The sequence below is a fragment of the Hymenobacter rigui genome (genome assembly GCF_003944715.1).
In the GTDB taxonomy this organism is placed as follows: domain Bacteria; phylum Bacteroidota; class Bacteroidia; order Cytophagales; family Hymenobacteraceae; genus Hymenobacter; species Hymenobacter rigui.
In genome coordinates this window covers 113,839-229,181 of the sequence record NZ_RWIT01000003.1, presented here as the reverse complement: position 1 = coordinate 229,181, position 115,343 = coordinate 113,839, and the positions used below count along the sequence as shown (strand labels likewise).

Annotated in this window: 99 protein-coding genes, 1 tRNA gene and 2 pseudogenes (1 of these 102 running past the window's edge); 61 read left to right on the top strand and 41 right to left on the bottom strand. The window is 60.1% G+C overall.

All coding sequences use genetic code 11. The features are described 5' to 3' along the window. Window positions 1–41: 41 nt before the first annotated feature. The 5 genes from atpE to atpG all read left to right on the top strand — a co-directional run bounded on the left by atpE (window position 42) and on the right by atpG (window position 4,199). Window positions 42–299: an ATP synthase F0 subunit C gene (gene atpE / locus EI291_RS08030; protein WP_044000749.1), complete on the top strand. Its 258-nt coding sequence runs from the start codon at window positions 42–44 to the stop codon at window positions 297–299. A gap of 167 nt (window positions 300–466) precedes the next feature. Next, on the top strand, window positions 467–961 hold the full coding sequence (locus tag EI291_RS08025) for a F0F1 ATP synthase subunit B (protein WP_125419286.1): 495 nt from the start codon (window positions 467–469) through the stop codon (window positions 959–961). 91 nt (window positions 962–1,052) lie between these two features. Continuing rightward, complete coding sequence (gene atpH, locus EI291_RS08020; protein WP_125419285.1) at window positions 1,053–1,613, top strand: ATP synthase F1 subunit delta; 561 nt, start codon at window positions 1,053–1,055, stop codon at window positions 1,611–1,613. Window positions 1,614–1,619: 6 nt separating this feature from the next. Next, on the top strand, window positions 1,620–3,203 hold the full coding sequence (gene atpA, locus EI291_RS08015) for a F0F1 ATP synthase subunit alpha (protein ID WP_125419284.1): 1,584 nt from the start codon (window positions 1,620–1,622) through the stop codon (window positions 3,201–3,203). A 105-nt stretch (window positions 3,204–3,308) separates the two neighbouring features. Continuing rightward, window positions 3,309–4,199, top strand: coding sequence for an ATP synthase F1 subunit gamma (gene atpG / locus EI291_RS08010; RefSeq protein ID WP_125419283.1), 891 nt, complete (start codon window positions 3,309–3,311; stop codon window positions 4,197–4,199). 84 nt (window positions 4,200–4,283) lie between these two features. On the opposite strand, the gene EI291_RS08005 is transcribed toward atpG, so the two are convergent. After that, a complete protein-coding gene (locus tag EI291_RS08005; protein WP_125419282.1) occupies window positions 4,284–5,009 on the bottom strand; it encodes an HAD family hydrolase in 726 nt (241 codons plus the stop codon). Window positions 5,010–5,136: 127 nt separating this feature from the next. Here EI291_RS08005 and pafA point away from each other — a divergent pair, with 127 nt between their 5' ends. The 4 genes from pafA to EI291_RS07985 all read left to right on the top strand — a co-directional run bounded on the left by pafA (window position 5,137) and on the right by EI291_RS07985 (window position 11,068). Next, a complete protein-coding gene (pafA, locus tag EI291_RS08000) occupies window positions 5,137–6,849 on the top strand; it encodes an alkaline phosphatase PafA (RefSeq protein ID WP_125419281.1) in 1,713 nt (570 codons plus the stop codon). A gap of 145 nt (window positions 6,850–6,994) precedes the next feature. Beyond that, window positions 6,995–7,576, top strand: a complete 582-nt coding sequence (locus EI291_RS07995; protein ID WP_125419280.1) for an inorganic diphosphatase — start codon at window positions 6,995–6,997, stop codon at window positions 7,574–7,576. Window positions 7,577–7,722: 146 nt separating this feature from the next. Continuing rightward, window positions 7,723–8,610, top strand: a complete 888-nt coding sequence (locus EI291_RS07990) for a UbiA family prenyltransferase (RefSeq protein WP_170172562.1) — start codon at window positions 7,723–7,725, stop codon at window positions 8,608–8,610. 172 nt (window positions 8,611–8,782) lie between these two features. After that, window positions 8,783–11,068 (top strand): GH92 family glycosyl hydrolase, encoded by a 2,286-nt coding sequence (locus EI291_RS07985; RefSeq protein ID WP_125419278.1) that lies wholly within the window; start codon window positions 8,783–8,785, stop codon window positions 11,066–11,068. Between the two features lie 13 nt (window positions 11,069–11,081). Here EI291_RS07985 and EI291_RS07980 read toward each other — a convergent pair whose 3' ends face one another. Further along, window positions 11,082–12,635 (bottom strand): NAD(P)H-hydrate dehydratase, encoded by a 1,554-nt coding sequence (locus EI291_RS07980; RefSeq protein WP_125419277.1) that lies wholly within the window; start codon window positions 12,633–12,635, stop codon window positions 11,082–11,084. Window positions 12,636–12,674: 39 nt separating this feature from the next. Between EI291_RS07980 and EI291_RS07975 the strand changes: the two genes are divergently transcribed. The 3 genes from EI291_RS07975 (at window position 12,675) to sdaAA (ending at window position 15,082) form a co-directional block, all read left to right on the top strand. Then, window positions 12,675–13,463: a M949_RS01915 family surface polysaccharide biosynthesis protein gene (locus EI291_RS07975; protein WP_125419276.1), complete on the top strand. Its 789-nt coding sequence runs from the start codon at window positions 12,675–12,677 to the stop codon at window positions 13,461–13,463. Window positions 13,464–13,538: 75 nt separating this feature from the next. After that, on the top strand, window positions 13,539–13,997 hold the full coding sequence (gene msrB, locus EI291_RS07970; RefSeq protein ID WP_125419275.1) for a peptide-methionine (R)-S-oxide reductase MsrB: 459 nt from the start codon (window positions 13,539–13,541) through the stop codon (window positions 13,995–13,997). Window positions 13,998–14,173: 176 nt separating this feature from the next. Further along, entirely contained in the window at window positions 14,174–15,082 is a 909-nt protein-coding gene (sdaAA, locus tag EI291_RS07965) for an L-serine ammonia-lyase, iron-sulfur-dependent, subunit alpha (RefSeq protein WP_125419274.1), read from the top strand. A 100-nt stretch (window positions 15,083–15,182) separates the two neighbouring features. Here the strand turns inward: sdaAA and EI291_RS23500 are convergent, their stop codons facing one another. From EI291_RS23500 to ispF, 6 genes and pseudogenes are all read right to left on the bottom strand, one after another. Then, the gene (locus EI291_RS23500) at window positions 15,183–16,817 is read right to left on the bottom strand and encodes a T9SS type A sorting domain-containing protein (protein WP_394343377.1); all 1,635 of its coding nucleotides are present in this window, start codon (window positions 16,815–16,817) and stop codon (window positions 15,183–15,185) included. A gap of 399 nt (window positions 16,818–17,216) precedes the next feature. Continuing rightward, window positions 17,217–17,759: pseudogene (locus EI291_RS23495) on the bottom strand (Ig-like domain-containing protein); the annotation flags it as partial. A gap of 4,059 nt (window positions 17,760–21,818) precedes the next feature. Then, entirely contained in the window at window positions 21,819–22,856 is a 1,038-nt protein-coding gene (locus EI291_RS07955; protein WP_125419272.1) for a hypothetical protein, read from the bottom strand. A gap of 73 nt (window positions 22,857–22,929) precedes the next feature. Beyond that, window positions 22,930–24,330 carry a LutB/LldF family L-lactate oxidation iron-sulfur protein gene (locus tag EI291_RS07950; protein WP_125419271.1) on the bottom strand — a complete coding sequence of 467 codons (1,401 nt, stop codon included), beginning with the start codon at window positions 24,328–24,330 and terminating at the stop codon, window positions 22,930–22,932. 278 nt (window positions 24,331–24,608) lie between these two features. After that, window positions 24,609–26,294 (bottom strand): M28 family peptidase, encoded by a 1,686-nt coding sequence (locus EI291_RS07945; RefSeq protein WP_125419270.1) that lies wholly within the window; start codon window positions 26,292–26,294, stop codon window positions 24,609–24,611. A gap of 91 nt (window positions 26,295–26,385) precedes the next feature. Then, window positions 26,386–26,862 (bottom strand): 2-C-methyl-D-erythritol 2,4-cyclodiphosphate synthase, encoded by a 477-nt coding sequence (gene ispF, locus EI291_RS07940; RefSeq protein WP_125419269.1) that lies wholly within the window; start codon window positions 26,860–26,862, stop codon window positions 26,386–26,388. Window positions 26,863–27,079: 217 nt separating this feature from the next. On the opposite strand from ispF, the gene EI291_RS07935 reads away from it, so the two are divergent. The 5 genes from EI291_RS07935 (at window position 27,080) to EI291_RS07915 (ending at window position 34,591) form a co-directional block, all read left to right on the top strand. Further along, on the top strand, window positions 27,080–27,694 hold the full coding sequence (locus EI291_RS07935; RefSeq protein ID WP_125419268.1) for a TetR/AcrR family transcriptional regulator: 615 nt from the start codon (window positions 27,080–27,082) through the stop codon (window positions 27,692–27,694). Window positions 27,695–27,718: 24 nt separating this feature from the next. Then, entirely contained in the window at window positions 27,719–29,410 is a 1,692-nt protein-coding gene (locus EI291_RS07930) for a TolC family protein (protein WP_125419267.1), read from the top strand. A 105-nt stretch (window positions 29,411–29,515) separates the two neighbouring features. Beyond that, entirely contained in the window at window positions 29,516–30,637 is a 1,122-nt protein-coding gene (locus tag EI291_RS07925) for an efflux RND transporter periplasmic adaptor subunit (RefSeq protein WP_125419266.1), read from the top strand. Between the two features lie 31 nt (window positions 30,638–30,668). After that, window positions 30,669–34,142, top strand: a complete 3,474-nt coding sequence (locus tag EI291_RS07920) for an efflux RND transporter permease subunit (protein WP_125419265.1) — start codon at window positions 30,669–30,671, stop codon at window positions 34,140–34,142. A 176-nt stretch (window positions 34,143–34,318) separates the two neighbouring features. Beyond that, complete coding sequence (locus EI291_RS07915) at window positions 34,319–34,591, top strand: acyl carrier protein (RefSeq protein ID WP_125419264.1); 273 nt, start codon at window positions 34,319–34,321, stop codon at window positions 34,589–34,591. Window positions 34,592–35,006: 415 nt separating this feature from the next. Here EI291_RS07915 and EI291_RS23335 read toward each other — a convergent pair. Together EI291_RS23335 and EI291_RS07905 are read right to left on the bottom strand one after the other, a co-directional pair. Then, window positions 35,007–35,168: pseudogene (locus EI291_RS23335) on the bottom strand (YkvA family protein); the annotation flags it as partial. Window positions 35,169–35,524: 356 nt separating this feature from the next. Beyond that, complete coding sequence (locus EI291_RS07905; RefSeq protein WP_125419263.1) at window positions 35,525–36,124, bottom strand: C40 family peptidase; 600 nt, start codon at window positions 36,122–36,124, stop codon at window positions 35,525–35,527. Between the two features lie 313 nt (window positions 36,125–36,437). Here EI291_RS07905 and EI291_RS07900 point away from each other — a divergent pair, with 313 nt between their 5' ends. Next, window positions 36,438–36,803: a hypothetical protein gene (locus EI291_RS07900; RefSeq protein WP_125419262.1), complete on the top strand. Its 366-nt coding sequence runs from the start codon at window positions 36,438–36,440 to the stop codon at window positions 36,801–36,803. Between the two features lie 139 nt (window positions 36,804–36,942). Here the strand turns inward: EI291_RS07900 and EI291_RS07895 are convergent, their stop codons facing one another. Further along, entirely contained in the window at window positions 36,943–37,701 is a 759-nt protein-coding gene (locus EI291_RS07895; protein WP_125419261.1) for an SDR family NAD(P)-dependent oxidoreductase, read from the bottom strand. Between the two features lie 234 nt (window positions 37,702–37,935). On the opposite strand from EI291_RS07895, the gene EI291_RS07890 reads away from it, so the two are divergent. Further along, complete coding sequence (locus tag EI291_RS07890) at window positions 37,936–38,403, top strand: hypothetical protein (RefSeq protein WP_125419260.1); 468 nt, start codon at window positions 37,936–37,938, stop codon at window positions 38,401–38,403. A 208-nt stretch (window positions 38,404–38,611) separates the two neighbouring features. Here EI291_RS07890 and EI291_RS07885 read toward each other — a convergent pair whose 3' ends face one another. Next, on the bottom strand, window positions 38,612–39,400 hold the full coding sequence (locus EI291_RS07885) for a S24 family peptidase (protein WP_240635432.1): 789 nt from the start codon (window positions 39,398–39,400) through the stop codon (window positions 38,612–38,614). 196 nt (window positions 39,401–39,596) lie between these two features. Between EI291_RS07885 and EI291_RS07880 the strand changes: the two genes are divergently transcribed. The 6 genes from EI291_RS07880 to EI291_RS07855 are packed head-to-tail and all read left to right on the top strand — an operon-like array spanning window position 39,597 to window position 43,034. After that, on the top strand, window positions 39,597–39,824 hold the full coding sequence (locus EI291_RS07880; protein ID WP_125419258.1) for a hypothetical protein: 228 nt from the start codon (window positions 39,597–39,599) through the stop codon (window positions 39,822–39,824). Next, window positions 39,824–40,126, top strand: coding sequence for a MerR family transcriptional regulator (locus EI291_RS07875; RefSeq protein WP_125419500.1), 303 nt, complete (start codon window positions 39,824–39,826; stop codon window positions 40,124–40,126). The genes EI291_RS07880 and EI291_RS07875 overlap by 1 nt, the downstream gene beginning before the upstream one ends. Continuing rightward, window positions 40,123–40,752: a hypothetical protein gene (locus EI291_RS07870; RefSeq protein WP_125419257.1), complete on the top strand. Its 630-nt coding sequence runs from the start codon at window positions 40,123–40,125 to the stop codon at window positions 40,750–40,752. Before EI291_RS07875 ends, EI291_RS07870 begins: the two co-directional genes overlap by 4 nt. Further along, entirely contained in the window at window positions 40,749–41,351 is a 603-nt protein-coding gene (locus EI291_RS07865; protein ID WP_125419256.1) for a hypothetical protein, read from the top strand. The genes EI291_RS07870 and EI291_RS07865 overlap by 4 nt, the downstream gene beginning before the upstream one ends. Continuing rightward, window positions 41,348–42,298 (top strand): hypothetical protein, encoded by a 951-nt coding sequence (locus EI291_RS07860; RefSeq protein WP_125419255.1) that lies wholly within the window; start codon window positions 41,348–41,350, stop codon window positions 42,296–42,298. The genes EI291_RS07865 and EI291_RS07860 overlap by 4 nt, the downstream gene beginning before the upstream one ends. Further along, entirely contained in the window at window positions 42,222–43,034 is an 813-nt protein-coding gene (locus EI291_RS07855; protein ID WP_240635430.1) for a hypothetical protein, read from the top strand. The genes EI291_RS07860 and EI291_RS07855 overlap by 77 nt, the downstream gene beginning before the upstream one ends. Before the next feature lie 712 nt (window positions 43,035–43,746). Here the strand turns inward: EI291_RS07855 and EI291_RS07850 are convergent. Beyond that, on the bottom strand, window positions 43,747–45,114 hold the full coding sequence (locus EI291_RS07850; protein ID WP_125419254.1) for an McrC family protein: 1,368 nt from the start codon (window positions 45,112–45,114) through the stop codon (window positions 43,747–43,749). Further along, window positions 45,111–47,192 (bottom strand): McrB family protein, encoded by a 2,082-nt coding sequence (locus EI291_RS07845; protein WP_125419253.1) that lies wholly within the window; start codon window positions 47,190–47,192, stop codon window positions 45,111–45,113. Before EI291_RS07845 ends, EI291_RS07850 begins: the two co-directional genes overlap by 4 nt. 118 nt (window positions 47,193–47,310) lie before the next feature. Between EI291_RS07845 and EI291_RS07840 the strand changes: the two genes are divergently transcribed. Genes EI291_RS07840 through EI291_RS07830 form a run of 3 tightly spaced genes read left to right on the top strand, consistent with a single transcriptional unit; the run spans window position 47,311 to window position 51,441 of the window. Further along, on the top strand, window positions 47,311–49,485 hold the full coding sequence (locus EI291_RS07840) for an N-6 DNA methylase (RefSeq protein WP_125419252.1): 2,175 nt from the start codon (window positions 47,311–47,313) through the stop codon (window positions 49,483–49,485). A 3-nt stretch (window positions 49,486–49,488) separates the two neighbouring features. After that, window positions 49,489–50,817 carry a restriction endonuclease subunit S domain-containing protein gene (locus tag EI291_RS07835; protein WP_125419251.1) on the top strand — a complete coding sequence of 443 codons (1,329 nt, stop codon included), beginning with the start codon at window positions 49,489–49,491 and terminating at the stop codon, window positions 50,815–50,817. 12 nt (window positions 50,818–50,829) lie between these two features. Continuing rightward, window positions 50,830–51,441, top strand: coding sequence for a hypothetical protein (locus EI291_RS07830; protein ID WP_125419250.1), 612 nt, complete (start codon window positions 50,830–50,832; stop codon window positions 51,439–51,441). 375 nt (window positions 51,442–51,816) lie between these two features. Here EI291_RS07830 and EI291_RS07825 read toward each other — a convergent pair whose 3' ends face one another. After that, window positions 51,817–52,077, bottom strand: coding sequence for a hypothetical protein (locus tag EI291_RS07825; protein ID WP_125419249.1), 261 nt, complete (start codon window positions 52,075–52,077; stop codon window positions 51,817–51,819). A gap of 217 nt (window positions 52,078–52,294) precedes the next feature. Here EI291_RS07825 and EI291_RS07820 point away from each other — a divergent pair, with 217 nt between their 5' ends. The 4 genes from EI291_RS07820 (at window position 52,295) to EI291_RS07805 (ending at window position 57,251) form a co-directional block, all read left to right on the top strand. Then, the gene (locus tag EI291_RS07820) at window positions 52,295–52,762 is read left to right on the top strand and encodes a LexA family protein (protein WP_125419248.1); all 468 of its coding nucleotides are present in this window, start codon (window positions 52,295–52,297) and stop codon (window positions 52,760–52,762) included. A gap of 98 nt (window positions 52,763–52,860) precedes the next feature. After that, window positions 52,861–54,183, top strand: coding sequence for a Y-family DNA polymerase (locus EI291_RS07815; protein ID WP_125419247.1), 1,323 nt, complete (start codon window positions 52,861–52,863; stop codon window positions 54,181–54,183). A gap of 17 nt (window positions 54,184–54,200) precedes the next feature. Then, window positions 54,201–54,620 carry a hypothetical protein gene (locus EI291_RS07810; RefSeq protein WP_125419246.1) on the top strand — a complete coding sequence of 140 codons (420 nt, stop codon included), beginning with the start codon at window positions 54,201–54,203 and terminating at the stop codon, window positions 54,618–54,620. A 363-nt stretch (window positions 54,621–54,983) separates the two neighbouring features. Further along, a complete protein-coding gene (locus EI291_RS07805; RefSeq protein ID WP_170172559.1) occupies window positions 54,984–57,251 on the top strand; it encodes a T9SS type B sorting domain-containing protein in 2,268 nt (755 codons plus the stop codon). Between the two features lie 20 nt (window positions 57,252–57,271). On the opposite strand, the gene EI291_RS07800 is transcribed toward EI291_RS07805, so the two are convergent. From EI291_RS07800 to EI291_RS07785, 5 genes are all read right to left on the bottom strand, one after another. Next, entirely contained in the window at window positions 57,272–57,802 is a 531-nt protein-coding gene (locus tag EI291_RS07800) for a hypothetical protein (protein ID WP_125419244.1), read from the bottom strand. Window positions 57,803–57,950: 148 nt separating this feature from the next. Next, entirely contained in the window at window positions 57,951–58,232 is a 282-nt protein-coding gene (locus tag EI291_RS22815) for a hypothetical protein (RefSeq protein ID WP_170172558.1), read from the bottom strand. A 27-nt stretch (window positions 58,233–58,259) separates the two neighbouring features. Next, window positions 58,260–58,727 carry a hypothetical protein gene (locus tag EI291_RS07795; protein ID WP_125419243.1) on the bottom strand — a complete coding sequence of 156 codons (468 nt, stop codon included), beginning with the start codon at window positions 58,725–58,727 and terminating at the stop codon, window positions 58,260–58,262. Then, window positions 58,714–59,217, bottom strand: coding sequence for a M15 family metallopeptidase (locus tag EI291_RS07790; protein WP_125419242.1), 504 nt, complete (start codon window positions 59,215–59,217; stop codon window positions 58,714–58,716). Before EI291_RS07790 ends, EI291_RS07795 begins: the two co-directional genes overlap by 14 nt. Window positions 59,218–60,265: 1,048 nt before the next feature. Continuing rightward, a complete protein-coding gene (locus EI291_RS07785; protein ID WP_170172557.1) occupies window positions 60,266–60,670 on the bottom strand; it encodes an SLOG family protein in 405 nt (134 codons plus the stop codon). Window positions 60,671–60,847: 177 nt separating this feature from the next. On the opposite strand from EI291_RS07785, the gene EI291_RS07780 reads away from it, so the two are divergent. The 6 genes from EI291_RS07780 to EI291_RS07755 all read left to right on the top strand — a co-directional run bounded on the left by EI291_RS07780 (window position 60,848) and on the right by EI291_RS07755 (window position 63,730). Beyond that, window positions 60,848–61,207, top strand: a complete 360-nt coding sequence (locus tag EI291_RS07780) for a hypothetical protein (RefSeq protein ID WP_125419241.1) — start codon at window positions 60,848–60,850, stop codon at window positions 61,205–61,207. Continuing rightward, the gene (locus EI291_RS07775; RefSeq protein ID WP_125419240.1) at window positions 61,200–61,511 is read left to right on the top strand and encodes a hypothetical protein; all 312 of its coding nucleotides are present in this window, start codon (window positions 61,200–61,202) and stop codon (window positions 61,509–61,511) included. The genes EI291_RS07780 and EI291_RS07775 overlap by 8 nt, the downstream gene beginning before the upstream one ends. Further along, window positions 61,508–61,792 carry a hypothetical protein gene (locus tag EI291_RS07770; RefSeq protein ID WP_125419239.1) on the top strand — a complete coding sequence of 95 codons (285 nt, stop codon included), beginning with the start codon at window positions 61,508–61,510 and terminating at the stop codon, window positions 61,790–61,792. The genes EI291_RS07775 and EI291_RS07770 overlap by 4 nt, the downstream gene beginning before the upstream one ends. A gap of 55 nt (window positions 61,793–61,847) precedes the next feature. Further along, window positions 61,848–62,162 (top strand): DUF3846 domain-containing protein, encoded by a 315-nt coding sequence (locus tag EI291_RS07765; RefSeq protein WP_125419238.1) that lies wholly within the window; start codon window positions 61,848–61,850, stop codon window positions 62,160–62,162. Between the two features lie 74 nt (window positions 62,163–62,236). Beyond that, a complete protein-coding gene (locus tag EI291_RS07760) occupies window positions 62,237–62,950 on the top strand; it encodes a hypothetical protein (RefSeq protein ID WP_205701579.1) in 714 nt (237 codons plus the stop codon). 87 nt (window positions 62,951–63,037) lie between these two features. Next, window positions 63,038–63,730, top strand: coding sequence for a PD-(D/E)XK nuclease-like domain-containing protein (locus EI291_RS07755; protein WP_125419237.1), 693 nt, complete (start codon window positions 63,038–63,040; stop codon window positions 63,728–63,730). A gap of 110 nt (window positions 63,731–63,840) precedes the next feature. Here the strand turns inward: EI291_RS07755 and EI291_RS07750 are convergent, their stop codons facing one another. Further along, window positions 63,841–65,286 (bottom strand): hypothetical protein, encoded by a 1,446-nt coding sequence (locus EI291_RS07750; RefSeq protein ID WP_125419236.1) that lies wholly within the window; start codon window positions 65,284–65,286, stop codon window positions 63,841–63,843. Between the two features lie 337 nt (window positions 65,287–65,623). On the opposite strand from EI291_RS07750, the gene EI291_RS23150 reads away from it, so the two are divergent. Beyond that, window positions 65,624–66,964, top strand: coding sequence for a DNA/RNA non-specific endonuclease (locus tag EI291_RS23150; RefSeq protein ID WP_240635428.1), 1,341 nt, complete (start codon window positions 65,624–65,626; stop codon window positions 66,962–66,964). A gap of 69 nt (window positions 66,965–67,033) precedes the next feature. Continuing rightward, a complete protein-coding gene (locus EI291_RS07740) occupies window positions 67,034–70,543 on the top strand; it encodes a hypothetical protein (RefSeq protein ID WP_148103394.1) in 3,510 nt (1,169 codons plus the stop codon). Window positions 70,544–70,690: 147 nt separating this feature from the next. On the opposite strand, the gene EI291_RS07735 is transcribed toward EI291_RS07740, so the two are convergent. From EI291_RS07735 to EI291_RS07710, 6 genes are all read right to left on the bottom strand, one after another. After that, window positions 70,691–71,365 carry an SOS response-associated peptidase gene (locus EI291_RS07735; protein ID WP_125419234.1) on the bottom strand — a complete coding sequence of 225 codons (675 nt, stop codon included), beginning with the start codon at window positions 71,363–71,365 and terminating at the stop codon, window positions 70,691–70,693. A gap of 144 nt (window positions 71,366–71,509) precedes the next feature. Next, on the bottom strand, window positions 71,510–71,920 hold the full coding sequence (locus tag EI291_RS07730) for a hypothetical protein (RefSeq protein WP_205701578.1): 411 nt from the start codon (window positions 71,918–71,920) through the stop codon (window positions 71,510–71,512). Between the two features lie 163 nt (window positions 71,921–72,083). After that, complete coding sequence (locus EI291_RS07725) at window positions 72,084–72,719, bottom strand: DUF6266 family protein (protein ID WP_170172556.1); 636 nt, start codon at window positions 72,717–72,719, stop codon at window positions 72,084–72,086. Window positions 72,720–72,759: 40 nt separating this feature from the next. Then, complete coding sequence (locus EI291_RS07720; protein ID WP_125419233.1) at window positions 72,760–73,278, bottom strand: thermonuclease family protein; 519 nt, start codon at window positions 73,276–73,278, stop codon at window positions 72,760–72,762. A gap of 315 nt (window positions 73,279–73,593) precedes the next feature. Continuing rightward, on the bottom strand, window positions 73,594–74,898 hold the full coding sequence (locus tag EI291_RS07715; RefSeq protein ID WP_125419232.1) for a tyrosine-type recombinase/integrase: 1,305 nt from the start codon (window positions 74,896–74,898) through the stop codon (window positions 73,594–73,596). Between the two features lie 149 nt (window positions 74,899–75,047). Further along, window positions 75,048–75,120, bottom strand: a tRNA-Thr gene (locus tag EI291_RS07710). Between the two features lie 135 nt (window positions 75,121–75,255). On the opposite strand from EI291_RS07710, the gene EI291_RS07705 reads away from it, so the two are divergent. Next, window positions 75,256–76,008, top strand: a complete 753-nt coding sequence (locus tag EI291_RS07705; protein WP_125419231.1) for an FkbM family methyltransferase — start codon at window positions 75,256–75,258, stop codon at window positions 76,006–76,008. Window positions 76,009–76,026: 18 nt separating this feature from the next. Further along, on the top strand, window positions 76,027–76,308 hold the full coding sequence (locus tag EI291_RS07700; protein WP_125419230.1) for a DUF4834 family protein: 282 nt from the start codon (window positions 76,027–76,029) through the stop codon (window positions 76,306–76,308). Window positions 76,309–76,412: 104 nt separating this feature from the next. On the opposite strand, the gene EI291_RS07695 is transcribed toward EI291_RS07700, so the two are convergent. Next, complete coding sequence (locus tag EI291_RS07695) at window positions 76,413–79,040, bottom strand: DUF5686 and carboxypeptidase regulatory-like domain-containing protein (RefSeq protein WP_125419229.1); 2,628 nt, start codon at window positions 79,038–79,040, stop codon at window positions 76,413–76,415. 157 nt (window positions 79,041–79,197) lie between these two features. On the opposite strand from EI291_RS07695, the gene EI291_RS07690 reads away from it, so the two are divergent. Both EI291_RS07690 and EI291_RS07685 read left to right on the top strand, forming a co-directional pair. Then, on the top strand, window positions 79,198–80,802 hold the full coding sequence (locus EI291_RS07690; RefSeq protein WP_125419228.1) for an ArnT family glycosyltransferase: 1,605 nt from the start codon (window positions 79,198–79,200) through the stop codon (window positions 80,800–80,802). A gap of 59 nt (window positions 80,803–80,861) precedes the next feature. Then, a complete protein-coding gene (locus EI291_RS07685; RefSeq protein ID WP_125419227.1) occupies window positions 80,862–81,359 on the top strand; it encodes a regulatory protein RecX in 498 nt (165 codons plus the stop codon). Window positions 81,360–81,431: 72 nt separating this feature from the next. Here the strand turns inward: EI291_RS07685 and EI291_RS07680 are convergent, their stop codons facing one another. Next, entirely contained in the window at window positions 81,432–82,061 is a 630-nt protein-coding gene (locus EI291_RS07680; protein ID WP_125419226.1) for a DUF4230 domain-containing protein, read from the bottom strand. 101 nt (window positions 82,062–82,162) lie between these two features. On the opposite strand from EI291_RS07680, the gene EI291_RS07675 reads away from it, so the two are divergent. Continuing rightward, window positions 82,163–83,371 carry a hypothetical protein gene (locus EI291_RS07675; protein ID WP_125419225.1) on the top strand — a complete coding sequence of 403 codons (1,209 nt, stop codon included), beginning with the start codon at window positions 82,163–82,165 and terminating at the stop codon, window positions 83,369–83,371. On the opposite strand, the gene EI291_RS07670 is transcribed toward EI291_RS07675, so the two are convergent. From EI291_RS07670 to EI291_RS07660, 3 genes are all read right to left on the bottom strand, one after another. Beyond that, window positions 83,333–84,229: a 1-aminocyclopropane-1-carboxylate deaminase/D-cysteine desulfhydrase gene (locus tag EI291_RS07670; protein ID WP_125419224.1), complete on the bottom strand. Its 897-nt coding sequence runs from the start codon at window positions 84,227–84,229 to the stop codon at window positions 83,333–83,335. The genes EI291_RS07675 and EI291_RS07670 overlap by 39 nt on opposite strands. A 155-nt stretch (window positions 84,230–84,384) precedes the next feature. Further along, window positions 84,385–86,958, bottom strand: coding sequence for a YfhO family protein (locus tag EI291_RS07665; RefSeq protein WP_125419223.1), 2,574 nt, complete (start codon window positions 86,956–86,958; stop codon window positions 84,385–84,387). Between the two features lie 268 nt (window positions 86,959–87,226). Next, a complete protein-coding gene (locus tag EI291_RS07660; protein ID WP_125419222.1) occupies window positions 87,227–88,177 on the bottom strand; it encodes an EamA family transporter in 951 nt (316 codons plus the stop codon). 161 nt (window positions 88,178–88,338) lie between these two features. On the opposite strand from EI291_RS07660, the gene EI291_RS07655 reads away from it, so the two are divergent. Next, window positions 88,339–90,840 (top strand): bifunctional UDP-N-acetylmuramoyl-tripeptide:D-alanyl-D-alanine ligase/alanine racemase, encoded by a 2,502-nt coding sequence (locus EI291_RS07655; RefSeq protein ID WP_125419221.1) that lies wholly within the window; start codon window positions 88,339–88,341, stop codon window positions 90,838–90,840. A 77-nt stretch (window positions 90,841–90,917) separates the two neighbouring features. Continuing rightward, the gene (locus EI291_RS07650; protein ID WP_125419220.1) at window positions 90,918–91,568 is read left to right on the top strand and encodes an OmpA family protein; all 651 of its coding nucleotides are present in this window, start codon (window positions 90,918–90,920) and stop codon (window positions 91,566–91,568) included. A 169-nt stretch (window positions 91,569–91,737) separates the two neighbouring features. Here EI291_RS07650 and EI291_RS07645 read toward each other — a convergent pair whose 3' ends face one another. Beyond that, window positions 91,738–92,637 carry a carboxypeptidase-like regulatory domain-containing protein gene (locus EI291_RS07645; protein ID WP_170172555.1) on the bottom strand — a complete coding sequence of 300 codons (900 nt, stop codon included), beginning with the start codon at window positions 92,635–92,637 and terminating at the stop codon, window positions 91,738–91,740. A 264-nt stretch (window positions 92,638–92,901) separates the two neighbouring features. Here EI291_RS07645 and EI291_RS07640 point away from each other — a divergent pair, with 264 nt between their 5' ends. Together EI291_RS07640 and feoB are read left to right on the top strand one after the other, a co-directional pair. Further along, window positions 92,902–93,120 (top strand): FeoA family protein, encoded by a 219-nt coding sequence (locus EI291_RS07640; RefSeq protein WP_240635426.1) that lies wholly within the window; start codon window positions 92,902–92,904, stop codon window positions 93,118–93,120. An 11-nt stretch (window positions 93,121–93,131) separates the two neighbouring features. Next, on the top strand, window positions 93,132–95,315 hold the full coding sequence (gene feoB / locus EI291_RS07635) for a ferrous iron transport protein B (protein WP_125419217.1): 2,184 nt from the start codon (window positions 93,132–93,134) through the stop codon (window positions 95,313–95,315). 62 nt (window positions 95,316–95,377) lie between these two features. Here feoB and EI291_RS07630 read toward each other — a convergent pair whose 3' ends face one another. From EI291_RS07630 to EI291_RS07595, 8 genes are all read right to left on the bottom strand, one after another. Then, on the bottom strand, window positions 95,378–96,085 hold the full coding sequence (locus EI291_RS07630) for an SAM-dependent methyltransferase (protein WP_125419216.1): 708 nt from the start codon (window positions 96,083–96,085) through the stop codon (window positions 95,378–95,380). A 61-nt stretch (window positions 96,086–96,146) separates the two neighbouring features. Next, a complete protein-coding gene (locus EI291_RS07625) occupies window positions 96,147–96,926 on the bottom strand; it encodes an alpha/beta fold hydrolase (RefSeq protein ID WP_125419215.1) in 780 nt (259 codons plus the stop codon). A gap of 98 nt (window positions 96,927–97,024) precedes the next feature. Next, entirely contained in the window at window positions 97,025–98,929 is a 1,905-nt protein-coding gene (locus tag EI291_RS07620) for a sensor histidine kinase (protein WP_125419214.1), read from the bottom strand. 170 nt (window positions 98,930–99,099) lie between these two features. Then, the gene (locus EI291_RS07615) at window positions 99,100–99,693 is read right to left on the bottom strand and encodes a hypothetical protein (RefSeq protein ID WP_125419213.1); all 594 of its coding nucleotides are present in this window, start codon (window positions 99,691–99,693) and stop codon (window positions 99,100–99,102) included. Window positions 99,694–99,773: 80 nt separating this feature from the next. Beyond that, window positions 99,774–100,835 carry a selenide, water dikinase SelD gene (selD, locus tag EI291_RS07610; RefSeq protein WP_125419212.1) on the bottom strand — a complete coding sequence of 354 codons (1,062 nt, stop codon included), beginning with the start codon at window positions 100,833–100,835 and terminating at the stop codon, window positions 99,774–99,776. Window positions 100,836–100,865: 30 nt separating this feature from the next. Then, window positions 100,866–101,255: a VOC family protein gene (locus tag EI291_RS07605; RefSeq protein WP_125419211.1), complete on the bottom strand. Its 390-nt coding sequence runs from the start codon at window positions 101,253–101,255 to the stop codon at window positions 100,866–100,868. A gap of 11 nt (window positions 101,256–101,266) precedes the next feature. Then, window positions 101,267–102,283 (bottom strand): tRNA 2-selenouridine(34) synthase MnmH, encoded by a 1,017-nt coding sequence (gene mnmH / locus EI291_RS07600; RefSeq protein ID WP_125419210.1) that lies wholly within the window; start codon window positions 102,281–102,283, stop codon window positions 101,267–101,269. 128 nt (window positions 102,284–102,411) lie between these two features. Then, entirely contained in the window at window positions 102,412–103,125 is a 714-nt protein-coding gene (locus EI291_RS07595) for a pyridoxine 5'-phosphate synthase (RefSeq protein WP_125419209.1), read from the bottom strand. 82 nt (window positions 103,126–103,207) lie between these two features. Here EI291_RS07595 and EI291_RS07590 point away from each other — a divergent pair, with 82 nt between their 5' ends. From EI291_RS07590 to bamA, 12 genes are all read left to right on the top strand, one after another. Beyond that, window positions 103,208–104,263, top strand: a complete 1,056-nt coding sequence (locus EI291_RS07590; protein WP_125419208.1) for a hypothetical protein — start codon at window positions 103,208–103,210, stop codon at window positions 104,261–104,263. A 29-nt stretch (window positions 104,264–104,292) separates the two neighbouring features. Beyond that, window positions 104,293–104,757, top strand: coding sequence for a GatB/YqeY domain-containing protein (locus EI291_RS07585; RefSeq protein ID WP_125419207.1), 465 nt, complete (start codon window positions 104,293–104,295; stop codon window positions 104,755–104,757). 123 nt (window positions 104,758–104,880) lie between these two features. Then, on the top strand, window positions 104,881–105,402 hold the full coding sequence (locus EI291_RS07580; RefSeq protein WP_125419206.1) for a CvpA family protein: 522 nt from the start codon (window positions 104,881–104,883) through the stop codon (window positions 105,400–105,402). 78 nt (window positions 105,403–105,480) lie between these two features. Further along, a complete protein-coding gene (locus EI291_RS07575; RefSeq protein ID WP_125419205.1) occupies window positions 105,481–106,098 on the top strand; it encodes an anthranilate synthase component II in 618 nt (205 codons plus the stop codon). A gap of 5 nt (window positions 106,099–106,103) precedes the next feature. Next, window positions 106,104–106,880 (top strand): alpha/beta fold hydrolase, encoded by a 777-nt coding sequence (locus tag EI291_RS07570; RefSeq protein WP_125419204.1) that lies wholly within the window; start codon window positions 106,104–106,106, stop codon window positions 106,878–106,880. A gap of 158 nt (window positions 106,881–107,038) precedes the next feature. After that, window positions 107,039–107,716: a CBS domain-containing protein gene (locus EI291_RS07565; RefSeq protein ID WP_125419203.1), complete on the top strand. Its 678-nt coding sequence runs from the start codon at window positions 107,039–107,041 to the stop codon at window positions 107,714–107,716. A gap of 61 nt (window positions 107,717–107,777) precedes the next feature. Further along, window positions 107,778–109,199: a POTRA domain-containing protein gene (locus tag EI291_RS07560; RefSeq protein ID WP_170172554.1), complete on the top strand. Its 1,422-nt coding sequence runs from the start codon at window positions 107,778–107,780 to the stop codon at window positions 109,197–109,199. A 36-nt stretch (window positions 109,200–109,235) separates the two neighbouring features. Then, entirely contained in the window at window positions 109,236–110,129 is an 894-nt protein-coding gene (locus tag EI291_RS07555; RefSeq protein ID WP_125419201.1) for an NAD kinase, read from the top strand. A gap of 125 nt (window positions 110,130–110,254) precedes the next feature. Beyond that, window positions 110,255–111,145, top strand: a complete 891-nt coding sequence (locus EI291_RS07550; RefSeq protein WP_125419200.1) for a DUF6089 family protein — start codon at window positions 110,255–110,257, stop codon at window positions 111,143–111,145. A gap of 42 nt (window positions 111,146–111,187) precedes the next feature. Beyond that, complete coding sequence (gene porG, locus EI291_RS07545; protein ID WP_125419199.1) at window positions 111,188–111,949, top strand: type IX secretion system protein PorG; 762 nt, start codon at window positions 111,188–111,190, stop codon at window positions 111,947–111,949. 143 nt (window positions 111,950–112,092) lie between these two features. Next, complete coding sequence (locus EI291_RS07540; RefSeq protein WP_125419198.1) at window positions 112,093–112,839, top strand: isoprenyl transferase; 747 nt, start codon at window positions 112,093–112,095, stop codon at window positions 112,837–112,839. Window positions 112,840–112,848: 9 nt separating this feature from the next. After that, a protein-coding gene (gene bamA, locus EI291_RS07535) for an outer membrane protein assembly factor BamA (RefSeq protein ID WP_125419197.1) crosses the window boundary here: on the top strand, window positions 112,849–115,343 show its 5' portion. Its footprint extends 34 nt past the window's final position; 2,495 of the gene's 2,529 nt are visible here — the first part of the coding sequence; its start codon is at window positions 112,849–112,851; its stop codon lies off the right edge, out of view.

Genomic DNA, 115,343 nt, shown 5'->3' with positions numbered 1-115,343 from the left:
CCTGATTTTTTTGTTTTTCACTCCCCACAAACCATTTTTTTATGCTTCTTTCTCTGTTGTTGCAGATTGCTAACGCCGCTGGTCTGGCTGTATTTGGTGCCGCTATCGGTGCCGGTCTGGTTGCTCTGGGCGCTGGCCTGGGTATCGGCCGCATTGGTGGTCAAGCTATGGAAGCCATCGGTCGTCAGCCGGAAGCTTCGGGCAAAATCCAAACTGCCATGCTGATCGTAGCCGCCCTGATCGAAGGTCTGGCGCTGTTCGCAGTAGTAGTCTGCCTGCTGATTTCGTTCAAACTCTAGGGATAGAGGTAGTACAAGAGCAGCCCGCTGCGCGCGTCGCTTCAGCGCACGGCGTAGCGGGCTGTCTTGGCTTTTCTGGTACTGCTGGAGCCACCCAAACACGACGGAACTTCCGTCCGGCTTTCCTCGGTTCAGAGCATCTATCATCCACTACCTAAGTTTCTACGATGCAAATTGTAACGCCCGAATTAGGCCTGATTTTCTGGCAACTGGTGATTTTCGGCATCGTGCTGATTCTTCTCCGTGCATTTGCCTGGAAGCCCATCTTGGCCTCGCTGAAAGAGCGGGAAAGCTCCATCGAAGGCGCTCTGCGCATGGCCGACCAGGCCAAGCTGGAGATGCAGGAGCTGAAAGCCGGGAACGAAAAACTGCTGGCTGAAGCCCGCATGGAGCGTGACCGTATTCTGAAGGAAGCCACCGACGTTTCGAACCAGCTCATCGAGCAGGCTAAAAACAAGGCTACGGAAGAAGGCAGCCGCATGATCATGCAGGCCCGCGAAGCCATCCAGAACGAGAAAAACTCGGCACTGGCTGAGGTGAAGAACACCGCCGCCAAGCTCTCCATCGATATTGCTGAGCGCATCCTGCGCCGCGAGCTGGCCGACCAGCCCGCTCAGCAGCAACTCGTGGACTCGTATCTGCAAGAAGTGAAATTGAATTAAGGAGCGAAGGAGTTAGGAGCTAGAAGTCAGGAGTTGTTCAACATCTCCCAGCTTCTATCTCCTAGCTTCTAACTCCTAACTCCTACTCAATATGTCTGAACTACGAGTTGCCTCCCGTTACGCGAAGTCGTTGCTGGATTTGGCAGAGGAGCGCGGGACGCTGGAGCAGGTAAAGCAGGACATGGACTTGTTCACGAAAGTGCTGGACGAGAACCGTGAGCTGCGCCTGTTGCTGCGCAACCCTATTGTGAAGCACGATAAAAAACTGGCCATTCTGAACGCAGTGTTCACCGGCAAGGTATCGGACATCACGAGCAAGTTCTTCACCATTATCACGCAGAAGAACCGTGAAAGCGCACTGGAGTTTATTGGCACCGAGTTTCAGCGCCAGTATAACCAACTGCGCGGCATGCAGCTAGCCGAGGTAACTACGGCTGCTCCGCTGGATGCGCCTACCCGCCTGCAGGTGGTTCAGCTGGTGCGCCAGCAAACCGGCCAGCAGGATGTTACCCTCACCGAGAAGGTAGATCCTTCGCTGATTGGCGGCTTCGTGCTGCGCATCGGCGACAAGCTGATCGACGACTCGGTAAGCTACCGGCTGCGCAAGCTGCGCACCGAATTCTCAAAGAACCCCTACCACTCTTTAGTATAACCCACCATGGCAGAAGTACGTCCGGATGAAGTATCCGCCATTCTGCGGGAACAACTCTCCAACTTCAAAACCGAAGCCGAACTCGAAGAGGTAGGTACGGTTCTGCAGGTTGGTGACGGTGTAGCCCGTATCTACGGTCTGGGCAAAGCCCAGTCGGGGGAGTTGCTCGAATTTGAAAACGGCCTGCAGGCCCTGGTACTGAACCTGGAAGAGGACAACGTAGGTGCCGTAATGCTCGGCGACTACTCCGAAATCCGGGAAGGTGCCACCGTGCGCCGCACCAATAAAATTGCATCGGTAAAAGTAGGTGAAGGCATCATTGGCCGCGTGGTAAACACGCTGGGCCAGCCCATCGACGGCCGTGGCCCCATCCAGGGCGACACCTACGATATGCCCCTGGAGCGTAAAGCTCCCGGCGTAATCTACCGTCAGCCGGTAAACGAGCCTATGCAGACGGGTATCAAGGCTATCGACGCCATGATTCCAATCGGCCGGGGCCAGCGTGAGCTGATCATCGGTGACCGTCAGACGGGTAAGTCGACGGTAGCCCTTGACGCTATCCTGAACCAGCGCGAGTTCTTCGAGCGGGGCGAGCCGGTTTTCTGCATCTACGTAGCCGTAGGCCAGAAAGCCTCGACCGTTGCCCAGGTAGTAAACGCCCTGACCAAGGGTGGTGCCATGGACTACACCGTGGTAGTATCGGCTTCGGCTTCCGATCCGGCTCCCATGCAGTTCTTTGCTCCCTTCACCGGTGCTGCCATCGGCGAGTTCTTCCGCGACACCGGCCGTCCGGCCCTGGTCGTGTACGATGACCTCTCCAAGCAGGCCGTAGCCTACCGCGAAGTGTCGCTGCTGCTGCGTCGTCCTCCCGGACGTGAGGCGTACCCCGGTGACGTATTCTACCTGCACAGCCGCCTGCTGGAGCGCGCCGCGAAGATCAACGCTTCGGACGCCATTGCCCAGGACATGAACGACCTGCCCGAGAGCATCAAGCCCCTCGTAAAAGGTGGTGGTTCGCTGACGGCTCTGCCCATCATCGAAACCCAGGCTGGTGACGTTTCGGCCTACATCCCGACCAACGTAATTTCGATTACCGACGGCCAGATCTTCCTCGAAACCAACCTCTTCAACTCGGGTGTGCGTCCCGCCATCAACGTAGGTATCTCGGTATCGCGCGTAGGTGGTAACGCCCAGATCAAGTCGATGAAGAAGGTAGCCGGTACGCTGAAACTCGACCAGGCCCAGTTCCGTGAGCTGGAGGCCTTCGCCAAGTTCGGCTCCGACCTGGATGCCTCGACCAAGCTCACCATCGAGCGGGGCCGTCGTAACCTGGAAATTCTGAAGCAGCCCCAGTTCTCGCCCCAGAAGGTAGAGGATCAGGTAGCCATCATCTACGCCGCTACCAACGGCCTGCTCGACCAGGTTCCGGTGAACAAGGTGCGTGAGTTCGAGCGTGAATTCACGCAGGTAATGAACTCCCGCCACCCCGAGGTGCTGAAAGGCCTGAAGGCTGGTAAACTGGACGACACCACTACCGGCGCAATCCGTCAGGTAGCCAAGGATCTGTCGTCGGTGTACGCTTCTAAGTAATTCATTGGTTGTCAGTTGTTGGTTGTCAGTTGTCAGGAAAGAGCTTTAAGGCTTCATCCAAACTGACAACCGACAACTAGCAACTGACAACTTATTTTCACAAGAATGGCTAGCTTAAAAGAAGTTCGGAGCCGCATTACGTCGGTGCAGAGCACGCAGCAGATCACCAAAGCCATGAAAATGGTGGCGGCTGCCAAGTTGCGTCGGGCCCAGGATAATATCCTGCGCATGCGTCCGTATGCGCAGCGGCTCAACAGCATTCTGGGCAACCTGACGGCTCTGGCCGGTGAGGATATGGTAAGCGAGTACGCGGAGCAGCGCGAGGTGCGCCGGGTATTGGTTATTGCCATTACTTCGGACCGTGGTTTGGCTGGTGCTTTCAATAGCAACGTATTCAAGGGCGTAAATGCGCTGCTGCAGGACCGTTACGCGGCGCAGGCTGCGGCCGGGGCGGTAACGGTGCTGGCCATTGGCCGCAAAGCCCACGAGTATTTTGGCAAGCGGGTGCCGCTGCTGGGTAACTACCAGCACGTGTTCGGCAAGCTGTCGTTTGATACCGTGCGCGAAGCGGCGGAAGAGGCGATGGAAGGTTTCCGGGCTGGTCAGTACGACGAGGTAGTGATGGTGTACAACGAGTTCAAAAACGTGGCTACCCAGATCATCCGGACCGAGCAACTGCTGCCGCTGGTGCCCGCCGAGTTGCCCGCTGGTGCTCAGGCTACGTCGAATGTGGACTACATCTTCGAGCCTTCCAAGGAGGAAATCGTGCGCACCCTGATTCCACAGTCGTTGAAGGTGCAGCTGTATAAGGCCGTGCTGGAAAGCAACGCTTCGGAGCACGGTGCCCGCATGACGGCCATGGACAAAGCCACGGAAAACGCCGGCGAGCTGCTGAAGCAGCTCAAGCTGACCTACAACCGCACCCGTCAGGCCGCCATTACCACCGAGATTCTCGAAATCGTGGGTGGTGCTGAGGCTCTGGCCGCCGGCCGGTAAGGTTTCGCTTACACCCCGCCTACACAACGGCCCGCTTCCGGAAGGAGGCGGGCCGTTGTGCTTGTTGGCAGCTTGGCGCTTTGCTTACAGTTGCGCATACTGCCGCGTGGCCAGTTGCGGGCTAGGCTTGGGAATGGGCGGTGCCTGCGCCAGCAGGTCCAGTAGCTGCTGGGGCGTCACGTGCGTAAAATCCGGGCAGGTGAGCAGGGGGGCCTGAAAGTCGGTGGGCCGTAGCGTGGTGGTAACGCCCACGCACCGCATGCCGGCCTGATAGGCTGCCTGTTCGCCCAAAATGGCATCCTCAAACACCACGCACCGCTCGGGCGAAACCCCCAACCGGCGGGCCGTGACTGTGTACGTATCGGCGTGGGGTTTACCCCTATGCACATCGTCCTTGCCTACCACCACATCAAAATACTGGCGCAGCTTCAGGTGGTCGAGGATGTACTGGATGGTGTCTTCGCCGGAGCCCGTTCCCAGCCCGATTTTGAAACCGGCCGCGCGGGCAGCCTGCAGAAATGCCGTGAGGCCCGCTACTTCGCAGCGCTTATTCCAGTACAGCACCCGGTACAGCAGCTCGCGTTGGGCGGCGTATTCTTCCAGCTGCTTTTTCGGGACGGGTTTGGAAAAAACGGTTTTGAGGATGTTAGTGGCCGGCATACCGTTGAGGCGGCGCAGCAGGCGGCGGGCATTGGTGGTCAGGCCCAAGTCGCGGAACAGGAGCTGGAAGGCTTTGGCCTGCTCGGGCGTATTGTCGATGAGGACGCCATCCATATCGAAAATGAGGGCGTAAGGCTGAGCAGTAGGCATATAATGAAGGGGGGAACATGGCAGAAGCTACCCGCGTAGTACGCAACTCCGGCGGGGCAGGACTATCTTTGCCGCTCCGAACCGTATAGCAGCTCCCGCGGGGGCTGCTTCTTAATTTCCTTCCGCTTTGAAAACACCTTTGAGCCTCTTGCTGGCCGCTACCCTGGCGGTTCCGGCCTTCGCGCAGAAAGCCGGCAAGCCGCTGGAACGCCCCAACCTGGTAGTGGGGATTGTAGTGGACCAGATGCGCTACGACTACCTGTACCGCTACTGGAATAAATACGGCAACGGTGGTTTCCGGCGGCTGCTGGGGGAGGGGTTCAGTTACGAAAATGCCCACTATAACTACGTGCCCACCTACACCGGGCCGGGCCACGCCAGCATTTACACCGGCACCACGCCGGCGGTGCACGGCATTGTGGGCAACAACTGGCTGGTGCGCGAAGAGGGCAAGGGCACCTATGTGACGGAAGATAAAACGGTGCAGCCGGTGGGCGGCTCGGTGGCGGCCGGGCAAATGTCGCCGCGGCACATGCTCACCACCACCATTACCGATGAGCTGCGGCTGGCCACCAACTTCCAGAGCAAGGTAATTGGGGTGTGCATCAAGGACCGGGGTTCCATTCTGCCGGCCGGGCACGCAGCCAACGCGGCCTACTGGTACGACGGTGGTAACGGCGCCTTCATCACCAGCACTTTTTACACGCAGCAGCTGCCGGAGTGGGTAACGAAGTTCAACGCGGAAGGCCGGGCCGCTAGGTACCTCGATCAGGCCTGGAACACGCTGCTGCCCATTGCCCAGTACACCGAAAGCTCCCCGGACGATGTAGCCTGGGAAGGTGCGTTCAAAGGAGAAACCAAGCCCGTATTTCCGCACGATTTGCCAGCCCTGAGCGCTGCCCCCAGCACGGCCGTGAAGGGTAACATGGAAGCGGCCGGCGAAAAAGCCCCGGTAGCCACGCCCCGCAACCTCGATCTGATTCGCTCTACGCCTTTCGGTAACTCACTCACCCTGGATTTTGCCCTGGAAGCCATGCGGGCCGAACAGCTGGGCCAGCGTGGCCAAACGGATTTTCTGGCCCTGAGCTTCAGCAGCACCGACTACGTGGGCCATCAGTTCGGGCCCAACTCTATTGAGGCCGAGGATACCTACCTGCGCCTGGATAAAGAGCTGGAGCGGCTGTTTGCGTACCTGGATAAAGCCGTGGGCAAAAAGCAGGCGCTGGTGTTCCTGAGCGCCGACCACGGCGCGGCGCACTCGCCTAACTTCCTCATCGACAAGAAAATTCCGGCTGGCTCAGTGGGCCCCGGCCTCATGCGCGACTCGTTGCAGCGGAAACTGGTGAGTCTGCACGGCCCTGGTAACTGGGTGCTGAGCTACGAAAACCAGCAGGTGTACCTGAACCGCCCCCTCGTTGAGCAGAAAAAGCTGGACCTGTACCAGCTGCAGCGCGAGGTGGCCGGCATTATGGTGCAGTTTGCCGGCGTAACCCGGGCCCTGGCGGCCGAGGATGTGCAGAAGTCGCACTGGGAAAGCGGGATGCTGATGTATCTGGAAAACGGCTATTTCCCCAAACGCTCGGGCGACGTGCTGGTGGTGCTGGAGCCGGGCTGGCTGGAGTCGTACCAGTTTCCGGTAAACAAGGGCACCACCCACGGCTCCTCGGGCAACTACGATACGCACGTGCCGGTGGTGTTCTGGGGCTGGCACGTAAAGCACGGACAGTCATCAGCTCCGGCAAAGATTACCGATATTGCACCCACATTGGCCCGCTGGCTCCATATTCAGGAGCCCGATGGCTGCACCGGCCAACCTTTGCCGGAAGTGCTGGGCTGGTAAAAAAGGGTTGTTTGTTGCTGGTTGTCAGTTGTCAGTGGAAAACTGCCTGCCGCTTCCGTATGGTATTCAGTGATTTACAACCTGATAACGAGCCACGAACAACGAGTAACTGATAACGAACAACTAACAACTGACAACCAGTAGAATGGCTCATTTTAACCCCTGGCACGACGTAGAGCGCGGCGAAGACGCTCCCAAAGTTGTGAATGGCATCATTGAAATTCCCAAAGGCTCGAAGGGCAAGTACGAGCTGGACAAAGACAGCGGCCTGCTGAAACTGGACCGCGTGCTGTTCTCGGCCGTGCATTATCCGGCTGCCTACGGCTTCATCCCGAAAACTTACTGCGACGACAAGGACCCGCTGGATATTCTGGTGCTGTGCTCCGTGGACATCGTGCCCATGTGCTTGGTGGATGCCAAGGTGATTGGCGTGATGCAGATGATTGATCAGGACGAGGAAGACGACAAAATCATTGCCGTGGCCGCCAACGACGTATCGGTGAACCACTACAACGATATTGCCGACCTGCCCCCGCACACCCTGCTGGAAATGCAGCGTTTCTTCGAGGACTACAAGGCCCTGGAGCACAAGCAGGTAACGGTAGAGCGTTTTATGGGCCGCGAAGATGCTTACCGCATCATCGAGGACAGCATTAAACTCTACGAGGAAACCTTCCCGAAAGGCAACCCCAAGGATGTAGAGGACGTACAAGAGGCCCTGAGCTAATCTACCCTACTTCCTTCTACACACCGTGCAGCCCCCGGTCGTCAGAAATGATGCCGGGGGCTGCTGCGTGTAGCGGCCCCTGGGTCCGGCGGGCCATTGGTGCGGCGGTTTCGGTGGTATCTTGCCCTGCTCATTCCGCTTTGCCCGTGCCTGCTTTTCTGTCCGTGCTCCGTCGCCCACTCGATGCCGTGCTGTATAGCAGCACTTGGCTGTCGTTGGCGGCCCTGGGGTTGATGTGGGCCACGTTTCTGTTCTGGCAGGTGCACATTCCGGCGCGGCTGGGCGGGCTGATTTTCTCGGCCACGCTGTTTCTGTATAACCTCGACAGCGTACTGCCCTACAAGCAGGGCCAGCACCCGGGCCTGTCTAAGCGCAAACAGTGGATGCAGCGGCACCGGCGGGCGTTGCTGGTAGTGGCGTTGGTAGCCGGGCTGGTGGCCGGGGCACTGTTCCTGCTGGATGCGCGGCTGCTGCGTCTTACCCCGTTTCTGCTGCACCTGGGGCTTATTTCGGTGTTGTATTCGATGCCCTTGCTGAAGCGGCAGGGGCGCTGGTGGGCCCTGCGTGATTTACCGCTGCTGAAGGTGTTTCTGATTGCCTACGTCTGGGCTGGCGTAACGGTGTGGATACCGGCCCTGTACCTGGGTCGGGGGTTGATGGAACCGGTGGTGTGGCTGCTGTTTCTGCGGCGCTTCCTGTTTATTCTCGCGCTGGCGTTTGTATTCGATATCCGGGACTATACCAAGGACCGGGCTACCGGTACCCGCACGTTTCCGGGGCTGTTCGGCATCAGAGCCACCAAATATATTGCTCTACTGGCTTTGCTGCTGGCAGCCGTGCTGGTGCCGCCCGGTACGCCGGCCGGCCAGCAGGCACCGCTGCTACTGCCGTTGCTGGCAGCGGCGGCCGTTATCTGGTATGCCGAAGAAACGCGGCCCGACTACTACTTTGCCCTCCTCACCGATGGGGTGATGGTGTTCCAGTTTGTGGTAGTGTGGTGGATAACGCGGGGGCAGGCCGTGAGTTTCTCCTGAGGCGGGTGCTATAAGCTAATAGCACGTCATGCAGAGCGCAGCGAAGCATGACGGTTTATACAGCCGTAGTCTTTCTATGCACGGAATTTAACGAACAACCCGGCCCCAAACTGCAGAAAATCGGCTATTCTTGTTTCGCCTGCGCAGTGCAGGTGCTTGATACTATGGTGCTATGCTGAAACGAGTACGGGCCGTTCTGGCTTTAATAGGGTGTTTGCTGGCGGGAATGGCCCAGGGCCAGACGTCCGCCCCGGTGGACTTGGTGAACCCCCTGATGGGCACCGACTCCAAGCCCAGCCTTTCCAACGGCAACACCTATCCGGCCATTGCCCTGCCCTGGGGCATGAACTTCTGGCTGCCCCAGACCGGCAAAATGGGAAGCGGCTGGGCCCACCAGTACTCCGCCGACAAGCTCAAAGGCTTCAAGCAGACGCACCAACCCTCCCCGTGGATGAACGACTACGGGCAGTTTGCCCTGATGCCCATCACCGGCAAGCTGTGCTTCGAGGAAGAGGAGCGGGCCAGCTGGTTTTCGCACAAAGCCGAGGTGGCCCAGCCCCACTACTACAAAGTGTACCTGGCCGACCACGACGTAACCGCCGAGCTGGCCCCCACGGAGCGGGCCGCCCGTTTCCGCTTCACCTTTCCGCGCACCGATAGCGCCTACGTGGTGCTGGATGCTCTGGATAAAGGCTCCCATGTGCAGATTCTGCCCGCGCAGCGCCGCATCATTGGCTATACCACCCGCAACAGCGGCGGCGTGCCGGCTAATTTCAAGAACTACTTCGTGCTGGAGTTTGACCATGCGTTCAGCAGCACCACCATCTACCAGGACAAGGTGCTGGATGGCAAGCTGCTGGAAGCCAACGCCAACCATACCGGCGCGGTGGTGGGCTTCAAAACCCGCAAGGGCGAGCAGGTGCAGGTGCGGGTGGCCTCGTCGTTTATTAGTCCGGAGCAGGCCCTGCGCAACCTGGAGCAGGAAATCGGGGCCGCTGACTTTGAGGCTGTGAAAGCCAAGGGCCGGGCGGCCTGGCAGGAGCAGCTGGGCCGCATCAAAGTAGAAGGCGGTTCGGAGGCGCAGCAGCGTACGTTCTATTCCTGTCTGTACCGCAGCCTGCTGTTTCCGCGCAAGTTTCACGAGCTGGACGCCGCCGGCCAGCCGGTGCACTACTCGCCCTACAACGGGCAGGTGCTGCCCGGCTACCTGTACACTGATACCGGCTTCTGGGACACGTTCCGGGCTCTGTTTCCGTTCCTGAACCTGCTATACCCCAGCGTAAACAGCCAGATTCAGCAGGGACTGGTGAATACCTACAAGGAAGGCGGCTGGTTGCCGGAGTGGGCCAGCCCCGGCTACCGCAACATCATGGTCGGCAACAACTCCGCCTCCATTGTGGCCGATGCCTACCTGAAAGGCGTGCGGGGCTACGACATCAATACGCTGTACGAAGCGGCGTTGAAGGGGGCCAACAACCCGGGGCCGATGGAGGCCGTGGGCCGGGCCGGCGCGGGCTATTACACCAAGCTCGGTTACGTGCCCTACGACGTCAAAATCAACGAAAGTGCGGCCCGCACCCTGGAATACGCCTACGACGACTTTGCCATTGCCCAGCTGGGCAAGGCCCTGGGCCGACCCAAAAAGGAAGTGCAGCTCTACGAAAAGCGCAGCCAGAACTACCGCAACCTCTTCGACAAGCAAACCGGGCTGATGCGGGGCAAAAACCAGAACGGCACCTTCCAGTCGCCCTTCAACCCCTTCAAGTGGGGTGATGCTTTTACGGAGGGTAACAGCTGGCACTACACCTGGTCGGTGTTTCATGATGTGCAGGGGCTGATGAATCTGATGGGCGGCGCCAAGCCCTTTGTGGCCACCCTGGATACCGTATTTACCCTCGCCCCGGTGTTCGATGCCTCGTACTACGGCTCGGTAATTCACGAAATCCGGGAAATGCAGATTGCGGGCATGGGCAACTACGCCCACGGCAACCAGCCCATCCAGCACATGACCTATTTGTACAATTACGCCGGTCAGCCCTGGAAAACGCAGTACTGGGTGCGCGAAACCCTCAACCGCCTCTACCAGCCCACCCCCGACGGCTACTGCGGCGACGAAGACAACGGTCAGACTTCGGCCTGGTACGTGTTTTCGGCGCTGGGTTTCTACCCGGTGTGCCCCGCTACCAACCAGTACGTGCTGGGTGCGCCGCTCTTCCCCAAAGTGACGCTGCAGCTGGAAAACGGCAAACAGGTGGTGCTGAACGCGCCAAACAACAGCGCCGCCAACCGCTACATCAACGCCCTGACGGTGAATGGCCAGCCCTACAGCCAGAACTGGCTCAGCCACGAGGCATTGCAGCAAGGAGCCACGCTCAACTTCGACATGACGGCCGAGCCCAACCGCAGCCGGGGCAATACCCTGCAGGCCGCGCCATTCTCGGTGTCGAAAGCAAAGTAGCCGACCTTACTACCTAGCCCCCTCTCCTCGGGGAGAGAGGGGGTTCGGTAATAAGGTCGGCATCCGTCAGCTCCTGCAGGGCGGGGCCGATGAAGCGCACAATATCACCGGCTACGAGGCCCGCTTCACCGGTTTGCTGCACTGCCAGGTCGCCGGCGCGGCCATGGGCATATAGGCCGATGAGAGCCGCGTTACAGGCAGACAGGCGCTTATCGGCACGCAGGGCCAGCAACAGGCCCGTTAGCACGTCGCCGCTGCCGCCGGTAGCCATACCGGGGTTGCCGGTGCTGTTGAAGTACACCTGGCCCTCGGGCGTGGCCAGGGCCGAGTACGCCCCTTTCAGCACGCAGAAGCACTTGTGATGCCGCGCAAACTGCCGGAGCTGCTCCAGGCGGTGATAATCGTCACGGGCGGGCTCACCGGTCAGGCGCTCAAACTCTTTGGGGTGGGGGGTAAGCAGCGTATCGGGCGGCAGCAGCTTCAGCAGCTCCCGGTTGGCCCCCAGCAGATTCAGTGCGTCGGCGTCAATAATGAGCGGCACTTTGGCGGTTTCAAGCAGCCGGCGCAGCACCTCCCGGCTGGCATCCTCCTGGCCCAGCCCCGGACCAATGCCTATGGCGGCGTACGGCTGCAGGTCGGGCAGTTCGGAGATATAATCAGTAGCCGGGTCGAGCAGGCACATGGCCTCGGGTGTGGTAGTTTGCAGGATGTCATAGCCTACCTGCGGGATGCGCGTGGTAAGCAAACCCACACCTCCGCGCAGGCAAGCCCGAGAGGCCAGTACCGCCGCCCCAATCTTACCCTGGCTGCCCGCCAGCAGCAACGCATGGCCAAAGGTGCCTTTGTGGCTGAACTTAGGGCGCCTGGGATATCGGCCTGCCAGAAAGTTTTCCTCAATAAAGCAGTTATCCACAGCTAATTTGTGGATAACTGTGGATTCTAAGCCAATCGGCAGCAACTCCCACTCACCCACGAAATCAGCATTTTGCGGGAGTAGGAAGGCCATTTTAGGCAATTCGAAGCTGAGCGTGTAGTGCGCCTGTACGATGGCACTGCCGGCGGGTTGTGGGGCGTCGGCCAGTAGGCCCGAGGGCATATCCACCGCAATGCACAGGGCCTGCGAATCATTCAGGTGTGCGACTACCTGCGCCGCTAGCCCTGCCAGCGGCCGACTCAGTCCGGTACCAAACAGAGCATCCAGCACCACTGCCCCGGCCGGGAAGGTGGGTAGGTGCCGGGCATGCAACTCATGCCGGGGTACGGCTGCGGGCAGGCGCTGTAGGTTGGAAGTGTAGTCGGCGGAGGTTTTTTCGGCGGGCAGCAGCCACACCTCGGGCTGGTAGCCAGCCTGGTGCAGCCGCCGGGCCAGGGCCAGCCCGTCGCCGCCGTTGTTGCCGGGGCCGCAGAGAATGTGGAAAGGGGTATCGGCCGCGGGGTGCAGCGTATCGAGCAGCCAGTTGAGCAGGGCCGTGGCCGCGCGCTCCATTAGCTCCAGCGAGGTAATACCCTGGGCTTTCATGGTGCCTTCGTCGAGGGCGCGGGTTTGGGCGGCGGAAAGGATTTTCATACAATGCCTATACTTGAAACCGGATTTATCGGATACACAATGCGCTATTCTCTTTCTGTGCTGGCCTTGGTGGTACTGGGCTGCTCTGAGCCGAAGCCTGACAAAGCCGCTGGCTCCGCTACGCCTGGTACTGAAAAGGCAACGGCTGCTTCAGAAACTACGGACACTGTCTCGGTGCAGTCATTGCCCGCCGACCAGCTGCCGGCTGGAGTGCCCAGTCAACCCGGCAAAGTGCTGGAAATGAAGCAGTGGACCGATACCAACGGCCTGAACCTTTTGGTGATAACCCGCACCCCGGAGCAGGACGAGCCCGCCAACCCCGATGAGCCAGATGGAGCCAGTCACGCAGAAATGTACGCCCGCCAATACGTGCAGCGGGCCGGTACATGGCAGGAGTTGTGGCACCTGCAGGACGGCGTACAACACTGCCCGTTCGATTTATGGATTGGTCCTGTCCCCGGGGCCACAACGGTGACCGACCTGGACCACGATGGGCAGACGGAAACTACCTTGCTCTACTCCCTCACCTGTACCAGTGATGTGAGCCCGGCCAACCTGAAGCTGATTATGCGCGAGGGGCCGGCCAAGTATGCCCTGCGCGGGTACACCGTGGTGCAATATGATTCGGTGCCCCTGATTCAGCGCATACCAGCCAGCCCGTGCTGCCTCGATACCATCAGCGCGGCCCGGCTGGAGGAGCATTACGAGCTATTGGCAGGCCGTTATGAAACCGAAAAGGAGTTTCGAAACGCCCCGCCCGCCTTTCTGCAGTTTGCCCGGCGGCAGTGGCAGCGTTTTTCCTCCAAGGCTACCATGGAGGATCTTTAGCCGGGGTCTGAAAACTTCCGGCCCGGCCCCCGCGTTTGCACAGTAGTTGACTTTCTGATCTTAGCCTCCGCAACCATGCAAACCTGGAATGATGTCATCCGGCTGGCCAACCACGGCAGCCCGGCCCCCGATAAACGCGTAGAAAAAACCGACGCCGAGTGGCGCGCCCAGCTCACCCCCGAGCAGTACCACGTAACCCGCCAGCACGGCACCGAGCGGGCCTTCACCGGTGAGTACTGCGAGGCCCACGAGGCTGGCCTGTATGCCTGCGTGTGCTGCGGGACCCCGCTCTACGATTCCCGCACCAAGTTTGAAAGCGGTACCGGCTGGCCCAGCTTCACGCAGCCGGTGCAGGAAAACGCCATCCGTTACAAGAAGGACACCAGCTACGGCATGACCCGCGTGGAAGTGCTCTGCAACGTCTGCGACGCTCACCAGGGCCATGTATTCCCCGATGGCCCCCCGCCCTCCGGTCTGCGTCTGTGCATCAACTCGGCCGCCATTAAGCTGGTAAGCGAAAAGCAGGAAGCGTAGCAGCAACCAGCTATTTGCCCTGATGAAAGAACCCCGGTGCACCGCGCCGGGGTTCTTGTTTTTGTTGGCACTAGCGGAACTGCCAAATTTCTCCCGACTTTCGTAGTCCGCTTCCGCAACTTGCTGGAAACGGACCGTGTTATAGAGGCTTTCCCACCCCAACTTCCACCCCACCCATGTCGTTGCTTTTCACTGATTTTGCCAGTTGGCAGGCCCATTGTGCCTCCACTGGCGAGCCGCTCTACCAGCCCGTTCTCGCCTACGAAATCGAGCAGAAAGGCCGCACCGAGGAGCAAATCTGGACGGGTTTGCAGCGGGCGTATGATGTGATGCGCGACGCAGTGCATACCGGCCTGACGCAGAACATGACGTCCCGCTCGGGTATGGTAAACAACGGGGCCAAGAAAATTGCCGCTTCGCCGGTTACGGTGCTTTCGCCGGAATTCAAGCAGCTGGTTACCCGGGCGCTGGGGGCCAAGGAAGTGAATTCCTGCATGGGCCGGGTGGTAGCCGCACCCACAGCCGGGGCGTCGGGCATTCTGCCGGGCGTGTTGGTTACGCTCCAGGATATTCACAAGCTGGAGGACCGCCAGATTCTGGAAGGCCTGCTGGTGGCGGCCGGCGTGGCCCTTATCATTGAGCAGAATGCCTCGCTGGCCGGGGCCGTGGGCGGCTGCCAGGCCGAAACCGGCTCGGCGGCGGCCATGGGCGCGGGGGCAATTGTGTACTGTCTGGGCGGCTCGGTAGAGGAAACCTTTGCGGCCGTGGCCATTACCATTCAGTGCATGCTGGGCCTGGTGTGCGACCCGGTGGCTGGCCTCGTGGAGGTGCCCTGCGTGGTGCGTAACGCTTCCGCTTCGGCCATTGCCTTCAGCTCCGCCCAGATTGCCATTGCCGGCGTCGACCCGGTGATTCCCGTGGACCAATGCGTGGCGGCGCTGGGCGAGGTGGGCCAGAGCATGGAAACCCGCTACAAGGAAACTGCCCTCGGTGGCCTGGCTAACACCACCCGGGGCCGTGAAATTGAGAAGATGGTGCTGGTGCAGGACGTTCAGATCCTGCCTGACGAAGACACCGCTGAATAATTCCGGCATCAGGTCAGGTAAAAACGCTGCCCCCAGTGGCAATAAAAAAGGTCCTTCCCAATCGGGAAGGACCTTTTTTGCGGAGCCGTAAGGTGCCGGATTATTCTCGCACAATGCGGCGAATATCCGTGCCGCCTTCTGTGCGGGCGCGCAGCATGTACACACCCGTTGGCAGATGGCTGAGGTTCAGCTGTACCTCGCGCGGCGTGGTGCTGCCGCTCACGGTCAGGGTCTGAACCAGTTTGCCCACGGCGTCATACACTGTCAGCTCCGTGGCTTTGGCATAGCCGGCCAGCTTCACCGTCAGCAGCCCGTTGGTAGTGGGGTTGGGGTAGATGTCGAGCACTGAACCGGCCAGCGGCTTCACTGCCGACGTAACCACCTGTACCGTTGAGGGCAGGGAGGCGCAACCGGCGGCGCTGGTTACCACCACCGTGTAGTTCCCGTACTGAGCGGCCGAGTTCACCACGTAATCCTGACCGGTAGCACCCGGAATCAGGATGTTGTTGAGGTACCACTGGTTGCCGGTAGCCGCGCTGCTGGTGAGCGTGGTTACGGCACCGTTGTAGCGGATGGTGATGGTAGGCTGAGCCGGCCGGGCATTAATGGTTACGCTGAACGTAGCCGAAGTGGCCGCGCAGCCACCCGCAGCCGCCACGGTATTGGTTACCGTGTAGGTGCCGGGCGTACTGGTAGCCAGGTTGATGGCACCTGTCGAAGCGTTAATCACCAGGCCCGTCGTGCTGCTGAACGTGCCGGCCGTGGCACCGGTGGCCAGAACAGGAGCTGCTGAGCCGGAAGCCGAGGCACAGTACGAGGCGTTGGCGTAGCTGAAGCCGGCCGTGGCCGGAGCCGTAATGGTTACCGTGGTAGTTGCCGTTACCGCTGCGCAGCCGCCCGAAGCCGCTACCGTATTCGTTACGGTGTAGGTGCCGGGCGTAGAGGTGCCGGGCGTAATGGCACCGGTAGTAGCGTTAATGGTCAGGCCCGAGGTGGAGCTGAACGTGCCGCTGGCTGCCCCGGTCGTCAGCGTCGGCGTTACCGAGCCGGTAGCACTAGTGCAGTACGAGGCAGCCGCGTAGCTGAAGTCGGCCGTGGCGGGTGCGGTTATCGCCACCTGGAAGGTGGCCGTTACGGCGGCACAGCCACCGGAGGCCGCCACCGTATTGGTCACAGTGTAGGTGCCCGGGGTAGAAGTGGCAGGCGTAATGGTACCGGTAGTGGGCTCAATGGTCAGGCCCGTTGTGCTGCTGAACGTACCAGCCGTAGCGCCCGTGTTCAACGCAGCTGCTATCGAACCGGCAGCACTGGTGCAGTAGCTGGTAGCCGCGTAGCTGAAGCCCGCCGTAGCAGGAGCCGTAATGGTAACGGTTGTCGTGCTGCTTACCGGTCCGCACCCACCCGCAGCGGCTACTGTGTTGGTTACGGTGTAGGTGCCGGGCGTAGAGGTAGCGGGTGTAATAGCACCTGTAGCCGCATCAATGGTCAGGCCCGAGGTGGAGCTGAACGTGCCGGCCGTAGCACCGGCAGCCAGCGTAGCCGTAACCGGACCGGTGGCCGAGGTGCAGTACGAAGCATCGGCGTAGCTGAAACCGGCCGTGGCCGGCGTCGTGACGTTTACCTGAATGGCCGTGCGGTTGCTCAGGCACTCCGAGGTAAAGGTGAGGTTAAAGAAGCTGTTGTACGTCGTGTTCGAATACGAAGTGGACGTGTAGGCGGTGTAGGAGCCCTTCACCGTCAATGCCCCATCCGTGAGAGGATAGGTGCCGGTGTACGTGCTGTAGCGGCCCAAAGCACCCGCCAGGTTCGACAGCTTGTAGTCGCCGGGAGCCAGGGTGTAGTTGAGCGGCACCGTTACCCGGGTGCCTACCTGAGCAGCCGTAATGGTCACGGTTACGTCGCTGCCGGCTACGGCCGTGGGCGTACCGCTGGGCTGCGTACCGGCAATGCTGTACAAACGGATAGTCAGCGGGCCAGCCGCCGTCGGGTACACATCCACCGAGGCCAGCGTACCGGCCTGAGATACGGCAAAGCCCAACGGATAATCCAGGAGCGAAGACTGGGCGAAAGTGCCGTAGGCGGAAGAGTTGCTGGGCAGACCGGCTACGTAGGTAATCGGGGTGGCCGCTTCCACAAAGTACTGGCGCGAGGCCGTCAGGGCCGGGGTGGTGAAAGTGCCGCCGGTAGCCAGCGGTGCGCCACCCGTGGCCGCGTCGTAGAACCGGATGGTATTGCCGGTGGCAGCCGTAGCCGTCAGGGTAGCCGTGGTGCCTTCGCAGATGGTCACCGGCGTGTTGGTGGTCAGCACCTGCGCGTTGTTAACCGTAATGGTTGCCACGTTGCTGGTGGCCGCAGTAACGCACCGAACCTGGGCCCGGAAGTACGTGGTCTGAGTCAGGATCGGCGTGGTAAAGGTGGCGGCAGTAGCGCCGGCAACATCCGTGAAGGTGGTGTTGTCGGTGGATTGCTGCCACTGAATGCTGCCGTTGGCGGCACCCGTCAGCGTGAGGGTGCTGGTGCCGCTCTGGCACAGTTGCGAGGAACTGGCCGTAACAGTGCCGGCCACCGGAGCCGTAACCGTGCGCGTCACGGCCGATGCCAGCGCATCGTTGCTCGTGTCCTGGTCGCCCTGTACAGTGGCAGTAAGGGCAAACGAATACGTGCCCGCAGCACTCATGTTCAGCACAGGTGCGAGGGCCACGGCCTGCGTGGCCCCGGCCGCCAGCGTACCCGTGCTGACAGTAGCAGTCAGCGTCTGCGGACCGCCGGGCGTGGTTACCACAGCTGTAACGGTGGCAGGAGTAGCAGCAAAGTCAATTGTCTGAGTGCCCACGTTGCTCACGGTTACCGAAACGGTTTCGGTAGCCGAGTAGCAGGTCTGCGTGGCCGGAGTTGCCAGGCCAGTGGCCGCCAGGTCAAGCGCCTGCGGGCTGTTTACCCGCACGTTGTCGATGTGGAAATCGTAATCGGGGTTGTCATCAACTGTTCCTTCGGAGGCAAAAAATCCCAGAATGACGGGCTGCCCGGCATAGCTGCCCAGGTTGATGCTATAATTGGCGAGGCTGCCGTTGGGCGGCTGGTTACCGGCATTGAACTGCGCAAACGCCGGAATCCGGGTAAACGTAACGCCGCAGTCCGTGGAAATCCGCACTTCCACGAAGTCGTCGGTGCCCGTCATGCCGGCCGCATCGGCGCTGGTGCTGTTGTAGTCCGACAGGCCGGCGCTGAACGTCAGTACAGTGGAGGCAGTAGGCAGGAACTTCGGCGACACTACCCACTCGCTCTTGCCGGTGCTGAACAGGTTCACCTTAATCGTGGTGTTGCCGGCCGGGAAGGTGGCATTGGTCCAGGCGGAGGTGGTGCCGGCCGGAACCGTTGCACCGGTGGCCTCAAACCAGCCGGGGTACAGAGTGCTCAGGTTGGCACCGGTGTAGCCGGTGAACGTGAGCGTCTGGCCCTGGGCGGCGGGGGCCACTACTGTGCGGGTAATCGTAGTATTGTTGTTGCTGGCATCAGCGTCGCCGGGCACGGTGGCCGTAATGGCAAACGAATACGTGCCCACCGCCAGCATGTTCAGCGTACCCACCGTAACGGTTTGGGCCGTACCGGAAGCCAGCGTGCCGGTATTCACGGTAGCGGTAAACGTCTGGGTGGCGGCGCCGCTGACGGTTACTGTCACGGTGGCCGGCGTAGCAGTAAAGTCCAGAGGCTGCGTGCCGCTGTTGCGGATGCTTACGGCTACGGTTTCCGTAGCGCCGTAGCAGCCCGTCGCTAGTGGCGACGAAAGACCGGCCGCCGATACATCGGTAGCCACGCCACCCACCACGAAGGTCCCTTCATCGGCCCCGATGTCGGGGGTGGTCGTGTCACGGGTTTCCCCATCGAAGTCGGTGGTGATGCTGCTGATGGGCTGAGCCTTGCTTTCCGCCAGGTTCGGCACGGCGGGGTTGAGGTGCAGGAAGCCGGCGTTGGTACCGGTAGTGCTCAGAAACGTGGGGTTCTCTGTTACCGAAGCCGTTTCGCGGCCACCACCCGCATATGCTGCATACGCCGTTACCGAGGTCTGAGCGTTGGCCAGCGTAGCGCCACCTTCCACGTAAATCACCCGGTTGGCTGCGGGAGCCCCGGCGTAATACAGGTTGTTGTTGGAAGTGGTAGCCAGCTTGGCACCCGGAGCCGCGCTGAAACGCAGCGCCGCCGTAGCGCCGCCCGTTGTGCCCGGCACCGAGAGGTTGGCTACCAGGTTATTGCGGATATCAACGGTAGGTGCGGCCGAAGCCACATAAATGCCCGACGTGCCAAACGTGGTGGTTGACGACGACGAGGCATTCAGGTACACCGTATTGAAGTACAGATTCATGGTGGTGCCGCCGGCCACGTACAGGCCGGAAACCGCCGTAGCACCCGTGGCCGCCGGAGCCGACAGGTCGCCGATGAGGTTGTTGCTGGCCGTCACGGTAGTACCCGAGCCCAGGTACAGCCCGTACACCATGCCATCGGCATTAGCCGCCGACAGCCCGTAGATTTTGTTGCGCGAAACCGTTACCGTAGAGCCGGTAGAGGTACTAATGCCGAACACTGCACCCGTTACGCCCAGCGTGAAACCACCCACCGTGTTCTGGCTGATGGTTTTGGTGGTAGTAGAAGTCGGGAAAGTCTGAATGCCGTAAATCGACGAGGCTGTACCCGTGGTAGTTCCCGAAATGCTCAGGTTAGTAAACGTATTGCCGCTAATGATTTCCGAAGTGGGCGAGCTGAAGTCGTAGTACCCGTTGATGACCGCGCTGTTAGTGCCGGACGTTATAATGCTGTTGCTGCTCACGGTGTTACCCATTACCGTAACGGCCGCTGTGGTAGCCTGAATGCAGTGCATGGTACCACTGGTGGCCGTTCCGCCGGTTTTGGTGTTGCCGGTCAGCTGGTTGTCGGTAATGTTCAGCGTAGTGGGGCCCCCGCCGTACAGCAGATTCAGGGTGCTGGTACCCGCCTGGCTATTGCCGGTTACGCGGTTGTTGCTGAGCGTTACCGTTGTGCCCGCGCCGGAGTTGTACAACAGATTGCAGGGAGCCGCCGCACTGGCGCTGCCGCCGTGCGCGTTGTTGCTGACGGTATTCCCCGAAATGTTTATCGTAGCGGCCGAGGCCGAGTTGTACACCCCGTAAAACGTAGCAGTAGTAGCCGTGGCGTAGGTACAGCCCGTTACGGTGTTGCCCGTGATGGTTACCGTGTTGGAGGCCGCCGTGGAGCCAATACCATTTTCAATACCCGACATCTGCGAGGTAGTAGCCCCCGACGCCAGTGTAATGGTATTGTTCACAATGTCAATATTCGACGAGGTACCCGTGTTGCCATAAATGCCCCGGATGGTGCTGGTAACCGTGGAAGCCGCTACCGGCGTGGAGGCCGTGGCGGAGGTGTAGTTCAGGGTGCTGTTGATGATGTTCCCCGAAATCTTCAGCCCGTTCTGATAGTTGCCACCCGCGCCCCAGCCGGAGGCCGTACCCCCGAAGTTGCCAATGGTATTTGGAGCCGTTACCCCAATTTCATTGTTCAGATCGTAGTTGGCCAGTGTGGTAGTGGAGGCTGCCGCGAAGTTAATGCCGACCAGAGAGTTGGTAACCACGTTGCCGTACACCTTATTGCCGGAGTTGGCTCCCGCTGTGCTGGTAGCGGCTACAGCTGTGGTATTGGCTGTGGTGTACGACAAGCCCGCAATGCCAATGGTGGCTGTGTTAGTCTTGTTTAGCGTCACCACGCAGTTACGAATGGTATTGTTCTGGCAGCCATCCGTGGCCGAAGCCCGGTAGAAGGCGTACCCGAATTCCATCTGGGTGGCAGCGGTGGTATTGGTGCTGCTTTCCGCAATGTCAATACCATTAAACGTCACGTAATCGGAACCACTCAGGCGGATAACCGCATCCGTAGTAGCCGGCGAAACCGTGGTGCTGGTGCCCACACCAGCCGTTAGCAGCGGGTTGGCCCCGGAGCCGCTTTTCTGGAACACAATGGGGTTGGCACTGGTGCCAGTGGCCGTGAGGGTCAGGTTTACGGCCGTTTCCGTGTAGCCCGCCGCAATGTTCAGCGTAAAGCCGCCGGCCGGTACACCGTTGGTATTCAGGTCCGTGATGGCTGCCGCGAGAGTAGGATAGTCGCCGGGCAGCGTTTTCACGGTCTGGGCCCAGGCGCCGGAGGTACCCAGGAGCAGAACCAGAGCAGCTGGTATGCGGCGGTGCCAGGCGCGGTTTCGCGCCCTGGCCCTGTGTCCGAAAGAAAAAAGTAGAGGTGTTGGCATGTACTGGCAATAACAGTGAAGGTGAAAAAGGCAAGGAGAAACGTAACCAATGGCCAGCAGCTGCCGGAAAAATGCTATTCCTGTCCCCGGAGTCCACTGGGGTGACAGAGTCGGGATACATCGAAAAAAAGGGCTGCTTTCACTAATGAAATCAGCCTCAGTCTGCCTGATGCAGTGCTGAGTGTAAATAGATATCCTGGCCTTGGATGTGTAAGCACACGCTAAAAATGCACTGCTGAGACATAGAGTCGAATGAAATAGAAACCAGTGAATAACAGCTCGGTACGCTCCGGGCGCAAAAACTCAACTAGGAAATGGAAATATACTGATGTGACAGAGTGATGCCAAAAAAATCCAAAGAAATCAAAAAAAGGCCCTGCCAGTCAAAGCAGGGCCTTATGGAGGTAATGTACTTGTATGGCCGGTCGCTGGGCCCCGTTTCGCCTAAATAGGCTTAATCTCCGGTGCCATGATGAGTTTCGCCAGGTAGGCAATGGCACCAGCGTAGCGGCTGCGTAGTTCCATGTATTGCTCCCAGGCCGCCTGCTCCTCCTGAAGTCGGACACCTGCGGCGCGCAGCTGCTGACAGGCCAAGTCAAAATCGTGGCGCTGGGGCTCAACAGGCGCTATACCGGAAGTTTCAGTTACGTCGGCCTCATAGCGGAAATACCGTGCTACCCGGTTGATGGCCACACAGCCCGCTTTAAAGCACAACACCAGGTGCGGGTCGCGGGGCTGGGCCACGGTGCTGCTGATGAGGGCGGCCGCGTCCAGAATTACGTCGGCGGCAGTAACCCAGGAGCGGCCCGGCTGTGGGGACCGGAAAAACGCCAGAATAGCCAGGGACGTGTGGGTTTCCTCAATTTCCACAAACCATTCTTCCCAATCCTTCCACTGCTCACTATCGTCGTGAAAGGAGCCGGTGCGGTTCAGCCACAGTAGCAGCTCCACTGCCGAGGCTTTGGCTCCGGCCCGCAGTTCCAGTCGGGCCACCGTCAGCTCCCGCCGCGAAAAGGCCTGGTACATGGTAGGCAGATAGGATATCAGCAGCGTGAGCAGCAGCAGCCCCAGCGTGGCCTCGGAGTACGACATAATACTGGCAACCAGGCCGTGCGTTGGCTCATCGGCCCCGATTGTGAGCAGGGAACTCGCACTGATGCGGTAGCACCGCGTAAGGTCACCTTCATCCAGCGCCCAGAAAATGGCCGTGTATCCCACGCTGACTACCGTGAGCCATATAATGGGCAGGGTTACCAGCCCCACCGGGGCATATAAGGCCATTACCTTGTCGCGCTGACTGTAGGTGCGGCCCAGGGCGGCCATGGCTTCGAAGGCGCGCCGCACCGCCCGAAACACCCAGGTATTGAGCAGGGCCGACTCGTTGCGCGGCAGCACAAACGACTGAATGGCGGCCAATACGGTGGACGCAACCAGAAAAGCGCCAGCCGCAAAAGCCAGCACCCGAAACACTAGTTCAGGCATACACAAAAACACGGGCGGCAGTGGTGCCGCCTGCTTTGTACTGCCGTGGTTGCTACAGGGTTGGCAGGTGGGCCTACTTCCGCTCTTTCCAGAGCTGGCGGAAGGTTTTGGGGGCTACCTGAACGGCGTCGCGGCGCTTGCTCCAGCCTGTTTCGCCCAGCAGGCGGCTGAGTACCCAGTTTTTGCCGGCGGCCGGGGCCAGGTCCCACATCCAGCGGTGCTTCATGCCATACAGCCACAGCGTAACGGCCCGGCGCTCCTCCTTCTCAGTGAGGCCTTCCGCCACGCTTTGCTGGCGGTTTTTGAGCAGAATGTTGTGAATAGGAATGCGCACCGGGCACACCGAAGTGCAGGCCCCGCACAGGCTGCTGGCGTAGCTCAGGTGCTTATTCTCGGCCATGCCCGAAAGGTGGGGCGTAATCACCGAGCCGATGGGGCCGGAATACGTGGCCTCGTAGGTGTGCCCACCAATGTTCTTGTACACCGGGCACACGTTCAGGCAGGCCCCACACCGGATGCAGTTCAGCGCCTCGCGCTTATCAGGCTGGGCCAGCAGGTTGGTGCGGCCGTTGTCCAGCAGAATCACCACCATTTCCTCGGGGCCGTCCTTTTCCAGCGGCTGGCGGGGGCCGGTGTAGATGGTGTTGTACACCGTTACCTGCTGGCCGGTGCCGCTGGTGCTGAGCAGGGGCCAGAACAAATCCAGGTCCTGCAGCCGCGGAATCACCTTCTCAATGCCCACAATGGCAATGTGGGTTTTGGGGAAGGTGGCCGAGAGGCGGGCGTTGCCCTCGTTTTCGGTCACGCACACGGCCCCGGTATCGGCAATAAGGAAGTTGCCACCCGTAATGCCCACCTCGGCCGAGGTGTACTTATTGCGCAGCAGGTGGCGGGCCGTGAGCACCAGCTTCTGGGCGTCGTCGGTGTACTCAATGCCGAGGTGCTTCACGAAGATGTCGGCAATATCCAGCTTGCTCAGGTGCATGGCCGGCGTCACGATGTGGTAGGGTCGCTCCCCGTTCAGCTGCACAATGAACTCGCCCAGATCCGTCTCCACCGACTCGATACCCCGCTTTTCCAGGTACTTGTTGAGGTGAATTTCCTCGGTGGTCATGCTCTTGGCCTTCACCACGGTGCGGGCCTGGCGGCGCTCCATAATCTTGCCCACCTCAAACAGGGCTTCCTCCGCGTTCTGGGCCCAGATAACCTTACCGCCCCGGGCCGTGAAGTTCTGCTCAAACTGCAGCAGGTACTCATCCAGCCGGTTTATCACCTGGGTTTTTAGGTACGACGCCCGGTCGCGGGCCAGCTCGTGGTTCTGGTAGAAACCCATGCCCGTTTGCACCGCCGCGTTGTATTTGCCAATATTGAACCGGATTTTGCGCCGGTGCTCCAGGTCGAAGGCTTTGCGGTCGGCATCCACCAGAAACTGAGCCGATTTTTTGGGAGCGGGCGTGAGGGTCGTCGGGTTCATGGCAGCACGGGTTACAACGGGTTCTTAACAAAGATAAAAACCCGCCGGACCTTAAGAGGTTCGGCGGGTTTTTTAAGTGATAAGAGCCGATGTCATTGCGAGGCGCAGCCGAAGCAATCCGTCCTTTCCAATGGCAGAAACCCCGAAATATAAAAAGCCCCTGACACCAGCGTGGACGTCAGGGGCCTTAGAATAGGTCAGAGCTGGGTGCTTGGAAAAGGACAGATTGCTTCGGCTGCGCCTCGCAATGACACGTCTTTCATCAGTTCATTCCTGCGTTATTTCTTGTTCGAATCCACTACAATGCGCTTGTCGCGGTTGGCCAGGTCCCAGGCGGTGTAGAACACCAGGCGGGCGCGCTTCTCCATTTTGGGGAATTCGATTTTCTCGATTTCGTCTCCCGGGCCGTGGTAGTCATCGTGCACGCCGTTGAAGAAGAAGGCCACCGGAATGCCGTGCTTGGCAAAGTTGTAGTGGTCGGAGCGGTAGTAGAAGCGGTTGGGGTCTTCCGGGTCGTTGAAGCGGAAGTCCAGGTCCATCTTGGTGTACTTCTGGTTCTGGGCCTGCAGAATGGTGTGCAACTCCGAACTGAGCTTGTCGGAACCGATGACGTACACGTAATCGTCCTTGCCCTCGTGGTCCTTGTCGGTGCGGCCCACCATGTCGGTGTTCAGGTCCACCACGGTGCTTTGCAGCGGGAAGATGGGGTGGTCGGTGTAGTACTCGGAGCCCAGCAGGCCCTTTTCCTCACCGGTTACCGTCAGGAACAGGATGCTGCGACGGGGGCCGTGACCTTCGGCTTTGGCTTTGGTGAAGGCCTGCGCCATTTCCAGTACCGATACCGTGCCCGAGCCATCGTCGTCGGCGCCGTTATGCACCTCGCCGTTGATGATACCGATGTGGTCGTAGTGGGCCGACAGGACCATTACCTCATCTTTCAGGTCGGTGCCTTCCAGGTAGCCCAGCACGTTTTCGGTAGTGAAGTCCTCCATTTTCTTGGGGGCTTTCACCATGATTTTAGCAGGCTTGAAGGGGCTGGCCGTGGGCTTGGCGGCCTTGCTTACGGCGGCTGTGTACTTGGTTACGGCCGGGGCGGTGGTGCCCATCAACTTGTAGCCAACGGCCGGGCTCACGAAGTAGGCCGTGGGGCGCGTGGTCTGGGAAGCTTCCTTGAACGCAATGCTGGGCCGGCTGATGTATGGCGTCATGCGGGCGGCCAGCTTCTCGAAGTTGCTGTTGGGGTTGAAATCCACGAAGAACACCGAGCGGGCACCTTTCTGGGCGGCCAGCGTGAGCTTGGCCCGGAAATCCTGGCCCCACTTGCTGTTCTGACCATCTTTGCCCAGCAAAGCAGCCCCTTTATCGTTCTGAGGCTCGCCCAGCAGAATCAGCAGGTCCTTGCCCTTCACGTCGCCCAGGGCGGCGTAGTCGGAGTAGCCGTCCTGCTCAATGCCGTAGCCGGCAAACACGGGCTGCACGGCGGTTTCCTGCGCGAAGCCGTTGCCGCCGAGGGCGTAGAAATCCGTCAGCCACTTGTAGGTGTCTTTGCCCACTTTAAGCGTAGCGCCATCAGCCCAGGAGCTGCGCACCATGGTAAAGTGCTGCAGGTAGGGGTTGTCGGAACCCTGCACCGGGCCCTTCAGGCCCAGCTCGGCGAACTGCTTGGCAATGTATTCGGCGGCCATTTTCTGGCCCTTCTCGCCGGTTTCGCGGCCTTCGTAGGCATCCGAAGCCAGCACGGAAAGGTGCTGCCGCAAATCGGCCTGAGTAATGGTTTCGGCGTAGGTCTGAGCCAGGTCAGCGGCCGTTGCTGCCGGGGCGGCGGTTTCCAGCACCGGCGCGGCCGTTACTTCGGTTTTGGCTTTGCGCTTGGTTTTCACCTTGACTTTCTCGGGGGCCTGGGCTACCGCCGAGGTAGCCACGCCCGCCGCCAGCAGCCAAGTGAGCAGGGAAGTTTTTTTCATACAGAGTAGGAAGGTTGGTAGGAGAGAGGTGGGCTAAAGACAACAAGCCGGCAAAAGGCTGCACGTATGGCCGCTTGCAGCCGCGTTTTGGCTACTTGGTGATGAGTACCGAGGCGTAAGCGGCCACGCCTTCGCGGCGGCCCACGAAGCCCAGCTTCTCAGTGGTGGTGGCTTTGATGCTGATATCCTCGGCGTCGATGCCCATTACCTCGGCCAGCACGCGCTGCATCTCGGCAATGTGGGGGTTGACTTTGGGGGCTTCGAGGCAGATGGTGGAGTCGATGTTGCTGATGGTGTAGCCGCGCTCCGTGAGCAGGCGCACCACTTCCTTCAGTAGCCGCTTGCTGTCGATGCCCTTGTACTGCGGATCGGTGTCGGGGAAGTGAAAGCCAATATCGCGCAGGTTGGCCGCGCCCAGCAGCGCGTCGCAGATAACGTGGATGAGCACGTCGGCGTCGGAGTGGCCGAGGGCCCCGTGGGTGTGCGGCACCTGAATACCGCCGAGCCAGAAGGGCAGGCCCTCCTGCAGCTGGTGAACGTCGTAGCCGAAGCCGGTCCGGATTTTCATAGGGGTCGGAAGGGGAAAAGAAAACGGGAATTGGCTGGCAAGGTACGGCAACCGCGCCGTTGGGGACGGGGAAAAATGTTGGCTCCCGGTAAAGTAAAACCGGCCGTTACGCGTCGGTACCAGCGGCACGACTTGCCCGGATGAAAAAGGATAGCAAAAAATTAATGGAAACTATGGAATCAGTAAAAGTTTCCGCAGTACCTTTGCTGTCGTAATCATGGAAATAAAAGACCGAATCCTGCACGCCGCCATCGGCCTCTTCACCCGCAACGGGATTAAGAGCGTGTCGATGGACGACATTGCTACCCACTTGGGTATCTCGAAGAAGACGCTCTACAAATGGTTCGAAAACAAGGACCAGATTGTATCGGCCGTCATTCATAATCACCTGACCGGAGTACAGGGCGAGTGCGAAGGCATCATCGGCCACGCCCGCAACGCCGTGGACGAGATGGTGCAGATGATGGACTGGGCCAAACGGCAGTTTGCCAATGTGAACCCCAACGCCATCCACGACTTGCGCAAGTACTACCCCGCCGCCTGGGGCCTGTTCCACGAGCACAAGAGCAGCTTCATTCTGCAGCAGATTCAGGCCAACCTGCGCCGGGGCGTGCAGGAAGGCCTCTACCGCGCCGACCTCGACATTGAGGTGCTCTCACGTCTGCGCCTGGCCCAGATTGACGTGCTCTTCGACCCAGAAGTATTCCCGCACGCGCAGTTCGACCAGATGCGGGTGCAGATGGCATGCAATGAGCATTTCCTGCTGGGCGTGGTGTCTCTGAAAGGCCACAAACTACTGAATGAGTACCGTCACGTGACGGAAGAAGAATAAGCTTCATCACCTGCTTTCCCTGTTATGAAAAACAACCTCCGCGTTATGCTGCTGGCCGCCGGGCCGGGCCTGCTGGCCCCCGCCGGGGCCGCCCTGGCGCAGACGGCCCCGGCTCCGCAGCCGGCGCTGGCCACCTCCGCAGCCGTGGGCCTGATGCCCCTGAGCCTGCAGCAAGCCATCGATTTCGCCGTGAAGAACAAGTCGTCGTTGCTTTCGACGCGCCTGAACGAGCAGACGGCCCGAGCCAAAGTGGGCGAAATCAAGGCCGCCGGCCTGCCCCAGGTGAACGTGGCCGCCAACGTGGCCGACAACTTCAAGCTGCAGAAAAGCTTGGTTGATTTCGGGGCGTTGGGCGGTGGCAGCTCGGCTACCACCCTTACCCAGGCTGATATTGCCGCCGCTCAGGGCGGGCAGACGGTGAATCTGGGAACGGTAACCCTGCCCCGGGAACCGGTGCCACCGCAGGCGTTTGCCTTTGGTTTGCAGTGGGCCGGCAACACCAGCGCCTCCGTGTCGCAGCTGCTGTTCGATGGATCCTACCTCATCGGCCTGAAAGCCGCCAAGGTATATGAGGATCTGGCTAAGAAGCAGACGCAGCAAGCCGAAATTGACGTGGTGGAGCAAGTGAGCAAAGCGTACTACAGTACGCTGGTCGCCCGTGCCCGCCTCGCCCTGCTGGCCCGTAACGTACAGCGCCTCGATACGGTACTGTATCAAACCAACGAAACTTTTAAGGCTGGTTTTGCCGAGAAGCTGGACGTGCAGCGCCTGCAGGTGCAGCGCAACAACCTGCTGGTGGAGCAGCAGAAAGCCCAGCGCCTCACCGAGTTGAGCGTGGCCCTGCTGAAATTCCAGATGGGCCTGCCCCAAAGCCAGACCGTGCAGCTGACTGACTCGCTGGGGGCCGCCGTGGTGGATGCCGGTGCCCTGCGCCAGCGCTTGGGCGTAGTCAGTGCCACGAATGGTGGCGGTGTTACCGGCCTGGGCAATGTGCCTACTGGTACAGCTCCGACCTCCGGCAACACCGACGCCCAGCGTCAGCAGGATCAGCAGACGGCTCTCAGCGGAGCACGTACCGGTCAGTTGGCGGCCGCCTTCAACTACAACAACCGCATTGAGTTCAGCACGCTGGAAACCCAGCAGGCCCTGGCTGGCCTTGACTTGGCCAACCGTCGGGCCGGTGCCTATCCGCGCCTGCTGGCTACGGCGGCGTACGGCTTCTCGGGCTCGGCCAAGCAGCCCGGCGACCTGTTTGCCTTCCGGGGCCCCGACTCGCGGGCGGCCAACGGTTTCCCTAACCAGAACTGGTTTGGGTTCGGCAATGTGGGCCTGAGTCTGCAGATTCCGGTATTCGATGGTTTCCGCCGCAAGTACCAGGTACAGCAGGCGCGCATTGCCCAACAAACCATCGAGAAAGGCTTTGAAACGTTGCGCCAGAGCATCGATTTGCAGGATGCCCAGAGCCGCACCACGCTCATCAACGCCCTGGATGTGCTGGACAATCAGAAAGCCAACCTTGATCTGGCTGCCGATGTGGCCCGCGTGTCGCGTATCAAGTTTCAGGAGGGGGTAGGGTCCAACCTGGAAGTGGTAACGGCCGAAACCAGCCTCCGCGAAGCCCAGACCAACTACTACGCGGCCATTTACGACGTGCTGGTAGCCAAAGTAGACCGGGACAAAGCCACCGGCGAGCTGTACAACCAGGCCAAGAAATAAAGGAGCTGGGAGTCAGAAGCTAGGAGCTGGAAGCTGCTGACCCCACTACGCTGTTTTCTTTTTCTCATTCCGGCTCCTCTCTCCTAGCTACTAGCTCCTTACTCCATGAAATTCATTACTCCTGCCTTTCTCCTGACTCTGGGCTTACTGACCGCCTGCGGCGACAAAGACCCTAAAGCGGAGCTGGCCAAGCTGAAAAAAGAACAGGCTGCCAACCAGGCCAAAATTGCCGAACTGGAAGCTAAAACCGGTGCCAAGGCCGAAGGTGCCGCCGCCCAGGCCACGCCGGTTTCCGTGATTAAAGTAGCCCCCGAAAGCTTCAAGAGCTACCTGGAGCTGCAGGGCCGCGTAGACTTCGACCAGAATGCCAACGTGGCCGCCCGCGCCGCCGGTACCCTTACCAGTCTGCGCGTGCAACGCGGCGACCGGGTGAGCAAGGGCCAGACCCTGGCTACCGTAGACGCCAGCATCCTCGACGCCAGCATTGCCGAGCTGCGCACCCGCATGGACCTAGCCCGCGTGGTATATGAGAAGCAGGACCGCCTCTGGAAACAGCAGATTGGCACCGAAATTCAATACCTGCAGGCCAAAAACAACTACCAGGCCCTGCAGCGCAACCTGGCTACCCTCAACCAGCAGCGCGCCCTCTACACCGTGGTGGCCCCGTTCTCGGGTACCGTGGATGATGTAGTGCCGAAGCTGGGCGAAACCGTAGCGCCCGGCGCGCCCGTGGTAAAGCTCATCAGCAGCAGCGGCACCGGCAAGATTCTGGCCGATGTATCGGAAGCCTACGCCTCCCGCATCAAGGCCGGCGACCAGGCCCTGGTAACCATTCCGGACCTGGGTAATGAGGAGCTGCCCGCTACCGTACGGGTAGTATCCAGCACCATCAACCCCACCAGCCGCACGTTCACTACCGAGCTGCGCCTGAGCGGCAGCAAGGCCGGCCAGCTGCGCCCCAACATGGTAGCCAACGTGCGCATCCAGAACTACGCCCGCCAGAGCGCCACCGTGCTGCCCGTGGACTTGGTGCAGAAAGACGAGCAGAACAACTACGTGCTGGTAGTAGGCGAGAAAGGCGGCAAGAAAGTAGCCGCCAAGCGCATCATCCAGACCGGCCAGACCTACAACGGCAAAGTGGAAGTAACCGGTGGCCTGCAGGCCGGCGACCAGGTGATTTCGGCCGGCTACCAGACCCTGAACGAAGGTCAGCTGGTGACGCTGTAGGCGTTGCACAAACCGCCAAAACCCCAACAATATGCAGGATCTAGAGAAAGAGTTTGGGCCGACCAGTTGGTCGATTAATAATAAAACCAGCATCTACATTATCACGGTGCTGCTGTGCGTGGCGGGGATTTTTGCCTACATCAAGCTGGGCAAGGAGAAGTTTCCCGACATCGTGATTCCGCGGATTATCGTGGCCACTATTTACCCCGGTACCTCGCCGGCGGATATCGAAAACCTGGTGACGCGCCAGCTCGAAAAGGAGCTGAAGGGCATCAACGGGGTGAAGAAAATCAACTCCACCTCCAACCAGGACTACTGTATTGTCGACATCGAGTTCAACTCGGGCGTGGACGTGCAGTACGCCAAGCAGCTGGTGAAGGACGCCGTGGATAAAGCCGCGCCCGAGCTGCCCAACGATTTGCCCTCGCCGCCCACGGTGAAGGAAATCAACATTTCGGAGCAGCCCATCATGTTCGTGAACCTGAGCGGCAACCTGCCCGCCGCCCAGCTCAAAAAGTACGCCGACGACTTCCAGGATAAGATTGAGGCCCTGCCCGAAATTACCCGCGTGGACATCGTAGGGGCCCTCGACCAGCAGGTAAACGTGGACGTGGACCTGAACAAGCTGCGGGCCTCGCGCCTGGGCTTCTCCGACATCAGCAACGCTATTGCCCGCGAAAACGTGACCATCTCGGGCGGCTCCGTGGACGTAGGCTCCCAGAAGCGGGCCGTGCGTGTGGCCGGCCAGTACGTGCGCGCCGAGGACATTGCCGACATTCAGGTGAAAAACCTGAACGGGGCCGCCGTACGCCTCGGCGACATTGCCACCGTGACGGACGGCTTCAAGGACCGGGAGTCCTACGCCCGCCTCGACGGCAAGCCCGCCATTACCCTGAACGTGGTGAAGCGCCAGGGCGAAAACCTCATCGATGCCTCCGATAAAATCAAGGCGCTGGTGAAGGACGCCGAGAAGACGCTGCCCACCGAGCTGAAGGTGACCATCACCGGTGACACCTCCAACGACACCCGCGTTACGCTGCACGACCTGATCAACACCATCGTTATCGGCTTCCTGCTGGTAACGGCCATTCTGCTGTTCTTCATGGGCACCACCAACGCCATGTTCGTGGGCCTGTCCGTGCCGATTTCGATGTTCCTGGCCTTCCTGATTATCCCGGGCTTCGATTTCTCGCTGAATATGATTGTGCTCTTCGCCTTCCTGCTGGCGCTGGGCATTGTGGTGGACGATGCCATTGTGGTAATCGAAAACACCCACCGCCTGTTGCACGAGCACCCCGAGCTGAGCACCGAAAAGGCCGCCAAATTCGCCGCCGGCGAGGTATTCGTGCCGGTACTGGCCGGTACGCTCACCACGGTGGCCCCCTTCGTGCCGCTGATGTTCTGGCCCGGCATTGTGGGCTCGTTCATGTACTACCTGCCCGTTACGCTCATCATCACCCTGATGTCGTCGCTGGTGGTGGCCTTCATCATGAACCCGGTGTTTGCCGTGAGCTTCATGGAGCGCGAGGAGCACTTCGAGGAAGACCTGCACAGCAAGCCCAAACTGAGCAAAGGCCTCAAAATTGCCGTGGGCGTACTGGTGGCTTTGGGTATCCTGTTCAACGTGCTGGCTTTGGGCGCTACGCCCGAAGTTGGCCCCGATGGCGAAACCAGCGGCCTGATAGGTCACTTTATCGGCAATATCTGCCTGGCCCTGGCCGGCTTCATCCTGCTCGACAAGTTTGTGCTGGTGAAGATGATTGCCTGGTTCCAGACCCGCGCCTTGCCCAAGTTCCAGAACGGCTACGCCAACCTGGTGCGCTGGGCCATCAGCCACCCCGCACTAGTGATGGTGGGCGTGATTGTGCTGTTCGTGGGTTCGTTTGTGGCCATCGGTATTCGTGGGCCCAAGGTGGACTTCTTCCCCAAAGGTGACCCGAAATTCATCTACACCTACCTGAAAATGCCGGTAGGCACCCGCGTAGAAATTACGGACTCCATTACCAAAGTACTGGAAAACCGCATCTACGGCGTGATTGGCCGCAACAACCCCGACGTGGAATCGGTGATTACCAACGTGGCCATCGGGGCCGGCGACCCGAGCGACGCTTCGTCGTCGAGCGGTACGGCTATGTCGAACATGGGCAAGGTAGCCGTGGCCTTCAAGGAGCTCAGCGACCGGACCGGCCCAGCCACCGGCACCTACATGGATAAAATCCGGGAGGTAGTGAAAGGTATTCCCGGCGCCGAAATTTCGGTGGACCAGGAAGCCAGCGGTCCGCCCCAGCAGAAACCCATTGCCATTGAGGTGATTGGCGACGACTACCCCACGTTGGCCAAGCTCAGCAAAAAGGTGACCCGCTACGTCGATTCGCTCAACATCGGCGGCGTGGAAGCCCTGCGCTCCAACCTGGAGGACCGCAACCCCGAAATTGCCGTGAACATCGACCGGACCCGCGCCAACCGGGAAGGCATCAGCACCGGCCAGATTGGTCTGGAAGTGCGCACGGCCATCTACGGCTCGGAAGCCAGCAAATTCAAAACCTCCGACGATGAGTACCCCGTGCAGGTGCGCTACGCTAAGCCCTACCGCAACGACGTGGACGCCATCATCAACGCCCCACTCACGTTCCGCGACGCCACTGGTGCGGTGCGGCAGGTGCCCATTTCGTCCATTGCCCAGGTAACCTACGGCAGCACCTACGGCGGCATCCGGCGCAAGGACACCAAGCGCGTCATCACCATCAGCTCCAACGTGCTCAACGGCTACACCGGTCCTGATGTAGTGGCTAATATCCGCACCGCGCTCCAGTCGTTCCCCACGCCGGCCGGCTACACCATCAAGATGGGCGGTGCCGAGGAAGACCAGAAGGAAACCACCGACTTCCTGCCCCTGGCTGGTTTAGGTGCTCTGGCACTCATCTTCCTGATTCTCGTGACGCAGTTCAACTCGTTCAGCAAGCCGGTTATCATCCTCTCGGAAGTGCTGTTTTCCATTGCCGGCGTGTTCTGGGGCCTAGCTATTACGGGCCAGAACATCTCCATCGTAATGACCGGGGTAGGTATTATTGCTTTGGCCGGTATTGTGGTGAAGAACGGGATTCTGCTGGTGGAATTCACCGATATCCTGCGGGCCCAGGGTATGCCGCTACGCGAAGCCATTGTACTGGCCGGTCGTACCCGCCTCAACCCGGTAATCCTGACGGCCACGGCCGCCACGCTGGGCCTGATTCCGCTGGCCATTGGTCTGAACATCGACTTCTACGAGCTGTTCGCATCCGGCCACGCCCACTTCTTCATCGGCGGCGAGTCGGTGGTGTTCTGGGGCCCGCTGGCCTGGACCATCATCTTCGGGCTGGTATTTGCCACGGCCATTACCCTGCTGGTAGTGCCGGTGATGTACCTGCTGAGCGAAAGCCTGAAGCTGCGCCTGAAAGGTACTCGTGAACCCGTAGCCGATGCCGAAGAGGTAGAGGCTGCCCGTCCGCCGGTGCTTTCGCACTAAGCGGTTTCTGCAATGACCGGGCCACTACCCGGTGGTCCGGTCGTTGCTTTTTTTCTCTCGTGACTTGCAACCATTGCAGGCCCCTGAATACTCATCCGCCCGAACGGGCGGGCCAGTGCTGGAGCCAGCCATGTTTGCTCGCTTTTTTTCTCCCCTGTACCCCTGTCGTTCCTCTTATGGTCATCTCAACGACTACCGCCCCCAAAACCATTCAGCAGCAAGTGCTGCGCATTATCAGCAAGCGCAAGGCCATCAAGGCCCGCCGCCTGCGTATCGGTACCGATCTGAGCCGGGAGTTCGGCTTCGACACGGTGGATGTCGTGGACATCATTCTGGAATTGGAGCGTAACTTTCACATCACCATCCCGGATGAAGTGCCGTTGGCTACCGTGGGTGATTTTGTGAAGTACGTAGTAACGCACACGCCTGCTCAACAGCAGGCTGCGTAAGTATCCACTGGCGGGTATTAGCCGCCAAGCAGTACCCATTACCAAACGTATGAAGCCCCGTGGGGGCGGCGCACTGCTCGTGCGGCCGCTCCCACGGGGCTTCCTCGTGTATGCAGAATGCGGGTTAGCGCACGTTGCCGCCGGTATCACCGCCGTTGGGGCGGCTTTCGGCGGTAGCGCTGGGCTCCCGGCTGCTGTCGGTGGTCGTGGAGGCCACGTCGTGGTGCAGCGTAGCCGAGGTTTGATCGGAACTGGAGGCGTTGGCGCTGGAAGCGGCATGGCCCGAAGCCGAGCGGGGCTGCGAAGCTTTGGGCTCATCCTCTACCACCGTGGCATCTTCCACCACGCTGGGGCGGGTTTTCTCCCACTCCAGAAACTTGTCCATTTCTTCCTTAATAGTCGTGCTGAACCACGCTACCAGCGCCACGTCATCCAGCAAACCCAGTACCGGAATGAAGTCCGGAATCAGGTCGATGGGGCTCAGGAAGTAGATGGTTACGGCTACGGCCGCCACAACCGTGGAAGTGGGCAGACCCGTGTACTCCCCCGATATCGACGTGCGAATCAGGCGCAGCATGGTTTGCAGGGTTTCCCAGGCTTCGTGGGCAATAGAGCCCACATCCTTTTTGTCGCTGGCTTTGGTGTACGCGTCATTCAGCAGCTGCTTCATGCGCGTGGGCTTCTTTATGTATTCCTCGGCTTTCCCGACGAATTTCTTGAAAATAGGGGAGGAGGCTATGTCCTGGCCTTTGGGAGTCTGTTTGTCCATGGCTGCGGAGGGAGAGAAAGGAGTGGAGACAGAAATACCGATTTCCGGCCGTGTGCTATACCGCACTTTGGCTCAAATGGTTTTCCGGCCCGAAGGTCGCAGAAAAAACAAAAACGCTCCGTTCGGCAGGAACGAAGCGTTGGAAAAAGCTGGCGGCTGGGAGCTTAGCGCTCTACGCGGCCGGCGGCGTAGAAATTGCGGCTGTAGTAAGCTTGGTTCAGGGAGCTTACCATAACGCCGCCTCCGCAGGCCGAATGAGCAAACTTGCCATCTTTCAGGTAGATGCCCACATGGTAGATGGGCTGGCCCGGACCCCGGCGGAAGAATACTAGGTCGCCGGTCTGCATTTCGTCTTTCTGCACGTGCTTCACGCTGGTGAACATGGAGCGGGAGCTACGCTGCAGGGTAATTCCGTAGGCTTCTTTGAAAACGCGGGTAACAAACCCGGAGCAGTCGGTGCCGCTTTTGCTGTTGCTGCCGTAGCGGTAAGGAGTGCCCAACCACGATACCACGGTTTCAAGCAGGTTTTTATCGGCGTCGTAGCTGGCCTCAATGCCCAAGCGGTGCGCCACTTTATCGTAGGCTACGGAGTCGGAAGCGGTGAGTACGCGGGCTTCTTCATCACCCGAGAACAGGCTGCCGAGCAGGGAGGCTTCTTGCGTAATAGCCAGCGGCGAAGCGGCCGTGGCAGTAGGATTTTGTTCGAAGAAAAAAGACAGGACCATCGAGGCCGCGGCGAGGCAATACAGAATGCTGTTTTTCATTGTCCGTCGTGGGAGAAAGAAGGCCCGCTGGGGTCAGCCGAACGGGATATGCGTGCTGTGTGCTAATCGATAGGCAACCGGAAAACCCGGATGACAAAAGAGAGAAAATAAGACCTTTCTGGCCGACGAAACCGGTAGATTTGACGACGGCCATTGGTTAAAGCTAAGTCCAAAATTTTAGACTGAACCGATTTTGCCCCGATTTTCTACAGATTTCTTCTAAAGACACAACTAAACGATAGAAAATTAATAACCGATTTAGCAACCTCCCGTTGTGGCCTTCCGTACATTTCGCCCACTTTTATTTTGCTTTATGCAACTCCCCCGTATCGTCGAAAACTCTCCGTTTGCCCGGGTGGCCCGCGCCAAGCTGGGAGCCACTAATGTGGCTATGGTGCTGGGTAACAGCATTCATCTGAGTGGGGTGAGCCGGGCGCAGTTCCTGCAGGACCCTTTTTGGGTGGCGCACGAAATGGAGCACATCCGGCAGTTTCAGCAGTATGGGCGGCTGGGTTTCCTGATCCGCTACCTGCGCGACTGGATGCGGCACGGCTATTATAATATCCCCTTCGAGGTAGAGGCGCGCAATGCTGCCGAACTGAACGCCCACCTCTACGCCCAGGGCAAGCCGCTACCTGGCCCCGCCGAGCGGCACCCTACGCCGAAGGTGAAATCGTGAGGTGGTGAAGTAGTGGGTTTGACGTTCTGATTAAACAGGAGCCGCCCCATCATCCCTGGCATAACCAGAGGATAATGGGGCGGCTGCATGCTATTGGTGCCGTCCGAACGTCAGACTCACCATTTTACCTTTTTACTGCTTATAAGGCCGCCAGACGGCCACCATCCACTACCAGGGTAGTGCCGTTCATGAAGTTGGCTTCGGCGGAAGCTACGAAGCAGATGGCGGCGGCCAGTTCCTCGGGCGTGCCTACCTGGCCGGTAATCTTCTCCTTGCCGCTTTTTACGTTGGGGTTGCTCCAGAGCATGGGCGTATCCACGGCACCGGGTGCCACGGCGTTGATGCGGGCATGATTGTGCGGAATTTCCTGGCTAAGGCCCCGTACAAAAGCCTCAATGGCTCCTTTGCTGGTAGCGTAAGGCACCACGTTGGCAGTGGTCTGCTGGGCGTGCACGGAGCTGACGGCTACAATGCTGCCTTTCTTCATGTGAGGCAGGCAGAGCTGGCAGAGCCGGAACAGTGGCCGCAGATTCACCTGCATCAGGTGGTCCCAGTCTTTGGGGTCGAGCTTGAGAATGGGCTCAAACGTCATCATACCGGCGTTATCCACCAACACGTCTACGCGGCCCCATTCTTTGAGCGTGCGCTCCACGGCGTGCACCAATTGGCTGTCCTTGCTGACGTCCGTGCGGATAAACAGGGCTTCGCCGCCGGCTTGTTTAATGAGCTGCACCGTGGTTTTGCCATCCTCGGCGTCGCGGCCCAGAACAGCCACGCGCCCGCCTTCCCGACCCATGCGCACCGCCACGGCCTGCCCGATACCCGAGGTGGCACCGGTAACTAGACATACTTTATCCTGAAAGCGTTTATTGGCGTCGGAGAGGGGAGTGAAGGGCATATTCGGTAGAAAAGGCAATGACAGATGCTTTTCCTAACGGGAAGCCGGGCCGGATGTTTGCCGGTACGGTAGAGTTTATACCCATTACTGCCTGACCCAGGCCTAACGCCAGCGGGCAAGGCCGCATGCGGCCGGGCAAATCTTCTGGCAACCTTCTGTCGGCTTTTCACGAATAGGGATGCAAATGGCCTGATGGTCAGACTATCTTCCTTCCTATCACGAACCCTCCTCTCCATGAGCACGCAAAAATCAAATCAGCCCGGCGCTCCTGCCCATAAGCACATCACCTTTACGCCCGCCAGCGAAGTAAATGGCTCGTCCTTGGAAGCAGTAGCTCCCTCGCAGGAGTCGTCCCGCTCGGAAGGCCAGCAGAAATCCTGGCTGGATCAGCAGCAGTGGCTGAAGAACATTGATGTAAACCAGCTTTCCCAGCAGGTAAAGGACCTAAGCGCGAAAGCCAAGGATTTCAGCACGAAAGCCGTTGACCAGGTAAACAGCCTCTCGCCGACGCAGAAAGTAATTGGTGGCGCTCTGCTGGTAGGCGGTCTGAGCTGGTTGGCCCTGCGCTCCAAAAACAGCCCCAAAGGCGAAACTTATCGCGGCAGCCGCGACGAAGACACCACTTGGAACAAATCCAGCGACTCGGTGTACCGTGGTGCCACCCGCAGCTACGGTGAGGACGACTACGCCGCTGACCTGTAAGCCAGCAAACCCACGCATAGCTTAAAAAGAGGCGGCCCCGATTCAATCGGGGCCGCCTCTTTTTTGTGGCATTAAAGCAAAAAAGCGCCGCTTCCATTGCTGAAAGCGGCGCTTGAGAGCCCCTTATTGGACTCAATCCATTACCACGAAACGCTCGGTAAAATACTGTATATCAAGCCGCTGTCAGAGAGTCAGTGACTTCTTGTTTTTATAGGGTAGCGTCAGAGGTAGCACCTTCGTCCAAGTGACGACGTACCGTACTCCGGTCAAAGCCCAGTTGCTCGATGACTTCCCACAGCCGCTCCACCGTTACATCCGGGGCGCTGGGGATGTAGCTCGACACGTAGCCCCGTACCCTCCACAACTCCCCAATGTCCCGGGTTTCCATCGTGTAGGGGTAGCGGTGCGGATTGTCAGAGTGTAGTGTCACCTCTGTATCGGAAGAACGCACCGGCTTCTTAATGCGCTTCAGCATCACCGATTCCGACGTAACCACTACGTAAATCTCTCCCGGCTCCAGCAGCCGCAGCTCCTCCACCCGGCTGCATACCACCACGTCCCGGTGGTGAATGGTGGGCTCCATACTGTCGCCTGATACCTCAAACGCCCGGTACTCGCCCTTCTCAAAGCCTGGCAGACGGTACTGGTCCAGCTGCTGATAGTACACGGCCTCATTGTGCTGAACGCTGTACCCCGCCTGCGCCGGGATTGGCACGAACACCGTGTTTTCGTTGCCCGCTCCATCTACCGTTACCACCACCACATTTTCCCCCCGCACCTGCTGCAGCAGCTGGGGGGGCTTCTCGTCCGTACCCCGCAGCATCGGCCCCCGACCTAATACCAGCCAGTCGGTTGAAACCTCGGGAAACTCTTCCAGAATATCGGTCAGCGTCCCAAACGATGGAGCCGAACCATTCAGGATACCATACAGCTTACTGGTCGCCACATAGCCCAGCCGCTTGGCCAGACTGTTAGCGTTGAGGGCATACTGTTCCATTATTTCCTGAATTCTGGAAACTACGGCCGGTAATTTTTCTGTCTGGTTATCAGGTTGTTTCATCTATTTAAGGTCATTACTGCTCAGATTTCAGTAATGAATTTGTAAGTTAACTGTAAGTAAAAGTGCTTTCACTTCTACAATATACATAAATCTTGCAAATAACATGAAAGAAATCGGTAAAGAGTCTACTCCTATGCGTAAAGTATTGGAGCGACTAGGACAGAAATCATCCGTTGTGCAGGCTACGGTGGCCCGCCTGCAGCAGCGAAGTGTAAAGGTCAGCGTGTCGCTGGTGTATAAGGTGATTAATGGAGAGGTGCAGCGCCACGACGTAGCCGAAGCCTTTCTGGAGGTGGCTGAGGAAGAATTCACCCGCCGCCGCCAACTCGAAGAACGGGCCCGCCAACTTGCCGATGCGTGATGCAGGCCGTTATCATTATCCCTGAAACCGAGTGGCGCGCCCATCTGGCCCGCCTCGATAAGCTGGAGCAGGCCGAAGCTGCCCGCGCCTCGGCCGTCGCCGCGAAGCCCGATCAGGTGCTGACCACCGCCCAGGCGGCCGCTTACATCGGCCTGTCCGTGTGCGCCCTGCTGCGTGCCCGCCGGGCCGGCCGTATCCAGGGCGTGCGTCTCAACGACAAGGATTGGGGTTTCCGCCAATCTGCCCTCGATTCCTACCCGCGCCGCTACCATCGTCCCACTATGCTGGTGGCTACGGCATGAGTCCCCTGGTTATTTCCCTGTTCGACCACTCCGGCCGCTTTGTCGCGCCCTGGGCTGCCGCCGGCTACGTCTGCTACTGCGTCGACGTGCAGCACCCGCCCGGTGAAACCTGGCAGGGCAACGTGTGCCTGGTCGGTGGCGACATGCGCCGCTTCGTGCCCCCGCCCGGCCCGGTGGCCTTCGTGGCGGCCTTTCCACCCTGTACCGACTTGAGCAACGCCGGGGCTCACCTGTTCCGGGTAAAAGGCCTGCGGGCCCTGGCTGCTGCCCTCGACCTGGTAGGGGCCGCCGCCGACCTCTGCCAGCGGCTGGGCGCGCCCTACTTCCTGGAAAACCCCCGGGGGCAGCTGCGGCACTACTGGCGCGAGCCGGACTACCAGTTCGACCCCTGCGAGTATGCCGGCTGGCTTCCCGACCCCGAAACTGAGGCCTACACCAAACGCACCTGCCTCTGGACCGGCCACGGCTTCCGAATGCCCGAGAAGCGGCCCGTCTTTCCGGTGCAGGGCTCCATGGTCGACAAGGTGCCCGGCTCGAAAAACCGCGCCAACCTGCGCAGCCTTACGCCCCGTGGCTTCTCAGCCGCCGTCTTTCACGCCCACCACTCCGCTTTCCAACCGGTATGAACCAGCAGCTCGCCCCCATCGTCGGCCCCGAGGCCGCCTCATCCCTCATCCGCATCCAGAAGGCCAAAATCAGGGAATGCCAGCTGCAGGCCGAATTTACCGAGCAGCGCGACCCGGAAGCCCCGACCCGCGTCTTTACGCTCACCAGCCCGGAGCCCGTCCATCCCGACCTGCAGCACCGCTTCGCCCGCCTCATCCCGCACCTGTGCCTGCTCTGCGAGCAGCTGCGCGAAACCCCCGACTTCTGGCCCGACGATGACGCCCCGGAGCTACCCGCGCATTTCGACAGCTTCAGCGTCACGGGCCTGAGCATCGGCCGCGGCGGGGGAGGGGTTACGCTCATCGGCCAGCGCCGGCTGTCCGGTAACCGGGTACTCAACCTCACCAGCCCCTACGTGGCCTACGACGACGAGACCGGCTCCGAATACGCCTATGCCGGCCTGCTGGAAGCCGCCGTGCAGGAGGCGCTGGCGGAAGTGGAAGCGGCCCTGCGCGGCAAGCACCGTGCCGCCGCCCGACAGCTCAACCTGTTCGCCCCGGTTGCCGGCTTCACCGCCCTTGATGAGCCGTTCATTCCCCTCAGCACGACCCATGCATGAACTTCATCCGCCACGCCATGGCCGCCCACCAGCAGCTCAGCACCTGTCCCGGGGCCCGGCCCCACCACGTCAGCCTGTATTGGGCCCTGTTCTATCAATGGAACGCTGCCCGCTTCCCCGTAGCCCTAACCATTGACCGTGCCGCCATCATGCAGGCCGCCCGGATCGGCAATGAGCGTACCTACCGGGCCACCCTCTACGACCTCGCTGCCTGGGGCCTGCTGACCTACCATCCCAGCCAGTCCCGGCACGAGAAAAGCCGCTGCTACCTCACCGATTTATCGGGGGCATTTCTGCCCCCTGTAAACCCGGTTACTATGGGCAGAGGTGCCCCCGATAAAACCGCGTTACCGGCGGCAGAACTGCCCGAAGCACTTGAGGCAGAACTGCTCCCGGTGAGCAGGGTATCAGGGGCAGAAGTGCCCGAACATACCTTATATGGTAAAACAGATAGTGTAAACAGGGGAGTAGTAAACGAGGGCGACGCCGCACTGCACCAAAAAAAAATAACGGTGCAGGAAGGAGAGGAGCTTTCAGGGGCGGAACTGCTCGACTACACCGCCCCGCCCAATAGCGCAGACCAGGCCCCCGGGACGCCGCGCATAAAACGGGGCCGCACTGCCTTACCCGAGCTGCCCTTCAGTCAGAGCCCCCTTGCGGAGGTGTCGGCCTTCATCCAGGCCTTCCAGGGCACCGACTACGAGCTGGCCGACCTGCGCCACTACCACCAGCTGGTCGCGACGTGGCGCGACAAAAAAACCGGATTAGAGCCCACCCGCAAGGATTGGGTTGCCACCGCCAAACGATTCATGCTCAATGACGCCGCCGATAACCGCCTCAAACTCGCTCCACACGTCCAGCGCCGCCCCGATGGCACCCTCCATCGGCAGCCCCCGGCCGGAAACTTCTTTGCTGCAACTGGCTTCCGCTCCAAGTACGACCAGTAGCTACTTGGCCAGCACCCCCAACCCCCACGCCCGCCTGGCCCTGGCCGAGCTGTCGGTGGGGCTCACCGTAGCCCAGGCCGCCGCCGCTCCCAAGCTCTTCCAGTTGAAAAAGCAGGTAGGGGAGGACGTGGTAGTAAAGCTGCTGGTCATCATCCTGCGGGCCTTCGTCGACAGCGTCCGCGTAGCCGAGAAGCCCGATGCCGCCGACATTCTGGAACTGGCCGATACGCTGGCCCAGACCTACACCCACGACAGCGTCAAGGATATCATTCTGGCCCTCAAAGAAGCCCGCACCAACGGCACCCGGTTTTTCAACGCCCTCGACCCCGCCAGGGTATATGAAATCATCCGGGACTACTTCACCCGCAAAGCCCAGTCCCTCGAAAATCAGCACCTCGACCGCAAAGCCCAGGCCATCAGCCAGGAGTCCGTAGCCCTTCACCAGCTCCAACAGGCCGCCCCCAGGCTGGTGCAGTCGGTGGCCCTGATGATTCCCGACAGCCACCCCAACGCTCAACACCTGCGCGACAAGCTCACCCTCATCAAGCAGAAATACCGTCGCGGCCTGGTGAGCATGGCGCAGGCCGAGCAGCAGCGCTACGAGGTGCAGCAGGCCATTCAACGCCACCCCAGGCCCGACTGGCAGCCCTCCGAAGCCGCCCAGCAGCAGATAACCCGCCGCCACCAGCAGGCCACCCGCCGCTTCGCTGAGAAGTGGGGGATTGTGAACACATAGCATTTGGGCGTATGAACCCTATGCTCTACTACCACGCCCGCTGTGGCAGCCTCTACCGCGTCACTACCATCGCGACTAACGAGAAACCCCCGGTCAGAAGCATGCAGGCCTGTAAAGCACCCAAGCGCCGAACATTCAGCCCCGAGTGCCCCACTATCGCCGAGGAAGTAGCTAAGCAGATAGCGTTCCGAACTTTCATAGAAATTCCGGCCTCATGAAGCCCACGCCCTAATTTCCCTTGACTATGACAACGGCAGCCATGGCAGCCAGTAGTTCACCAGTTCACCGCCACTATCCTGGCCTACTTAGACGCCCACGGCTTTAAGGGTCTGGAGCCAGCTCAACCGTGTTGAGTATGATCCAAACACCGGCCGCTGGCGCCCTCATCCCAATTCCTGCCGGAGCGTGTAAGATATTCTGGGTTACCGCCGCTCCGACGGCAAGTTTCTTGCCTGCGAAGTCAAGTTCGATAAGGAACGGCTACGCCCGGAGCAAATTGTCTTTCTCAACCAGATAAAGGCTGCCGGTGTGCTGAATTGCGTGGCCCGCACTTGGTAGGGTTTATTGCCTTATTTAAGCACCGCGGTCTGCACTTGTTAATGACAAATACTGCCGCTACTATTTCGCTGCCCTAGCCGACGTGATTTACAGGTACAACCATTACCTAGTGAAGAGCTCGCACCTTATCCTGGGCAAACTACTAAGCTCGTTATCAACCACTGAATACCAGCCCCAAGCCCTCGTGCAAGCTTTGAGCGAGGGCCTCTATCCACTCATTTTCCTCCCCAACTCCCCCCGATATAGGCACGCTGGCCGCCCACAACGCAATACAGCTAACTTCCGGCCGGAGCAGTCCCGAACTTACGCTAAACCGCCGTGCGGCGGTGGGCTGCTTTCCATCAGCCGCTGGGTAGAGCAGCAGCGCCCGCGGGCACTCCCGTTTCAGGGCGTAGCTAAGCATCTGGTACAAGTCGGCCTGCCCAATACCGGCCTTACGGGTTTGTTCCTGGCCGAAGCGCTTCTTGTATTTAGCATCCACTATCAGCTGCGCCTGCGTCGTGCGGCAGGTTAATATTAAATCTGGCCGCAACTGAAACACTCCCTCGTCCGTCAGCCACCCCGTCGACTGATACGCCACCGCGTACTGCTGCCCAAAATGGACTTCTAGAAAGCCACGTAGAAAGTCCTCAAATACGTACTCCATTGGCACCAGCAAACAGCTGGAAGCCGAGGCCGCCCACACATCTAGGTCTAGGTAGCTATGCGCCAGAAAGAACCGGCACATGGCCACGCACGGCCCGTAATCGGCGAAGTGAGGAGTGAGCTGCACGGCGTCGCAGTCGGCCACAGTAGCTGGTTGGTCGCTCACCTCATCTAAAACAAATTCCACCTGCCGCAGCAGGTCCGCCGTTTCTGCGAACCGGCATTGTCCGTGCAGCTGCCTGGCCACGTAGCGTATCAACCGGTTCAGTCGATTGTCGTGCACGAAAGGCTCATGGCTATACACCAACCGGTGGTATTTCCCGTGACGCAGACTCTCCCGCGCCGAGGCTGCCACCTGTAGTCGGCCCCGTGGGTAAGTCAGCGGCTCCTCCACCGCCTGGTACTGTGAGTGGGGTTGCGTGGTCACCAAATGATATGCCAGCCGCGCGAACTGCGCAATCAGCGCCTCCGGGAACTGGTTCACGGCCGCTAGTTCCGTGAGTACGCCCGCGAATGGAAACCGCAGCCGTCGGCAGTACGACAGCCACCATAATACATGCGCAAACCACCGCCCGCTCTCGGGTGCGTCGTGGGCAAACAGTTTCGGGTACACCTCAATCCGAACACCGTCCCATTGTACCACGCCCACGTAGTTGCGAGCCCGCACCCAGCCGCCAGGCAGTAAGTCCAGCAGCTGGGCCCGGTGCTGGCCACCCTCGGCTTCTCCTGCATCACCTAGCACCTCGTCGGCCAGCAGGCGCCGGCTTCGCCATACTTCCGTCAGGTAATCCTGTAGCCCCTCCACGTCGAAGTTAACCGGTAGTGGTACATCGGAGATCTGATGCTCCTGCATCCGAATGGTCAGCGCCGCACTCATGCCGCCGGCTCCGCTTGCACGCGCAGCTGATACCTTTCCTCTCCAATTGTAAGGCCCGTACCGGTTAGCGCCACACCTACCATCTTCTTTACTAGGTCCGCTCGGCCCCCGTAGTATTCCAGCAGCAACGGCAGCACCTGCCGGTTCAGCACCTGGGGCAGTGCCGCGTCGGTCTTACCCAGAAACAGAGCATGGCCCACCAAAAAGTCGGCCGACTTCTTAGCCTCCAACAGTTGCGCGTTTAGGCTCATCAGCACCTTGCGCCCTAGATCCGATAGGCCTTCCACCTCATAATCGGGGTACAGTCCCACGAACTCGAACCGCCGCCGTAACGCCACGTCCAGCAAGGCAATCGACTTGTCGGCAGTGTTCATCGTGCCCAGAACATACAGGTTCGGCGGTACGGCTAGTACTTCCAGCGGGGCCACGCCGCCATGTTCGGGTACGGGCCCCGCCATTGGCAGGGTCACACTCAACTCGTTGGGTTGACCTAAGCGCTTGTCTTCCTCTAGCAGCGTTATCAGCTCACCCAGCACCCGCGACATATTCGCCCGGTTAATCTCATCTATCACCAGCACGTAGTTGCGCAGCGCGTCGGTCGGGTGGTCATAGTTGGCCCGGGCTCGCTGGCAGATGCGGTAAAACACCCCCTCGTGCCGCTCGAAGCCCAGCTTTTTTCCCTGCAGACTCGGTTTGACACCCACCACAAAATCTTCATAGGTGTAGTTCTGGTGGAAGGTCACAAACTCAATCTGCTGGCCCCGTAGCTGGTCGAACGTGACCTTGGCCGCTATGTGCTTGGCCTTGGCCGAGTCGCCAACCAGTTCCTTGCCCGTGGCAATGTGCGCGGCAATTTCCAGCGTTTTATAGGTTTTTCCCGTACCGGGTGGGCCGTACAGGATGGTGTTCAGCGCGTAGGGAACCGGGTCAGGGTACACTCGTTCTATCGGTTCGGGGTCTTCCTTTGGGGGCTGTATAGGCGGCGTTACTACGTCCGGCAGCTCAAACATTGCCGCTATGTGTTCTGGCTTCCATAAGGCATGTATCGTGAGTCGGTAGCTACCCTGGCCAATCAACTCAAACGGCTCAAAATCCGTTTCCCAGTCCACTTCCAGCAGTACACCATTCTGCGGATTCGCCGTCACTCGGCCCCGCGCCTTAATCATCATTGCCGATACGTAGGCCCCGTCTACCTTCCGGGTGTAAGCCGACTTAATAACAATGCCTGCTCCTACGGGCACCGCATTCACCTTGTCCAAAAACTTATCGGTGTAGCCGTTCTGCCAAATACCTTCCTTCACGAAGCGCTTGGTCTGGTCGTTACCGCTCCAATAGGCCCCCACGCAGTAAAATGCCGGCGCCGTACTCATGGGCGAGAGGGGTATATCTTGGTCACCCGGCAGATCGGCCAGAGGTTCCGCTGCATCCGCCGCCGTCTGGTTCGCTATGTAGGCCTCGTACGAAACGGTATAAAGTGGCTGCTTTAATTGCTCCCCAATCTTTTGCTGATACTGCGCATACTCGCTAAACGAGTCGAACGAATACTTAAGCCCCTGCTGCATTAGGTAGGGCCGGGTCTGCTTATTGAGCGACAGATAAGCTTCTGGGTCCAGGCAGCTGAGGCCCTGCGTCAGCTTTGGCCACGCCACCCCGTGCAGGTCCAGCACCTGCGCAAACGTCTCATCATCCACCCGCCCCGCTAGCACCTGCCGGTACAGTTGCCAAAGCAGCGGCACGTCGCCCGGCTGCCGGTCCTTGGCGTACCCGAACAGCCAAGCCTTTTGAGCCGGGGCCGTCGGCACCCCATCCGTATCGGTGGGGGCGGGGGTGCGCAAGTGGAGCTGCTGGCCCAGCGAGGTAAAAATTGTGAGCTGCTTGGTCTTGCCGTGTTTAGTGCACAGCGAAAAAAATGTAAACGGGTCCATTACCTGCAGCGGCCCCATGGTACCATCGGCGTACTGGTCGTCACCCACCTTTACCTCAGCTTGTTGCAGCAGCGCCACGAGCTGCGTCTGGTTCGTTTCGTAATCGGCTAGCTTCTGGGCTAGCTCTCGGAAGAAGGGTACCCAAGTATACATATTAACAAGAACGGGTAAAAACTGTATCAGTGCTTATATTCTGAGCTTTGTTTACCAATCAACTTAGCTGTTTCTTTGACGAGGACTTAGAGCCATCATTGCTGCAAAGAACTGCTATATGACCGAACAACGCATATTTACCCTTCGTGATATTTTGAACAACACGGAGTTCCGGATTGACTTGTTTTCACCCGAAGAAATAGGGGCGCTTGAACTGTTTGACCGTAAAGGAAAACCATACCTACGCGACCATGTAAGTGGCAAAGACCGGCCTGCTAAGCCTGAAGAAATCGTCCGACAATTGTTTTTGCGGCAGCTTAACGGGCGCTACGGCTACCCCAAGAATCGCATTCAGGTGGAAACGGCGGTGCAGATGGGGCGCGACTTGCGTAAGGCGGCCGATATTTTAATTACCGACCCTGATGACTTGAAGGCTGCTTACCTGATTGTGGAGGTGAAGCGGCCGAAGGAGAAAGACGGTATGGAACAGCTCAAGAGCTACGCCAACGCTACGGGTGCTCCTCTGGTGGCTTGGACTAACGGGCAGAAGCTGGTGATAATGCACCGGGAAGAAGTAGAGAAGGGCCGTCACACATTTATCAGCGTGCCCCGCTTGCCCATGGCCAATGAAACGCTGGCGGATGTGATTGCCGAGCAGGTGACCATCAGCGAACTAAAGAAGCGCAATAAGCTGGTTACGGAGCGACTCACGCTCAAGGAAATTATTCTGGACCTAGAGGATTTGGTGCTGTCCAACGCGGGCGTAGATGCCTTTGAGGAAATATTTAAGCTGATTTATGCCAAGCTCTATGATGAGTGGAAGGCCACGAACCTACGCAAGAGCAAAGAGGTGCATTTCCGGCTGGGCGGCAGCACCGAAACGCAGCTGTATGACAAAATAAACGGCCTGTTTGAGGAGGCCCGCGACAAGTGGCCGGGGGTGTTTCTGGAGGGCGAGCGCATCGACCTGAATCCTGCACAGCTCAAAACCTGCGTGTCGTTTTTGCAGGATATCGTGTTGTTTAATTCCAACCTGCAAGTAATCGACGAGGCGTTTGAGTACCTGACGGTGAACGTAGCCAAGGGCTCGAAGGGGCAGTATTTCACGCCGCGCCACGTCATCGACATGGCAGTGAAAATGATTAACCCCAAGCGCAACGAGTACGTGATTGACACGGCGGCGGGCTCGTGCGGCTTCACGGTACATAGCATTTTCCACGTGTGGGGTGGCGAATTTACGGCGGCCGGCCCCACGCCCACGCAGGCGGCCTACGCCGCCGAAATGGTGTACGCGTTGGACTTCGATGCCCGCTCGGTAAAAGTGGCGCGGGCCTTGAACCTGATTGCGGGCGACGGCAAGACGCAGGTATTTCGGGCCAACACCCTTGACACCAAGCAGTGGAGCGACGAACTGAGAGTGGGCCTGCGGCCCCGACTCCGCAAGGCTGGTAACCTGGCCGATAAGAAGCTGAACGAGCAGGAAATGCGTTACTTCGATTTCGACGTGTTGCTGGCTAACCCGCCCTTCGCGGGCGACGTGTCAGACACGCGGGTGTTGCGGCAGTACGCGCTGGCCAAGAAGTACCACGGACAAGACCCCGAGAAGTTGGCCGACGACCCCGTGCAGCTGGCCCTGTTCCAGACCGACCCCGACCGTCACCGCTTCCGCGATAGTGGGAAGTGGCAGGACCGGCAGGCCCGCGACATTCTATTTGTAGAGCGCAACCTCGACTTTTTGCGGCCTGGTGGGCGCACGGCCATCGTGTTGCCGCAGGGGCGCTTCAACAACATCACCGACGGGCCTTTGCGCTGGTGGGTAGCCCAGCACGCCCGCGTGCTGGGTGTAGTGGGGCTGGGCGTGGATACGTTTAAGCCGCACACGGGCACGAAAACCAGCGTGTGGTTTTTGCAGAAGTGGAATGACGACCCCAAGGCCGGGCCGCTGTGCCCATTTCAGGCCAACTACCCGGTGTTCTTCGCCACCTCGGAAGTGCCGGGCAAGGACGGGCGGGGCGAATACGTGTACGTGCCCGACCCCGACCTCAACGGCCCGCTGCTCGACCTCGAAGGCCACCCCATCGTGGACCACGACCTATTTGACCAGCGTCAAATGGTGCTCGACCAATGGAAGCGTCAGCAGCTGCGCTACGCCGACGACGACGAGCTACTGGCCGCCAAAGCCAAGGCGCTGACGCGCATTCTGGAACACCTGCCCCAGCGCGAAACCATCGCCGAGAAATTTATTGACTTCGCGCAGGCCGAAGGACTCACGTTTTGGCAGGAGGAGGAATAGGCAATGGCTGTTTGGAGCATCGTTGAATTCGCCCAGTTAGGCGAAGATTTTATGCTGGCGGCGGAACATTACCACCCGGCCAAGCTGCGCACCTTAAGCCGGTTGGCATCTTTGTCTGGCCGCACCGTTGGCGAGCTATTTGAAGAAGTTCAGGATACCGTGCGGCCGGGCACAGTAGAAGGGCCAGCCCGGCTGTATGACCTGACCGACGCGCTAGGTAGCCTGCTGCGCCCTGGAACGGACATTACGGAGGCCGATTTTTTAAGCAACCGCAAGCGGGTACAAACGGGCGACATCATCGTGTCAAGGCTGCGTTCCTATCTGAAAGAGATAGTAGTAGTGCCTGCGTTGCCACATGTACTGTTGGTTTCTCCCGAGTTTATTGTGCTGCGCTTACGCCCGGAAAGTGGGCTGACATCGGGGGCGTGGCTGCTACCTTATTTGCTGAGTGAGCCGGTGCAGACTATTTTGCAATGGAGCCAGACTGGCTCGGCTCACCCACGCTTTAACTCCGATACGCTGCTAGCCATTCGAATTCCCGAAGCAATAATTCAGTTGGCCGATAACCTGAGCGAATCAGTAGAAGCGGCTCACCAAACAGTTGCTTCATCTAATGTTTTATACAACGAAGCCGAGGTGCTGCTGCTGCACGAGCTAGGTTTGGACAGGCTGCAACTGCCCACTACGAAAACATACACGGCCTCGTTTGTGGAGGTAATGGCGGCTGAGCGGATGGATGCGGAGTTTTATCAGCCAAAGTATCAACGCACTTTAGCGGCTTTGCGCAAGACTGGCTTAACAGTTGGGATGGTAGCACGACCGGTAAGAAGCAAGTTCCGGCCTAAGCCAGGAGGGTTCTTTCAATATATTGAGATTGGTGGTGTTGTTGAAGGCGGAAGGTTAGAGCCTGAATTGGTCCCAATGGATGAGGCTCCAAGCCGCGCTCAGACAGTTTTAGAGGCTGGTGACGTAGTTACATCATCGGTCCGGCCACTGCGTCGTCTTACTGGGTTTGTTAGTCAAGCACAAGCCGGCGCGATAGGCACTTCTGGCTTTATTGCATTGCGCCCTACCGCTACTACGCCCGAAGTGCTCACGGTGTATTTGCGCCTGCCACTGATATGTGAGATTTTGGATTTGTACACTACGGCCTCTATGTACCCAACTATTTCTGAATCTGACGTGCTAGCCTTTCCTTTTCCTCGACTTTCTGAGGGTGCGCAACAAGACATTTCAGCACTTGTACAAAAAGGGCTGGCTGCCCGCCAAGAAGCAATGCAATTACTGGCAGCGGCGCAGCGGCGAGTAGAGGAGTTTATTGATAACGTCTAACTCCTATCTGCCATGCCACCTGATATTCTTGATGCCCTTGAGTCGATAGTAGAAATCTTCTGCTCCGCTATTCGTCATAAGGAGCGGGCGGCATACGTCCTCTGTGATAATCTGGTAGAAGTTGCTTGTAAAGCTAAAGCTCGTGAGCACAACCATCGGACTAATCTTGAAGTAGGATTTCATGCAGTCTTGACTTTGCCAGGAGTTGTTCTTGATGCTGCGCTGCAAGGCCGGTTACAAGGCTACCGAAATAACCGCAATAATATTCAGCATGTAGGCGCGGGGCTAACTGTAGATGCCCAACACTGTGCGGACGCCATTATGGATGCGGTTGACACGCTCAATCAATTGTGGCCCGGCACGCCGGTTCACCAGTCGCGGGCACTATTTGCCATTTCGTTGCGCATCGTTAAGCTGTACAGCACAACCGGCGACTTGCCATTACGAGCCGATTTTGAGGATGCCATGACATCATATCGCTGGCGAACTGCCGAAAGTGAGCAAGTACAAGCTTCTGCTATCCAAATAAAACCCGGTCGTCGGGAGAACTGGGGCCATGCTCTCTCTCGCCTCCGAGCAGATGTACAGCGCATCTTAGATGAATCAGGAGTGCCACCCTTGTAAGCTTAATTTGTGATTATGTTGAGACCCTTATGGACGCCCATATCCGCCAGTGGTTTCACCCCATCACTTAAGCCGACCTTGCCGCGTACTTCGTGGATGATTTTGAAATAAGTTGCCAGCCGCACCGCCGCTACATGCTTGCGAGGTAGAGTAAATTATATCAATACGCCCAAGTAATCCACCTTAAGCAATAAGCAGAGAAACGCCACTAATTCTCATAAGTGGCGTTTCTCTGCTTATTAGGCATGCTCAACCTAGCTGCACCGCCATGCTCGACACCGACGCCTTGATAGGCCCCACAAACACCAACGTAGCCCCCAGCGCCACAACTCATCGGCAGCAGGGCAGGAGAGGCCGCAAGCGGCTCAATCTTCTTCACTCCAGCATCCCCCGCGTAATCAACGCCAGCTGGGTATCCCGCAGCTGTTCCAGCCACTGCTGCGCCGCCTCCGGCGTCTGCATCTTCTCCGGGGGCAGCGGAAACACCGGCGCGGCGTTGCTGCCTTCGGCAAACAGCACCTTCAGGGCATGACAGCCGAAGTAAGCGTCCGGCTTTACTTCGAACCGCAGCCCCTTGGCCATGTAAGCCCCGAAAATTTCCTGTAAAGAATCCTGGTCTGGCAGAAAGTAAGGCATGCAAATATTGCTATGTTTTTTAGTTTGAGTAGAGGTAGGTAAAAGAGGGGAGGTTTGAAAACTTTTTTAGTGACTGTAATGCCATTTTTATGTACATAAAGGCTGTTTTATTCAGAGTAGGCGTGAGTTTGTCCGGGGTTGGATTGGCGGAAGATAAAAACAATATACTAATTTAGTTAGTATACTTGCCGTGCCTGCAACCTAGTGCCCGTGCCGTATGACCTCCGTTGAACTCATTGAAGTCGGTAACCCGACTACCACCATCTGGCTGCCCCTGTACGCCACGCTGGTTCCCTGCGGCTTTCCATCTCCCGCTTCCGATGAGCTGGAGGAGCTGTTTGACCTTAACCGTATTCTGCTACGCCACCCCGAGGCCACCTATCTGGTCCGCGTAACGGGGGAGAGCATGAAAAACGCCGAAATCCACCCCGGCGACCTGTTGGCCGTGGACAAGCACCTGGAGGCCGACCACAACCATATCGTGGTGGCCGTAGTGGAAGGGGAGTGCACCGTGAAGCGTCTCGTGCGCCGGGGAACCAGTTGGTGGCTGCAGGCCGAAAATCCCGATTATCCCGACTACCACATCACCGACCCCGACAGCCTGCGCATCTGGGGAGTGGTGACCCATGTGGTCCACGAACTACTGCCCGGCAAGCTCACGGCTCTGCTCCGTAGCCGAGACTAGCTGGTGAAATAGTGAGGTGGTGAGCGGGGGGGCAAATGTTTACCTCCTGACACCATCCGCACGGCCCGCGCTATTTCACCATTTCACCACCTCACCGTATGTACGGCCTCGTCGACGGCAACAACTTCTACGTCAGCTGTGAGCGGGTTTTTCAGCCCCGGCTCGACGGCCGCCCCGTGGTGGTGCTGAGCAACAACGACGGTAACGTGGTCAGCCGCTCGGCCGAAGCTAAGCAGTTGGGCATTGCTATGGGGGCTCCCTTTTTTGAGGTGCGCGAGCTGTTGCGCCACCATCAGGGCCAGGCCCTGAGCTCCAACTATGCCCTCTATGGCGACATGTCCCGCCGCGTCATGGCCCGGCTGGCCGAGCACGTACCGGCCGTGGAAATTTACAGCATTGATGAGGCCTTCCTTGACCTGCAGGGCCTCACTACTTTCTGCGGGACCCTCGACGCCCGCGCCCTCCGCATCCGCCAGGATGTGCTGCGCTGCACCGGTATTCCTACCTGCGTGGGCATGGCTCCCACCAAAACCCTGGCCAAAGTCGCCAACCGCCTGGCCAAGAAGTATCCCGAGCTGCAGGGCATTCTGCGTCTGGATACCGAGAGCCGCCGGGAGCGGGCTTTGCGGGCCCTGCCGGTTGAGGATGTCTGGGGTATCGGCCACCAGTACGCCCGTAAGCTCTACGACCACGGCATCCGCACGGCCTGGGACCTGAGCCAGGTAGGAGAGGTGTGGGCCCGCAAGCACTTGGGGGGTATCGTCGGCTGGCGGCTTATTCAGGAATTGCGCGGCCAGCCCTGCCAGGGCCTGCTGCCCTCTGAGGATGGTACCCTGGCCCGGCAAAGCATCAGCTGCTCCCGCTCCTTCGGCCACCGCCTCACCGCCTTCGATGACCTCTGGGGCGCCGTTACTACCTACCTCAGCCGCGCCGCCGAAAAGCTGCGCGCCCAGCACGACCAGGCCCATATCCTCACTGTGTTCCTCAGCCAGGACCGCTACGATACCCGCCTGCCACCGCCGTACACCCGCTCCGCTACCCTCACCCTGCCCGGCGGCTCCACCAGCAACACCCTGCAGCTGCTGGCCTATGGCCGCCGCCTGCTGGAAAAGCTCTATGAGCCCGGCCGCCAGTACGTGAAAGCCGGCGTAGTGCTCGACGGCTTGGAGCCGCCCGGCCGGGGCCAGCAGCTGAGTTTATTTGCTCCCGCTGCCGAAGCCTTAATACCCGCTCCTGAACCCGGACGCGCCCAGCAGCTCATGCAAACGCTCGACACGCTCAACCGTCAGTTCGGCCGCGGTACCGTGCGCCCCGCCGCTTCTATTACGGCCGCCGGCCAGCCTGCGCCCTGGCAGGGCAAAGCCCGGCATAAAAGCCAGGCATTCACCACCCGACTGGAGGATCTGCTAACCGTTTCATAACCTAATACAACTACCTAATGGCTACCCGCAAAAAAGCCCCCCAAACTCTGGTCCTGGATGCTGCCTGGTCGGAGGATTCCGATACTGTCGCTGCACTCGACTATCCCGATGATGTTCATGCCGCGCTCTGCACCAGCTGCGGCGAGTTGCTGGCTTGGCACGAAGCAGCTTGCAGCCCGGCTGCTAATCTCCCATCCGCACAAACTACCGGTGAGCAGGGCGCTGAGGAAATTGTTGCCGTGGCGTCCAGCGGTTTTGCTTTTGACTTAGGCCAGCCCGTGCAGCCTGCTGCTGATGCACAGCCGTACCCTGTTGTCTGGCGCGGCCAACTCAAAGCCCGCCACCCCCGTACCGGCTTGGTCCACCGCGTCAATGTCTACCGCCTCGACAACGGGTACTGGGACTGCTACTACGAAACCGACCTGTTGGCCGCCTGATATGTTGTGTAGTACTACATTATCAGGTTAGGGTGCATGCTTGGCCGGCAGGTTTAATAGGTTTAATTCTGTGTACACATTCATTCCATAAGGGTACTGTAGTGCAAAACAGAAGGATTGATTTCTTTTGTGCCAGAATACCCGATATCCGATATAGTTTCAGCTAATCGACGTTTTGTATTCCAGGTAGTACTTCACTAGAATGAACGCGTAGTAAAAATGTACAGTAAAGTGGCGACTTTGCTTCGCCCCCTTATCCTGCTTGCTGGCTTATTAGCTGCTATTTCAGGGGTTGCTCAACCCTCCACTCCATGCGGCGACTTAGTTGTCCTCAATGCGCCTGTTCCCCGCGCCAACGCGAATATGGGTACGGCAACCAGCGTCAGTTCCCGATTTGCCATTGCTTCCAGCTCGTTTCTGGATCAGGCCCCGGGGGAGGCACATATTTATGAGTATGTAGGCGGTGTCTGGGTGTTTCGCCAGACGCTGGCTCCCCCCGGTTCCCGGGCCGCAGATTCTTTCGGTGGCAGTCTGTATATCGATGACTCAACCGCTCTGGTTGGGGCATATGGCTATACCCGCCCCGGCACCCCTGGCTCCGCGAGTGGAGCCGTGTACGTATTCACGCGCACCGGCTCTGTTTGGGTGCAGACGGGGCTCATTCTGAACCCCTCCGCGACGTTGGGCAGCTTCGGCTGGACGCTGGACATGAGTGGGCGCACGGCCGTCGTGGGCTACAACACGGGGTTGGGCAACGGAGAAGTGCATCTGTTCCGGCAGCCGGCCCAGGCAATACTGACTTGGCAGCGCATTGCTACTTTCCAGGCACCCACGAGCAGCGTCAATTATGATTACGGCTACAGCGTGGCCATTCACGACAATGAGTTGGTGGTCGGGGCTATTGACCGGTTTGGGCGGCTGCAGCCATCAGCCAGCTTCTATCATCAAACTACCCCAGGGAACTGGCAGTTGGTGCAGACGGAAGTGTACCCCAGAGGCCAGCTCACGGCGACCACTGTGGCCGTGCATGGCCGTTTCGCCGCCATTGGCTCCGATTCAAACTACGGGGTACGTATCTACGAGCGGACAGCCACGGGCTGGCAATTGCGCCAGACCCTGTTTAGTCCGGATGGCTCCCGTGGCCGGTATGGGCAGACGGTATCCATGAATGGACATGTACTGCTTGTCAGCAATGGCACCGGCCCGGCTTCTGCGTTGTCCGGAGTCGTGTACCGCTATGAGCTGGTACAGAATACGTGGACGTTGCAACGCCGCTATGAGCCGCCTCAGCCGCTGGCGTTCGATGGTTTTGGGGCCTCTTCCGATGTAGACGACCATTCTGACAACATCATCATTGGCGGCGTCAGCCGACTGTCGGGAGGAATGCAGCGCGCCGGGCAGGCCTTCGTGCTTGGGCAGCCGGCTGTGCTGCCGGCCGGACCATTCTGCCTGTCAGATCCTCCCGTGCTCCTGCAGGCTACAGCAGCGGGTGGGAGCTGGGCTGGCCCTAGTATCAGTAATCCGGCAACTGGCCTGTTCTCGCCTGCGCTTGCCGGGGTCGGTACGCATCAGGTAACCTACTCCTTACTCGCGGGCAGCTGCCAGTTCCGGGATACTGTGCGGATAACCGTGGGAGCCGAGGTGCGCATTCTGCGCCCCGCGTTTCCTGCCCTCACGTGCCTGCGCGACACCATTGTGCAGCTGCTGGCAAATCTTCCAGGCGGAACCTGGCAGGGGGCTGGTATACTCCCCGGTACTACCGGCCGGTTCAGCTCTGCTCTGGCTGGCCCGGGCCGCCACATTATTACGTATGTATCCCCCGGCTCTGCTGTGTGTCGCTCTCAGGATACCCTCAGCGTGGTAGTTGCTGCTCCCGTTGTCCGTATTCTGTCCCGCCCTCCGGTGCTATGCCGTCTCGATACCACCCTGGTACTGCAGGCCTCGGTGGCGGGCGGCATCTGGAGTGGGCCGGCCGGCAGCGTTTCGGCTACGGGCCGCTTCACCGTCGCCACGGCCGGACCCGGGCAGCATCTGATCCGCTACCGCCTCGGCACGGGCCGTTGCGCTGTTTCCGATTCGGTTACTATCACCGTTCGCCCATTGGCGGCCCCCCTGCTTCAGCCTGCGGGGCCGCTGCTGGTGCGCTGTGGGGCTACTTCTACCGAGCTGCGGCTGGCTGCGGCTCTGGCTCCGGGCAGTACTGTGCAGTGGCAGTTGGCCCCCGCCCCGACGGGGCCGTGGCAGGCCGTAGGCCCCCCGGCCTCGCTTACCTGGCTGGCCACGCAGGCGGGGTGGTACCGCGCCCAGACCAGTAACGGCAGCTGCCAGTCTGTTTCTGCTCCCGTGCAGGTGAGCATCGAACCGTTGCCGACCTCGTATATTCCCAACGTCTTTACCCCGAATGCCGACCAGGTAAACGACGTGTTTGAGTTGCAGTTGCCGTACGCGCGCACCTTTCACCTGCAAATCTTTGATCGGTGGGGACGCCTGCTCTTCACTTCCCGGCAGTATGGCACGTTCTGGGACGGACAAGGAGTTGCCGGTGGCGTCTATTACTATTTGGTTAAGTATACTACCGATTGCGACGCAGTCGAGCAGACGGCCAAAGGTCACATAACGCTCATTCGGTAGGTACCTTCGTTGTGTTAACGCTACTCGCTCATGCCTGCCAGTAGCAGCAACCGGATGCCCGTTCCGGGTTCGGCACTATACCCCCAGCCCAGTGCAATAGCGGCATCCTCAACTCCACTTTGCCTAGCTACTAGATCCAGGAGTTGTTCTAGGTCTGCCAACTGTACTTCGGCATCAGCCTGCTGCACAATCCCAACCAGTATCCTGCCCACCTGTAGCCCGTCCTTAGTACCAATATTCCATGCCGTGGGCCACAGCAGCCTTGCTGCCTCCTGCTGCCAGTCGGCGGCGGAGGCCGGCACCTCATTCACCAGCATGCTCCGTGACCCGGCCAAAACCGTCGCTACGTGGGCCGTTCGCAGATTCGTGCCCACTGTCACACTGGTCAGTTTAAGCAGTATGGTCACTAGGTGAGCTTGAACAGCGGGTAAATGCATGGCCGCCGAGCCGCCTGCCTCCCGCTTCGCCCACTGTTCCACCAGTGCCGCCAACTCTTGTTGCTCCTGCGCCAGTTCCTGCGTTAGCTCTTGCTCCTGTATAGCCTGCTCCATAAAGTCTGATGGAAAGAATCAACCCGAAAATTTTCCTGCAACACAGTACCGGTAAGGTATTTCACTAACCAAATAGCAGGTTTCCGGCAAATAGAAAAGCCCCAGTCGACTGACCGGGGCTCCAGGTAGATGAATGATACTGACAGCTCTACAATGAAGCAGCATCCCCTGGCTCTACCTGTCTTTCTGTTTCCACCCGTACCGGTTCCGCCTCCGGGTCCACCGCCACCGACGACACGGCCGCCGCCACCGAGCCAGCCAGTACCAGGTACCCGCCGATGGTTACCACCACGGCCGGCAGTGCCACCGGCGCCGTGGCAATAATGCCGCCCACCGCCGCCAGCGCGGCCCCAATCGTGCGCACCTTCCGAAAAAACCGGGGCGTGGGCAGCGTCACCCGGTCCAGTACACTCATTCTCTTCATTTCCATTCTAGTCAACAGGTTATAGGTTCAACATCAGGCCCCACCATGGGGCCCGTTTGTATTATCCAGCCGCGCCAGAATCCGGTCCGCCCACTTGTTGCGCGAGTCCTGCTCCTTGCTGGCCTCGGTCAGCACCTTGGTGCGTTCCTCCACCAGGGCCATAGTCTTGTCAATGTTGGCCAGCCGATCGGTCAGCTTGAGTACCAGGTCGGTCATTTCCTTGCGCAACTCGGCCCGCTGCTGCAGACTCTCATTGCGCACCTGCTCGGCCTGCAGCTTCATTTCCTCGCGTAGCTTGGCTTCCCGCGCCACCGCCGATACATGGTAGTCGTCCACCTTCAGGGCCAGGGCCGACTGCTGCTGCTCCTGCTTCTGGCAGGCCACCTTCAGCTCCTCCACCGCCCGCCAGTTTTTCACGAAATACAGCAGCACGGCCACTCCACCGCCTACCCCCGACGTTACCACGCCCCAGTTGTCCAGAATTGGGCTATCCACGCTCATCACCTCCTTTCCCTGCTGGCTCTGCCGCCTTCAGCACCTCGAAGTGGGGCCGGTCCTTGAAACTGGCCCAGTCCCCGCCCCATACTACCCGTGCATCAGCTGCCTTCATCAGTCGGGCGAACTTCGAGAGCAGCAGCCCCGACCACAATACCGACCCATCGGCCAGCAGAAACCCCACGTCCAGCGCCGGGGTAGGAGGGCCCAGGTTGTGCCTCGACTCGCCCCCGCGCTTGTAGGTCACAATGGGTCCCGGCTTCGTGCGCCCCTGCGCGTACAGCTCATCCTGCCGCGCTGGCGAGCGGTAGCACTCCGTAATGATGGGCCGCCCCGCCAGCCGCAGCACCGGGTCGTCCAGCCACCGGCTCAACGCCTGCGCGTAGGCCGCCGCCAGGGTCGGGGAGGCCTGACGAAGTCTTGCCGCCTGCGTGGCAGCCTGCTTTACCGTCAACTGAGGCGGTTGCGGACTTCGGGTAACAACAGCGCGGGTCATACAAGCACTTGTGTAAGTAGTTGAGGTAGTAAAGATGATAAATTTACAGTAATATGTAATAATATGAGCGTGTGTTACTGGTGCAATGAATTGACTTATTTTGATGGGCACTGCCTTCGGCCCAGGCTGTCCATGGCTCCGCTTCGCTGCGGTGCTCCGCACCCGGCCGGGGCTCCGATACCCGATGATACCAGCCGCTGCAACAGTGGCGCCCGATACGCCCCGCCCGGCCCTTCCCATCCTTAGCGCAGACTGCCGATACTGCCTGATGCGGCGGCAACGGGTGTCGTGCCACGCTCCGGCCCGCCTTCCTCCGGTCGGCCGGCCTCCGCTTGCCGAAGCCCACCGCCCGGCCCGCTTCCCGCGTTCCTGCGTCACTTGGTCAGCCAGCCTCTTCCCACCCACCAGCTACCGATTCTGCTGCTGTTCCAGGCCGTGCCACGCTCCGGCCTAGGGCCCGAAAAAGGCCCCCCGCCTCCGCTACCGCCCCCACGGCCCGCCTCCCACTGGTCGGCCTGCCTGCCGCCCCTGCTGCGCCCCCTGACGCCCGCCTACTGCACCGGCCTAGGCTGCCTGCCAGGTCGCCGGTTACATGATTATCACACAAGAAACCTCATTTTCCAGCCAATGCAGACCGAAAAAATGGGCGTTCCGTTACATAACAGTTACATAAGAATGCAGCTCGAAGCGGCTGACGGCGGCCCGCTTTGCCTCCCCGGACGACGAGTATCAGCTCAGGTTTACAGGAGGCCGCCGCGTTGGGCTTTGCGCTCTGTATGACGGGTCGCACGGCGGCTTTCATGCCCTGCCTCCCGCTGGTCGGCCGGTCATCGGCCTCGGCCCCGAATGCTGCGGCAGCGGCTACAGCGGCCTGCTGCGGCACTATGATTCAGGGGCCTCATAAGGTGCCCTCCGGGCGGTGTTGTTCCGGGGGCGGCCCCCCGGGCCCCCTGGCATTCAGGGGTGGCAGGTCGGCCGCGCCGCCAGGGGCCGGCACAGCGTCAGGCGTGGCCCCAGGCGCACGCACCGGCAATAGGCGCGGCAGGCATCACAGCCCCAACCCGCCGGCTACCGGCCCGGCGCTGGGCGCTGGTGCCACCAGCCATTCCAGCGCCTTGCCGGCCCGGGCTGCCCGGCGGGCCGCATCCAGCGTACCCCGGCTCACCCCATCCCAGCACACCAGCACCAGGTCGGCCGCCGCCACCAGCTGCCCGTTACGCACCAGCGGGGCGGCGCGGCCGTGGGCAGCGTAGTCCGGCCGGTACTCGGTCAGCGGCACCAGGTTTCGCATGGCCCAGCGGGCCGCCAGCTCATCTATCCCGGCCGCCCCGCCACTTACCACCCTGGCCACCTCGCCGGCTCCGTGCAGCGCGTCCAGGCGGGCCAGCAGGGCCGGGCACTGGCCCAGCGCGCGGCTACCCGTTACGGCTACTGTTTTTTGTATATTATTCATATAATAAGATAGTTAAAAACACCAGTATTCTGTAATAATATATCTACTGTTTTCTTTGATATATATTACAGTTTTCAGTATATTAGTAATGTAGTCCGGGAGAGGCCCGGGCACCCGCGCACAGGCAGGCAGGGCCCGGCCCGCCAGGAGCGCACCCCACGGCTAACCCATACAGCCATGCTTACCTCCTTACAGTTCGCGCAGCTTGCCGCTGCCGCCTGGGCGGGTCCCGCCCCCATTGTGCAGGCTACCATCAGCACCTGCCAGCTCTTTACCGGTCAGCTCGCCACCTATTTCACGGTTACCTACACCGTGGGCGGGGCCATGTTCATGTCGCCGCTTTGTGGGGCCTGCCCCTTTCAGGCCGTAGCCGCCGCCGTGGCTGCCGCCGCCGTTGCCGGGGTTCCGGTATGTCGCCATCATGCTCAGCGCGTCATCAGCCGCACCGCCGCCGCCTTGTGCGGGGTGCAGCTGCTCCGCCCCGGCTTCGCCTGCCGGGCCCGCCGCCACCGCGTAGCCCGCTTGCACCATGCGTAGCGCGGCCACCACCGTAGCCCCCGCCCCGGTCGGGGAGGGCGGCTACACCCGCCGCCGTTGCTTCCCCGAGCGTGAAATGACGGTGGGCCTGTTCGGCGGCTTGCGTGAGGTTATGGCCTCGGTAGCCTACTACGTGCAGTGGATATCTGATGAGTTCTACAGCTACAAAGGCGCGGCCCCGCATGTGCAGCTGCGCGGGGTGTACTGTCTGCGCACCGGCCGCCCGCTCTACGTGGGAGCCCGCCAGGAGCAGGCCTTACAGGAGCAGTTGGAGGCGCAGCTACACAAGGAGGGCCGGCCATGAGCACGGCCCCCATGCAGCAGGCAGGCCGCTGGTACGCGGCCTGCCTCTACGCCGCCGGCCCCGGCTGGGCCGTGGTGCGCGACGTGCCTAAGCCCGGCACCGTGCCCGGCGGCCCCGGCCACTATCAGCAGGAGCCTGCCCCCGGCCGCTTCGCCACCCAGGAGGCCGCCACGGCCGCCGCCGCCCGTCTCAATGCCCCGCGCCTGCGCCCGGCTGACCGCTACGGCGAGCTGCCCCAACCCGCCGCGGACTACCACCCGCACCCCTGGGACCTGCAATAAATCATCCACCGGCCCGCGCCAACGCACGGCGGCGCGGGCCCCGATACCTCACCAGATGACTGCCACCGCTACTACTTACCAGCCCCATTTGCTCGATCCGCACCGCGCCGAGCCGCAACCCATCCACCCGTCTAATGGCCGTAGCTTCCAGCTGGCCGAGCTCTACCAGCTGCTTGACTGCCAGACCGTTGACGTGGTACGCCTCACCGATGAGCTGATTCTCATCATCGACGACGAAGGCAAGTTTCGCAACCCCTGCTACCTGAATCTGCTGGCTACCTACCTCTGGTACCAGTACCAGCCCGCCGCCCGGGGCCAGGACAGCATCGTGGGCCGCGCCATTCTCTGCCACGATAAGCAGTTCCGCTAGGCCCCGCGCCCGCACCAGTAACCACGGCGAAGGGGCCGGCCGCCGACTGGCCCCACCTTTTACTTCCTTCTGTTATGGCAACCGCCACTAAATCAACCGCCCCCGCCTCAGCTGCTACCGTTACGCCCGCCGCTCCGGCCGCACCCATCACGCCCAGCCGGGCCTACCTGACGGCCACCGTGGACGAGGCCACCGGCGAAGTCACCGAAACCAGCCGCTTCCGCTACCTGCCCGGCCACCCCCGGCAAATCCGCGCCGACCTGAAAGCCGGCGTGTTCAACGTGGGCGGGGAGCAGGTACTAGGCAAAACGCTCAGCTTTATTCCGGTAGCGTTGCGGATTTTCCGCGACAATATTCTGAACATGGGCCAGAAGGTCTGGGCCGAGCTGTTTTTCGTGGACGCCACCGGGGCCGTGTGCGCCGTGCTGTTCCACGGCTACAGCGTCGAAAACCTGCAGAAGCTCAATGCCTCGCTGTTCTACGACGACCTGAAATTGACCGATGTAGTGCTGACCTGCACCCCGCAGAAGAAGCAGACCGAGAAGGATGGCAAGCCCGCCACCTATTACATCGTAGAGTTCAGCTACACCCCCGCCGACCCGGCCGAGGTGCAGGCCCGCCAGGAGTTTGCTGCCGACTTCGACTTGTACCGGGAAGAAACGCTGACGGGTGCCGCCGAAATGCGCGTAGTGCAGGGCTACCGGCTACCCGTGGGCTACCACGAGGCGCAGTACCCTGCCCGGCTCGAAGCCGCGCCGGCCGTCGAATCTGCTAGTGTAGCTGCTTAATCTGCTGGCCCTCGACCCAGCCGAAACCGGTTAGGGGAGGGGGCCATATGGCATTCCCTTTTCCCATCTACTTCCAGCTCCTTACTCATGTTTCATACCCTTACGGCCCACCACGGCCTTACTCAGGCCCAGCACCGCGCCTTGCCTTACGTCAGCAATACCGACCTGAGCAATCTAAAAAACGAGGTTCTCGGCCTCACCCGCCCCGGCAACCCCCAGGCGCTCATCTTCGGCGTGGCCTTCCACGAGGCCGTGCTGGAGCCCCACCGCTACACCGCCCCCCAGGGGCTGCCCCCGGCCCAGCTGCGCCTGCTCGATAACCTGGCCGCCGCCGTGCGCCGCCAACGCTACTGCCGCGACCTGCTCTACCGGGGTACCGCCGAGCTGACCCACACCGCCGTCCACGCTGAAACCGGCCTCTCCGTCAAGATTCGCCCGGATTTGCTCGTCGTAACGCCCCGCCTCGGCCGCAAGGTGCTGGTAGACTTCAAGACCACCAGCTGCCGCGACTACGCGCAGTTTGTGGCCACCATCGAGCAGTACGACTACGACCGCCAGGCTGCGTTCTACACGGATGTACTGGGGGCCGACAGGTTCCTGATTGTGGGCGTCCAGAAGAAAGCCCCGCACGACATCTGGCTGGTGGAACTGTCAGCTGATGCCGATACCATGGCGCAGGGCCGCAAAAAGTACAGCCGGCTGCTGCGGGCCTACGCGGCTCAGGACTATCCTGCGTTGAGCGAAAAGTTGAGTACAGAACAAACCGTGCAGGTGCAGTGATATGCTGCGCGAAAAGTGCGTCCTGCATCCAATAGAGGGAACAATACTGATACAAAAAGGCGGGCCGGCAGTCTATCCACACTGCCGACCCGCCTTCTGCTGTTCGTGCGCTACATAGGGGAGGAGAAATGCCCGAAAGGAACCGCTACCCGGATACCAATATCACTACGCTGCAGTAGAGTCAGCCTTTTTCCGTTAACCTCTTGCTTATACTTATCCGCCAGGTCTCGCAAGGTGAAATAGGGCTCAAAGTTGACGAGTGCTTTCTTGTCCTTATCACTGATGGACAGCAGCAGGCCAACGCCCAGGTCCTGAACGGTGTGGGTCGGGAGTGTCTGCCCGGATTCGTTGGTGTAATCGTTACCCGTTGGCGATATAACGCTGTAGTAAGGATGGAGCGCGGCGGCTCCGTCCTTGGAAATGGGCTGTATCAGATCAAACCGGACAGAGTATGCATAGTAACTTCTGTATTTGGAATAATCATACGCCGAAACCTGATCTTCTGATTGGATAGTCTGCAGAGAGTTGTTGGGATTTACGGTCTGCTTGATGGTATTGATTACCTGCGTCTGCAGTTGGTCCGTGTTGTTTGTCCTTGCATACAGAAGTTCAACCCTCCAGTATCGCTTCCATTTTAAGTATTTTGAATCCAAAAACCGGTTAATAGCAATGCCGTAGCGTGGTTGCGTCAATCCGTTTTTTACCAGCTTAGTAGCGTAGTCGCCCGGCTCATTGTAGGTATAATATTTTTGATATTTAGTTCCGATAATAAAATCAATCCATACAAGCTGCACACTGGATACCCGTGAATTTTCCTTTATATAGTCCAAAGAATCTTTCCTGGCTTTAAACAGTACATCAGTTTTTTCATCCGAAGTATATCCCTGGTTTAGCTTGTCAATCTGGTAGCTAAGCTCGTTTATTCTTGCTTTGTCTTTTGCATCAACATTTGCGGAGTTCAATAAATCCTGATCCGTAGATGGTTTGGGTGTTAGTGAACTGTATTTGCCTAGTATGGTATTCTTCTCATTTGTATACTGTTCTATTAATAATTTTCTTTCATTGATTTTGTAGCTGTAATATTTTTTAATTCTGTTTTCTTTCTTGTTTGCTGCATCTTCTACAGATGGCGTTACATCCTTCCAATATTTTTGGAACGCTTTGGGGATTAATGAAAATTTAGCACTAAGATCCGCAGAGCTGTTTAGTCTGGTGTTGGAGAAGATGGATACCGTATTCTCATTGAATCCACCGGTTCCCGAAACCGATAAAGCTGACCAGGCAGTTTTTACCTCCGCATCGTTCTTATAGGAAAAGATGCGGGTCAGCCCGACTGTGGCGGTAGGTTTGGTGATGTTGACGGCCGCGAAGTTTGCCAATGAGCCAAGGTTTCGTTCCCCGGTAATGGCGTGTGTGATCTTGCGGGTATAGAATTGGTCAAATTGCTCTTCCGATAAAAGATTACCTTTTCGGGTGTCATCCTTATCCTCGCTCTGCGCTAAGGCATGTGGGACGTAGCTGGCGACGATTGACAAAAGGAGTAGGGACTTTCTCATACCGAACAAGGATTTGATCTATTGAATATATAGTTGAATGTATGTATAGTTAAGTCAGAAAGAACTCCGTGCCAGTACGGATTTTCGGCATCTGGCCTGATGGATAGTCAATAGCGGTTTCTGACCTGTATACCCAAAAGCTGTCCGGTATTGTGCAGACGGATTACGCGGCTATTGCCAGACCTCGCGCCAAGCCGCTGTCAAGGCGTCCAGTCATGGCTGTGTTTTCTTATTGTTACCATCCGCCGGTAGCTTCCGGCTCATCTGTGAAATCCTGGTATTTTTAAGGCTCCGGAGGCACGTCCGACCGGTAAGTTCTTCCTTTTCAATCCAGTTGATGTCCAGTTTTACCTTTCCCCGGGCCGTGCGCATCCCCCTGCTGCTGGCCCTGACCGGATGGCTGAGCGCTGCCGCCCAGGCTCAGACAACTACCACGGAGTCGTTTGACACCGGTACCAAAACCACGTATCCGGCCGCGTCCGTGACGCTGGGTACCGGCTCCTGGACCTTCGACGATGCCTTGCTGGGCACCGATGCCCAGGACCACAAGGCCGGTGCTCAGGCCGTGCGCCTGCAGCAGCGGGGTACGCTCACGATGGATTTCTTTCTGGCGGATGGAGCCAGCACCGTCACCGTGCAGCACGCCGCCTACGGCACGGATGCCACTGCCGCCTTCGAGCTCTGGTACCAGACCCAGGGCTGCGCCGACTGGGTGCGGGTGGGTCAGCCGGTGGTGGCCACCGGCTACGCCCTGCAGACGGCCTCGTTCCCCATCGGGGTACCCGGCTCCCTGCGCTTTCAGCTGCGCAAAGTCAGTGGGGGAGCGGCCCGCCTGAACCTGGATAACTTCACGGTGGCGGCCTACTCGGCCACGCCCCCGGTATCCACCGTGGGCGACGACCAGCACCTGACCATGGGCAACCCCAGCGGGGCGGTGGCTGACGTGAACCAGCCCACCAATTACCTGATGGAAAAGCCTCAGTACGCGCTGAGCTACCACCGCGACCAGGGTAAGCCCAACTGGGTGTCGTGGTACCTGGCCCCGAAGTGGGTGGGCTCCGCTCCCCGCCAGAACGATTTCCGGGCCGACAACACGCTGCCCGCCGGCTGGTACCAGGTCAGCACCAGCAGCTACTCGGGCTCGGGCTTTGACCGGGGCCACAACTGCCCCTCGGCTGACCGTACCAGCTCCGTGCCCGACAACTCGGCCACGTTCCTGATGACCAATATGATTCCCCAGTCGCCCACCAACAACCAGCAGACCTGGGCGGCACTGGAAAACTACGGCCGCACCCTCATCGACGCCGGCAACGAGGTCTACATCATCATGGGCTCCTACGGCAAGGGCGGTAACGGCGTCATTCGGGCGAACGGCCAGCCGGACCGCCCGGTGTACGCCGAAACCATTGACCAGGGCCGTATCCAGGTGCCCAAGCGCATCTGGAAGGTACTGGTGGTGCTGCCTCAGGGCACCAATGATATCAGCCGCGTGAATGCCAGCACCCGCATCATCGCCATTGACACGCCCAACGACAACGGCATGACCACCAACTGGGGCCAGTACCGCACCACCGTGGATGCCATCGAGGCTGCCACCGGCCTGGACCTGCTCTCGGCCCTGCCCACCAGCGTGCAGCAGGTGGTAGAGGCCCAGGTCGACAACGGCCCCACCAACTAGGCCGCCGCTCCTTTCCTTCTGATTTCTCTTTCCTTCGATATGCAGGCTTTTTCCTCTCTGTCTCGCTTGATGACGGCCCTACTGGTGCTGCTGAGCCTGACGAGCCGCGCCCAGACGCCCTACGCCCTGAGCTCCGGCAACTACGCCGAAAACTTCAGTCAAATCAGCGGCTGGACCGACAACTTTGCCTCCGGAACCGGAGCCGCGCCCTTTTCCGTGGCCACGCCCAGCCCCACGCTGCCCAACCAGAACCTCGTGTTTAATACCGGCACCAGCGGGGGCGTGCAGAAGGGCACGGGCACCATCCTGCTGCTGGCCACCGGCAACGACAATGCTAACGCCGCCGCCTTTGATCTGAACCTGGACTTTACCGGTACCACGGCCGGCACGATTTCTCTGACCTGGGCCGAAGTGAACAATTCCTCCGGCAACCGTCAGTCTACCTTCAAGCTGCAAACCAATACCGGCACCAGCGGGGCCTGGGTGGATCTGCCCGGCTCCAGCGTAGTGCTGACCAACAATACGGCGTCCTCCGGGCAGCTGACCGCGCTGGCCCTGCCGGCCGCTTTTGACAACAGCGCCACGGCCAAGATTCGCTTCTATATCGTGCCCACCGCCGGGGGTACCAACCCCAGCGGCTCCCGGCCCAAGATCAGCCTCGACAACCTGGCCGTGACAGCCATGACGGCCGGCCCCGTTACGCCCAAAATCACGACCTCTGCCATCTCCGGTAGTCCGTTCTGCGTGACGGCCTCGGCCGGCAGCGCCGTGTCGGTACCCTATACCGTCACGGGCGGGCTCACGGGTACTTTCGCCGCCCAGCTCTCCGATGCCAGCGGCTCCTTTGCCGCCGACCTGACCCAGAACCTGATCGGCTCGGGCTCCGCTACGCCGATTACCGCCACGCTACCCGCCGGTACTCCGGCCGGCACTGGCTACCGCATCCGGGTGGTGCACGCCGCCTCCGGCACCATCGGCAGCGCCAATACGGCCGACCTGACCGTAACCAATCCTCCGGCCAGCAACAGCGTCACCCTCAACGCCACTTCGGGGCAGAGCATCACCACCACCGGCACCGGCTCACCCATCACGGCCTCGGCTACCGCACCCTCTGCCTTTACCTGGGCCTACGGGACCAACAGCATGGGCCCGTTCCCCACGGCCATCAGCACCGCCACAGCCGCCAGCTACACGCCCCGGGGCGCGGACTTCGGCGGCGTGGCTGGCACCTACTACCTGGTCGCCCAGGCCAGCAGTACCTGCGGCAGCGTGTCGGCTACCAGCGCCCCGGTGACGATTACCGTGAGTGCCCCCCAGCCCACGGTCACGGCCAGTCCCAACCCGGTACCCGACTTCGGCAGCGTGGCCACCGGCTCGGCTTCTGCCGCCAAACCCGTGGCCCTGACTGGCAGCAACCTGTCCGGGGACGTCACCCTGACTCCGCCCGCCGGCTTCCAGCTGCGCACCGGCACCAGCGCCTTTAGCTGCGCTCCGCTGACCCTGCCCGCGGGTAGCGGCAGTTTGTCGGCCACGGTAGAAGTGCGCTTCGTTCCCGCCCTGGCCCAGGCCTACACCGGCAGCATCACCGTCTCCACGGCCGGAGCCGGCACCCTGCCCGGCATTGCCGTTTCCGGCACCGGTACCAGCCCGGCGTATCCGCCCAGCGTGCGCACTATCCTGCCCTCGGCCGTGACCAGCTCGGCCGCCACCACCGGGGGTGAAGTGCAGGAGGAAGGAGGCGCGGCCGTCACGGCCCGGGGTGTCGCCTACGCCACTATGCCGGCCCCCACCACCCAGGATGATTTCACCCAGGAGGGCACCGGCCTCGGCACGTTTACCAGCCAGCTGATCGGCCTCGCGCCCAGCACAACCTACTACGCGCGGGCGTACGCCACCAATGCCCAGGGCACCAGCTACGGGGAGCAGGTGAGCTTCACCACTTCGGCCGTTACCCTGGCCGCCGAGCCCACCCAGGGCAGCACCCTCACGGCCACCACCGTTTCGCCCACGAGCGTAACGCTCACCATCAGCGGGGGCGACGGGGCCAAACAGCTGCTACTGGCTACCCCCGGCCCGGCCCTGACGTTCCAGCCCACGGACGGCACGACCTACGTCGGTAACAGTGCCTTCGGGCAGGGCGACCAGCCCACGCCCGGCACCTACGTGGTGCTGGCCGGCAGCGCCGGCAGCCTCACCATCACCGGTCTGACGGCCGACACGGAGTACACCTTCGCCGTGTTTGACTACAACGACGATAACACCAGCGGGGCCGAGAACTACCTGCTCACTCCTCACGGGGAGCTGACCCTGTCCACGCCCCCGCTGCCGGCCGGCCTGCTGATGGCCGAGAACTTCGACTACCCGGCCGGGGACCGGCTCACCGACCACGGCTGGACGGCCCACAGCGCGCCCGGCACCAGTGCCATCCTGCTCAGCGCCCCCGGCCTGGCTTACAACGGCTACGACGCAGCGGGCTTCAACCGCCCGGCCGCGGTGAACGCCGCCGCCGCCCTGACCGCCTCGGGGGAGGACGTGAGCCGCACCTTCCCGGCCCAGGCCGCCGGTACGGCCGTGTATGCTTCGGCCCTGGTCAACGTCAGCTCGGCCAGCACGGCCGACTACTTCCTGCACCTGAGTACCGATCCGGTGGTGAGCACCTTCCGGGCCCGCCTGTTCGTGCGCTCGGCCAGCGGGGGTAAAATCCAGTTCGGGGTATCGGGCAGCGGCACCACGACTCAGTACGATCCGACCCTCTACGAGCTGAACACGACCTACCTGCTGGTGATGCGCTACACGTTCGGGCCCTCCGGGGCGGAAACCAAGCTGTACGTGAATCCGGGGCAGAGCGAGCCGGCCACGTCCGGAGCCACCAGCACGGAATCCGCCACGTCGGCCCCCGGCAGCATCGGCGCGGTAGCCCTGCGCCAGGGCTCCAATACGTCCCCACTGCTCCTCGACGGACTGCGCGTGGCCAACAGCTACTCAGCCGCCCGAGCCTTTTCGGCCCCTCTGCCCGTTACGCTCACGGCCTTCACAGCCGCCCGTCAGCCCACCGGCGGCGTGCAGCTGCAATGGGCCACGGCCCAGGAGCTGAATGCCCGTCTGTTCCGTGTCCAGCGCAGTTTTGATGGCCGTACATTCACCTCAATCAGCAGCCAGGCCGCTGCCGGTACTACCACCCAGGCCCGCCGCTACCAGGCCCTCGACGCTGCGGCCCCGGCCACCGCGCTTTATTACCGCCTCGCCCAGGAAGATACCGATGGTACACTGCACTACAGCAGCATCGTGTCGGTTGGCCCCGGTACTGACCGTATGGCTTCGCTCACCGTGGCGCCCAACCCGGCCGACTCCGGCCAGCCGCTTACCCTCACTGTGTCGGGTCGCGCCGGCCAGCGCCTTACCCTGCAGGTGCTTGACAACGCCGGCCGCCTGCAGCACACCCAGGCTATACAGCCCCCCACGGAAGCTGCGTCACTGCCTCTGCAACTGCCGGCCAACCTGCCCGCTGGCACGTACATCCTGCGCGTGACCGGGGCAGGCACTGTCCCCCTGCATACCCGCCTCGTGCTGACGCGCTAGCCCGTCAATACTAGCAAGAGCCTATTACCACAACGGCCACCTGCAAGGGTGGCCGTTGTGCTTATCGGTGATATGAGTCGTAATGTCCGGCAGCATCCGCAGCAGCTGCAGTTGAGCAGGAGAGGGGCCGCAGTACGCTACGCTGAATTATTCAACGGGGTCGAGCAGTTCGGGTCCGTTGTGGGCCGGGGAGTTGACGGCCTTGCTGACCACGTACTCCGTCAGGTAGCCATCGGGCAGGGGCCGCAACAGGGCCTGGTGAGCGTCGGCCGGACCCTCGGCCAGCCAGGCCAGTTCGGCCGCCCGGTCGGGCAGAATTACCGGCATTCGGTGGTGCAGGCGGGCCATCAGGGCGTTGGGCTCGGTGGTAACGATGGTAAAGGTTGGCAGCACCTCCCCGGTGGCGCGGTCCACCCACTCATCCCACAGCCCGGCAAAGGCAAACGGCTCGGCCTGGGTCAGCAAAATGCGGTGCGGTGTTTTCACGGGCAAGCCGGGCAGGGGCTGCTGCTGCCACTCGTAGAAGGAGTCGGCCAGCACCAGGCAACGGCGCTGCCGCAGCAGGGTGCGGAAAGAAGGCTTTTCGGCCAGCGTTTCGGCCCGGGCATTAATGGGCTGTGGGCCTGCGGAGCGGTCCTTCACCCAGGCCGGGACCAGGCCCCACTGCAGCAGCTGAATCTCGTCGGGCCGGGCATTGGTAATCACCGCCAGCCGTTGCGATGGGGCCGCGTTGTAGGTCGTAGCCAGCTCGGCCGGGGCCGTCGCTTCAAAGCGTTGGGCCAGCACCGGGCCGGGGAGGGTTTGGGTATAACGTCCGCACATGGGAAAAAGCGAAGGGGCCACTGCCGGCCGGGGTACCTTGCTGTAACGGCCAACCGATCCGGGCCGTTCCGCGTCGCCCCTCGTACCTAAATGAAATGTCAACGGCCACCCATAGGGTGGCCGTTTTCTCTTGAATAAAACTTCTTAACCCGCCACATCGGGCCCAGGAACGGGCGGCAGCTCAATCGGGGTAGGTTCCGTCACTATAGTTTCCCCGAATACGGCCTCCGTTGCCAGCAGCGCGCCACCATTACCGTTCGGGGTGGGGTTGAACAGCTGCACCTCCTCACCGGGCGTGCTCTGTCCCAATAACGGGGCCAGCGCTTCACCCAGACCCGCCACGCGCACATCCCGGGCCAGCAGGGTTTCAGTACTGATGTCTACTCCGTAGAGCAGGTTGATGCGGTCCAGGCGGGCTTTGGCCTGAGCCGTGCCGGTCAGTGCGTCAAGCAGTTGCCGGGCCGATTTGCGCAGGCGCGCATCAAAGCGGGCCCGCAGCCGCAGCGCGTCCTTCGTGCGCTTGTCGGCTTGTTTCTGATAGGCAGTCTTTGCCATGGTTCTGGAGTCTGAGTTGAAAAAATACAAGAATCTGGTCTGAGTGGCCGGCGCGGGTTTCCGGGGGGCTTCTCCTAGCTTTCTCCCAGGTATCTCCCGGCCGCCTCATCCGGCCTGAATACAAAACGGCCCCGGCCGAAAGCCGGCCGGGGCCGTCCTGCCGCTACGCCACCTGCGCCTGCGCCGTGGCCGAGGCGTCCGAGCCGTCGGCGCGGTAGGCGAAGGCCAGAGCCATCAGGTCGGCCGGGGCCACTCCCTGCAGCGAATTGTCCTCGATGTCCAGGCTGCCATCGGCCCGGGTCACGTCCTCGTCCGCAGCGGCCATTACCCGGCCGGTTGCCTTGTTTACCACCACGGCCTTTACGCCGTCCGTTTCCAGCGCCGTGTTGCCATTGGTGTTATCGGCAAAGCTCACCGTCACTTTGCCCGTAGCGGCATCGAGCACGGCCCCCACGCCCGCCAGCGGCTCCACCGAGCCACCCGATAGCACCAGCTTCGAGTAGTCGATGCTGGCCACGTTCAGCGCGTCGGCCTGGGTGTTGATGAAGTTCAGCTGCACGAAGCGGTTGTAGGCCGACTTCCCGCCCTGGGTGAGCAGGCCCATCTGGGCCGCGCCCGAAAACTTGCGGAACAGGTCGGCCAGTAGCTTAAAGCGGCTGCGCGTGTTCTGCTGCGCGGGCGTGTTGCTGCTGTTGCTGGCAATTTTCTGCCGGATCTGGTTGTCACCCGTGCCACCCGAAAAAGTCAGGTTGCCCAGGCTGCCTTTAATGTTGCCCAACGGGCTGTAAATGCGTGCCATCGTGTAAGGGGAAAAGGTGAGAGAAATAGAAATTGGCTGACTATTCGCGCGGCCACCCGGAGCAGCCAACCCAGGCCCGCGCTTTTTCCTGCTTATTGTAGGCCCGCCATATGCCCGGCCTGACCGCCGTTGCGGTGCCGCATTGCCATAGCCCCCGCCGGTAGTGCTGGGCCAGCCGTTGCAGCCCGGCCAGGTCAGGCGTCGCCTGCCCCGGCTCGTAGGCCCAGGCCCAGCCTTGGGCCACCAGCATGCTGTCCACCCGCAGCCAGTGTCGTGTACCCCCGCTCGTCGGTACGGCCACCCGCAGCCCCGCCAGAACGCGCCCATAAGTGCTTCCCCCGGTCCGGCTGACTTCCAGCAGCCGGCCCCGCAGCAACCCCGCCACCAGTGCGGCGGCTTGTTTGCCGTAGGGCTGGGAGAGTTCCGGTGCATCTACCCGCAGCAGACGCAGGCGAACCAGCCCCGCCGGCAGCAGCACTTCGTACGTGTCCCCATCCAGCACCCGCCGTACGCTACCGTATTCCGGTACCGGGCCCCGCCGTACCACTACTGCAGGCATCTTCCGGGAGAGCCGGATAGGCTGCAGCGCAGATGATTGTACCGCCAGTCCCGTTACCAGGAGGAGTAAGTAAATACAGATAAAAGTAATTTTTACATATTTCATTTACACAAATATGTAAATTATTATCAAATTATAGATATGCCTTTAAGCCCTAACCTATAAAGCACGCATTTTGAGCAGGCATATTTTCAGGTAATCTGGTAGCTGTTAATGTTTTGTGGTGGGACAGAGTACTGTAAGTTCAATTGGTACCCACCAAAACGGCCCGCTGAAATAGCGGGCCGTATAAAATGAAAACTGTAAAGGGTGCGGTCAGGCCGCCGAAGGTTCTGCGGCGCAAACCCGGTTATCCAGCGCCCCGACATCATCGGTGGTGCTCTGTTCTTCCCAGATTCGCCGCATGGTGTGGTGCTGAAAGTCCTCCACAATCTTGGCGTAAATCAGGGTGGTCTGAATTTTTTTGTGGCCCAGCACTTTCTGCAGCACTTCCACCGGCATGCCGCGCAGCAGACTTTGCGTGGCAAACGTATGCCGGGCCGTGTGCATCGTCACCAACTCATGCTTGGGTACCGCCGCCCGCACAATGCCTCCGTCACCCGTACTCACCAGGTCGGCCGCCGCCGTCAGGCCGGCCAGCTTCGCCACCCGTTTCAGATACTTGTTCATCACCTGGTTCGGGTGTACCGGCAGCAGGCGCAGCCGCTCCGGGTCGGCGTACTTATCCAGAATGGCCGTAGCCGCCGCCGTCAGGTAAATACTCACGCCCGCCCGCGTCTTGCTCTGAATCAGGCGCAGCACCCGTCCGCCGTTCCACTCCTGCACGTTGCCCGCGTGCAGGGCCACTACGTCTGAGTAGCGCAGTCCCGTGTAGCAGCAGAACAGAAACACGTCCCGCGTGGCCACCAGATTGGCCGGCAGCATCGCATCAGTCAGCGCCTGCAGGTCCGCGGCCGACAAATACAGCTTCGGCGAGTCGGCCGGCTTGGCCACCAGCTTACGCAACTCCACACCCACCGCCACGCCCCGTTCGTCGCGCAGAAACCGCAGGAAGGATTTCAGGTCTTTCACCGCCGTGTATAATGTATTCGGTGCCAGCTTCCGCACTTCCCGCAGGTAGCCCAGCAGCGCATCGTGTTGCGCCAGGTCATACGTGGCCGGGTCCAGCCGCCGCCCGCTCCACTGCTCATACCCCGTAAACCAGTTGCGGGCCACTACGTGCTGCCGCAGCGTTTCCCACGCGTAGCCCCGCGCCCGCATCGACTGCCGGTACTCTTCGTACCACACCGCCACCGGCCGCGTCGTGTCTTCGGCCGCCGGCTCTGGCTTCGGCCGCAGTATGTCTTTCAGCCCCGCCACCGTGGGCGTCTGTCCCGCCGCCCGCACTCCGCGCCACCATTTCAGCACGTTGCCGGCCATCAGCGTCAGCAGGTCATTGGCTTCCTCAGCCAGCGGGTACGATTTGCGGAACTGCTGCCGGTCCTCGTTCCAGTCGGCCGGCTTACACTTTTCGCCCGTGGAGCAGGTCAGCCGGGCCCCGTCGAAATAGACGATCAGGTACACGGGACATTCTCCCGCTTTGTTTTTCTTCTGCTTGCGCAGCACGAACTGGGTAACCATAAAGGGTAGCGTAATAGGTAGCGAGCTTCCCGCCCCTAAGTGGAAAATTCGCGCCCAGGATTACCGATACCCCCAGACGCAAAAAACCCGGAAACCCACTTTCGCAGCGCGAGAAGCAAGTTTCCGGGCGTTCCGGGTAATAATAACTGAGCCCCTTATTGGACTCGAACCAACGACCTGCTCATTACGAATGAGCTGCTCTACCAACTGAGCTAAAGAGGCATTTTCCCGGAGCAGCGTTTCTGCTAGGGGCAGCAAAGATAGAAAGCCGCGGGAACAACGTGCAAGCTCCGCCGATTTTTTTTCGCAGCAAACCACCCGTCGGGTTTGCGGGGTTTCCGGCATCTTTGCAGCGTTATGATGAAACAACTGCGCAAGCTGCTGGTCCGCACGCTGGGTTTTGAGCGGTACATCCGATTGGTAAGCCGGGTGTATTTGCGGCTGGTGGGGGCCGGTTGGGGCCGCCGTAAGTATCCGGAGCTGTTTTTCCTGGAGAAGATTGTGCGACCCGGCTTCGTGTGTCTGGATATCGGTGCCAACCTGGGCTACTACTCAGTGGCGCTTTCCCGGCTGGCGGGCCCGCAGGGGCAGGTGCTGGCCGTGGAGCCCATTCCCAATTTTCAGGCCATCTGGAAAGAAAATGTGCAGCTGAGCGGTATCTCCAACCTCACGCTGCTGCCCTATGCGCTGGGTGGCGAGGCTACCACCGTTCAGATGGGCACGCCGGAGCGCAACGGCCTACTGCATCACGGCATGACCAAGGTGGCGGCCAGCAATCCGAATGAGCACTACGCCCGCACCTACGAGGTACCCATGCGCGTGCCCGATGAGCTGTTTGCCCATCTGCCGCGGCTGGATTTTGTGAAGTGCGACGTGGAGGGTTTCGAATACGAAGTGTTCCGGCACATGCAGGATACGCTGCGCCGGTTCCGGCCTCTGATTCAGACGGAGCTGAACGGCCTGGAAAACCGCCGGGCCGTGGCCGATTTGCTGGCCGGTCTGGGGTACAAACCATTTGTGCTGTCGGAGCGTTTGGAACTGGAGCCCTGCACCGCCGCCCACCTGGCCAGCGCCGTCACGGCCGACTTCTATTTTCAACCCGTTTCCTAGGCGTTGCTTTTTTTGCCGATGAAATTTTTGCTGATTCTGCTTGTTCTGTGGCTGTTTGGGCGGTACGTAGTGCCGCTGCTCATGCGCTTTATCATCAGCCACCTGCTCAAAAAACAGGCCCGCCAGTTTGGGCAGCAATTCGGGAGCAGCCCGTTCGCTAACCCAGCGCAACCCAACGGACAAAGCCGTTCTGCCGCAACCGGTGAGGTGCACGTAGACTATGTGCCACCCAAAGAAAAGCCCCGTAAGCCCGCCGAGTTTAAGGGTGGTGAGTACGTGGATTTTGAGGAAGTACGCTGAGTAAAAGGGCCTGAAGCGTAAGTTCAAAAGGAAAAGCGTGTGTGCTACCTGACTATTGGTAGCGCACACGCTTTTCCTTTTGAACTTACGCTCTTGTAATTCCTTTAAAACCCAATTCCCAGCCGGATGCCCGTACCCACTTTCTGGCCCGATTGTAAGCCGGTGTAGAAATCAGCCCGCAATAGTTTGTATATATGCTCAATGCCCACGCCAACTTCCACGTAGTGGCCGGCGGTGGGGGTGGTGAGGTAATTGAGCGACGCCACTTCCTGCCAGTGCAGCTTGCGCAGCAGCGGCAGCTTGTTCAGCAGGAACCCGTTAAAGTGGTGATTGTAGTGCACTTCCAGAAACTGGTCGGCAGTGCTGTAGCGGTAGTAATCCAGCAGCTGGAACTTGGCGAAGTCCTCCGTCAGGTAGGTGCTGTTGCCACTGAAGTGACGAAAATCCATGAAGGCTAGGCGGGGGCTGCTGGGGAAGAAACCGGCCGCCACCCGGTAGTTGCTGGTACCCAGCAGCCCCAGATTCACGGAGTGCCGGATACCGGCTTCCAGCAGCGTGTAACGCACATCGGAGCCCAGCACGCCTCCGATGCCCTGCCGCCAGGTGAGCAGGAAGGTAGGGTATTTGGAACCCAGGTTGATTTTACCATCGGGCCGGGTGATGTAGCGCTGACCGGGTCGGAACGACGCCGTAAGCTCCGTGGTCAGGGCCTCGCTGCGACCAAAGTGGGTGCCGTCGGGCCGCTCATCATTCAGCGGCATATTGGAGGTGAAAGCCTCCCCTCGCTGATCGATGATGAGTTTGTAGGTGGTGTTCTGCAGCTCCCGGCGCACGAAGTAGCTGCCGTTGGCCTGCACCGTAAAACCATTCAGCGGCTCCCATTGGTAGCCCAGCGCCAGCCCGTCGCGGCGGTAGAGCTTGGCGTAGTTGCGGTTCTTGAACAGCGTGTAGTAGGAGTTAATGAAGGGTGTGAGCTGGCTGTTTGGGTCGAAGTTCTCGATGCTGCGCCCCACCTGCAGGCTAAGCCGGGAGAGTTTTACCGGATCCAGTTGCCACGAGGCCGCCACGCTGGGGCTCAGTAGCTTGTTGCTGAAGCCGTAGCGCAGGCTGGGCGTAACCGACCAGGTGCGCCGGTCGTCGGTGCGTTGGGTATAGGTGGCCTGGGGGTTTACCACCACGCCCTCCACCGTATTATAGTTGATGATATTAAACACCGGGGCCACGTACCACTGCCGCTTTCGGAAGGTATTGCTGTAGCTATAGCCCGTTAGCAGAAACTTGCCCACTTCCACCTCGTTCCGCTTGCGGTCCAGGGAGTCCTGGTATGGGCGAGAGTTGCGGATTACTTCGGTACTGTCCTTCACGTGGTAATCCTTCTGCTCTTCTTGGGTGAGCGGCACCGGCCGGATGCTGGCCCAATAGGCAGTATCCCGCTCGTTCACGCCTTTTTCCACCAGCATTACTTCCCCGCGCTTCAGCTTGCCCAGGCTCATCGTGTCGCGGGCTTCGGCCTGGCGGCTCTGGCGGCGCACAGTCCGGCTCAGGCCGTCTAGTTTGGGCTTCTGCTTTTTCACCTGCGCCACCGTCTCGCGGGTAACCGGGGCATCGTCGGGCTCCTTGCCGGTGGCGGCGGGGGGGGCCACCGTAGGGGCCGGCCGGTTGGGGTAGGTGGGCGTAACCTGGTAGTTCGACAGCACGGCCGTAATGAAGCCGTTGCCCTTAAACCCAAATGCGGTGAAGCCAATCGTCACCTTTTGGTTCTGCATCACCCACACATCGGAGGGGCCGGGGGCGGGGGCGAAAAGCTGTTCGATGTGCAGGCTCTCCACGTAGTCGAGCTGGGCATCCTTGCTGAGGTCGAGGCTGACGGAGTGCAGCCGCCAGGTGCCATCCACAATGTAGATGTGGCCCGCAAACACCGGGTCGGTGCGGCGGCGGGGTATCACCTTTATTTTATGAATGAGCAGATTGCCCTGCTTGGTGCTGCCCTCCAGCTCAAAGCGGTAAAACAACGGCGCATTGGCCGCAATGGGCGACACAAAGCCCCGTTCCGAAAAACCGCTTTTCAGCACGTTCTGGTAGAAATTAAGGCCCCGTCCGGCGCTGGCCCGGTTGAAGCTGATGCCCTTGGTATCACCACTCACCCGGGAGGAAATCATGCGTTCCTGCACCACATTAGGCTGCCGGAAGCTCATTTCCGACACGGTTTCGGAGAGGTAGAAAATACCCGGCTTGAAATCGGGCCCCACCTTCACCAGGCCCAGAATCTTACCCGGCACATCGGTAAAGCGGCCCAGGGTTTTGATGTAGGCCCGGGCTTTGAAAGCGGCCACCTCGCGCTGGTGGTAGCGCCGCCATTGCATAGCCTGCTGCACAATGCTGTAGGCGGGGTCTTTGTCGGAGCCGCGCACCACCACTTCCCGCAGCTGATAGTTTTCAGGAGTGAGGCTTACGTCCAGCACCGTGGCCGTGTCGCCGCCGGCCACGCGCACGGTTTCCAGGTGCGGCCGGAAGCCCACGTACTGAAACACCAGCTCGTAGCGGCCGGGCGTGAGGCGCAGCTGGTAATTGCCTTGCTCGTTGGAGGCCGTGTTGAGAGTAGTGCCTTTCACAGCCACGTTGGCAAAGGCCAGAGCCTCGCCTTTCGTACTCAGAATGCGGCCCCGCACAATACCGGCGTGGGCGAGGTTACTGAGCAGAAGGAAACTGATGAATAAGCAGAAAACACGCATAAACGGATAGAAAAGTGCAGCTTCGGAAAGGTAGAGATAATTTGAAGTCAATCAGTTGCCCGACTACGTTAGTTGCCCGCTGATTTACTGGTTGAGCGTATTGCCTGTCAACGACCAAACAGGGCCGCCTATCTTTGCCATTCTCCCGTTGCCCGGCATGTCTCGCATCTCTGTTCCTTCGTATCTGCTGCTTGTGCTGGGCTGGCTGGCTACGATACCACTATTTCTGTACGGCCTCGGCAAGCCGCCCGTGGGCATCTGGGACGAGGGCCGGGTTGGGGTGAATGCCGCCTGGATTTTGCGTACCAACGACTGGCTGGTACTGCGCGCCGACCAACCCTACGATAACCTGGGGCCGGAGCCACTGCAGGTGTGGCAGCGGCCGGTCGGAAAGCCGGCCGCCTCCCCGTGGCTGGTTTCACGCCTTATCGCCCCGCCCGATACCTGGAATACTAAGCCGCCCCTGATGCCGTGGCTGCAGGCCCTAAGTATGCAGTGGTTTGGAGCTACTGCCTGGGCTATGCGCCTGCCCGCAGCCCTCAGCGGCTGGCTGACAGTGGGCGTACTGCTGGCGTTTGGGGTGTGGGGACTGGCCCGGCCCGGTGTGGGCCTGCTGGCCGGGTTTATTCTGACTACCACGCCTTTGTTTAACAGTGAGCACGTCACCCGCACCGGCGACTACGATGCCTTGCTGACCCTGTGCGTGACTACCTACCTGCTCAGCGCCTGGGTGTACCTGCGTAACGGCCGCTTTGGTTGGCTGCTGCTGGCGGGACTGGGGCTGTCCCTGGCCCTGCTGTGCAAAAGCGCGGCGGCCTGCCTGCCCCTGCCGGCCCTGGCCGTGTACGCCCTCTGCGATGCCCAACGACGGGCCATGTTGCTGCGCTGGCAAACGTGGGTAGCGGTTGGTGCGGCGGTGGTGCCGCTGCTGACGTTTTACGTGCTGCGTGAGCAGGCCGCCCCGGGGTACATCGCTGCCTCTTGGTACAATGACTGGGCTGGCCGCTTCGGCAGCCACCTGACGCCCGGCAACCGCCCCTGGTGGATGTATGTGGAGTACTGGTTTTATCCCGGCCTCTCGCTGTGGTCGCCGGTGCTGCTGGCCAGCGTGGTGGCAGTAGCCCGGCAGCGCGGCCTCCCTGAATACCTACGATTTCTGACCTGGCAGATTGCCGGTACCCTGGTGCTGCTGTCGCTGGCTCAAAACCGGGCGCACTGGTACGCAGCTCCGCTGCTGCCGCTGCTGGCACTGCTGATAGCCGGGTTGCTCATGGCCTGGCGGGACGTCTGGGCCCGTCGATGGCTCGCGTTTGGGTTAGTGTGGAAGGTAGGTGTGGGGGGGCTGGTAGTGGCGGAAGCCGTGGTGCTGCTGCGGGCTCATGAACGTCTGGCCAACACCTTGCGCCAAAATTCTCATATAGCTTACGAAATGGCTTTGCCCCGCATTGTCGAAACGGTCCTGCCGCAGCCTGAGGTGATAGTGCTGCGCGACGAGTTCAACAGTGCCCTCGATTTTACGCTGCTCACGCTGCCCGCTGCTTACCGCCCGATGATACTTACTATGCAGCCCCGCCACGCGGCCGGGATGCAGGCGTTGCGCGCCGGCCAGCAAGTGCTGGGTACCTGGCCCGAAGACCGGGCATGGCTGGCCGCCCGGTTCCGGCTGGTGCCGCTGGTGGTGCTGGCTGAGCCCGCGTGGTGTGTGCGCCTGGAGCCCCGTCGGCCCGGACCGGCCGGGGCGGTTTTAGCAGATAAACCCTGAACGATTCGGCCCGGGTGCGCGTCATAAGTAGCCTGAGCACTCGTTTTTCTGATTTACCCATGATGCAGCCCGCCAAAAAGAAGTTTTACACGCCCGCCGAAGCCATTCAGAAAATAGCCGCCTTCTGCACCTACCAGGACCGCAACCAGAAGGAGGTGGAAGCCAAGCTGCGCGAGTATGGCTTGGATGAGGACGAGGCCGGAGAAATCATCATCCGCCTGAGCCGGGAGAAGTTTCTGGACGAGGAGCGTTACGCCCAGACATTCGTGCGCGGCCACATCCGCAAGAAGTGGGGCCGCCGCCGCATTCAGCAGGAGCTGAAGCAGAAAGGCCTGTCGGAATACTGCATCAAGGCGGGTATGAAGGAAATTGACGGCGACGAGTATTACCAGAACCTGGTGGATTTGCTGGAAAAGAAGGACCGGCAGGAAAAAGAAAGCCACCCCGGCAAGCGCCGCCAGAAAATCCAGCTCTACCTCACCAGCAAAGGCTACGAGCAGGACCTCATCAAAATGGCCCTCGACGACCTGGGCAAAGCGCCGGAAGACGAGGATTAGCCCCAAACTATTGCTTCACACCAGCTTGTTGAAGCATGACGGGCTGTTTTTGCGGCCGGGTATAGGGGGGCGCTACCGCTTGCCGGGTAGTTGCGGGTTCTGCATCTGGTGGGTGAGGATGACGCGGCGGCCGGTCATGGTTTCCAGCATAGGGCGCAGAATCAACTCGGCGTTTTGGGTGGTCTGGGCCAGAATGCCCGATTGCAGGGCGGCGGTGCGCACGTTGGCTTCGGCGTACTTATAGCCGGCGTCCACCAACTCCGCATCCTGGAAAAACCCGTTTTCGATGCTGTACACCTTGCTTTTGCTGTGGTCTACCTGCCAGGTGCAAAGCTCGGGCTCGGGCAGGGCCAGGCGCAGCACGGAATCGCCCTCCAGCACTACGTCCTGAGCGCGCACCTTGCGCAAATCGAGGCAGCCTACGGCGTTGCCGGCCACAATAAGGGCCACTTTGGCATCGGGCAGGAAGCGGTAGGTGCTTTTTTTATACTCTACCACATCCTTGAACTGGTAGCGTACCAGCTCCATCCGGCCCAGGGCCTCCACCTTTTCCAGTACCGTGTTGTGTGTGACGGTAATGCGGGGCTCGGGGTTCAGCGGGTTTTCGAAACCGGTGAGGGCCGGACGAACCTTCGTCCAGAGAAACCAGCCCAAAGCCACCAGAAACAGGAGCGGCAGCAGGCGGCGGAACAGGTAGGGCATAGCAGGTACGATAAAAGCTACAAGGGAAAGGTGCCCTGAAATACGGATAGTTCAGCTTTCCGGTGGGAAAGTTATGTGGGTTCTACCGTCCTTTGCAGGGTATGCGCTTTGCTTCACCGTTGTTAACTGCTTCTGAACCAACTATTCCACCCGGCCCTGAATGGCTGCGGCGCTGGCACGGCTGGCTGCTGCTGGGGCTGTGGGTGGCGGTGCAGGTATCGTTATTGATTCAGCACCACGGCCCCCTCTACGTGAACGATAGTGGCCGCTACCTGGCCTACGGTACCCGCATTGCCCAGGAGTGGCACTTCGAGCGGGACCATAACCTGCGCTACGTGGGCTACCCGCTCTTTATCAGTCTGTGGCTGAAGCTGGGGGCCGGCTGGTGGGGCATTGTGCTGGGCCAGATGACCGTGAGCGGCCTGGCCGCCCGCGCCTTCTACCGCACCCTGCGCCGCCTCACTCCCCAAACCCTCGATTGGCGCCCGGCGGCCCTGGCCACGGCCGCCTTCATCGGCTGGCGCGACGCCCAGCAGTTCAACGTGTACATCCTCACCGAAAGTCTGTTTGCCAGCCTCACAATCCTGGCTTTTTGGGCGCTGGTACGGGCCCGGCACGGGCCGTCGGGGCGCTGGGTGGTGTTTGGAGTGCTGGTGCTGCTGGCGGGCATTGTGCGGCCCAACGGCTTTGTGGTGGCCGGGGCCGCGGCGCTGGCCGGCCTGGCCCGCCTCTGGCAGATGCCGGGGAGGCGGGCCTTCCGGCGGGCCCTCCTGGTACTGGCGGCGCTGGCCCCGCTATGGTGGTGGGTGCTCAACAAGCTGCTGCTCACCTTCACGCTGGTGGAAACCTACCTGCGCGGCGAAATTATCTACGGGTTTACCCCCAGGGTAGTGGAGCCCACCGAGCCGCTGCAGCTGCCGCCGCCGGGCCTTGCGCCGGTGCTGCGGCTGGGCTACTTCATTCTCGCCAACCCGGTATACTTCCTGAAGCTGGCCGCGCTGAAAGGGCTGCTGTTTTTCAGCTACGTGAAAACCTATTACTCCTGGAGCCACATCCTGCTGATTGTGGCATTCATCTACCCCTGCTACTGGCTGGCGGTGCGCGGGCTGCGCACGGCGGGCGCGTGGCTGCCCGCGCGGGTGTTTCTGGGCGGTGTGGTGCTGCTGCAGGGGCTGGTAGTAATGCTCACGGTGGAAGACTGGGACGTGCGGTTCCTGCTGCCGGTGCTGCCCTGCGTGTTTGCGCTGGCGGGCCTGGCCGTGGCGCACTGGCTACCCGGGCGCGCCGCCAAAGCCAGCCCAGGCCTGTAGGCCACCAGTGTGCACGGCCACTACGGTGCTGCCGCGCCGGAAGTAGCCCTGGGCTAGCAAATCCAGCACGCCCAGCAGCATTTTGCCAGTGTAGATGGGGTCGAGGAGGATGCCGTGGCGCTGGTGGAAATCGGTGAGGAACTGCCGCAGCTCCGGGGTGAGGCGGGCGTAGCCGCCGCCGTGGTAGGCCGTATGCAGGTGCCAGTTGGGGTATAGGCGGCCGGTGCTGTGCTGGTGCAGGTGGTTGATGTCAGTACGCAGAAAGTCCGCGCCTTTCAGGGCGGCAAAGCCCTCAGCCTGCTCCGTGCCTTGCAGCCCGGTAGCCAACCCCGCCAGCGTGCCGCCCGTGCCGCAGGCCACGCACAGGTAGTCGAAGGACTGCCGGGTGCGCAGCTCGGTTACCAGCTCGGCGCAGCCGGGCAGGGCCCAGGCGTTGGAGCCGCCTTCGGGTACCACGTAAGCCGGGCCCAACTCCTGCAACAGCGCCTCCAGCACTTCGGGCTCCTGCTTGCGGCGGTAAGTGGCCCGGTCGAGGAAGTGCAGGTGCATGCCATCGGCCCGGGCCTGCGCCAGCGTGGGGTTCAGGGAGCGGGTGGCCAGCTCTTCACCCCGAATAATGCCCACGGTGTGCAGGCCGGTGAGGCGGCCGGCGGCGGCCACGGCGGCAATGTGGTTGGAATAGGCCCCGCCGAAGGTAAGCAGGGTAGTGTGGCCCTGCTGCCGGGCCTGCTGCAGGTTGTACTTAAGCTTGCGCCACTTGTTGCCCGGCAGCTCGGGGTGGGTCAGGTCGTCGCGCAGCAGCAGGAGCTGCACCCCTGCCCGCTCGGCCGCCGCCTCCGGAAGTGGCTGAAGTAGCATGAGAACTAGTTGTTTTTCGTGTGATAAACAAGAACGTCATTTCGAGCGCAGCCGAGGAATCTTGCGTGCTGACGTCTGGTTTACTACCACAACATCAGCACGCAAGATTCCTCGGCTGCGCTCGGAATGACGTTCTGTTTCAATATTACCGGCCCTTACGCCAGCAGCGTGTCGGTTACGGAGTGGGGCTCGGGGCGGTGCTTGAGGGCGTAGAACAGGGCCACCAGCAACGCCGCAATCAGCAGCACCGACGATACCATGGAAACAGTGTTGCCAATGGCGTACTCCGAGGGCTCGAACCTGAATTCAATGGTATGGTTGCCGGCCGGTACCTGCAGGGCGCGCAGCACGTAGTTGGCGCGCAGGTAGGGTACTTCCTTGCCATCAATGAAGGCCTTCCAGCCATCGGCGTAGTAGATTTCCGAGAATACCACCAGTCCGGCCTGGGCCGCGTTGGCGCGGTAGGTAAGGGCGTTGGGAGTGTACTTGGTGAGGGCAATGGTGGAGCCCTCGGTGGGGAACGTGGTTTGGCTGAGCGGGAACTTGGAGGCGTCCACCACGGCCGTGGCAGCCGTGTTCAGGCCCGTAAGGGCTTTGATTTCCTCGTCGGGGTTCTGCACTTTCTGCACCTGGCCCACAAACCACGCATTACCCAGGGCGCCGGGGTTGCGCTGCACCTGCTGGGGCTGGCCCTGCTCGCCGGGCACAATTACGTAGCGGGTGTTGAGCATGTTGAGCACGGCCGTGTTGTTGGTCGAAATCTGGCGCTCAATCAGATCCTGGTAGCGGCGCAGCTTGGCGCCGTGGTAGCCGCCAATACTCTTGTGGAAATACGAGGTCTGGGCTTCGTTGAAGGGGTTCTGTACGTTCAGCACCCGGTAGCTCAGGTCTTTGTCCTGCAGAATCTGCTGGTCGGCGGGAGAGGGTACAAACTGCTCAGCAATGGTTTCCTGCTGGAAATTGCCGTCGTTGAGGTAGCGCTTATCCACGCCCCACAAGTCCACCAGCGTGAGCAGGCCCACCAACGCCGCAGCCAGGCCGGCCGAGAGCTTGCGCTGCAGGAAAAACCACAGCACCCCGGCCGAAGCCACCACGAAGAACAAAGAGCGGAACACGTCCATGCGCAGCAAGGAGGCGCGGTCGGCGCGCAAAGCTTCCAGCGGGAAGCCACTCTGCTGCAGCTGGGCATCAATGGGCGAGGCAAAATCAGACACCAGACCGGCCAGGAACGCCAGCGCGCACAAACCGACCGTAATGGCCAAAGCCCGCACCACGTGCTTTTTCAGCAGGGCGGTATCGGCCGTATCCACTGGTGCGCCGGCCAGGGCGGCCAGGCTGGGGTGGGTGCTGGCAGGTGCGGTGGCTACGGCCGAGGGCGCACCCCGCAGCACGCGGGCCAGGGCCAGTACCGCCAGCACCGGCATGGCTAGCTGGGCAATGGTGAGGGCCATGCTTACCGCCCGGAACTTGTTGTAGCCCGGGAAGTAATCGAACATCAAATAGTTGAACGTCTCGAAGTTCTTGCCCCAGGCCAGCACGATGGACAGCAACGTACCCGCCAGCAGCCAGATGCGGGTGCGGCGGTCGGCCACCATTAGGCCCAGCACAAACAGGAAGAACACCACCGCGCCCACGTACACCGGGCCGCTGGTAATGGGCTGGTCGCCCCAGTACGTGGGCATCTGAGCCAGGTAGTCGGTGAGCTGTACGGGCGGCACGCCGGCGGCGGCCAGTGCTTTGCCGGTTTCGGAGTTTTCGGAGAGCTTCATCTGCGAAGCCCCGCCGTAGAAGTTCGGAATCAGCAGCGTGGCCGTTTCGCCCACGCCGTAGCTGTAGCTGAAGGCGTACTCCTTGCCCAGGCCCGAGCCTGCGTCGTCCTCAGCAGGTGCCGGGGTCTGACCGGGAGCTACCGGCGGCGGCGTTTTCAGCTCCGATTTACCCCGGATACTGTATTTGCTGTATTCGAGCGTGGTGTACAGGCGGCCGAAGCTCACGCCCACGGCCAGCAGCGCGGCCACGGCCAGCAGGGCCGTGCGCGTCAGGAAATCGGGCAGGCGTTTTTCGCGGAAGGCAAATACCAGTTCCACCATTCCAAACACCAGCACCAATAGCAGCAGATAGTAGGTAATCTGCAGGTGGTTGGAGCGCACGTTCATAGCCAGGCCCAGGGCAAACAGCGCCGTACCCAGCCACTTGTTGCGCCGGAACGCCACCAGCAGGCCCGCCAGTACCAGCGGGGCATAGGCCAGAGCCAGGCTCTTGGTGTTGTGGCCGGCGGCCAGAATAATCAGGTTGTAGCTGGTGAAGCCCAAGGCCACGGCTCCCACCACGCTTACCAGCGGCGAGAGGCCCAGCGCCACGCACAGCGCGTAGCCGCACACCAGAGCTAGGAACAGGTTGGCCACTACGGCCGGTAGCCCCAGCGTAAACAGCTTATGCAGGTACTGGCTCAGGTCGCCGGGGAAGCGGGTGCTGATGAGGTAGGTGGGCATGCCCGAGAACATGGAGTTAGTCCAGAGGGCTTCCTCGCCGGTCTGGTCGCGGAACTGGGCGGCCTCGTGGGCCCCGCCGTTGAACTGCACAATATCATGCTGGGCCAGCGTCTTGCCATCGAACAGGATGGGGGAGAAGTACACGGCAGCCAGTACCAGGAAAAACAGCACGGCCAGCAGGTGCGGTAGCACCCGCCGCCACCACGGCGCAACGGCCTGACGGGGAGGAGTAGTCATTCGGCTTACTAAAAAGTCGGATAAGGCCAGAGTTGGACCCAAGCCCGAAGGTAAGCAGGATGCCCGGGAAGTAGCGAAACGAGCCGGCGACTTATCATGGCGAGGTGCAGCCGAAGCAGTCTATCCTTCCCCAGACACAAAGCCACCCAACCTGTGCAAAAAACCTCCGAATGGTCCCGTTATGGCGAGCAGAGCGAAATAATCGGGCCTTTTCAAAGCGTAACGCTAGCTTGCTTAAAAGTCTTCGATGTCAAAAACTTGCTGCCGCTCAGGAATTCGTGCTCTGCGAAGGACGGACTGCTTCTTCCTTCGTCCTCGCAATAACAGCTCCGCTTCTTGCTGTCGGCCGCCAGTTGTACAGCACAATCGACAGGAAAATCACCGCGTAAGCCCCCAGCTTTAGCCCCGAGGCCTGTTCCCCGAAGTACAGAAACGCCAGCAGAAAGCTCAGCAGCGGATTGATGTACATGAAGATGCCCACCGTGCCTGAAGGCAGCTGGTTCAGCGCATACAGGTTCAGAAACAGCGGAATCACCGTGAACAGCACGCTTAGCAGCAGCACCACGGCCAGCAGCCGGGTGTCGTGCAGGCCCGCCAGCGGCTGTGCGCCCAGTAGCGGGGCCAGCGGCAGAATCAGCAGAGCCGTGAGGGTGAGCTGCACTGTGAGGAGCACCAGCCGGTCGTAGCCCTGCAGGCGGCGCTGACTGATGAGGTAGGCCGCGTAGGTGGTGGCCACCACCAGGCTCATCAGCAACGAGCGAATTTCGCCGGAGCCCAGCAGCACGCAGCTCAGGGCGCTCAGCCCGATGGCCAGCCACTGCATGGGCCGCAGCCGCTCGCGCAGCACCACAAACCCCAGCAACGAGGTGAGAATGGGGCAGATGAGGTAGGCAAACGAGCCGGCCTGCACGCTCACCTGGTTCACCACGTAAATGAACAGCAGCCAGTTGGATGTGAGCAGTATGCTGCCCACCACGGTACTTGCCAGCACCGCCCGCCGCTCCCGGGCCGGGGCCACCTGCCACTGCCACCACGTTTGGCGCACCGTAGCCCGCCGCCCCAGCCCATGAATGAGCAGCAACAGCAGCAACGACAGCAGCACCCGGAAAAACAGAATCTGCCCGCTGGGGTAGCCCGCCAGCCAGCGCAGCGGAATCGGGAAAAATCCCCAGATAAAGAACGCCGCAAAGGCGGCCAGGTGGTAGCGGGAGAACTTCAAGAGCGAGGCAGAAAAGAGCGAAGTACAAAGGTAGCAGGATCAATAGCCGATGGCTCGTTTGGGCCGCCTAGCCTGCCGCCGCTTCGCTGCCCACCGCAACAATGCCACGTAGGTCCGGCTTTTCATCTCAGCACTTCCTCTCTCCCTACCTTTGCCGGGCTATGCTTCTGTTCTCCGATCTGACTGCCCTTCTGGGTGGCACCCTGCTGCAGCGGCCTGCCGCCCACGCCACGGTGCAGCGCCTGCTGCTTGATAGCCGCCGGGTTGAAACGCCCGCCGATAGCCTGTTTTTTGCCCTGCGGGGCCCCCAGCACGATGGGCACCGCTACCTGCCGGAGCTGTACCAGGCCGGGGTGCGGCAGTTTGTAGTGCAGGATGCGGTAGAGCTGGCCGCATACCCCGATGCCGGCTTTGTGCAGGTGCCCGATACGCTGGCGGCCCTGCAGCAGTTGGCGGCGCAGCACCGCCGCCGGTTTAGCCTTCCGGTATTCGGCATTACGGGTTCCAATGGCAAAACCATCGTGAAGGAATGGCTGGCTCAGCTGCTCAGCCCCGATGAGTTGATCTGCAAAAGCCCCCGTTCCTACAACTCGCAGGTAGGCGTGCCCCTGAGCGTGTGGGAGCTGACGGCCAGTCATTCGCTGGGCATCTTTGAGGCCGGTATTTCGGAGCCCGGCGAAATGGAGCGGCTGGCCCGGGTTATCCAGCCCACGCTGGGCATCTTCACCAACTTGGGCACGGCTCATGATGCGGGCTTTGCTTCCCACGCCGAAAAAGCGGCCGAGAAAATGCGGCTGTTTATGGGCGTTGATACCCTATTTTATTGTGCCGACCACGAGCTGGTGCACGCCGCCGCCCGTCGCCAGCTGGATGCTGCCCGGACCCGGCTGGTGGCCTGGACGCGGCAGCGCCCCCTTTTCGATGCCCGGGAGGCCGACCTGCTGGTAACGGTGCAGGAAGCCGCCGCCGACCGCACCGTGGTGCGGGTGGAGCAGAAACGGCCCCGGCCTCAGGAGTACACCTTCACGCTGCCCTTCGCCGACGAGCCTTCGGTCGAAAACGCCCTGCACTGCCTCGCGGTGCTGCTGTGGCGGCAGGTGCCAGCCCCCGAAATCCAGCGCCGCCTGGATCGACTGCAGCCCGTAGCCATGCGGCTCGAAATGAAGCAGGCCCTCAACGACTGCTACATCCTCGACGATACCTACAACAACGACCTGGCCGGCCTGCGCCTCGCCCTCGATGCCCTGGCCCGCCAGACGCGCCGGGGCCGCCGCACCCTCATCCTGTCCGATGTGCTGGAATCCGGCCTAAGCGGTGCCGAGCTGTACACCCGGGTGGCGGCGCTGCTCCCCACGCACGGCGTGGAGCGCCTGATTGGTATCGGCCCCGACATCAGCCAGCACCAAACTGCTTTCCAGGGGCTCAATACTGCGTTTTATCCGGATACCGAGGCATTTCTGGCTGATTTTCGGCCGGAGCAGTACCGTCAGGAACTGCTGCTGGTGAAAGGGGCCCGGCGCTACGGGTTCGAGCGGATTGTGGCGGCTTTCCAGCGGCAGCTTCACGGCACGGTGCTGGAGGTGGATCTGGACGCGTTGGTCCACAACCTGAATTTCTACCGCCGCCGCCTGCAGCCCGGCGTGAAGCTGATGGTGATGGTAAAGGCGTTTGCCTACGGCAGCGGCTCGGCGGAAGTAGCCAACCTGCTCCAGTTTCACCGCGCCGATTACCTGGCCGTGGCCTACGCCGATGAGGGTGTGGCCCTGCGCCAGCACGGTATCAGCCTGCCTCTGATGGTAATGAACCCGGCCCCCGATTCTTTTCAGAAAATGCGCCAGTATCACCTGGAGCCGGAAATCTACTCCTTCGAGCTACTACAGGAGTACCTGCGGGCGGCGCAGGAAGCCGCTATGCCAGCCATTCACCTCAAGCTCGATACGGGGATGCGCCGCCTGGGCTTTGCCGAGGAAGATTTGCCCGAACTCTGCCGCGTGCTCCGGGAAAACGCGGCCCACCTGCGCGTAGCCAGCGCCCTCACCCACCTGGCCGGTGCCGATGAAGCGCAGCATAACGACTTTTCCCACCGGCAACTGGCTGCTTTCGGGCGCATGGCGCCGCAGCTGGAAGCGGTTCTGGGCTACTCTATCCTTAAGCACGCGCTGAACTCGGCGGGCATTGTGCGGTTTCCGGAGGCGCAGTACAACATGGTTCGGCTGGGTATTGGGCTCTACGGGGTAGAAGCTACCGGTCAGGAACAGGATGCGCTCCGCCCCGTCAGCACGCTCCATACCACCATTTCCCAGATTAAAATCCTGCCGGCCGGCGAAACCGTGGGCTACAGTCGGCGCGGCGAAGCTACTAGTCATGAGCGGCGCATTGCCACCCTGGCCATCGGCTACGCCGATGGCTACGACCGGCGTTTCGGCAACGGGGCCGGCGAAGTGCTGATTCGGGGGCAGCGGGCCCCGTTGGTAGGCAATGTGTGCATGGATATGTGCATGGTGGACGTCACCCAGATTCAGGATGCCCAGGCGGGTGATTTCGCCACCATCTTTGGGCAAGGCTTGCCGCTGACAGAGTTGGCGGCTCGTATCGGCACAATTCCTTACGAGCTGCTGACCAACGTAAGTGAGCGGGTGAAGCGCATATTTGTGGCAGAATAGGAGTATGGCAATATGGATATGGTCGGAACATCCCGTAACATTGCCCGTAAGCCAAACCTCACCCAACTCTCCCCATCATGAAAAAAACATTGCTCTCTGCGCTGGCCGCCACTATGCTGCTGGCTTCCTGCTCCGACCTCAAGAAACCTGAAGAAAAAGACCAGTTGTCGGAAGCCACGGCCGATACCGCCGTGGTAGCCCGTACCGGCGAAACCGTTGAGCAGGCCGCTGAAAATGCCACTGCCAGCGCGGAAAATGCTGCCGATAAGGCTGGCAACGCCGTAGAGAATGCCTGGGATATGACCAAAGCCAAACTCGCCGACGAGAAGCTGGAGGAAATTGATCTGCCCGAAGTATCGGTGCGCAGCAACGACCAGTACAACGTGTACGGCCTCGACGAGAAAATCCTGTTCGATACCGATAAGGCCGATATCAAGCCTTCGGCTACGCGTGCCCTCTCAGAAATCAGCGCCTCCATTGCCCGCCGCTACAAAGGCAAAGACGTCCGTATTATGGGCTTCGCCGATTCACGCGGGGACAAGAGCTACAATAAGGAGCTGAGCGCTCAGCGTGCTGCCGCCGTGAAAAAATGGCTGATCAGCAATGGCATGATGACCGATGCGCAGGTAACGCTGGAGCCCATGGGCGAAGCCGCTCCCGCTGCCACCAACGCCACCGCCGCCGGCCGCCAGCAGAACCGCCGCGTAGAAATTGCCGTGCGCAAATAAAGCACGGATTCAGACGGATTGATCCGAGGCCACGAATTCGTCTTGGTTTCCTGTCCGCCACTAACTACCCATTAACCAACAAAAGGCCCGCTTGCATCAGCAAGCGGGCCTTTTGTTGTGACAGCAGGATGAATCCGTGCCATCTGACCAATCCGTCTGAATCCGTGATTTAGTCTTTGATCTGGTCTACTTCAGCCCGAATCATGGCGTTGTAGCGGTTGCCCCCGCTGGAGAGGGTAATCAGGCTCCAGCCCCGGCCGATGGTGTAGTTCCAGGTACGGGCTTCCTTGAATTCGAATGTCGGGCGCAGGATCTGGCCGTAGGGCGTGTAATTGTCCATGAAGTTGGTGGTGTAGAAGTTGTCACCACTCACAATCCATTCCATGGCCACGAAGAAGCCTTCCACGGGCGCTTCAATATTGTACTGCGTCAGGTCCACTGTGTACCACTCGCCACCTTTCGGGGCCGATACCACAATGTTTTCCGTCAGCAGGTCGGTGTTGGGTGAGTTGTAGTTACCGTCGGCTTTGTACAAACGCACCCGGAACGGCTCCCGGGGGAAACCGTTTTCCCCGATGTAGAACGATACCGAGCGCACGTTGCCGAGCTTCTTGCCCTTGTCGTTCTTCACGAAGAAAGCGTACTGGCTGCCGGGCATGCCCTGAATCATACCCTCACCGGGTGTGTTCGACTTGGAGCCCAGGGCCAGGTCTTTCACCTTGCCACCGGTAACCGTCACGTTTTTCAGCTCGATGGCGCGCTTGGGCACCTCAATAATCATATCCTGCACCTTGATGCCGGGCTTGATGAGCACTGCCTTCCGGAAGTAACCCAGGGCCATGATGATCAGCGAATCCTGCTGACCTTTCTGGGGCATCGGCATCTGGAAGAAGCCGTATTCGTTGGTCAGGGCACCGGTCTGCTCCTCTTTCAGCCCGATGGAGGCGAAGGGAATCGGTTCCTTGGTCTTATCATCGACGATACGGCCGGTCATTTTAGCGTCCTGAGCAAAGCCCAGAGCCGGAAGCAGCAAAGCCAGTGCAAAGAGAGAAAGTACGCGTTGGAGCATATGCGAGCAGACTAATGTATATCCCAAAATTACAATGAAAACTGGCATTGAAAGCAAGTCTTCCCTGAATATTTATAACGGTGCAATTCAATTTCGGAATAATTACAAATCAGCGGTTTACGGTGCAGCAACTACAGAAATCCGCCAGAGTTGAATTTTGGCCGAAACATAATTGGGTGGTACCTTTGTTTGAAGTGAATCTAAATAGCCCCGCCCGTGTCTGACCGCCCACCGCTTGCCCCTGCCTCTCCTGCGCCCCGCAGTGTGAAAGACCTTCAACTGGGGGAAAGCGGAACCATCTGCTGCCTGCAGGACCCTGAAATGGCACTCAAGCTGCTGGAAATGGGCTGCATTCCGGGCACGCAGGTACGCCTGAACAGCCGGGCACCGCTGGGCTGCCCCATCACCGTAGTAGTGGGGGATATGGCCGACTACACTCTCTCCCTGCGCGTAAGCGAGGCGGCGACTATTCTTCTGAAATAAGCACCTAGTACATGGCAGGCGGGCAACTACTTTCCGGCCGGGCCGGTGCCGGCGTCTCGGCCGTACAGCTGGAAAACGCGGCGCTTCGTCATCCGGGGGCACTTACCCGCATTGCGCTGGTGGGCAACCCCAACTCCGGCAAATCCTCGCTGTTTAATCAGCTCACGGGGCTCAACCAGAAAGTTGGCAATTTTCCGGGCGTTACGGTTGACCGCAAAACCGGCATCAGCCAGCTGACCTCGCAGCACCGGGCCGAAATCATTGACCTGCCGGGTACCTACTCGCTCTACCCCAAGAGCCTCGACGAGAAGGTGATTACCGACCTGTTCTACGACCAGACCAGCCCCCAGTACCCCGATTTTGTGGTGGTAACGGTGGATGCCAGCAACCTGCGGCGTAACCTGCTGCTGTTCACCCAGCTGGCCGATATGGGCCTGCCCACGGTGCTGGCGCTGAACATGATGGATGTGGCCGAGCAGCACGGAGTGAAGATTGATATTCCGGCGCTGCAGCAGGAGCTGGGCGTGCCCGTTATTCCGATGAACGCGCGGAAAGGAGTAGGTATTGCCGCCCTGAAAATTGTGATGGCGCAGACGCTGGATGCGCCCACCGGGCAATTCTACCAGCCCGCCGAGGACCTGCTGCCCATGATCCGGCAGATCCGCTACTACTTCAACCTGCACAACGATTACCTGGCGCTCCACTACGCGCACCAGTACCGGCACATCAGCTTCCTGAAACCGGATGAGCGGACCTACATTCAGGAGCTGACGGAGCAGTACGGGTTTAAGCCCACCGACCAACAGGCCCAGGAAACCATCAGCCGCTACCAGCGCATCAACGAGATTCTGCTCAACTGTGTATCAGTGACGCGCACGGAGCAGAACGAGCCTTACAGCAACCGGCTCGACCGGGTGCTGACGCACAAGGTGTGGGGCTACCTGATTTTCTTCAGCGTGCTGTTTCTGATGTTTCAGGCGGTATTTGCCTGGGCCAGCTACCCTATGGACCTCATAGACCGGGGGGTGGCGTGGATCAACGGGCTCATCCAGACCAACTTCGACGGGCCGCTGATTAACCTGCTCACCGAAGGGGTGCTGGCGGGCCTGGGCGGGGTGCTCATCTTCATTCCGCAGATTGCCCTGCTGTTCGCCTTTATTGCGGTGCTGGAAGAAACCGGCTACATGGCCCGCGTGACCTTCATGATGGACCGCATCATGCGGCGCTTCGGGCTGAATGGCAAGAGTATTGTGCCCCTGATTTCGGGGGTGGCCTGTGCCGTACCGGCCATTATGAGCGCCCGCACCATCGAAAACCGCAAAGACCGGCTTATCACCATCTTCGTGACTCCGCTGATGTCGTGCTCGGCGCGCATTCCGGTGTACACCGTGCTGATTGGACTGGTGGTACCCGATGAGGCGGTGCTGGGCATCTTCAATCTGCGCGGCTTTGCGCTGATGGGGCTGTATCTGCTGGGCTTTTTCGCGGCTATTCTGTCGGCGTGGGCCATGAAGCTGCTGCTCAAAACCCAGGAGCGGAGCTACTTCATCATGGAGTTTCCGGTGTACCGGTGGCCCCGCTGGAAAAACGTGGGTATTACCATTGTAGAGAAGGTAAAAGCCTTTGTTTTTCAGGCAGGTAAAGTAATTCTGGCCATATCCATTCTGCTGTGGGTACTGGCTACCTATGGCCCGCCCGGCCGCATTGAACAGGCCGAAACGGCGGCCCGCACTGAGGCTACCAGGCAGCGCCTTACCCCGGAGCAAACAGAAGCCCGCGTCGCCTCTGAGCGGTTGGAAAACTCCTACGCCGGTGTGTTCGGCCACGTGGTGGAGCCGGTTATCCGGCCGCTGGGCTTCGACTGGAAGATTGGCATTTCGCTGATTACTTCCTTTGCGGCCCGGGAGGTGTTTGTGGGCACCATGAGCACCATTTACAGCGTGGGCCAGGATGCCGACCAGCAAACAGTACAGCAAAAGCTGGCTGCCGAAAAGGATGCCAACGGGCAGCCGTTTTTCACGCCCGCCCGCGCCTTTTCATTGCTGGTGTTTTATGTGTTTGCCATGCAGTGCATGAGCACGCTGGCGGCTACCTACCGCGAAACCAAAGGCTGGAAGTGGCCCATCCTGCAAATGCTCTACATGACGGGGCTGGCCTATGTGTCGTCGTTGCTGGTGTACCAGCTGCTGAAGTAGTTGTGAGTTGCTGGTTGTCAGTCTCTGTTTCAAAAACTAACAACCAGCAACTCACAACTACTCTACTGCCCGATCAGGAAAACGGCGGGTTGCTTGTGAATGTCGGGTAGGGGGTGCTTTTTCCAGCCGGCCACGGTATCGGTACGGATGTATTCGTTTTCGGCGGTGAGGCTGGCGGCTACGCAGAGGCGGGTGCCGGGATGCAGGGTACTGAGCAAATCCTCCAGCAGCGGCAGGTTGCGGTAGGGCGTTTCAATGAACAGTTGCGTCTGGTGTTGTTGCAGGGCCTGTTGTTCCAGCTTTTTAACGGCGGCCATTCGTTTGGCCCGCTCAATGGGCAGGTAACCGTGAAACGCAAAGCTCTGCCCATTCATGCCTGAGGCCATCAAGGCCAGCAGCAGGGATGACGGCCCTACCAACGGCACCACGCGCAAACCCAGCTGATGCGCCCGGCGGGCCAGCTCCGCGCCGGGGTCGGCAATACCGGGGCAGCCGGCCTCGGAAATCACGCCCGCATCCTGTCCGGCCACCACAGGTTGCAACGCGGCCTGAATCTGGGCCTCGGTGCTGTCCTTGTCGATTACGCTGATGCGCAGTCCCTCAATCACCTGTTGCGGGGCCATGCTCTTGATGAACCGGCGGGCCGTGCGCGCATTTTCTACCAGAAAATACTGCAAGGCCTGAATCCGTTCGGCTACCTGGGGCGGCAGTACCTGAGCAGCCGTATCATCGGCCAGAATAGTGGGAATGAGGTAGAGCGTACCGGGCACGGGCGAGGAGCTGAGTAAGTGAGAAACTGAGTAGGAAAGTAGGAAACGAACTACAGGCTGCCTATTGCTCTACAAACGCTTTTACGAGCTGAAATACTTCCTCCGGCTTCTCAGCGTGCACCCAGTGGCCGGCATCCACTACGGTTTCTACCTGAGAGTTGGGGAACAGGGCCGGAATGCTGTGCAGCTTGTCCTCAGTGGTAATGTAATCGGACTTGCCCCCCCGGATAAACAGGGTGGGCTTCAGGAAGGGTTGAGCGGCGGTTATTTCGGCTCCGATGTCGTCCATTTCAGCCGTGAGGGCCGCCAGGTTGGGCCGCCAGGCGAAGGAGTTATCCTCGCGGCGGTATAGGTTTTTGAGTAGGAACTGCCGTACATCGGGCCACTTGATATGCTGGGCCAGGGCTTCGTCGGCCTGCTGGCGGCTTTGCAGCGTAGCCAGGGGCACGGCATTCAGGCCGGCTATGACATCGTCCTGGTGGCGCATATCGGAGAAGCGGGGGGCAATATCCACCACAATCAGCTGCCGCAGCCGCTCCGGATTATCCAGTGCAAACCGCATGGCCACTTTCCCTCCCATGCTGTGGCCCATCAGCGTCGTGTCGGGGCCTAGCTGGAGCTGGTCGAAGAGGCCGCGCACGTCCTCGGCCATCATGGCGTAGGTATGCTCGGGGGCATGGGGGGAGCGGCCGTGGTTGCGCAGGTCCACCACAATTACCCGGTGGCCGGCATCAGCCCAGCGCCGGGCCAGCGTCTGCCAGTTGTCAAGGGTGCCAAACAGCCCGTGTAGGATAACTAACGGGGTACCTTGCCCCATTTCGCGGAAGTGTAGTTGCAGCATCACACTGCAAAGATGGGACTTCGGAAATTGACATGCCTGGAAAGAGGTGCTGTTGGGTTTTCAGTGAGGGGGAAACCACTGTCGGCCGCACGTGGCAGCTACGCCTGCTCACGCCGGGCGGCGGGCAGCAACACGCACACGGTAGTCCCCTGGCCCGGGGCGCTTTCGATGGAGAGCGTACCGCCCTGTCGGTTCACGAATGCCCGGCACAGCAGCAGCCCCAGGCCAGTGCCCGAGCGGGGGCCGCGCAGGGGAGAAGCAGTGCCCTCGGGCGAAAACAGGGTGGCAATCTGGGTTGGGGCCATGCCTGCGCCGGTATCCTGCACGCACAGTGCCACCGTACCGGTGTCCCGCAGCTCGGCCATGAGCGTGATGGTACCACCGGGCGGAGTGAATTTTAGCGCGTTGCCCACCAGATTGCGCAAAATGGTCTGGGTCATGTGGGTATCGGCCCAGACGGCCAGTTGGGGTGGGCAGGTGGTGTGCAGCGTTATTTGTTTAGCCTCAGCAGCATTGGCATACAGGTGGGTAGCTTCATGATAAAGCTCCTGCACCAGCAGCCGCTCCGGCCGGAATGCCAGTTCGCCGGTCTGGTTTACGGCCCAGTTCAACAGGTTGTCCAGCAAATGATTGAGCTGATAAGCGGACTGCCGCACCAGGCTCGGAAGCCGACGCAGCCCTTCCTCATCTCCCTGCTTCAGGTAAAAATCAATCAGCTCCGTAACGCCCGCGAAGGAAGTAACCGGGCCGCGCAAATCGTGGGCGACAATGGCGTACAGCCGGTCTTTGGAAGCGGCCAGCTGCCGGAGTTCCTTTGTTACTTCTTCCAGGGCCCGGTGGTTGTCGGCCAGCTCCGTGCGGCTGCGGCGGAGCTTGGTGTAGAGGTAGCCCATTCCTCCCAGGCCCAGCAGCAGGGCTGCAATAGCCACCCAGAGTGCCCTGTTACGCTGCTGCATGACGGATTCCCGCTCCGTAAGACGCTTAATCTGATGTTCTTTATCGGCGGTTTCGTAGCGGGTTTGCAGGGCCGTGAGGGTTTGCACGCGAGAACGACTGTTGAGCGTATCGTTCAGGTCGCGGTACCGGGTTTGCCATTCGTACGCCTGCTCAAAATCCCGGCGGCTCACGTTGATTTCGGCCAGCAGGTTGTAGGCATCCAGCACCCGCTCCTTATACTGAATGCGGCGGGCCAGCCTAAGAGCACGGTGGGTCAGCGTATCGGCTTCGGCCAGCTGGTTGCGCAGCAGCAGCACAGTGGCCAGCAGCTCCAGGTGGCCCGCTTTAAACCGGTTGTTTTCCAGCGGCTCCACAATACTTACGGCCTGCCGCAGTAAGCCTTCAGCCGTTTCCAGCTGGTTCATCTGCATGTAGAAGGAACCCATATCGGCCAGGTACAGGGATTCCCCGGCCTGGTCGCCGGTGCGGCGGGCCAGTTGCAGGGCACGCCGGGTAAAGAGCAGCCCTTCCTGCCGCCGCTGGAGGTAGAAATACAGGTTGCCGAGATTACCGAACAGCATCAATTGCGTGCGGGGCTGCACATCGGGCCGATAAGCATAAGCCAATGCCCGCTGATAGTTGCGCAGCGCGGCGGCCGTATCGTTGCGCTCATGGTATATGCCCCCCATACCGGTATAGCCCCGCACCAGCCCGTCGTTGGAGCGCAGCTGCCGGGCCAGAAGCAACGCTTCCTGCTGCAGCTGGAGGGCATGCGGCCCATCGGCTAAGTTGGCATAGCAACTCGCCAGATTCAGCAAACCCCCCAACAGCCCCGGCGGGTGATTGAGCCGCCGGGCCAGAGCTACTCCTTCTTCCCCGTACGGCAGGGCACGGGTCGGCTCGTTGTCGTGCAGGGCATAGCATACCTCGTTGAGCAGTCGTACGCGGGCTGTATCAGCGGGCTGGGTACGCAGCCGTTGCAACAGCTCGGGAACCGTAGCCGCACAGACTCCGGTGTTACCAAACAGGCAGCACAACAGAAACGCAACCAGCAGGATACGCCGCATATACAACGGTGGCAATAGGGAGGGCAGGACCACTCATGCCTTCCGTAGATAAGACCATGAGTAGAAGATAGGGCATCGTTAACAAATATAGGTAGCCATGCTCCGGGTATAATCAGGCTGAAACCGCGCTTCAACGAGTGAAACCCGGTGTTTGTCTGTCGGCGGGCAAACTATGGCCAGCAGAACCACCGGCGGCGGCGCTCCAGAGGTGTATGACGCAGAAACTCAGCCACCGGATCCAGCTTCAGTAACAGGGTAGTCAGGGTCAGCACGTCGCCGGAGCGCAGGTGCAGCCGCAGATAACCGTACGGGCTCCAGAACAGCCGCTCCGACCGGCAGGTTACGTACTCCACCCGCACCAGGTCACGCTTGCCGAATGGAATCTGCGCGGAGCCTTCGTACACTTCGAGTACGTTCTGTTTTGGGTCGAAGATGAGGGTAGTATGTTGATTGATAAAATAATAACGAACGTGCAGCACAAAGGCCGGCAGCGAGAAGCCCAGCACTACGGCCGCCAATACCAGTAGCAGCACCAATTCGTAGGTGGAGGCGTATTCCGTAAAGAAAAAGCTGCCCAGGAACGGCAGCCCTACGCTCAGACAGAGCAGCGGCCAGAAAAGCAGGGTAAATTGCCGGAGCGCCGTGGGGCGGTACACCCGGTTTTTGCGCCCGAAAAGCCCTGTTACCAGCCGCAGGCCAATCAGAAAAGCTCCCACCACGGCGGCTGCTTCCAGCACCGGACGCAAAAAAGAAAGCAGCTTCATGCAAAGAAAAAACAGGGCAGATATCGGGCGCGCAACTGCGGGCTGCGCCGAGGGAGACGGGGGCAGGAAATGGCCCTGAATTACGGGTTTACTACAATCCATGGCTCAGTGGCGGTGTGTTCCCGCAGCCGACCAAATGCTTCCAGCTGCAGTCCGTGCGCCGCAAATACAGCCTGGGCGGCGTCGCGGCTGCTAGGCTCCACGCACACCAATAGCCCCCCCGACGTTTGCGGGTCGCAGAGCCAGGCGCGCTGCTCTTCGGTGACAGGACCAACTTTATGGCCATATGAATCCCAGTTGCGTACCGTGCCGCCCGGAATGGCTTTCTGCTGCCGATATTGCTCGGCTTCGGGCAGGCGAGGCACTTTCGCAAAACTGATTTCGGCGGTGAGGCTGCTGCCCTCGCACACTTCTGCCAGATGGCCCAGCAGGCCAAAGCCGGTCACGTCGGTCATGGCCCGCACGCCGGGCAACTGGCCCAGCTCCGCCCCAATCTTGTTGAGCTGCATCATGCTATGGGGCGCAATGTGGGCGTGCTCGGGTTGCAGAATACCGCGTTTCTGGGCCGTGGTGAGCATGCCTACGCCCAGCGGCTTGGTGAGGTATAGCTCACAGCCGGCCGTGGCCGTGTCGTTCTGTTTCAGGTTTTCGATGTTGAGCAACCCGGTAACCGCCAGCCCGAAGATAGGCTCGGGCGAATCGATGCTGTGGCCGCCGGCCAGCGGAATCCCGGCTTCCTGACAGATGCTGCGGCTGCCTTCAATTACGCGGCGGGCCACTTCCGGGGCCAGCTTATCGATGGGCCAGCCCAGCACAGCAATGGCCATGACGGGCCGCCCACCCATGGCGTACACATCCGAAATGGCATTGGCCGAGGCAATGCGCCCGAAATCATAGGCATCATCCACGATGGGCATGAAGAAGTCGGTAGTGCTGATGATGGCCTGCCCGCCGCCAATGTCGTACACGGCCGCGTCGTCGCGGGAGGCGTTGCCCACCAGCAGCTTCTCGTGGTGGGGCTGCGGCAGGCTGGTGTGCAGAATCTGGTCGAGCACTTTGGGGGCAATCTTGCACCCGCAGCCCGCGCCGTGGCTGTACTGGGTCAGGCGGATTTCTTCGGCAGTAGTATCGGAGGCGTTCATCGGGCAGGGCAGAAAATAAAAAAAATGGATTTAGAGGCTCCAGGCGGCGCATTGCAGCACCACGCGGTATCCGTCGGGGTCTTCGAATGTGCGGCCGTGCTGGTCCCAGTAGGGGTTGTAAGATGGTACCGGCGGATAGCCAGCCGTTATCATTTGCCGTACGGCCGCCTGCCACTCCGCCACATTGGGCAGGTACAATACCAGCAGGTTGTCGGGGGTGGGGGCCCGCCCTACGGCGTGGCCGGGCTGATGGGTAAACTCCAGATGATAGGGTGCCAGCGGATGGCCCAGCATGATGCCATCGAAGCCATTATGGCCCGTGAAGGAGGTAAGCACCTGCAGTCCCAGGCCGTCCCGATAAAAGTGCAGCACCGCCGGCAGATTATCGGTAGGGCGGGCTACGCGCAGCGTTGGAACCATAGAAGCATGGATTACACTAGGGTACGGGCGGCCTGTAGCACAAGCTCAGCATTTTCGGTGGCATTACTGGTGGCGGCCGGTACGCGCACGAGCGGCCGACCGGTCAGGCCGTGCGTATACGTGCGGTCATAGTAGTCCAGCACCAGGCTCACCATCTTCTCCATATCGTCTTCCCCAATAGCGGCCAGCGCCTCTTTAGTTACCAGCCCACCCAGGCGCTTGCGGATGCGCAGGATGGAAGCGGCCAGCGCGGCCGGGTCGTGCCGGCCGTACTCTTCGGCCAGCTTGCGGACCCGCGCTTCCCGCGGAATTTCCAGCAGAACCAGTGGAGCTTTCTGTATCTGCCCGTAGAGAGCTACCGGCAGATGAACCGCGCCAATGGTCCGGCTTTCGTCCTCGGTCCAGGCCGGAAGCTCCGTCGGTAACGCCTGCAGCGCGGCGGCTAAGTTATTCTCAAACTGCTCCTGCGTAGGCTGCTGCGGCTGCCCGATGCTGCCAAACGCGGAGCCTTTATGATGGGCCAGTCCTTCCAGATCCAACACCGGCTGCTGCCGGGCGGCCAGGGCATGCAGTACGTCGGTTTTGCCGGAACCCGTGAGGCCACCCAATACCCACAGTGGCCGGGGCTGGTCCAGGGCGGTCAGCACGCTTCGGCGGTAGTCCTTGTAGCCTTTGTCCAGCAGCTGCACCTGAAAACCGGCCAGCTCCAGCAGCCATTGCACCGCGCCGGAGCGCATGCCGCCCCGCCAGCAATGCACCCGCACCTGCTTGTGCGGAGCCAGCTTCTGAGCCAGCTTCACCAGCTGGCTCATCTTCGGCCCAAAAAAGTCCAGCCCCAGCAGCACGGCCCGGTCCTGACTGATCTGCTTGTAAGTGGTACCGATGCGGGCCCGTTCCTCATCCGTAAATAGCGGAAAGCTCACAGCCCCCGGAATATGGCCGTGCGCGTACTCAACAGGGGCACGCACATCCAGAATGGGCACTTCGGCAGCACCTTGTAGAAACTCAGGAAGCGGAAGACGGGGCACGACGGCAGTAATGAAATGGTGAGTAGTGAGCTGGTGAGTGGTAAAGCAGGAAGTAGTGAGCGGGTGAGTTATCGGTGCTTAGTTAGTATAGTCAGCGTAGTAAACTCACCCTCTCACCACTCACCAACTCACTTCAGCTGCCGACGGTACAGTTGGATGGTGTTTTCGAGGCCCAGGTACAGCGCGTCGCAAATGAGGGCGTGGCCGATGCTGACTTCCTGTAGTCCCGGCAGGTGCTGGTGCATATAGGCCAGATTGTCGAGGTCCAGGTCGTGGCCGGCATTCAGGCCCAGGCCCAGCTCCTGCGCCAGCAGCGCCGCTTCCCGGTAAGGGAGCAGGGCGGCTTCGGGGCCGGCGTGGTACTGGCGGGCGTAATCTTCGGTATATAGCTCAATCCGGTCGGTGCCGGTGGTAGCGGCAGCACGCACCAGTTCCGCCACGGGGTCCAGAAAGATGCTGACCCGGCAGCCAATGCCTTTCAGGTCCGCAACTATCTGCCGCAGGTAATCCTGGTGCTGGATGGTATTCCAGCCGGCATTGGAGGTAATGGCGTCGGGGGCGTCGGGCACCAGCGTCACTTGTTCCGGCCGTACCTCATGCACCAGCTCCAGAAAATCGGGGGTGGGGTTCCCCTCCACGTTCAGCTCGGTGGTCACCACGGCTTTCAGGTCGCGCACATCCTGGTAGCGGATATGACGCTCATCGGGGCGGGGATGTACCGTAATGCCCTGGGCCCCAAACCGCTCACAGTCACGCGCCGCCTGCAGCAAATCGGGGCGGTTGTGGCCGCGGGCATTCCGCAGGGTGGCTATTTTGTTGATATTTACGCTGAGCTTAGTCATATTCAGAAGCGGCGCTGAGGGTGAGTACGAAGTCAAAGATACGTAGCCCCAACAGCGCCGGCCTATTTTAGTTGAAGTAGCTATGGTTGTTCGTCTGCCTGTTTCGGCCCGGCCTGCGCTGGGATTTGGCCTGCTGGTGCTGGCCGTCATCGGTATTGAGTGGTTGGTAATCCGGCAGCCGGTGTTCCTGCAGCGCCCTTTGCTGCCGGCCGCCGTAAGCTTCGATGTGCTGCTGGGGCTGCCCATGCTGTTCTACCTGCTGGTAGTGAGGCCCTACCGGCTGCCAGTGAGCACCGTGGCTGCTGCCTTTACGGCCGCCGTGGCTTTGGGCTACTGGCTGCTGCCGGGCCCGCAGCAGCAATATGTCCGGTGGGCGGGGCAGGCCCTGGGTGGGGTAGAGGTGCTGACGGCTGCGCTGCTGCTGCTGAATCTGCGGCGGCTGCAGCTGGCCTGCCGGGCCGCCGGGCAGCACACCTCTGAGGTGGCGGAGCAGCTTACGGCGGCTTTCCGGCAGGTATTCGGCCGGCCGCTGGCCCCGCTGGTGTTCGAGCTGCAGGTGTTCTACTACGCCCTGCTGAGCTGGCGGGCCCGGCCGGTAGCCACCACGGGCAGCCGCGTGTTCACCAGCTACCAGGAATCGGCCTTCACGGCGTACGTGGGCACGGTGATGCTGCTGTCGGTGGCCGAAATGGGGGCACTGCACCTGCTGCTGATCCGCTGGAATCCGCTGGTAGCCGGAGTGGCGCTGGTACTACATCTCTACGGGCTGCTGGCGCTGCTGGCCCACGCCCGGGCCGTGCGGCTGCTGCCGGTGCAGCTCACGCCCGAGCAGGAGCTGGTGGTGCGCGTCGGGTTTTTCTGGACGGTGCGGCTGCCCTTGGCGGCGCTGGCAGCGGCCCAGCGGCTGCCCGATACGCCCGCCCCGGCCCCGGGCCGGCTGAACCTGGCCCGGCCGCTGCTCACGCCGCCCAACGTGCGGCTGATGTTGGCTGGTCCGCAGTCCATCAGCGGCCCCTACGGGCTACACCGGGTTGCCCGCGAGCTGACGCTCTACGTAGACGATGCTGCCGGTCTGCTGGCGGCCCTGGCGCTGCCCGAAACCCCGGCCGGCCAGCCCGTATTCCGGAATAAGCCGTAATCTTGCACTCTCATTATCCCCCCATTCCTATGGCTCTGAAAGAAACCATCGACGCCGATATCAAAAAGGCCATGCTGGCGAAAGACAAAGTGCGGCTGACCGCACTGCGCAGCATTAAATCCCAGATTATGCTGGCCGAAACGGCCGAGGGGCAGCATGGGGCCGCCCTCACGCCCGATGCCGAGATGAAGCTGCTGACCAAATCTGCCAAGCAGCGCCGCGAAGCCGCCGAAATGTACCAGAAACAGTTCCGCTCCGACCTGGAAGAGGTAGAGCTGGCCGAGCTGGCCATTATTGAGGAGTATCTGCCCCAGCAGCTCTCGGAGGCTGATCTGGTGGAGAAGCTGGTAGGTATCATCCAGCGCGTGGGGGCTACCGGTCCTTCCGATATGGGTAAGGTAATGGGCGTAGCTGCCCGCGAGCTGGCTGGCCTGGCCGACGGCCGTCTGATTTCCCAGACCGTCAACAACCTGCTTAACAACACAAATCTGTAGTGAACTGGCAGATGGCTGAGTGAGTGGATTGATGCAGCGGGAAAGGCGTTTTCAGCGGTACCGCAGTTGGTCTATTCAGCAGTTTAACAATCCAGCAATCCGCAGTTCAACGGTTTTCCTGCTATGTCCACCTTCGATATTTTCCTGCTGATTCCGCTGGGTATCGGGGCAGTGCAGGGCTACCGACGCGGGTTGGTGCTGGAAGTGGCCTCTCTGCTGGCTTTTGTGCTGGGCGTGGTTGGTGGGCTGGCGCTATTGAATGATGCCATTCCATTGGTGCGCCATTACGTGGGAGAGGCCTTTGGCATGCTGCCGCTGGTCTCGTTTGTATTGGTGTTTGCCGCCATTGTGTGGGGCGTGCACCTGCTGAGCAAATTCATCAAAACGGCTGTTCACCTCACGCCCTTGGGTATGCTGGACAACCTAGGTGGGGCCGCCTCCGGGGTTTTGAAATGGGTGCTGGGCATGAGTCTGCTGCTTCACGGCCTTGGCATGGCGGGCCTGCAGCTGATTTCACCGCAGCTGGTTGCCACTTCGCAGGTGCTGCCCATTGTGCGAGAGGCTACCCCGTTGGCACTGAGTGTAGTGGCATTTGTGATGCCTTTCGCCGGTACTCTGCTCGACCGGCTGCGGGGCGTTTTTTGATTACCCCCGGGGGGCTTTGTCAGAAGCCGTTGGTACCCGCCGCCTTCCTATTGAAGCAGCCGTTCGTTGCTGTTGCGTATGCGTTTGTTACTGCTGGATAACTTCGATTCGTTTACCTACAACCTGCTGGATTATCTTCAGCAGCTGGGTTGCGACGTAGAAGTGCGCCGTAACAACGTGCCGCTGGCTGAGCTGCGGCAACTCGTATTCGATGCGCTGGTTCTGTCGCCGGGACCGGGCACACCCGCTGCTGCCGGCCACCTGATGGCCGTTATCCAGGAATATCATGCCCAAAAGCCCATGCTGGGTGTATGCCTGGGGCATCAGGCGCTGGGTGAGTTTTTTGGGGCTCAGGTAGTGCGCGGGCAGCGGCCCATGCACGGCAAGGTGTCGGATATTATCTGGATCCAGCCTGACCCGCTCTGGCAGGGGTTACCGGCACATATGTCGGTTACGCGCTACCATTCCTTAGTGCTGCACAACCTGCCGGCCACGCTGGAGCCACTGGCCTTTACAGCTGGTGAGTCTCCCGAGATAATGGCGCTGCGCCACCGTACGCTGCCGTTATGGGGCGTACAGTTTCACCCCGAAGCCCTGCTGACGCCGCATGGACTGGCACTTCTGGGCAATTGGGTCAAGAATTGTATCATTGCACAGCCCGCTTCGGCCACCACTGGCGGCGGGTACATTTCCTAGCGACGATGGAGCTGCAGATCAAGGAGAAAAACGAATTCCAGTATGTAGATGAAGGCTCCGGCGAGGTGCTGCTGCTGCTGCACGGCCTGTTCGGGGCCCTCAGCAACTGGCAGGATGTAGTGCAGGAGTTCAGTGCCCGGTACCGCGTAGTTATTCCGCTGCTGCCCATCTACGACATGCCGCTGCTGAAAGCCGGCGTGCCAGGTCTGGTGAGCTTTGTGGAGGATTTTCTGGCCGAAATCAACCTGACCCAGCCCTGCACGGTGCTGGGCAACTCGCTTGGTGGTCATATTGCGCTGGTATATACCCTCCAGAACCCTGATCGGGTGAAACGGCTGGTACTCACTGGTAGCAGCGGGCTGTTTGAGGATGGCATGGGAGGCTCGTTTCCTAAGCGCGGTAACTATGCTTACGTGCAGGAACGGGTGGCTTATACCTTCTATGACCCCGCCGTGGCTACGCAGGAATTGGTAGATGAAGTGTTCAGCGTGACGAATTCTAATGCCAAATGTCTGCGCATCATCAGCATTGCCCGCTCGGCACAGCGGCATAACCTGGCCAAGGAACTGCATAAAATAAAGGTGCCTACGCTGCTGGTTTGGGGCCTCAATGATACCATTACTCCACCGATAGTGGCGCATGAGTTCGGTCGACTGATCAAGGGCGCAGAGTTGCGTTTCCTCGACCATTGCGGCCACGCTCCCATGATGGAGCGCCCCCGGCAGTTCAATCAGCTGCTCATGGCCTTTCTGGAGCGCACCGCAGTATCAGTAGCCGCGTAATACCGGCAGCTTACCCGCTGTCTGCAACCGTTAAGCTGGTTTTGTCGCTCTTTCAGCCAGTAACCAGCTGCTTGCTTACCGCAAAACCTTCTTCTGGCGTTACAGCTTATATTGTCCCTGCCCTCCGCGCTTCTATTCCGCTTTTTGCCTGCTCTCCGATGAATTCTATCCTCGCCGAAGACTTACTGAATCAGATGATTCCGCCGCTGAAGGTGACGGATTCAACGGAGAAGGCTGCCCGCTGGCTGGAGGAATTCCACGTGGGGCAGCTGCCCGTGCTGGATAACCGCCAGTACCGGGGCCTGATTACCGAATCGGATCTGCTGGACCGGGAGGGAGTGGAATGTCTGCTCGGAAGCCTCTCGCTAAGCTACACCGATGTACACGTGCAGCATGACCAGCACTTCTACAACATCATTGAGCTGGCCGTACAGAATAAAGTACAGCTGGTGCCCGTGCTGGATGCCCAGCACGAATACCTAGGCGTGGTAACCGTGAGTGATACGCTGGCGGCTTTCGGTAAAGTGCCCGTGGCTACCAGTCAGCAGGGAATTATTGTGCTGGCCATGGAGGAGCGGGACTATTCGCTCACCCAGATCAGCCGGTATGTGGAGGAGAACAACGCCAAAATCATGAGCGCCCATGTGGCCCAGGATGAGCACGACCCCTACCGCATCCGGCTCACACTGAAGCTCAATACACCTAATATTACCCGCATTATTGCTACCCTGGAGCGGTTTGGTTATTCCATTACCGCGCAATTCAGCGGTACCGGCGAGGTGACGGAGGATGAGCAGGAGCGCTACAACGCCCTGTTGCGCTACCTCAATATCTGAGCCGACAGGGGAGGTGCTGATATCCATATTGCTCCTATGGCTGGGCGGCTTGCTCCGGGCTGTGCCAACCGCCTCACCCGTTCCGGCGGCGCCGACCTCTGTGGCGGCCCCCGATTCCCTGCGCCGCTCCGTTGCCGACAGTCTGCTCCATGTACAGTGCGCCGGCTACAGCTCGCTGCGGGTTGGTCGGATTCTGTTTGTGGGCAACCGCGTAACCAAGGAAGCTGTGCTGCGGGCCGAACTGGACTTCCGCGAAAATGATACGCTGGCCGCCGCTACCGTTAGTCGCCGCCTGGAGGCCAACCGCCGCCGCCTGTTCAATCTGCAGCTCTTTCATCAGGTGTTGGTGCAGCCCGTATGCCGCGACGGGGAGCTGACCATCCTGTATAGTGTGCAGGAGCGGTGGTACATATTTCCGGTGCCCATCTTCTCCCTGGCTGACCGGAACTTCCGCTCCTGGCTTGACCGCTCCGACCGGTGGCAGCGCGTCGATTACGGCCTGCATCTGGTCCGACGAAACTTTCGGGGGCGAAACGAGCAGTTGCTGGCCAATCTGCAGTTGGGTTTCAACCGCAAGTATGAGTTGTTTTATGAGGCGCCGGGCTACGGCCGGCGACGGCGCGTGGGCTTTGGCGCAGGTTACTCATACTACCGCAGCCATGCCCTGGACTACGCCACCGTTGCGGACCGGCTACAGAACCTGCGGCAGGAGCAGGACTTTCCCATTGAGCGGCAATACGTCACGGCTGGTATCCGCTGGCGCCGCACCGTGCAGCACCTCACCGCGTTAGATGTTTCCTATCATCATGAGCGGGTTTCCGATTCTGTGCTCTACTATAACCCCCGGTACTTTCTCAGTGGCCCGCAGCGCGAGTATCTGGAATTTGGGCTGGTGAGCACCCTTAATCAGCGGAATACCTTTGCCTATCCGCTCACCGGCCAGTATGCGCAGTTAGGCGTTACGTATCGGGCTTTTCTCACCGGGCGTACTCCGAATAGCCTGACGTTGCGCGGCCGCTACGCCCGTTATGTGGCGCTGGGTGGGCCGCTGTACTACAGTGCGGGTGCCACCGCGCAGCTTCGGTTCGCCCGCTCCATTGCGTACCCCGATGACCGTGCGTTTGGCTACGACGTGCTGGTGCGGGGGTACGATGCCTACGTGATTGAGGGCCGGCATCTGGGCCTGCTGCAGCAGGGCCTCACGTATCGTCTGCTCGATCTGGGGAAGCTGCAGCTGGACGGCCTGCCCAGCACCCGCTTCAATACCATTCCGCTGGTTTTTTATTTAAATACCTTTGCCGATGTCGGCTACGTCCGCCAACCCAACGTAACAGCTGCCAACGTACTGCCCAACCGGGTACTGGCCTCCGCCGGCATTGCCCTGCACCTGGTCACGTACTACGATTGGGTATTTACCCTTGAATACACCCGTAATCGGGAGCAGCAGGGTGGCTTTTTCTTTCGCTCTCAGTTCCCCATCTGATTATCATTGCCTGCCTAATCAGGTTATGTTTTTGTTATGAAAATAGCCATTCTGGGAAAGCCTTTCGATGAAAATCAAACCGCTTTCATGCAGGAAATGATGAATGATCTGGTGCGGCGGCAGGCGGAAGTCAGCATTCTGGAATCGTTTCATGCCTATCTGCGCCAGCACATCCAGCTTCCCGAAGGTATTACCACCTTCCGTCGCGGCGACTCGCTGCAGGGTACGCGTTTCGTGCTCAGCATCGGCGGTGATGGAACTCTGCTGGATACCGTGACCCACGTGGGCCCGCTCCAGATTCCTATTCTGGGTATCAATACCGGTCGGCTAGGTTTTCTGGCTACCATCTCCCCCGATAAAATAGCCCAGGCCATTGATGCGCTGTTCAAAGGGCACTTTGTGCTGGAAGACCGCAGCCTGATCCGCGTGGATACTGACCCGGACACGTTCGGGGATATCAACTTCGGACTCAATGAGTTTAGTATTCTGAAGCGCGATACTTCCTCTATGATTGTCGTGCATACTTACATAGACGGCGAGTATCTGAACTCGTACTGGGCCGATGGGCTGATTGTCTCGACTCCCACCGGGTCGACTGGGTACTCTCTGAGTTGCGGCGGCCCGGTAATGCTGCCCCAAACGAACAATTTCATCATTGCTCCCGTATGCCCTCACAATCTGAATGTACGGCCTCTGATTGTGTCCGACAGAAGCGTTATTTCCTTCGAGATTGAAGGGCGGAGCAATAATTTTCTGCTCTCCCTTGATTCTCGTTCCAACACCGTGGAAGCCGGAATTCAGATTGCAGTTCGCCGAGAAAACTTCAATGCCCGTCTGGTAAAGCTGAATCACGTTAACTTCCTGAGTACCTTGCGCAGTAAGTTGAACTGGGGGCTTGACCGTCGAAACCCGGCCGGAATCCCGCTGTAAGCATAGAGTTTTTACCGTAAATGTTTTTAAAGTTCACTGCATCTTCTACTTTTGTCGCTCACTGCGACCGTGTCCATACGATTTTTCGCACTTTTTCAGCCTGATATTTTTAACCCTCGCTCAATATGAAGCAACTCTTGACCCACACTTTGGCCCTGTTGCTGGTCCTCGCGCTGGTAGCGTCGGAGGCGAGTGCGCAGCAGTTCACGAAGCGGAAGCAGTACAACTCAGTTGGTGTAACGCTGAACGGCATGGCATACTTCGGTGACATTACGCCGAAACCAAGCATTCCAAGCTTCCGTGCCGGTGCTACCCGCCCGAACATCGGTCTTAACATCACGCGCCGCTTTGCTCCGCGTATCTCGGGTCGTGCGTCGCTTTCCTACGGCCGTATTACCGGTGATGATGCAAAAGCCGCTGATCAGACTGATGCCGATGCTAAGTTCCGCTACAACCGGAACATGAATTTCCGCAACGACATCCTGGAATTTGCTGCTACCGGTATCTTCGACCTGATCGAGAACCGTAACAACTATATCAAGCGTCCCGACTTCGTTCCTTACGTGTTTGGCGGTGTAGGTGTAATTCACCACAATCCTAAGGGATTGGATGCCAATGGCAATATTGTAGCGCTCCAGCCGTTGAGAACCGAAGGTCAGTCAAGCGGCTATGCCCTGACCCAATTCGTAATTCCTTTCGGTGCCGGTGCCCGATACAAAATCAACAAACTGTTTGACGTTGGTATCGAATTAGGTTTCCGTAAAACTTTCACTGACTATCTTGACGACGTAAGCGGCAACTACGTGAACAACCGTAGCCAATTGCAGTCGGGCAATGCCCAATACTTCGGGTGGGATATTACCAAAGGCACTGCTCAGGTTCCCGGTACTTATGACACCTCTAACCAAGGCGGTCAGGTTCGTGGCCATAGCAGCGAAAAGGATTGGTACTCGACTCTAGGTTTGTCAGTAAACTATATCCTCGCTCCGCGAGTACGTAACCCCAAATTCAGATAGTCAGTCCTGCTGGCTGTCTTTTCTTCAACAGCCAGTCAGTATATGACCCATTTGACCTCTTTTAAAACACTCCTTATCGGCACTGTGTCGGTAGGGAGTGTTTTTTTTGCCCATGTAGTAGTTGCTCAGAACACCAGTGAAATAGGCATGGGAATTGGCGGCCTCGTGTACAAAGGCGAGCTTTCTCCCAATTACCAGTTTCGCAACAACCGGCCGGCTCTCACGGCATTCTACCGCAAGGATATCTCGGCTCCGGTAACACTGCGGGCCAGCTTGCTGGGCGGGATGCTCCGTGCTGACGACCGGAATGTGAGAGGCAGTAGTGGCAACGTAACGCCACTGTCAGTTTACCGGGATGCCAATATGAAAGGCAGTCTGTTGGAAGCGGCAGGAGGTATGGAGTATAATTTCTACGACTACCATAACCGTCGGGATAAAGTGCATTTTACCCCGTACGTGTTCATCGGCGTTGCGGGATTTTACGCCAGCATCACCACTGCCAGCGCCCCACATCCTCAGCTAAATCAAAAAGCAGGAGTATTCAGCGTGGCAGTTCCGGTAGGGCTGGGGTTTAAGTACGCCCTGTCAGAACACTGGAACCTGGGACTGGAAGCCGGAGCTCGCAAAACGTTTACCGACAACCTCGACCATGTGGATGGAAAGTCGGGTGGGCAGAATGATCTGCTGGGTAACCCCCACGACCAGGATTGGTATTTCTACAACGGGTTAAGCATTTCGTACACCTTCTACAAAATCAGGTGCCCTGATAAAAGCCAGGAGAAAGGCAAAAAGTCTGATAAATAGCCTCGCCATCCATGTTGCACTGCCCTTGGTATACGAAATGCCAAGGGCAGTGCGTATGTTAGCTGGGTGCTGCAAGTGGTTATCGGGCAGAGGGGAATGCAACCATTTGCGTAACTTGCGGCCTCTTTACGCAAAAAGTACTAATGGCCGCTCGGTCCGAGATTGACTCCCAGAATATTCCCGCTCACGTTGCCGTCATCATGGATGGTAATGGTCGGTGGGCTAAGCAGAAAGGCGGTTTGCGCATTTTCGGGCACCAGAGTGCTATTACGGCCGTGCGCGAAACCGTAGAGGCGGCGGCGGAAGCCGGTGTGAAATACCTGACCCTATACGCCTTTTCGACCGAGAACTGGTCGAGGCCGGCGCATGAGGTAATGGCCCTGATGCAGCTGCTGGTGCACACTATTCGGCAGGAAACCCCGACGCTGCTTAAGAACAGCATCCGCTTGCAGGCCATTGGGCAGATTGAGAACCTGCCGGCCTCGTGCCAGAAAGAGTTGGCCGAGGCTATGGAGCTTACCAAAGGCGGTACCCGCACTACGCTGCTACTGGCCCTGAGCTACAGTGGCCGCTGGGACCTCACGCAGGCTACCCAGCGCATGGCAGCCGAAGTGGCGGCCGGCCGTCTGCAGCCCGAGCAGATTACGGAAACTACTGTGGCGGGGTTCCTCTCCACGGCTGGTATTCCGGACCCCGAACTGCTGATTCGTACCAGTGGCGAACAGCGCATCAGCAATTTCTTATTGTGGCAGCTGGCCTATACGGAACTGTTTATTACCGATTTGCTCTGGCCGGACTTCCGGCGGGAACATTTCTACGATGCCCTGCGCGCTTATCAGCAGCGGGAGCGTCGTTTCGGGAAAACCAGTGAGCAGCTAACCGTTTCGTAATCCCAGAACATGAGTTCTTCCTATCATAAGCTACTTCCGGCAGCTGCTCTGGCCCTGGCCCTGGGCACTACCCCAGCAACTGTTGCTTCCGCGCAAACCCAGCCCGCGGCCGAAGGCGACCAGGCGCAACGCTATACCCTCGGGGGTATTACCATTAGCGGTGCCCGTTACCTGGATCCTAACACGCTGATTGGTCTGACCGGCTTGAAAATCGGTGACCCAATTACCATTCCGGGTGAAGAAATTGGCCGAGCCATCCGGAAGCTGTGGGACCAGGGCATTCTGGGCGACGTGAGCGTGAGCGTGACGCGCACAGAAGGCTCCCGCATATTTCTGGATTTCAACCTGAAGGAACGGCCCCGCCTTTCCAAGTTCGAATTCACCGGAATTGGCAAAAGCCAAGCCGATGAGTTGAAGAACAAGATTAAGCTGATCCGGGGTAAGGTGGTGACGGATGCACTGCTGAGCAACACCCGTTCCCAGGTACGGAAGTTCTACACCAACAAAGGCTTCCTTGATTCCAAGGTAACCATTACGCAGAAGGCCGACTCCGCTTTGTCGAACAGTGTGGTGTTATTCATCAATGTAGACAAAGGCTCCAAGGTAAAAATCAACGACATCGTATTTGAAGGCAACACTGCCTTCAAGGATAGTAAGCTGAAAGGCAAATTCAAGAAAACCAAGGAGAAGAAATTTCCGAAGCTGTTCAACTCTGGCAAATACCAAGCTAAGGAGTTTGCCGACGATAAGCAGAAGCTGATAGACTTCTACAACAGCCAGGGCTACCGCGACGCCGTGATTGTGTCCGACTCGCTGGCCCGGGTGGGTGATGGGCTACGCCTGACGGTGAAAGTGGACGAGGGTCCGAAATACTATTTCCGCAACATCACCTGGAAGGGTAACTACCTCTACGACGACAAAACGCTGGCCTCGGTACTGGGCATCAAGGAAGGCAGCGTGTACAGCAAGGAAACGCTGGATAAGCGCCTGACCTACAATCCCACGGGCCAGGACGTATCGTCGCTGTACATGAACGACGGCTACCTGTTCTTCCAGATTGATCCGGTGGAAACCAAGGTGGAAGGCGACTCCATTGACATTGAGATGCGCGTGTCGGAAGGAGTGCAGGCACGCATCAAGGATGTAAACATTGCCGGCAACACCAAAACCTCTGACCACGTGGTGCGCCGCGCCCTCTACACGCTGCCCGGCGACAAATTCAGCCGGGAGCAGTTGATCCGGAGTCAGCGCGAAATTGCCACTCTGGGCTATTTTGACCCCGAGAAAATCGGCCTGAACCCGGTACCAAACCAAGCCGATGGTACAGTAGATATCAACTACACGGTAGAAGAGAAGCCCTCCGATCAGATTACCCTTTCGGGTGGCTGGGGTGGTTATGCCGGCTTCATTGGCACGGTAGGCCTGGTATTTAATAACTTCTCCCTGCGTAAAGCGGGTTCTTTGCGCAACTGGACGCCGGTTCCCGCCGGTGACGGCCAGCGCCTGGCCCTGAACGTGCAGGCCAACGGCCTGCAGTACCAAGCGTACTCCTTCTCCTTCACGGAGCCGTGGCTGGGCGGCCGCAAGCCCAACTCACTGTCGGTGAGCCTGACCAAAACGATTTACCGCGTTGGCACCAACTTCGACGCCAGCACCGGCAGCTACCTGAAAACCAACGGTGCCAGCGTAAGTTTGGGCCGCCGCCTGCGCTGGCCCGACGACTACTTTACGCTCAGCAATGCACTGTCGGTTACGCAGTACAAGCTGAATAACTACCCCGGTCTGGGCGCCAACTTCTTCCCTACGGGCACCGGCAACGCCACCAACGTTACGTTCAACACCACGTTGTCGCGTAATAGCATCGATAACCCCACGTTCACGCGGCGCGGCTCTTCTCTGTCGCTAAGCGTAAACCTGACGCCGCCGTATTCGCTGTTTCCAGGTTCGCACCCCAGCGTGAATGAGTGGGTGGAGTTTCATAAGTGGATGTTCGATGCCTCGTGGTTCTCGCCGGTAATCGGCAAGCTGGTTCTGAACACGCGGGCCCACTTCGGCTTCATTGGCAGCTATAACAGCGCCCGTCCCATTGGGCCGTTTGAGCGGTTTAAGCTGGGTGGTTCCGGCCTGGGCTACGGGGGCTCCAGCAACTTCATTGCCGGTACCGAATACATTGGCCTGCGCGGCTATGCTGACCCTAACGATGCTAACTCCCTGCCTGCTTCGCAACAGTCGTCGGCCGGTGGCGTGGTGTACAATAAATTCGTGATGGAAATGCGTTATCCGGTGAGCCTTAACCCGGCGGCCACGGTATACGTGCTCAGCTTTGCGGAGGCCGGTAACTCCTTCGAACAGTACACCAACTACAACCCCTACAAACTGTACCGTTCGGCTGGGGTAGGAGCCCGTATTTTCATGTCGGCATTTGGTTTGCTAGGCTTCGATTATGGCTGGGGCTTCGACAAAGTGCCGGTTACTTCGGCCGGTCAGAAGCAAGACAAGGGCAT

Excerpts from the sequence above, each read along its gene's own strand:
- atpG (WP_125419283.1), top strand. The coding sequence starts at position 3,309 with ATGGCTAGCTTAAAAGAAGTTCGGAGCCGCATTACGTCGGTGCAGAGC.
- EI291_RS07955 (WP_125419272.1), bottom strand. The coding sequence starts at position 22,856 with ATGCCTGAACTAGTGTTTCGGGTGCTGGCTTTTGCGGCTGGCGCTTTT.
- EI291_RS07865 (WP_125419256.1), top strand. The coding sequence starts at position 40,749 with ATGAACCAGCAGCTCGCCCCCATCGTCGGCCCCGAGGCCGCCTCATCC.
- EI291_RS07830 (WP_125419250.1), top strand. The coding sequence starts at position 50,830 with ATGCCACCTGATATTCTTGATGCCCTTGAGTCGATAGTAGAAATCTTC.
- EI291_RS07870 (WP_125419257.1), top strand. The coding sequence starts at position 40,123 with ATGAGTCCCCTGGTTATTTCCCTGTTCGACCACTCCGGCCGCTTTGTC.
- EI291_RS07895 (WP_125419261.1), bottom strand. The coding sequence starts at position 37,701 with ATGCCCTTCACTCCCCTCTCCGACGCCAATAAACGCTTTCAGGATAAA.
- EI291_RS07905 (WP_125419263.1), bottom strand. The coding sequence starts at position 36,124 with ATGAAAAACAGCATTCTGTATTGCCTCGCCGCGGCCTCGATGGTCCTG.
- EI291_RS07900 (WP_125419262.1), top strand. The coding sequence starts at position 36,438 with ATGCAACTCCCCCGTATCGTCGAAAACTCTCCGTTTGCCCGGGTGGCC.
- EI291_RS07785 (WP_170172557.1), bottom strand. The coding sequence starts at position 60,670 with ATGAATAATATACAAAAAACAGTAGCCGTAACGGGTAGCCGCGCGCTG.
- EI291_RS07985 (WP_125419278.1), top strand. The coding sequence starts at position 8,783 with ATGCTGAAACGAGTACGGGCCGTTCTGGCTTTAATAGGGTGTTTGCTG.
- EI291_RS07760 (WP_205701579.1), top strand. The coding sequence starts at position 62,237 with ATGGCAACCGCCACTAAATCAACCGCCCCCGCCTCAGCTGCTACCGTT.
- EI291_RS07815 (WP_125419247.1), top strand. The coding sequence starts at position 52,861 with ATGTACGGCCTCGTCGACGGCAACAACTTCTACGTCAGCTGTGAGCGG.
- EI291_RS07690 (WP_125419228.1), top strand. The coding sequence starts at position 79,198 with ATGTCTCGCATCTCTGTTCCTTCGTATCTGCTGCTTGTGCTGGGCTGG.
- EI291_RS07565 (WP_125419203.1), top strand. The coding sequence starts at position 107,039 with ATGAATTCTATCCTCGCCGAAGACTTACTGAATCAGATGATTCCGCCG.
- EI291_RS07930 (WP_125419267.1), top strand. The coding sequence starts at position 27,719 with ATGAAAAACAACCTCCGCGTTATGCTGCTGGCCGCCGGGCCGGGCCTG.
- atpH (WP_125419285.1), top strand. The coding sequence starts at position 1,053 with ATGTCTGAACTACGAGTTGCCTCCCGTTACGCGAAGTCGTTGCTGGAT.
- EI291_RS07680 (WP_125419226.1), bottom strand. The coding sequence starts at position 82,061 with ATGCCCTACCTGTTCCGCCGCCTGCTGCCGCTCCTGTTTCTGGTGGCT.
- EI291_RS07860 (WP_125419255.1), top strand. The coding sequence starts at position 41,348 with ATGAACTTCATCCGCCACGCCATGGCCGCCCACCAGCAGCTCAGCACC.
- EI291_RS07925 (WP_125419266.1), top strand. The coding sequence starts at position 29,516 with ATGAAATTCATTACTCCTGCCTTTCTCCTGACTCTGGGCTTACTGACC.
- EI291_RS22815 (WP_170172558.1), bottom strand. The coding sequence starts at position 58,232 with ATGGAAATGAAGAGAATGAGTGTACTGGACCGGGTGACGCTGCCCACG.
- EI291_RS08005 (WP_125419282.1), bottom strand. The coding sequence starts at position 5,009 with ATGCCTACTGCTCAGCCTTACGCCCTCATTTTCGATATGGATGGCGTC.
- EI291_RS07780 (WP_125419241.1), top strand. The coding sequence starts at position 60,848 with ATGCTTACCTCCTTACAGTTCGCGCAGCTTGCCGCTGCCGCCTGGGCG.
- EI291_RS07840 (WP_125419252.1), top strand. The coding sequence starts at position 47,311 with ATGACCGAACAACGCATATTTACCCTTCGTGATATTTTGAACAACACG.
- EI291_RS07805 (WP_170172559.1), top strand. The coding sequence starts at position 54,984 with ATGGGTACGGCAACCAGCGTCAGTTCCCGATTTGCCATTGCTTCCAGC.
- EI291_RS07725 (WP_170172556.1), bottom strand. The coding sequence starts at position 72,719 with ATGGCACGCATTTACAGCCCGTTGGGCAACATTAAAGGCAGCCTGGGC.
- EI291_RS07995 (WP_125419280.1), top strand. The coding sequence starts at position 6,995 with ATGGCTCATTTTAACCCCTGGCACGACGTAGAGCGCGGCGAAGACGCT.
- atpA (WP_125419284.1), top strand. The coding sequence starts at position 1,620 with ATGGCAGAAGTACGTCCGGATGAAGTATCCGCCATTCTGCGGGAACAA.
- EI291_RS07945 (WP_125419270.1), bottom strand. The coding sequence starts at position 26,294 with ATGAAAAAAACTTCCCTGCTCACTTGGCTGCTGGCGGCGGGCGTGGCT.
- EI291_RS07880 (WP_125419258.1), top strand. The coding sequence starts at position 39,597 with ATGCGTAAAGTATTGGAGCGACTAGGACAGAAATCATCCGTTGTGCAG.
- EI291_RS07595 (WP_125419209.1), bottom strand. The coding sequence starts at position 103,125 with ATGACTAAGCTCAGCGTAAATATCAACAAAATAGCCACCCTGCGGAAT.
- EI291_RS07540 (WP_125419198.1), top strand. The coding sequence starts at position 112,093 with ATGGCCGCTCGGTCCGAGATTGACTCCCAGAATATTCCCGCTCACGTT.
- feoB (WP_125419217.1), top strand. The coding sequence starts at position 93,132 with ATGGCAGGCGGGCAACTACTTTCCGGCCGGGCCGGTGCCGGCGTCTCG.
- EI291_RS07800 (WP_125419244.1), bottom strand. The coding sequence starts at position 57,802 with ATGGAGCAGGCTATACAGGAGCAAGAGCTAACGCAGGAACTGGCGCAG.
- EI291_RS07810 (WP_125419246.1), top strand. The coding sequence starts at position 54,201 with ATGGCTACCCGCAAAAAAGCCCCCCAAACTCTGGTCCTGGATGCTGCC.
- EI291_RS23150 (WP_240635428.1), top strand. The coding sequence starts at position 65,624 with ATGTCCAGTTTTACCTTTCCCCGGGCCGTGCGCATCCCCCTGCTGCTG.
- EI291_RS07620 (WP_125419214.1), bottom strand. The coding sequence starts at position 98,929 with ATGCGGCGTATCCTGCTGGTTGCGTTTCTGTTGTGCTGCCTGTTTGGT.
- EI291_RS07685 (WP_125419227.1), top strand. The coding sequence starts at position 80,862 with ATGATGCAGCCCGCCAAAAAGAAGTTTTACACGCCCGCCGAAGCCATT.
- EI291_RS07555 (WP_125419201.1), top strand. The coding sequence starts at position 109,236 with ATGAAAATAGCCATTCTGGGAAAGCCTTTCGATGAAAATCAAACCGCT.
- EI291_RS07920 (WP_125419265.1), top strand. The coding sequence starts at position 30,669 with ATGCAGGATCTAGAGAAAGAGTTTGGGCCGACCAGTTGGTCGATTAAT.
- EI291_RS07950 (WP_125419271.1), bottom strand. The coding sequence starts at position 24,330 with ATGAACCCGACGACCCTCACGCCCGCTCCCAAAAAATCGGCTCAGTTT.
- EI291_RS07915 (WP_125419264.1), top strand. The coding sequence starts at position 34,319 with ATGGTCATCTCAACGACTACCGCCCCCAAAACCATTCAGCAGCAAGTG.
- EI291_RS07775 (WP_125419240.1), top strand. The coding sequence starts at position 61,200 with ATGCGTAGCGCGGCCACCACCGTAGCCCCCGCCCCGGTCGGGGAGGGC.
- EI291_RS07765 (WP_125419238.1), top strand. The coding sequence starts at position 61,848 with ATGACTGCCACCGCTACTACTTACCAGCCCCATTTGCTCGATCCGCAC.
- EI291_RS07730 (WP_205701578.1), bottom strand. The coding sequence starts at position 71,920 with ATGGCAAAGACTGCCTATCAGAAACAAGCCGACAAGCGCACGAAGGAC.
- EI291_RS07735 (WP_125419234.1), bottom strand. The coding sequence starts at position 71,365 with ATGTGCGGACGTTATACCCAAACCCTCCCCGGCCCGGTGCTGGCCCAA.
- EI291_RS07795 (WP_125419243.1), bottom strand. The coding sequence starts at position 58,727 with ATGAGCGTGGATAGCCCAATTCTGGACAACTGGGGCGTGGTAACGTCG.
- porG (WP_125419199.1), top strand. The coding sequence starts at position 111,188 with ATGACCCATTTGACCTCTTTTAAAACACTCCTTATCGGCACTGTGTCG.
- EI291_RS07820 (WP_125419248.1), top strand. The coding sequence starts at position 52,295 with ATGACCTCCGTTGAACTCATTGAAGTCGGTAACCCGACTACCACCATC.
- EI291_RS07615 (WP_125419213.1), bottom strand. The coding sequence starts at position 99,693 with ATGAAGCTGCTTTCTTTTTTGCGTCCGGTGCTGGAAGCAGCCGCCGTG.
- EI291_RS07790 (WP_125419242.1), bottom strand. The coding sequence starts at position 59,217 with ATGACCCGCGCTGTTGTTACCCGAAGTCCGCAACCGCCTCAGTTGACG.
- sdaAA (WP_125419274.1), top strand. The coding sequence starts at position 14,174 with ATGTCGTTGCTTTTCACTGATTTTGCCAGTTGGCAGGCCCATTGTGCC.
- EI291_RS07835 (WP_125419251.1), top strand. The coding sequence starts at position 49,489 with ATGGCTGTTTGGAGCATCGTTGAATTCGCCCAGTTAGGCGAAGATTTT.
- EI291_RS07740 (WP_148103394.1), top strand. The coding sequence starts at position 67,034 with ATGACGGCCCTACTGGTGCTGCTGAGCCTGACGAGCCGCGCCCAGACG.
- EI291_RS08025 (WP_125419286.1), top strand. The coding sequence starts at position 467 with ATGCAAATTGTAACGCCCGAATTAGGCCTGATTTTCTGGCAACTGGTG.
- selD (WP_125419212.1), bottom strand. The coding sequence starts at position 100,835 with ATGAACGCCTCCGATACTACTGCCGAAGAAATCCGCCTGACCCAGTAC.
- EI291_RS07665 (WP_125419223.1), bottom strand. The coding sequence starts at position 86,958 with ATGACTACTCCTCCCCGTCAGGCCGTTGCGCCGTGGTGGCGGCGGGTG.
- EI291_RS07715 (WP_125419232.1), bottom strand. The coding sequence starts at position 74,898 with ATGGTTACCCAGTTCGTGCTGCGCAAGCAGAAGAAAAACAAAGCGGGA.
- EI291_RS07650 (WP_125419220.1), top strand. The coding sequence starts at position 90,918 with ATGAAAAAAACATTGCTCTCTGCGCTGGCCGCCACTATGCTGCTGGCT.
- EI291_RS07850 (WP_125419254.1), bottom strand. The coding sequence starts at position 45,114 with ATGAGTGCGGCGCTGACCATTCGGATGCAGGAGCATCAGATCTCCGAT.
- EI291_RS07825 (WP_125419249.1), bottom strand. The coding sequence starts at position 52,077 with ATGCCTTACTTTCTGCCAGACCAGGATTCTTTACAGGAAATTTTCGGG.
- EI291_RS07575 (WP_125419205.1), top strand. The coding sequence starts at position 105,481 with ATGCGTTTGTTACTGCTGGATAACTTCGATTCGTTTACCTACAACCTG.
- EI291_RS07770 (WP_125419239.1), top strand. The coding sequence starts at position 61,508 with ATGAGCACGGCCCCCATGCAGCAGGCAGGCCGCTGGTACGCGGCCTGC.
- EI291_RS07935 (WP_125419268.1), top strand. The coding sequence starts at position 27,080 with ATGGAAATAAAAGACCGAATCCTGCACGCCGCCATCGGCCTCTTCACC.
- EI291_RS07655 (WP_125419221.1), top strand. The coding sequence starts at position 88,339 with ATGCTTCTGTTCTCCGATCTGACTGCCCTTCTGGGTGGCACCCTGCTG.
- msrB (WP_125419275.1), top strand. The coding sequence starts at position 13,539 with ATGCAAACCTGGAATGATGTCATCCGGCTGGCCAACCACGGCAGCCCG.
- EI291_RS07625 (WP_125419215.1), bottom strand. The coding sequence starts at position 96,926 with ATGCTGCAACTACACTTCCGCGAAATGGGGCAAGGTACCCCGTTAGTT.
- EI291_RS07980 (WP_125419277.1), bottom strand. The coding sequence starts at position 12,635 with ATGAAAATCCTTTCCGCCGCCCAAACCCGCGCCCTCGACGAAGGCACC.
- EI291_RS07585 (WP_125419207.1), top strand. The coding sequence starts at position 104,293 with ATGGCTCTGAAAGAAACCATCGACGCCGATATCAAAAAGGCCATGCTG.
- EI291_RS07550 (WP_125419200.1), top strand. The coding sequence starts at position 110,255 with ATGAAGCAACTCTTGACCCACACTTTGGCCCTGTTGCTGGTCCTCGCG.
- EI291_RS07605 (WP_125419211.1), bottom strand. The coding sequence starts at position 101,255 with ATGGTTCCAACGCTGCGCGTAGCCCGCCCTACCGATAATCTGCCGGCG.
- EI291_RS07750 (WP_125419236.1), bottom strand. The coding sequence starts at position 65,286 with ATGAGAAAGTCCCTACTCCTTTTGTCAATCGTCGCCAGCTACGTCCCA.
- EI291_RS07720 (WP_125419233.1), bottom strand. The coding sequence starts at position 73,278 with ATGCCTGCAGTAGTGGTACGGCGGGGCCCGGTACCGGAATACGGTAGC.
- atpE (WP_044000749.1), top strand. The coding sequence starts at position 42 with ATGCTTCTTTCTCTGTTGTTGCAGATTGCTAACGCCGCTGGTCTGGCT.
- EI291_RS07570 (WP_125419204.1), top strand. The coding sequence starts at position 106,104 with ATGGAGCTGCAGATCAAGGAGAAAAACGAATTCCAGTATGTAGATGAA.
- EI291_RS07645 (WP_170172555.1), bottom strand. The coding sequence starts at position 92,637 with ATGCTCCAACGCGTACTTTCTCTCTTTGCACTGGCTTTGCTGCTTCCG.
- EI291_RS07675 (WP_125419225.1), top strand. The coding sequence starts at position 82,163 with ATGCGCTTTGCTTCACCGTTGTTAACTGCTTCTGAACCAACTATTCCA.
- EI291_RS07875 (WP_125419500.1), top strand. The coding sequence starts at position 39,824 with ATGCAGGCCGTTATCATTATCCCTGAAACCGAGTGGCGCGCCCATCTG.
- EI291_RS07890 (WP_125419260.1), top strand. The coding sequence starts at position 37,936 with ATGAGCACGCAAAAATCAAATCAGCCCGGCGCTCCTGCCCATAAGCAC.
- EI291_RS07695 (WP_125419229.1), bottom strand. The coding sequence starts at position 79,040 with ATGCGTGTTTTCTGCTTATTCATCAGTTTCCTTCTGCTCAGTAACCTC.
- EI291_RS07670 (WP_125419224.1), bottom strand. The coding sequence starts at position 84,229 with ATGCTACTTCAGCCACTTCCGGAGGCGGCGGCCGAGCGGGCAGGGGTG.
- EI291_RS07845 (WP_125419253.1), bottom strand. The coding sequence starts at position 47,192 with ATGTATACTTGGGTACCCTTCTTCCGAGAGCTAGCCCAGAAGCTAGCC.
- EI291_RS07580 (WP_125419206.1), top strand. The coding sequence starts at position 104,881 with ATGTCCACCTTCGATATTTTCCTGCTGATTCCGCTGGGTATCGGGGCA.
- EI291_RS07755 (WP_125419237.1), top strand. The coding sequence starts at position 63,038 with ATGTTTCATACCCTTACGGCCCACCACGGCCTTACTCAGGCCCAGCAC.
- EI291_RS07855 (WP_240635430.1), top strand. The coding sequence starts at position 42,222 with ATGGCACCCTCCATCGGCAGCCCCCGGCCGGAAACTTCTTTGCTGCAA.
- EI291_RS07700 (WP_125419230.1), top strand. The coding sequence starts at position 76,027 with ATGAAATTTTTGCTGATTCTGCTTGTTCTGTGGCTGTTTGGGCGGTAC.
- EI291_RS07975 (WP_125419276.1), top strand. The coding sequence starts at position 12,675 with ATGCGCTATTCTCTTTCTGTGCTGGCCTTGGTGGTACTGGGCTGCTCT.
- EI291_RS07590 (WP_125419208.1), top strand. The coding sequence starts at position 103,208 with ATGGTTGTTCGTCTGCCTGTTTCGGCCCGGCCTGCGCTGGGATTTGGC.
- EI291_RS07705 (WP_125419231.1), top strand. The coding sequence starts at position 75,256 with ATGATGAAACAACTGCGCAAGCTGCTGGTCCGCACGCTGGGTTTTGAG.
- ispF (WP_125419269.1), bottom strand. The coding sequence starts at position 26,862 with ATGAAAATCCGGACCGGCTTCGGCTACGACGTTCACCAGCTGCAGGAG.
- EI291_RS07885 (WP_240635432.1), bottom strand. The coding sequence starts at position 39,400 with ATGGAACAGTATGCCCTCAACGCTAACAGTCTGGCCAAGCGGCTGGGC.